This is a genomic window from Nocardia gamkensis NBRC 108242, from assembly GCF_001612985.1.
GTDB lineage: Bacteria > Actinomycetota > Actinomycetes > Mycobacteriales > Mycobacteriaceae > Nocardia > Nocardia gamkensis.
In genome coordinates this window covers 1-113,568 of record NZ_BDBM01000015.1, presented here as the reverse complement: position 1 = coordinate 113,568, position 113,568 = coordinate 1, and the positions used below count along the sequence as shown (strand labels likewise).

The window sequence follows — 113,568 nt, the reverse complement described above, 5'->3', positions numbered from 1 at the left end:
GGAACTAATTCGGCGTACCGTGCGTTGCGCGACAGTGGATCGGGTTAGGCTTACCTTTCTTGATGTGTACGGGGTTCCGTCGTGGCCCTTGCGCGGCCGCGATCGGGCCGGTCCCAGAGAGGTTGCCCATGCCGGAAATCGACTGGAAACTGCTGCGTGACAACGCATTTCGAGTTATGCGAAACGCCTATGCGCCGTACTCGCGGTTTCCGGTCGGCGCTGCGGCTCTCAGCGTCGATGGTCGCATGGTGAGCGGTTGCAATGTGGAGAATGTCTCATATGGATTAGGCCTGTGTGCCGAATGTGTACTCATCGGTAACTTGATTTCGGGCGGCGGGGGGCGTCTGGTGGCCGTCTCGGTGACCGATTCTCGCGGCGAAATCCTGATGCCCTGCGGTCGCTGCCGCCAATTGCTCTACGAGCACGGCGGGGCCGATCTCCTGGTCGATCACAAGGGCGGTGCGGTGCCGTTGCGCGCGCTGCTGCCGGACGCGTTCGGGCCGGACGATTTGGACGCGGGACAGGTGTAGCCGGGTCCGTCGGCGACGCATGCTCTAGCGCCGCCTCTGCTGACGGTGTCCGGACGCACTCGCGGCGGCGGTCCTCCGAACCGGGCGCCTTCGCTCGTTGCCCGGGCGATTCCGGCAACCGACCTCGGCTCAGGCGCGAGCGAAGGTGCGATGCCGCGGTGCGGTTCCGTCCCATCGGCGAGAACCCGGGTGCCCGTCGGCTCGTGCCAAACTGGCCACCGTGACGGCACTCGACGCGGTTTCGATCATCACCACCAAGCGGGACGGCGGCGAGCTGTCGGACGCGCAGATCGACTGGGTGGTCGACGGGTTCACCCGCGGCACGGTGGCCGACGAGCAGATGTCCGCGCTGGCCATGGCGATCCTCTGGCGGGGGATGACCCGGCGCGAGACGGCGCGGTGGACCGCCGCCATGATCGCCTCCGGGCGGCGCATGGATCTCGCAGGCCTGCCGCGCCCCACCGTGGACAAGCACTCGACCGGCGGCGTCGGTGACAAGATCACGCTGCCGCTGGCTCCGCTGGTCGCCGCGTGCGGCGCCGCGGTGCCGCAGTTGTCCGGGCGCGGCCTCGGTCACACCGGCGGCACGCTGGACAAGCTGGAGTCCATCCCCGGCTGGCAGGCGGACGTGCCTGCGTCGCGGATGCGTGACCTGCTGGCCGACCCGGCCGTCGGGGCGGTGATCTGCGCGGCAGGCGCCGACCTCGCGCCCGCGGACCGGCGGCTCTACGCCCTGCGCGACGTCACCGGCACGGTCGAGTCGATCCCGCTGATCGCCAGCTCGATCATGAGCAAGAAGATCGCCGAGGGCACCGCGGCGCTGCTGCTCGACGTCAAGGTCGGCTCCGGAGCGTTCTTGAAGACACTCGACGGGGCGCGCGAGTTGGCGACCGCGATGGTCGAACTGGGCGCCGACGCGGGCGTCCGGACGGTCGCGCTGCTCACCGCCATGGACACTCCGCTCGGCCGCACCGCGGGCAATGCCCTGGAGGTCGCGGAATCGGTGGAGGTGCTGGCCGGGGGCGGTCCCGAGGACGTCGTCGAGCTGACCATCGCCTTGGCTCGCGAGATGGTCGCGCTGGCCGGGCTCGATACCGACCCCGCCGATGCGCTGGCCGACGGCCGGGCGATGGATCACTGGCGCGCGATGATCAGCGCCCAGGGCGGCGACCCGGACGCGCCGCTGCCCACCGCGAAGCACACCGAGACCGTGCGCGCCGACTCCGACGGCACGCTGACCCGGCTCGACGCGCTGAGCGTCGGTATCGCCGCCTGGCGTCTCGGCGCGGGCCGGGCACGTCAGGGCGATCCGGTGCAGTCCGGTGCGGGCATCGAGATGCACGCCAAACCGGGCGATGCCGTCAGCACGGGCCAGCCGCTGCTCACCCTGCATACCGACACCCCCGAGGCCTTCACCGGCGCCATGGCAGCCCTGCGCGACGCCGTCACCATCGAGGCAACTGCCGCGCCCGGTCCAGCCGCGCTGATCCTCGACCGCATCGTGTCCTGAACTGTCCGCAGTAACCCAGCGGGCGGCGTAGGGCGCGTGGGCCTCCTTGGTCGCCGAAAAGGGTACGGCGGCCACCCGCAGCGGCCGCACCTGTGCGCGCACCGCCCCTCGATGCGGCCTCTGGCCCGGCTGCGCTGCCGGATCACGGGTGTGCCGCCGGGCCGCACGCATGCGCGAGGGCAGGAAGCTGCGCGCACAGTGTCTGCGCGGCGAACCGAGCGGTGTCCGGTCGTGGGCCGGCCCGCATCCGGCGGGCAACGAGATAGTTGACACGGCCGGACTCGGCTGCCGTTTCGGCGCGCTGCGGCTACCGTCTATACATGACTGGACCGATGCCTCTGACTCTCGCCTCGATCCGCCAAGCGCCGAAAGCGCTGCTGCACGATCACCTGGACGGTGGCTTGCGGCCCGCGACGGTGCTCGAACTCGCCGCGCACAGCGGCTACGAGGACCTACCCGCCACCGACGAGGCGTCGCTGGCGGCCTGGTTCCGCGACGCGGCCGACAGCGGATCGCTGGAACGCTACCTGGAGACCTTCGCGCACACCGTCGCCGTGATGCAGACTCCGGAGGGGCTGCGCCGGGTCGCCCGCGAATGCGCCGAGGATCTCGCCGCCGACGGCGTCGTCTACGCGGAGGTGCGCTTCGCCCCCGAACAGCACTTGGAGCGCGGGCTGACATTGGACGAGGTGGTCGAGCACACGCTGGCCGGATTCCGTGAAGGCGAGGCGGCGGCCGCGCAGCGCGGACATCCGATCGTGGTGACCTGCCTGCTCACCGCGATGCGGCACGCGGCGCGCTCGCGGGAGATCGCGGAACTGACGGTGCGCTTCCGTGATCGCGGAGTGGGCGGCTTCGACATCGCGGGCGCGGAAGCCGGTTACCCGCCCAGCAGGCACCTCGACGCGTTCGAGTACATGCGCGCCAACAGCGCGCACTTCACCATCCACGCGGGCGAGGCCTTCGGGCTGCCGTCGATTCACGAGGCGCTCGCGTTCTGCGGCTGCGACCGGCTCGGCCACGGCGTGCGAATCACCGACGACATCAGCGTGCCCGGCGCGGTCGAGGACGCAGAGCTCGGGCTGGTCGCCAACTACGTCCGGGACATGCGCATCCCGCTGGAGCTGTGTCCGTCGTCGAACGTGCAGACCGGCGCCGTGCCGTCGCTGGACAAGCACCCGTTCGACCTGCTGGCCCGCCTGCGCTTCCGCGTCACGGTGAACACCGACAACCGGCTGATGAGCGACACCAGCATGAGCCAGGAGATGCTCAAGCTCGTCGAGACGTTCGGTTACGGCTGGAGTGACCTGGAACGCTTCACCATCAACGCCATGAAGTCGGCGTTCATCCCGTTCCCCGAGCGGCTGCGGATCATCGACGACATCATCAAGCCCGGATACGCGGTCCTCATCGGCTAGGGGCGGCAGGCGTCCTACGGGGACGAGGCAGCGTCGGCTGCGAGGTTGGGCGCCCGCCCGGCTACCGGTTCGCTAGCGTGGCGATATGGCGACCCTGCGCATATCCCGCCGGTTCAACGGACCACCCGACTCCGGCAACGGTGGCTACGTGGCCGGTCTGCTCGCCGCCCAGCGCGACGAGCGGACGGTCACCGTCGTCCTGCGCAGCCCACCGCCGCTCGAGACGCCCCTCGACGTGCGGGCCGAACGGCTCTACGACGGTGACACGCTGATCGCCGAGTCCGAGAGCGGCGAACTCGAACGCGACGCCCCTGGACGTATCCCCTTCGCCGACGCGACCGAGGCAGCGCGCAGCTATACCAGCATCGAGATCTTCGCGTCCTGCTTCGTCTGCGGCAGTGGCCGGACGGACGGGCTGCGTATCGAACCCGGCCGGGTCGACGAGCACCGAGTGGCCGCGCCATGGATCCCCGACGACACCGTGCCGCTGGGGCCGCCGCTGCTGTGGGCCGCGATGGACTGCCCCGGCGGTTGGTCGCTACCCGGCATGCTCGAACGCCCCGCTCTGCTCGGCTCGATGACCGCCACCGTGCACGACATCCCCGAAGTCGATGAGCGCTGCGTCGTCGTGGGCGAGTTCCACCGCGAGCAGGGACGCAAATGCTGGGCCTCGACCGCGGTCTACGGCGCCGACGAACGCCTGCTCGGACAGGCCGAGCAGGTCTGGATCCGGCTGCCCTAGTTACTGCTTGTCGAGCCGGGACTCCAGGTTGCGTTCCAGTTCGCGCCAGGCCTGGGCCTCCGCTGTGAACGGCGGGTTGGGCGCCAACCGGGTGGGGTCGGGGTTCAGCAGGTAGGAGACGTACCAGCCGAGCGGGGTGGACTGGGCCAGGGCCTGCTCCACCGTGTCGTCGTCGGCGTAGTCTGCGGCGTCGGTGAACAGCTCCACCGCCAGATCGAGCTGTTCGATGTCGACCGCCTCGGGGCCTTCGGCCAAGTCCTCGGCCAAGCCGGGCAGCACGTAGACGTTCTCGTCGGTCACCTCGACCTCCAGTGAGCCGTCCACCGCCGCGGTCTGCACGTCGGCGAAGGTGCTCACGCGGGCCAAGTCGTGCTCGTGGTCGTCGGCGAGGTAGCGGGCCAGCGCGCGCTCGGACGAGAACACCGTGATCGAGCCCCTGGAACCGAGGAAGATCGGCTCGTCGTCGAGGTAACAGCGCAGGGTGAAGACGCTGCCTTCGGACGTGATGATCTTGACCGGGTCGATGCCGACCTCGTGCCAGAACGATTCGTCTTCGTCCTCGTCTTCGTCGTCGTCCTCTTCCGCGTCGAGGTCGACGGGCTCGAACTCCTCCTCCTCGTCGCTGTCGGCGGCGTCGTCGGCGTCGACCACGTTCTCCTCGGCGGCCAGCAGTTCGGCCTCGGCGACCGCGACCGCCTCGGCGTCGACCTCGGGGGTCTGCACGACGGAGTCGATGGCGTCCAGGACGTCGTCCCAGCCCTTGGCGATGGCGGCGCCGATCTGGTCCCACAGCTCCTCGCCGTCGCGACCGACGAACGCGCTCACGCCGCCGGGCAGCGCGCCGAGCACCGGATGGGAACCGAAGAATTTGGTAACCGTCTCCAGTTCGCACACCTCGCCGATGTTGCGCACCATGCCGAGGGTGTCCTCCAGCTCGGCGACGCTGTCGACGTCGGGTTCGCCCGCGGCCAGCTCCGGCACGGCGACCAGGTCGAAGGTGAAATTCTCCTCCGGTTCCAGTTCGACCGCCGAGAGACCCGCGACGACCTTCCAGGCCGGATGGTCCACGAGGTCGTTGTCGGCGTTGGTGCGGATGAAGGCGGCCAGCTCTGCCACGGACTCGAAACCGTAGAGGGCGTCCTCGTGACCGAGGAACGCCTCCCACTCGTCGTCACCGTCTCGCCAACGCGGTGCCCACAGGGTGACGAGATCGCCGTCGGTCAGGCCGAGCTCGATCGGGACGATGTCTCCAGAAGCCATGTGCGGAAGCCTATCGACCTTCCGCGTCAGGCACTATCCGGCCCGCCCCCATTCGTGCCCGCGGGCGGCTGCGCGGCGGGGACGAACGACTCGTTCAGTGTCGCAACGACCTTGGATCGCTGCGCTCCGGCGTCCTCGGCGGCCTGTCTGCAGGCCCAGACGATCAACTGCCCGACCTCGGCGGGCGGCAGGGATGTGACCGATTCCGCCAAGCTCAGGCCGACCAGTGCGCCGTCGCTGTTCACCTCGACGCTCACCGCGCCGTCCTCGGAGGTCCACCGCCCGCGCACCTGCTTCAACCCGTACAGCGCGGCTTCCAGCGCCTCCAGTTTCTGGGTGGCCGCCGCGACAAGGGCGTCCATTTCCGCACTCATACCGGCCTCATCCAGGTCGTCGGTCCCGTGTCCGCGTCGTCGATCCGGTCCAGCTCGTCCACCGCCTGCTGGCGAGTGGGCAGACCGAGCCGGTCGAGGATGTCCGAGGGCATGCCCGACTCGGCGAGCAGTTCGCGCCGCCGCGCCCGCGCCGCGATGGCGGAACGCTGGGTGAGCCGCAGGATCTCGTTGGCGAGCGACTGTGCGCCGTAGCGGTATTCGCTGCGCTCGAACTTGATCTCGACCGGCATGCCCTGATCGGTCGCGCGCACCGAGATGGTGCCCGACCGGTTGCTGCTGGACGCCACCGTGACGTTGGGAACCGGGGGTCGGGTCATGCCGTCGGCCTGTAGAAACCGTAGAAGTCCATGCCTGAGTTCTCCGTTCGAATCGAGCTGATCTGGACCGGGTCACCCGCCTCGACCAACTGGCCGTTCCCGATCACCATGGCCACGTGGCCGTCCCAGATCGCGAGGTCGCCGGGCATCAGATCACCGGCCGACACCGGTGTGGCCCCGTTGCCCTGGTCGCACGCGAGCCGGGGCAGGTCGACGCCCGCCTCGCCGTAGGCGTACTTGGTGAGCCCGCTGCAATCCAATCCCGCGCCCGGGCTGTTGCCGCCCCAGACATAGGGCGTGCCCACGGCGCCGATCGCCGACCGGACCGCCGTGGCGGCCTGTTCGTTGGGCGCCTCCACCACGCTGCCGTCGGGCAGCGTGATCTTCACGCCCTTGCCGTCGTCGGGCGTGCCCGACGAACCGGTGTCCGGTTTGGGGGTGCCCGTCGTGCCGGGCGTGCCACGGGAACCGCGTGAGGACTGCGACTGCAGCGGTGTGGCCATCGCGGTGCTCAGAAGCGAGCCCGCACCGTTGAGCACGCCGGACGCGGCGGACGCCGCCTGCTGCACGCCCGCGGCGGGGACACCGGCCAGTGCCGGGGTGGTCGGCGGCGGGGTGAGGTCGTTCATCGACGCGGTGTGCGTCTGCAATTCGTTCTGGACCCGGCCGACGACGTTGAGGGCCTGGTTGAGATGGTCGATCGCGGAGCCGACGAGCACCGTCAGACCTTCCGGCGTCGCCAGGACCGGCCCCATGCTCGCCGCGGTGTTCACGAAGGACTGCGCGATGTCGGTGAGATCCTTCTGGCCGGTCTCGACCTCGCCCGCGGCCTGGTTCACGACCGTCGCCATCTCGTTGCCACGATCGGAGATGGTGGCCGCGGAGGTCTGCACGCGCAGCGCCTTGGCGGTGGCCGCGTCGGCCGCGCGACCGTCCCACGCGGCGTTCATCCCGTTGATGCTGTCGCGGCCCATCTGGTGGATCTGGTCGACCACGGACGAGGTGCTGCGCAGCGCGTCGGTGGGACCGCCCGCGGGCAGCACGCCGCTGCCGAAGCTGGCGAGCAGGTCGAGGATCGGTTGCGCCAGTGCGTTGACATCGATCACAGGCTCACTCCACCTCGGTGGCCGCGTTCCGCAGCGCGCTCGCGTGGGTGGCGTCGGTCTCGGTGAGGACGGTCGCCGCGCCGGTGGCTGCGCCACCCATGCTGGTCAGCACTGCCGAGAGCTGGCCGATCGCGGCGACGTGCCCGGCGTGCGCCGCGGCGTAGGCCGCCATGAAGTCACCGCCGATCAGTCCCATGATCGGGCCGAGCAGCGCGGGCTCCGCCGCCGCGGCGCTCACCCCGGCCGCCGCCATCTCACCCGCCATGACGTGAGCGGTCGCGCCGTAGGCCGCAATGCCTTCGGTGTCCGCCGACATCTTCCGCATCAGAGCTTCCCCCATCTGTTGTTCCCAGGCAGAGTACGTCATCCACTTGGTTCGACGCGCGCTGTTCCGGTTCGGTTCCGCCGCTTCGGAAAAAAAGTCCGGTGGCATCCGGCGGCGCACCCGTGACCGACTTTATCGTTCCCTCATGCGCACCCTCACCGTGGACCATCCACTCGTCGCCGCCCTGCTCACCACGATGCGGGACGAGCGAACGGCCAATCCGGCTTTCCGTGCCGCACTACGTGATCTGACCGGCATCCTGATCTACGAGGCGCTGCGCGACGCGGAGGTCGAGCGCTTCGAGATCACCACGCCGGTCGCTCCCACCGAAGGCATCCGGCTGGCCCGCCCGCCGCTGCTCGTTCCGGTGCTGCGCGCCGGGCTCGGCATGATCGACGCGGCCGCCGAGCTGATCCCCGACGCCAGAATCGGGTTCGTCGGTCTCGCTCGCGACGAGGACACCCACCTGCCGGTGCCCTATATGGAGTCGCTGCCCGCCGATCTCGCCGGCCTGCCGGTCTTCGTGCTCGACCCCATGCTGGCCACGGGCGGCTCGATGCGGCACACCTTGCAGCTGCTCACGGCCCGCGGCGCCACCGACATCACCGCCGTTTGCGTCGTCGCCGCACCGGAAGGTATTGCGACACTGGCGGACTCGGGACTGCCGGTACGGCTGGTGACCGCCGTCGTCGACTCCGGACTGAACGAGAACGCCTACATCGTGCCCGGTCTCGGCGACGCGGGCGACCGGCAATTCGGCCCGCGCTGAACCTCCGCCGGCCGCGGTCAGAAGGTCCGGCAGAAGTCGCGCAATGCCGAAAGGCGTTCGCGGGCAGCGGCTCGCGCGGCCGGAAGACCGGCGCGCGAGCCCACCGGTTCGACCACCTCCAGGTAGCACTTGAGCTTCGGCTCGGTACCGGAAGGGCGGACGACGACGCGGGAGGAGACACCCTCGAAGATCAGCGCGTCGGTCCGCATCCGGCCCCGGACCCGAAGCTGATCGGTGTATTCGACCGGCTCGCCCGCGATCTCGCGCGGCGGGTCGGCCCGCAATCGCTCGACCACGGCGGCCGCGTCGGTGGCCGAGCCGAGCCGCAGCGACACCTGGTCGCCCGCGTGCAGGCCGAATTCGACCGCGTAGTCGTCGAGTTCGTCGTTCAGGCCGCGACCGGCGGCCTTCAACCGGGCCACCAGGTCGGCCACCAGGACAGCGGCGGAGATACCGTCCTTGTCGCGGACGGCCGCCGGGTCGACGCAGTGGCCGATCGCCTCCTCGTAGGCGTAGACCAAGCCGTCGCCCGCGCGGGCCAGCCACTTGAATCCGGTGAGCGTTTCCGCGTAGCGTCCGCCGCGCGCGGGAGCCAGCTTCGACAGCAGCCGCGAGGACACGATCGTCGTCGCCACCAGCGCGTCATCCGGGGCGGTGCGCAGCACACAGTCACCGAGGAGCACGCCGGTCTCGTCGCCGCGCAGCATCCGCCAGGTGCCGTCCGGCCGCGGGACGCCCACCGCGCACCGGTCCGCGTCGGGGTCCAGTGCGATCGCCACGTCGGCGCCGACCCGGGCCGCCGTCGCGAGCAGCAGATCGGCCGCGCCGGGTTCCTCTGGGTTCGGGAACGCGACGGTCGGGAAGTCGGGGTCCGGTGCGAACTGCTCCTCGACCACATGGACGTCGGGAAAACCCGCCGCGCGCAGCGCTTCGACGGCGAGGTCACCGCCGACGCCGTGCAGCGGAGTGAGGGCGATCCGGATACCGGCCCGCTCGCCCGGCCCCCCGATCCAGGAGGGTATTTCGGCAACGCGGCCGATATAGCGCTGGACCACGTCGTCGTCGGCGGGGACGACCGGCACGCGGTCGATCGGCTCGGTCACCGCCTCGATACAACGCTCGATCTCGGCGTCGGCCGGGGCGATCAGCTGTGACCCGCCGTCCAGATAGACCTTGTACCCGTTGTCCGTGGCCGGGTTGTGCGAGGCGGTGATCTGCACGCCCGCGACCGCGCCCAGCTCACGCACCGCGTACGCGACCACCGGCGTGGGCAGCGGACGCGGCAGCAACGTCACCGGAAAGCCCGCCGCGGCGAAGATCTCCGCGGTCGCCGTCGCGAACTCGGCGGAACCGTGCCTGGCGTCGCGGCCGACGACCACCGCACCGCCGCCGAGACAGCGGTCGCGCAGCCACGCCACGATTCCCGCGGTCGCCCTGCTCACGGTGGTGACGTTCATGCCGTCCGGGCCCTCGCGCAGCGGCCCGCGCAGGCCCGCCGTGCCGAAGCGCAGCATCTACACCCGTTCCAGCACGCCGCGCAGCAGTTTGCCGAGGCGCGGAGCCGCGGCATGGCCTTCGGCGAGCACCTCGGCATGGGACAGATGCGCGCCGGTGACGCCCGCGGCCAGGTTGGTGACCAGCGAGATACCGAGCACGCGCGCACCGAGCGCGCGGCAGGCGATGGCTTCCAGCACCGTGGACATACCGACCAGATCCGCGCCGATCGTGCGCAGCATCCGGATCTCGGCGGGCGTCTCGTACTGCGGCCCCGTGAGGCCCGCGTAGACGCCCTCGGTCAGGCTCGGATCGATCTCCCTGGCCAGCGCCCGCAACTCCGGATCCCAGGCGTCGACCAGATCGACGAAAGTCGCGCCTGCCAGCGGTGTGCGACCGGTCAAGTTGAGATGGTCGCTGATCAGCACCGGCTCACCGACCCGGAGACCGGCCCGGATACCGCCCGCGGCATTGGTCAGCACCACGATCTTCGCGCCCGCCGCCACCGCCGCCGACACCGGATGCACCACATCGGCGGGCTGATACCCCTCGTAGAGATGCTGGCGGCCCATCAGCAGCAGCACGTCGTTGTCGTCCACCCGAACGGAATGGAGCACGCCGACATGGCCCTGCGCGGTAGGCGTTCCGAAACCCGGCAGCTCCGGCATCGGCACCGACGCCCGCGGCGCCCCGATCTCCGCGGTCGCGTCCTGCCAGCCGGACCCCAGCACCACCGCGACCCGGTGGCGTGACACTCCCGTACGTTCGGCGATCGCCTCGGCGGCCTGTTCGGCAAGCATGATCGTCACCATAGCTGGGTTTGATTTGCCGCGCCTTCGCGCGAACGGAACATGCTCGGTTTGGCTTCGCTCGAAACCGGGAGTTGGGGTGCGCTGGGGCAGGGCGGGGGTGTTCGACTCGACCCCTACCCGCGAGTAGGGGTAGCCGTCGGTGCCCGATACGCTGCACGGCATGCCGTATCTGGAACGCCACGGGGAAGTGTTCGTCGTCTACCTCGGCGCCGAGGGACAGACGGACAGCGAGAACCGTTTTCACCCGGACTGGATCGACGCCTTCCATGGGCTGCTGGACGAGGTCGAGAGCTCCGAGGGGCCTGCCGCGTTGGTGACGACCGCGACAGGGAAGTTCTTCAGCAACGGTCTGGACACCGATTGGCTGTTCGGCAATCTGGACAAGATGCACGGTTACCTCGACCGCGTGCACTCGCTCTACACCCGCCTGCTCGCCTTCCCGCTGCCCACCGTCGCTGCGATCAACGGCCATGCCTTCGGCGCGGGCGCCATGCTGGCGACTTCGCACGACTTCCGGGTGATGCGCGCCGATCGCGGCTTCTACTGCCTGCCCGAGGTGCACCTGGGCATGCCCTTCACCATCGGGATGAACGCCCTGCTCACCGAGCGGCTGTCCAACCAGGTCTGCGTGCAGGCGATGACCACCGGCCACCGCTACCCGGCCGACGAGGCGATCGCCGCGGGCATCGCGGATGCCAAGGCCGACGCCCCCGAGTTGCTCGCGACCGCGATCGAGCGAGCCGCGGCACTGGCGAGCAACCGCAAGCCCAACCTCCCCGTGATCAAGCGCGCCCTCCACGCGAAGGCTCTGGCCGGCCTCGCCGTCGCGACCACTCCGGAAAACCTGGCCTTCGCCGCGAGCTGACCCGGCGTCGGCGGACGGCACGTCCCGCACGCCGACCCAGGCCCGACGGCTGCGTCCGGCGAGGAAGTCGCTTGCAGCACCCATCCGGTTCCGCCGCTGCCACGCAGCGAACTATCAGGTGGCTCGCCGCTCACGGCTACTCGCATCCGAGCGCCTTGGCGTACGCAACGAAAGCCACCAGAGGCCGCACACCGGCCCCGCGTCCATGCCTTGTCAGCCGCCGACCATCCCACGAAGTCTCCCGAAACGGCAGACCAGGGGCAGCAGCAGTCACCCCGACGCGCCCGGCGCACCCACACTTCCGGTTCGAGCGAAGCGAGACCGAGCATGCGCCGTCCGCGGACGGGCTCACGTTCACCGCGTCCGCGACTGATCACCGGTCGACGGGACAACCGCCGACCACAGCGAACCGCGTGCACGAGGTCCAAAGCTCGCGCCCTTGACGCGCCCGGCGCACCTCAACTCCCGGTTTCGAGCGAAGCGAGACCGAGCATGTTCCGTTCGCGGCCCGGCTCGCGTTTGCGTGGCCGTCGCGTAGGCGACGAAGGAGCAAGCGGCGGTCGCGCGAACGCGAGCCATGAAGGGGCCGCGAACACGCCGCGCGAAGGCGCGGCAAATCAAACACAGTGCGAGACTGTGTTGCATGCCACCATCGCGCAGCGGGCGCCGAGAAGCGCAGCACGACGGCAACGCCGTGCGCGGGGTCGACGCTGTCGCTCGCAGTGACGCCGCCATCCGGGCGACGGCCGCCGAATTGATCGGGCTCTCGCACTCGATTCACGACGAACCCGAGCTGGCGTTCGAGGAGACCCGCAGCGTCGCCAAGACCATGGCACCGCTGGCCGAGCGCGGTTTCGAGATCGAGAGCGGGGTCGCCGACCTGCCGACGGCCTTCCGCGCGCGCTATGGCAGCGGGTCGCTGACCGTCGGTCTCTGCGCGGAGTACGACGCGCTGCCCGAGATCGGGCACGCCTGCGGGCACAACATCATCGCCGCTGCCGCGGTGGGCGCGGCGCTGGGTCTCGCCGAGGTCGCCGACGCGCTGGATCTCACCGTGCTGGTGTTCGGCACGCCCGCCGAGGAGAGCGGCGGTGGCAAGGTGCTCATGCTGGAGCGTGGAGTGTTCGACGACGTCGCGATGGCGATGATGGTGCACCCGGGTCCGCTCGACATCGTCGGCGCCCGCTCGCTGGCTCTGGCCGACGTGTCGGTGGTCTTCCACGGACGGGAGGCGCACGCCAGCGCGGCCCCGGAGCAGGGGCGCAACGCGGGCGACGCGGTGACCGTCGCGCAGGTTGCTCTGGGATTGCTACGGCAGCATCTCCTGCCTGGCCAGCAACTGCACGGTATAGTCGGCGACGGTGGCGTAGCTCCCAACATCGTGCCCGGACGTGCGGAACTGCTGTATTACCTACGCGCAGTCGACTCCGCATCCCTCGACGATCTGACGCGACGAGCGTCGGCTTGCTTCGAGGCGGGCGCCCTCGCGACCGGCTGCACCCACGAAATCCGGACGCTCGCGCCGACGTATACCGAGCTGACCCCGGATCCGGAATTACTGCTGGCCTATCGCGAGCAGCTCACCGGATTGGGACGCGTGCCGCTGGCTCCGGAGTTCGAGGCGCAGCGGCCGCTGGGCAGCACCGATATGGGGAACGTCACCAACGTCATTCCGGGCATTCACCCGGTCATCGGCATCGATGCCGGTGGTGCGGTGACACATCAGCCAGGCTTCGCCGCGGCCAGCGTCAACGCCTCGGCGGATCGTGCGGTCCTCGACGGTGCGCTCGCGCTCGCGCGTACCGCAATCGCCGTCGCCCGCGATGACATCCATAGAGACAGGTTGTTGCAACGGCTAGTTCAACGACAGGAGGACATTCGGTGAGCACAACCGGCCGTTCGGCGGCGCAGGCGACGGGCCCGGCAGCGGGCGTCCGCGTGGCCACGGAGGGCCCCGGCAGCTCCGTAGCGTCGGAGACCGTGGGATCCGGGCGGGAAGCGGTGGAGTCGTGGCTGGCCGACCACACGGTCGATCTCGTCCAGTGGCGCAGGCACATCCACGCCAACCCGGAACTGTCCCGTACCGAGTTCGGCACGACCGAGTTCGTCTCGGCGTGGCTGACCAAGGCGGGTCTGACGCCGCAGGTTCTGCCCGGCGGCACCGGCTTGATCTGTGATATCGGACCGGACGGCCCGCGCATCGGCCTGCGTGCCGACATGGACGCGCTGCCCCTGCAGGAGTTCACCGGACTGCCCTTCGCCTCTACGGTGCCGGGCGTGTCGCACGCGTGCGGCCACGACGCGCACACCACCATCCTGCTCGGCACGGCACTGGCCCTGGCCGAGGCGCCGGAACTGCCGGTCGGCGTGCGGCTGGTCTTCCAGCCCGCCGAGGAGATCATGCCGGGCGGCGCGATCGACGTGGTCGCCGCCGGTGCGATGACGGGTGTGGAGCGGATCTTCGCGCTGCACTGCGACCCGCGCCTCGAGGTGGGCCGGATCGGCATCCGCGTGGGCGCGATCACCTCCGCCGCCGACACCATCGAGCTGGTGCTCGACTCGCCGGGCGGCCACACCTCCCGTCCGCACCTGACCAGTGACCTGGTCTACGCGATCGGCTCGGTCATCACCGGCCTGCCCGGCCTGCTCAGCCGCCGCATCGATCCGCGCACCAGCACCGTGATGGTGTGGGGCGCGGTGAGCGCGGGAAAGGCGCCCAACGCCATTCCGCAGACCGGCATGCTCACCGGCACCATCCGCACCGGAGATCACGGCACCTGGTCGTTGCTGGAGCCGATGGTGCGCGAGATCGTCGACGGCCTGCTGGCCCCGACGGGCGTGCGCTACCAGCTGAACTACCGGCGCGGCGTGCCCCCTGTGGTCAACGACGAGCATTCCACCCGCATCTTCGAGGACGCGATCCGCGCGCTCGGCCCCGACGCGCTGGCCGACACCCCGCAGTCCGGCGGCGGCGAGGACTTCTCCTGGTACCTGGAGAAGGTGCCGGGCGCGATGGCGCGCCTGGGCGTCTGGTCCGGCGAGGGCGAACAGCTGGATCTGCACCAGCCGACCTTCGACATCGATGAGCGGGCGCTCGCGGTCGGCGTCCGGGTGCTGACCAATCTCGTGCTCGGCTCTGTCTGATTTCCAGCGCCTGCGGCGCATGCGCTTCGCCCACTCGGACGCGAGCCGGGCCGCGAACGGTGCTCGACGGCCTCGCACTCAACTTGGCTGTGAGTGCGACAGCGGCAGGGTCGGCCGGGCCGTGAATGGTGCTCGATGGCCTCGCACCCAATGGGCTTGGAATGCGTCGGCGGCATGGCCGACCCGGAAAAGACGGCCGTGCCGCCGACGTTGCGGTGTGACGCGGTCAGCCGAAGTTGCCCGGGCCGACGTTGCGGCTGTTGCGAGTGCGTAGGGCGTGCACGTAATCCTCTGGCGCGCCCGCTTTTTCGGCGGCGTCGGCGATCACGCCGATGTAGCGGGCCGAGGGCAGGCCGCCCTCGTAGGCGTCCAGCACGTAGAGCCAGGCCAGCGTGGGTTCGCCGCCGTCGGCGTTCCGGGTGACGCGCAAGCGGATCTTCTTGTGGATACCGAAGTCCGAACCCTCCCACCGGTCCAGCCGCTGCTCGTCCTCCGGCGACACGTCGTAGAGCACGACGAAGACCCGGGAACCGGGGTCCTCGACGACCGTCGCGAGAGGCCCTTCCCAGCCGATGTCGTCACCGGCAAAGGTCAGCCGCCAGCCCTCCAACCAGCCCGTCCCGGACATGGGGGAGTGCGGACAGCGCTCGAGCATCTGCGTCGAGTCCATGTTGGACCCGTAAGCGGCATAGATCGGCACCAGCAAAGGGTAGCCAATAATCTTCACGGACCGCGTTCGATTGCCGCACCTGCGGCGCGGCGCGCGGCGGGGACCCGTTGCGCAGCGGTAACGCGGTCGGTGGTGCGAGGTGGTTGCCGGATAACGTTTACCCCGTGCCGGAGATCCCGGCGCGAAGCACGAGCGGAGGTATCAATGACCCGCATCGCGATCATCGGTGGCGGACCGGCCGGCTATGAGGCGGCCCTGGTGGCGGCCCAGCACGGAGCGTCGGTGACGCTGATCGATTCCGACGGGATCGGCGGGGCGTGCGTGCTGTGGGACTGCGTCCCTTCGAAAACCTTCATCGCCTCGACCGGCGTGCGCACCGACCTGCGCCGCGCACGTGATCTCGGCATCACCCTGGACCCGAACCAGGCGCAGGTGCAGCTGACGGAGGTGAACGAGCGCGTGAAGGCGCTGGCGCTCGCGCAGTCCTCCGACATCCGCTCGAAGTTGCAGACCGTCGGAGTGACCGTGCTGGCAGGCTACGGCGAGCTGATCGAGCGCGGCGGCGGCCTGGCCGCGCACCGGGTGCTGGCCAAGCTGGCCGACGGCGCGCAGCAGACCATCGAGGCAGAGGTCGTGCTGATCGCCACCGGTGCGAGCCCGCGGGTGCTGCCGGGCGCGGAACCGGACGGTGAGCGCATCCTCAACTGGCGTCAGCTCTACGACCTGGAGGAACTGCCGGAGACCCTGGTGGTCGTCGGTTCCGGTGTGACGGGCGCGGAGTTCGTCTCCGCCTACACCGAGATGGGTGTGCGGGTGAAGCTGGTCTCCAGCCGCGACCGCGTGCTGCCCGGCGAGGACGCCGACGCCGCGCTGGTGCTGGAGGACGCGCTCGCCGAGCGCGGCGTCGAACTGGTCAAGCACGCGCGCGCGGACGCGGTGGAGCGCACCGCCGACGGCATCGTGGTCAAGCTCTCCGACGGGCGCACCGTTTCCGGCTCGCACGCGCTCATGACCGTCGGTTCGACGCCCAACACGGGAGGACTCGGGCTGGAGCGGGTAGGCATCGAACTCGACCGCGGTGGTTACCTGCGGGTGGACCGCGTGTCGCGCACCTCGGTGCCCGGCATCTACGCAGCGGGCGACTGCACCGGCCTGCTGCCGCTGGCCTCGGTGGCCGCGATGCAGGGACGCATCGCGATGTACCACGCGCTCGGCGAGGGCGTGAGCCCGATTCGCCTGAAGACCGTCGCCTCCGCGGTGTTCACCCGGCCGGAGATCGCGACCGTGGGCGTCAGCCAGACCGCGATCGACAACGGCGAGGTTCCCGCGCGCACGGTGATGCTGCCGCTGAACACGAACCCGCGCGCCAAGATGTCGAGTCTGCGGCGTGGTTTCGTCAAGATCTTCTGCCGCCCCGCGACCGGCGTTGTGATCGGCGGCGTCGTCGTCGCGCCGATCGCCTCTGAACTGATCCTGCCGATCGCCCTTGCGGTGCAGAACAATCTGACGGTCAACGACCTGGCCCAGACCTTCTCGGTGTACCCGTCGCTCACGGGTTCGGTGACCGAGGCGGCGCGGTTGCTGATGCGGCACGACGACCTCGACTGACCGCTTTCCGGCGCATCGGTGCCGTGTCCGATCCCGGACATCGTGCCCGGTGAACTCGGGGCAGGCACGGGATGCGGGCGCTCTTGCCAGCCATGGCTATTCGCCGCGTTGCCCATCGTGCGCACATGTGGTTCACTTCCGGCAGAGATGCGATCGAAGGACGGTCGCGGAGTTCGGTGTGGGGGGAAGGGTCCTTTCCGAATCGGCACGGCGAACGGCCCGGGTCGTTCGACGATCAGGCGTCTCACCCAGGGACAACCTGTATGCGGCCGATTCGGCCGCACCCGGGAAGGAAGCGCGAAAAGTGAAACATCGTAAGCCGAGTCGGGCGCAGCGAGCGATGGCGAGCACCTCGTTGCCACTGGCCACAGCGGCTGCCGTGGCCACTCTCTTCGCTGCGCCTGCGGGGGCGGCTCCGAACGATCCGACCACTCCGCCGACGCCTGCTCCCGCGCAGCCGGGTGTGAACGAGTCGCCGAGCACCCCGGAGACCACGCAGCCGGAGCCGAACAAGCCCGAGTCCAAGCAGGATTCGGAGAAGCCGGAGAGCAAGCCGACGCCGCGTCAGCCGGGCGTCACCACGCCGGAGTCGGACCACGCCGCGCCCGATCAGAAGGATCCGAAGCTCGCCAAGCCGACCCAGCCGGGCGTGACCCCGCCGCGTGTCGCGCCGCTGCCGGTCCCCGGCCAGCAGAAGCCGAGTGACCCGCAGGCCGCGGTCTCGCCGGACCAGGCCGCGCCGCAGCCAGGGCAGCAGGCGGCTCCGCAGCCCGGCCAGCAGGCCGCGCCGCAGCCGGACGCCCAGAGCGACAACGCCCCGGCACGGCAGCCGGAGAGCTCCACGCTGGTGCAGCCGCAGGCTCAGCCGCGCTGGCAGGCGCCACGCATGGAGGCAGCCCCGGCCGCCCCGGTCGTGGAGATGACCGGTCCGCACGCGGAGATCGGCGCGAACATCGACGGCGGCACCTTGCTGCCGGGCCACGTGGCCAACACCCACCACTTCAGTAACGAGGCCGGGTACGTCGGCACCATCGGCTACCGCACGCCGACCGGCGCGGGCGAAGCCGGTGTCTCGGTGGAGTTCGTCGACAAGAACACCGTCAAGCTGACCACCTACACCGGTGGCGAGGGCCTGGCGTCGAACAACACCACCTCGGTGTTCGACACCACGCAGCTGAACCAGGCCAAGGCCGCGGTGGAGGACTGGATCCGCGAGCAGCCGGGCGGCGCGGCCGCCCTGGAAGCCGCCGCACAGGTTAAGCTTCCGCTTCAGCCGGGCGACTTCGCTCCGCAGACCGTCGACGTGGGTGGTGCCACCACGCAGTGGGGTGGTTCACTCCAGTACTGACACGTGCTGTTTTCGACGGGTGGGGCGGCCGTTCGCGGCCGCCCCACTTGTGTGTCCTGGGAAAGGATTGGGTGTGACCTCCGAGGGTGATGCGAGGGAGAACGAATCCGATCAGTCCGGTTCGGAGTTCGGTCCGTCGTTGGGGGAGTTCGGGCCGCCGGTCTCCGAGTTCGGGCCGCCCGTCGCGGAATTCGGTCCCCCGATGGCCGCGAACACCGGCCCGGGCTGGCAGGTGCCGCAGCAGTCGACCGACCACCCCGAACTCACCTGGCGTCCGGCAGGGCAGCCGGAGACGACGCCCGCACTGTCCCCGCAGTTTCGCGCACCGGATTCGACGGTCTACTCCGAACGGCCGGTAGCGCCGCCCGCGGCTGCCCAGCCGCCTGCCGCGGAGGCCGCGCGCCCGCAGCCCAAGGACGGCGAGCAGGACTCGTGGTGGAACCGGCCGACGCTGGAAGGCGGCGTTCCGAAGCCTCCGCCGCCCGCCGAGTCGGCTCTGTCCTGGGCCGAGGACCCGGTCGCCATGCGGCTCGCGCTGCGCCTTCCCGAGAAGCCACCGCCTGCGCGGCGTAGTCCCTCGCGGCGCTGGGTCGTGCTGGGGACGCTCGCGGCGGTGGTGGCGTTGGTCGCGCTGACGGTGACCATCGTGATGGCCGGCGGCGGCGATGACGGCCAGGACGGCACGGCTGCTTCGGCCGCCACCAGCGCCGTGGTGATGAACTGCCCGACCCGCACCGAGGGCAATGTCACCTTCGGTAACGGCCCCGGTGATACGAGCAGTGGGATCCGCGCGATTCTCGGCTTCGAGCATGCGTACTATTCCGAGCGCAGCGCCACCCGCGCGCACACTTTCGTGGCACCGGGGGCGAACGTCGAACCGCCTGTCGACCTGCAGAAGACCATCGACCAGCACATCCCGCAGGGCACGGCCTATTGCCTGCGGATCGCGGAGATGGCCCCCGACCGCTTCAACGTCGAGCTCATCGAACGCCGTCCCGATGGCACCGAGGCCAAGTACTTCCCCGTGATCACCACCGTGAACCTGGACGGACGGACCCTCATCTATCTGATCGACTGAGCCCGTCATCTCAAAATGTGAGATTTTAATTTCAGAGTCTGGTATGAATGTGCGACAGTGGGGTATCGCGCATTCCTCGGAGGTGTCCATGTCGTCGATCACTCCACCGCTGGCCCGGCGTCTCGGCGGTCTGCAGAGTTCGGCGATTCGTGATCTGCTGAAGGTGGCCGCGCGCGACGACGTGGTCAGTCTGGCGGGCGGCCTGCCCGACGAGCAGTTGATGCCACGTGACCGGATCGCGCAGGCCGCGGAGTCGGCGCTGGCGGACCGCGCACGACTGCAATACACCGAATCGGCGGGCTGGGGCCCGCTGCGCGAGGTGCTCGCGGCACGCGAGACCGTGCGGCTGGGGCGGCCGGTGCCGCTCGAGGAGGTGTTCGTCACCCACGGTTCGCAGCAGGCGCTGTCGCTGCTCGCCGAAGTGCTGCTGGACCCGGGTGCGCTCGTCGTGGTCGAGGATCCGGCGTACGTCGGCGCGCTGCAAGTGTTCCGCGCCGCCGGATCGCGCATCGTCACCGTTCCGCTGGATGCCGAGGGTATGCGGGTCGACACGCTGGCCGACCTGCTCGGCCGCGGCGAGCGGCCTGCACTGGTGCACACGGTGAGCAATTTCCACAATCCGCGCGGCGTCACCATGAGCCCGGGGCGTCGTCGTGAACTCGCCGAACTCGCCGAGCGGTATGGATTCTGGGTGATCGAAGACGATCCATACGGCGAGCTGTGGTTCGACAACCCGTCGCCGGAGCCCGTCGCGGCGTATTCGTCCCACGTGATCCGGCTGTCGAGCGCGTCGAAGACGTTGGCTCCGACCTTGCGGGTGGGCTGGATGACCGCGCCCGACGCGGTGTGCAGGGGTGTGGAGTTGTTGAAGCAGGGCGCGGACCTGTGCGGATCCGCCCTGACCCAGCAGATCGCCGCGGAACTGCTCGCGGATGCCGAGTGGCTGGAAGCGCATGTGCGGGAGGTCCGGCGGGTCTACGGTGCGCGAGCGCGTGTCCTGGTGGACGAGCTGCGTATGCGCTTCGGTGACCGGCTGGTGAGCACCGACGCCGCGGGTGGCATGTTCGTGTGGGTCGATTTCACCGATGGCACCGACACCGTGGACTTGTTGCCCCGCGCCGTCGATCTCGGCGTCGCCTACGTCCCCGGCGAGGCGTTCGCGGTCTCCGGCGCCCATCGGAATTCGATGCGTCTGTGCTTCACCACCTCGGAGGCGGCGACGCTTCGGGAGGCGGTCGCGCGCTTGGCGCGTGCCATAGGTGAATAGCGAAATCCCATCCGTGCGGTCGTCAGTCCACCCAGCCGTAGGTGCGCTCGACGGCCTTGTTCCACGCGGCGTAGTGCTCGGCCCGGTCGGCGTCCGACATCGCCGGGTGCCAGGTTTTGTCGGCGGTCCAGTTGGCGCGGATGTCGTCGGTGCCCGCCCAGTAGCCGACGGCGAGCCCGGCCGCGTACGCCGCGCCGAGCGCCGTGGTCTCGTTGACCACCGGGCGCACCACGGGCACGTCGAGGATGTCGGATTGGAACTGCATGAGCAGGTCGTTGCCGACCATGCCGCCGTCCACCTTCAACGTGGTCAGCTCCAACCCGAGCCGCTGGGACTCGGCGTCGGCGCGCATCGCGTCCACCACCTCACGGGTCTGGAACGCGGTGGATTCCAGCACCGCGCGCGCGAGATGTGCTTTGGTGACGAAACGGGTGAGCCCGGCGATCACGCCGCGCGCGTCCGGACGCCAGCGGGGAGCGAACAGCCCGGAGAAGGCGGGAACGATGTAGGCGCCGCCGTTGTCGTCGACGCTGCGGGCCAGCGGCTCGATCTCGTCGGCGGCGGAGATGATGCCCAGGTTGTCCCGGAACCACTGCACCAGCGAGCCGGTGACCGCGATCGAGCCCTCCAAGGCGTACACCGCGTCCGCGTCACCGAGGCGGTAACACACCGTGGTGAGCAGGCCGTGCTTGCTGAACACCGGTGTGGTTCCGGTATTGAGCAGCATGAAATTGCCGGTGCCGTAGGTGTTCTTGGCCTCGCCCGGCGACAAGCAGGCCTGGCCGAAGGTGGCGGCCTGCTGGTCGCCGAGGATGCCCGCGACCGGCACCCCGGCCAGCGGTCCGGAACTGATCGGGGCGTAGACCTCCGAGGAACTGCGCACCTGCGGCAGCATCGACTCCGGCACGCCGAACTCCGCGCAGATCTCCGAATCCCACTGCAAGGAGCGCAGGTCCAGCAGCATGGTGCGGGAGGCGTTGGTCACATCGGTGATGTGCTCGCCGGTGAGATTCCACAGCACCCAGCTGTCGACGGTGCCGAAGCACAGCTCGCCCGCCTCCGCGCGCTCTCGCACACCGGGCACGTTGTCCAGGATCCAGCGCAGCTTCGGCCCCGCGAAATAGGTGGACAGCGGGAGTCCGGTGCGATCCTGGTAGCGGGCCGGTCCCGCGTCGCCGCCCAGTTCGGCGCATAGCCGGTCGGTACGGGTGTCCTGCCAGACGATCGCGTTGTACACCGGCCGCCCGGTCGAGCGATCCCACACCACCGTCGTCTCGCGCTGATTGGTGACCCCCACCGCGGCGATGTCCTCAGCGCCGAGCCCGCTGCGCTCCAGCACGTCGCCGAGGACGAATTCGGTATCGCGCCAAATTGTTTCGGGATCGTGCTCCACCCAGCCCGGTTGCGGGAAGATCTGCTCGTGCTCACGCTGGGCGACGCCGACGACGTGCCCCTGACGGTCGAAGACGATGCACCGACTCGAGGTCGTACCCTGATCGATGGCGGCCACATAACGACGCATCCGTGCAGTGTAAATTTTCCAGCGCCTGCGGCGCTGGGGGTTCGCGGCCCCTTCCTGGCTCGCGTTCGCGCGAGCCGGGCCGCGGACTCAATGCAGTTCCAGCACTGCCTTGCCGTGCAGACGGCGGGAAAGCAAGGTCTGAGCGGCTTCACCGACCCGAGTCCAATCGCCCCGCCAAGCGATGTTCGGGTCCAAGGTCCCGCTCGCGACCCGTTCGGCCAGCCAGCTCAAGTCCGGGCCCAGATTCGTGCACGCGAGCAGGAAGAACGTGGTGATCGACCGGTCGTGGCGTCCCTGATCACCGAAGAACGTTCCGAAGGGGAAGGTCTCGTCCGCGCCGGCGGTGTGACCGACGGCGACCACGGTGCCGCCCTCCGACAAACGCTGGTAGGCGTCGACGAGTTGTCTACCGCCCACCAAGTCGATCACGCCGTCGACCGGGGCCGGTAGGTCGGCGGGATCGCTGATCACCTCGGCTGCGCCGAGTTCACGCAAACTGTGCGCGTGCGTGGCCGGGTCACCGGTCGATGCGATGACGTGCGCTCCACCGAGACGGGCGAGCTGGACCGCGTAGCGGCCGGTGCCGCCGGTCGCTCCGGTGATCAGCACGCGCCGCCCCAGAATGGGGCCGAGTCGATGTAAGGATCGCAGCGCCGTTGCTGCCGCGACCGGAACAGTGCTGATCTTCGCCAGGTCCGCGCCTGCCGGAACCGTGCCGACGAGATCCGTGTCGACCGCACGCAACTCCGCCCAAGCCCCGGTCCAGCCCAGCGTGACCACCGGCGTGCCGACCGGCGGGCCGGAGCCGTCGGCGGCCGCCCTCTCCACGATGCCCGCCGCATCCCAGCCCAGTACGGAACCTTCGGGTGCATCGGCGAGCACGTAGCGGAGCTCTCCTTCGTTGAGTGAGGTCGCGCTCACGCGCACCACCGCCTGATGCGGCGTGGGCTCCGGATCTGCTACCTCCCCGAGACGCAAACCGGAGGAGGCGGAACGGTCGACAACCAATGCGCGCATGCCACAACGCCTTTCGTATACCGGGAGGCTACGTCACCGGTCGCCCGGCGGTGCCTCCAAAAGTGCCACTGAGGGGCAAATGATGTCAAGTGGCGATAGCTACTCGGAAGCGTTCGGTCGCTATGCTCGGTTCATGACCGAAGCCGCGATCGATCGCCTGCCGCTGCGCGAACGCAAGAAGCAGCGCACCCGGCAGGCTTTCGTCGACACCGCTCTGCACCTGTTCACCGACCGCGGCTTCGACGACGTCACGCTCGATGAGCTGTGCGACGCCGTCGACGTGTCCAAACGCACGTTCTTTCGCAACTTCACCAGCAAGGAAGACGTCGCGATGGCGCCGCTGCGGCAACTGTGGGCCGAATTCCTCGCAGATCTGGCCAACCGCGCCACAGACGCCGGACCGCTGCACCGGACACTGCAGAACAGCCTGCTGGCGGCCCTGGATCGGATGCCCCCGGACGGCTGGGCGGACCGTGCCGCACGCAGTCACCGTCTCGCGCAGTCCACGCCCTCGATGGGCGCGCACAACCTGCAGTTCTGCGCTCGGACGGTCGGCGAGGCCCTGGAGATCTTAGGGGCACGCTTCGACATCGATCCTCGTGTCGATCAGCGCCCCCGCCTCGCGCTCGACATCGTTGTCGCCGCATTCCACTGCGCTCTCGATGTCTGGAGCGCCTGCGCCGACAATCCCGAAACGGACTCGCTCGCAACTCGTGTGCGCCAGGCGTTCGACGCCGTACCGGAGGCTCTCGCCATGACTCCGGTGCCGCGACCGGCGAAAGCGATCGAGTGATCTCCGGTGGTTGCATCCGGCCGGGGCGCGACCGGGTGCCGGGTGCCGCACCGGGCTGTGCGCGATGAATCGCCGCTCGGTTAGGGTGGTCTTGTTACCGGCGAGTAGGCCGGGGCGACACGAACCGGGGCGCGGGCGGTCGATCCGTGGCGGTTCGCCTAGCCTGGACCTGAACGCTCGATCGGACACATCCGCGTCGGCTGGAGGAGTCGAGCATGGCCAAGAAACCGGATTCGCAGGCCCTCGGGCCGGAGCAGCGCAGGGTGGCCTGGGAGCGCTTCGGCAAGGATCATTTCGATGTGGTCGTCGTCGGCGGTGGTGTGGTGGGGGCCGGCATCGCGTTGGACGCGGCGACGAGGGGGTTGCAGGTCGCCCTGGTCGAAGCCCGCGATCTCGGGTCGGGCACCTCCAGCCGGTCGTCGAAGATGTTCCACGGCGGGCTGCGATATCTGGAACAGCTGGAGTTCGGATTGGTGCGCGAGGCGCTGCGGGAACGCGAGCTCGCGCTGTCCACCCTGGCGCCGCACCTGGTGAAGCCGCTGCGGTTCCTGTACCCGCTGACCCACCGGGTCTGGGAGCGACCGTATGTGGCCGCCGGCTTGGTCCTCTACGACACCATGGGCGGCGCCAAATCGGTACCGGGTCAACAGCATCTGACCCGCGCGGGCGCTCTGCGGCTTGCGCCGGGGCTGCGGCGCGACTCGCTGATCGGCGGTGTCGCCTACTACGACACGGTCGTCGACGACGCGCGCCACACCATGATGGTGGCGCGCACGGCCGCGCACTACGGCGCGGTGATCCGCACGTCCACCCAGGTGGTCGGGTTCCTGCGCGAGGCGGACCGGGTGGTCGGCGTGAAGGTGCGCGACACCGAGGACGGGCGTACCGGCGAGGTCCGTGGGCATGTGGTGATCAACGCGACCGGCGTGTGGACCGACGAAGTCCAAGCCCTGTCGCACCAGCGGGGCCGGTTCCACGTGCGGGCTTCGAAAGGCGTGCACATCGTGGTGCCCAGGGACCGGATCGTCAGCGACACCGCGATCATCCTGCGCACCGCGACTTCCGTGCTGTTCGTCATCCCATGGGGCGCTCACTGGATCATCGGCACCACCGACACGGACTGGAATCTCGACCTGGCCCATCCGGCCGCGACCAAGGCCGATATCGACTACCTGCTGGAGCGGGTGAACGAGGTGCTGGTCACGCCGCTCACCCCCGACGACATCGACGGCGTGTACGCCGGGCTGCGCCCGCTGCTGGCGGGGGAGAGCGACGAGACGTCCAAGCTGTCGCGTGAGCACGCGGTCGCCCGGGTCGCACCCGGTCTGGTCGGCATCGCGGGTGGCAAGTACACCACCTATCGCGTGATGGCCTACGACGCGGTGGACGAAGTGGCTGAGGACATTCCGGCCCGGGTCTCGCCGTCGGTCACGGCGAAGGTGCCGCTGCTCGGCGCCGACGGGTATTTCGCGCTGGTCAATCAGACCGTGCAGCTGGCCGAGACCTTCGGCGTGCATCCGTACCGGATCAAGCATCTGCTGGACCGGTACGGGTCGCTCATCGAGGAGGTCATGGCCTTCGCCGCCGACAAACCCGAACTCCTGCAGCCGATTACGGACGCGCCATCCTATCTACAGGTGGAGGCGGTCTACGCGGCGGCGGCCGAGGGCGCCCTGCACCTGGACGACGTCCTGGCCCGGCGGACCAGGATCTCGATCGAGTATCCGCATCGCGGGGCCAATTGTGCCGAGCAGGTGGCCCAGCTGATCGCACCCATCCTGGGCTGGGACGACGAGGAGATCGACCGAGAGGTCCAGACCTATCAGGCGCGGGTCGACGCGGAGGTTCACTCGCAGACCCAACCGGACGACGCCTCCGCCGATGCCCTGCGGATCGCGGCCCCGGAGCCGCGCCCCGAGATCCTGGAGCCGGTGCCATCCGAAGGGTGAGCCCGCCGGTAAATCGGTGGACGGTCGCACCCCGGAGTGCGATCAGTTCTCGCCGATGGGCGCTTCCATCCGCATCGCCCAGTCGACCAGGGAGCGCAGATAGCGCAGCACCAGTTCGTCCGGGTACCCGATCGGGTCGATGAGGTGCAGGCGGGCCAGTTCCTCCATGGCGGCCAACAGGATCCGCTCCGTCGGGCCGTTCGGATCCACGGGGACCCCGAGATATCGGGACAAGTGGCGCGCGCCGATCGCCCTGGCGTAGGCGCGGCCGAGTGCGAGCCGCTCACGCAGTTCGGGCGGACCGCCGTCGAACGGGCTGAGGATGATGCGCCAGCTGGTCGGCGCGGCGTGCAGGTAGGCGAGGATGCCACGGCCGACACGGTCCACGTCGCCGTCGTCCCAGTCCACGCTGCGCACACCGGCGAACGCGATGGCCGACTCACGATCCAGCAGTGCCGCCGTCAGCCCGGACAGATCGGTGAACTGCTGGTATACCAGCGCGCGGGCCACCCGCGCCTCGCGCGCCACCCGATCGATGCTCACCGCGCCGAAGCCCTCGGTGGCGACGATGTCGCGCGCCACGTCCAGCAGTTGGGTACGGCGGTCGGCGGCGGACATCCGGCGCTTCGGCCGCGCGGGCTCGGTACTCGCGCGCTCGGCCGTGGAGCGATCGGTGGTCACGCAGTCGACGGTAGCTCGAGCAGGAGATCGACCGCCCGCGCCGCACTCTGCACCGCGCTCTCCATCGTCGCCGACCAGTCGGTGGCGGTCCAGTCGCCCGCGAGCACCAAGCCGGGCACCGAGGTCCGTTGCTCCGGACGCAACGCGTGGGTGCCGACCACCTGCGAGAAGGTGGCTTTCGGCATGCGTACGACCTGCGCCTGCACGACGTTCGCCGTGCGCGCCGCCGGGTAGTAGCGGCGCAGCAGCGCCATTTGCTCGTCGACGATCTCGTCGCTGGTCTTGTGGATCTGTTCGTAGGCGCCACTGGTGGTCAGGCAATACAGCCAGGCTTTCGCGGTACTGCGTCCGGTCATCCGCTGCCGATCGAAGACCTCGTCGATGACGCCGGTGCCGCCGATCAGGGCCTCGAACTCGGCCGTGGTGCCCAACGGGCGATCGAGGTAGAGGTTGGTGCTGACGATCGGCGTGTATCCCAGTTTGTCCGCGGCCGCGTAGATCTCGGCGTGCTCGGGCAGTTCGTCGAGCAGGCCCCCGATGTTCGAGTTGGGCACCGCGCAGACCACCGCGTCGGCCGGGATCGTGGTGCCGTCGGCCAGTGCGACGCCGGTGACTTCCCCGTCCGAGATGTGAATGCGGCGGGCCACGGCTCGGTAGCGCACTCGCACACCGTGCTTCTCGAAGACGCGCAGCGCCCCGGTGACATACAGCGTGTCCAGATCGGTGGTGGGATAACCGATGCCGACGGCTCGCCGGTGGCGCAGGCCCAGCCGGATGCCGGTGGCCATCACATCGGCGAACACCTTCGCCGACTCCTGCTGCACCGGCTCGGCCGCGATGCCGAGCGCCAGCCAATCCCACAGCGCCTCGCGCGCTTTCGCGGGCATGCCGACCCGGTCGAACCATTGCTCGGTGGTGAGGCCGGGCAGGTCGGCGGGCTGGTTGAGGCACTGCCGGCCGAGACGGACGGTGGCGACCGCGGCCCGCGCGCGTTCCAGCGGATTCGCGTCGGGATGCGCGCCGAACAGCGTGCGCACAGCGGCGATTCCCTTGGTGCGCATCGTGACGCTGCGGCCGTCGGGCCAGCGCAGCGTGGCACCGTGCGGAAAGGCGATGTATTGCCGGGTGCCGACGCTCGTGAGATAGCGGAACAGGTGGTCGTATCCACTGGCGATCACGTGCTGGCCGTTGTCCGGCGGGTCGTCCACCGCCTCGGCCCGCATGGCGTGGGTGCGTCCGCCGAGCTGTCCTCTGCGCTCCAGGAGGGTCACCTGCTTGCCCGCCTCCGCCAGCCAGACCGCTGACGCGAGCCCGGCCAGGCCGCCGCCGATCACCACGTATCGCCGTGGGTCGCTCATGGTGCTCTCCCGTCGTAACTTACAAGTTGTAAGTTATGTGGCGGGTGGTGACTCGTCAAGGGTGGAGGGGTTTTCACGCTGCCCCGGGCTCACTCGGGACGGGTTGGCATTGCGGGCAGAAGAAGATACCCCGTTCGCGTTGCACCACGCGGTCGTAATCGGGTGCGGTGTCACCGAGCAGGTCGGCGACCAGCGGTGTGCCGCAGCGCTGGCACGGGCGGTGCGTGCGGCCGTAGGCCAGCGGCCGTCGCGGCGGCTTTCGGACCGCTTCGGTCAGGATGCGGTGTGCCTCGTTGACCACGGCCAGCAGGTCCGGGACATCCCCGACCCTGGTCGCGGGATGGACGCGGCGCAGGAAGCAGACCTCGCTGCGGAAGACGTTGCCGATGCCGGCCAGATTGCGCTGGTCCAGCAGGGCGACGCCGATGGGTTGATCGGGATATCGCTCCAGTCGCCGGACGGCTTCGGCCGCATCCCACTCGGGACCGAGCAGGTCGGGCCCCAGGTGGTCGACGATTCGGTGCTCGTCGCGCACGCGCACCACCTCGACCTTGCCCAGCGAGAAGCCGACGGCCTCGATATCCGTGGTGCTCAACACGACCCGCGCGGCGACCCTGGGTCTGGTCCAGCGCTGTCCGCAGTGGAACACGCGCCAGCTGCCCTCCATCTTCAGGTGCGTGTGAATGCTCACGATAGGTGTGCGGATGAACAGGTGTTTTCCATAACTGCCGACGCTCTCGACCACTTGTCCGCGCAGATCGACCGTGGCGTATCGCGGCACCCGGAAATCGCTGCGGGTCAATTCCTTTCCCGCCAATGCGGTGCGGAGCCGTTCGGCGGCCAGGAAGACGGTGTCACCCTCAGGCATAGGGCAGCTCCGGCCCGGGACCGCGACCACCGCTGGACGGGCGGAACCCTTTTCGCTCGCCTCCGCGAACTCGCATGGGCGGGCCTTCCCGCAACCTCGAGCCGGTGCCGGAGAGCGTGTTCACGGGCGGCTGCGCAAACGTAGACCGCGCGGGGTGGCGGAGAAACCCGCTGCGGTGAGGAATTCGGCGAACGTGTTGCCGTGCACGGTGTCTCCGTTGACGCGGTCGATGACCAGCGCGTCCACCCGGCGGAGCCGGACCAGGTCGGCGAGCGCTCCGGCGGCGCCACGGCGCGCGTCGGGATCCTCGGTGAAGGTGAGCAGGGTTTTGCCGCCCCGCTCCAGATACAGGACCAGTTCGCCGTCGACGAGCACGACCAGCGCCCCGGCTTTGCGTCCGGGCCGATGCCCGCCCTCGACGTCGCTCTTCGGCCAGGCCAGCGCGGCGCCGTACGGATTCGCGGGATCGCACGCGGCCAGCGCCAGCACCGTTCCGGTGGGTTGCCTGGATTCGGGCCGGGCGCGTTCGGCGTCGAAGGAACGCAGCCGGTCGACCACGTCGGTGGTGGAGAACTGGGCGCCGCCCAGCGAGTCGACGAAATAGCCGCGGCGGCAACGGCCGCGATCCTCGAATTCGGTGAGCACGCGGTACATCAGCGCGAACCCGCCCGGTACGCCCTCGTTCTGCACCGAGCCCCTGGTCAGCACGCCGTATCGCTCCAGAAGCAGATCCGCCGTGGCGTGCGCGCGCACGGTGTTATCCGACACCCGCTCCGGCAGCAGCGACCATCGTCCGGCGACCGAGGGCGGACCGGAACGGGTCGGCATGCTCGGCCGGGGCAGGTAGGCCCTGCCCCGCGGCGCGCGCCGGGGCGTGCGGTGGGCCGTCGTGGTCCGCGTCGTGCCGGACAGCAGCGCCCGCACCGGAGCGAAAGTGTCGCCGGAAACCACGCCCGCCCAGACCAATTCCCACAGTGCGGAGGCCGCCGCGGCGTCATCGAGCAGACCGGTGGCGTCCGAGAGCTGCCGGAAGAAGTACGCGCCGCCGCCCTGCGGCACCGGGATCAGTCGTTCCGCGGGGGCGCCGGAAGCCGGATGCCCCGCCCCGGACGCGTATGCCGGGTCGCCCGGCGCGGGCCGACCGTTGCCGGTCCCGTATGCGATCGGTGCGGTGCCACCTCTGGTGTGACCGTCCGTGTCGCCGGATCGCCCGTGCGCGCGACCGTCGCCCGCGCTGCCGGATGGCGGATCCGGCTCGTCCAACGACACCGGCGCTCGATCCGGGACGTCCTGCGCCGGGCCGGGCGGCGTCCACGGCACGAACGTCGCGCCCAGGGCGTTGAGCAGGCGTGCTTGGGCTTCCGTCGGATCGAGTTCGTCCGGCGGCGCGAGGGTGAACGGCGCCTGCTCGGCCGGATGCAGGGCGATCCAGCCGTCCTTGGCGGTGATGGCGCCGTGCCCGGACCAGATCACCTCGCCGGTCGCCATGAGTTCGTCGAGCATGGCGGGGGTGTAACCGGGCACCCGCGCGGGCAGAATGAGCGATTCCCAGGCGGAGGCCGGAATCGGCACGCCGGCGAGCTGTTCCACCACGGCAGCCACGCCGTCGACGCCGCGCAGCTCGCCGCTGCCGATGTGCTGCCAGGACGGGAGGAAGCGCCCGAACGCGGCGGTCGAGACCGGCTCGACCTCGTGCCGTGCCGCGGCCAGCGACCGGCGGCGCAGCCGGCGCAACACTTGCGCGTCACACCATTCGGCCCCGGCTGCTCCGGGGGTGAATTCACCCTCCACCACCCGTTTTTCGGCGGCCAGGCGTTGCAGCGCGCCGGCGGCGACCGCGGTGCCCAGCCCGAACCGGGCCGCCACCGCCTCCGTGCCGAACGGGCCGTGCGTGCGGGCGTAGCGGCCCACCAGATCGCCGAGCGGATCGGCCACCGGCTCGATGAACGCCGCGGGCGTGCCGATCGGCAGCGGAACGCCGAGCGCATCCCGCAGCCGGGCCGCGTCCTCCACCGCGACCCACCAGCTGCGACCCGCGAAGGAAACAGCCAGGGCCCGGCGCGCGGCTACCAGGCCCTCGAACCAGGCGGTGGGGTCCTCGTCGGAGCGTTCGGCGGCCTCGGCGGCGGTCAGCGGGCCGAGCAGGCGCAGCAGATCAGCCAGGCCCTCGGCGTCTCGTGCGTGCCGCTCCGGGGTGAGCCGTTGCAGTTCCCGCTCGGTCTGCTCGATGACCGCGGCGTCGAGCAGTTCGCGCAGCTCGACCCGGCCGAGCAGTTCGGCGAGCAGCCCGGAATCGAGCGAGAGCGCGGCGGCGCGCCGTTCGGCCAGCGGGCTGTCGCCGTCGTACATGAACTGCCCGATGTAGTCGAACAGCAGGGCGTTGGCGAACGGGGACGGCGTCGCCGTCTCCACCTCGACCAGCCGTATCTGGCGCCGCCCCACCCGGCCGAGCAGGTCGCGCAGCGACGGCAGATCGTAGACGTCGCGCAGGCATTCGCGCACCGTCTCCAACAGGATCGGGAACTCGGGGAACTTGCGCGCTACGTCGAGCAGCTGGGCCGAGCGCTGCCGCTGCTGCCACAGCGGCGCTCGCTTGCCCGGATCACGGCGCGGCAGCAGCAACGCGCGCGCGGCGCATTCGCGGAACCGGGAGGCGAACAGCGCCGATCCGCCCACCTGCTCGGTGACGATGTCGTCGATCTCGTCGGACTCGAAGACGAACAGTTCGGCGCCGGGCGGATCGTCGGTGGTGTCGGGCAGCCGCACGACGATGCCGTCGTCGGAAGCGTTCGGCGCGGCGTCCACGCCGAACCGTTCGCGCAGCCGCGCTCCGATGGCCAGCGCCCACGGCGCGTGCACCGGAAGGCCGTAGGGCGAGTGCAGCACCAGCCGCCAGTCGCCGAGTTCGTCGCGGAACCGCTCCACCACCAGCGTGCGGTCGGTGGGCAGGTGCCCGGTCGCGGTGCGCTGCTCGTCCAGCAGGGTGAGCAGATTCGTGGTCGCGTTGTCGTCCAGACCGGCGGTGCCCATGAGCCGTGCGACGCTCTCCGGCATCGGATCGGCGAACTCGCCCCGCGTGTGTCCAACGGCGGGCTCGGCCACGTCGTGTCGCGGTTGCTCCTGCGCACGGGGCGTTTTCGTCGTACCGCCGTCGCGTCGCGAGCTTTTCCTCGTGCTCGCCTGCCCGGCCGGTTCGGCGCCGCGCTCCCGCGCCACCGTGCGGACGAACTCGCCGAGCGCCGCGCCGAGTTCGGCGGGCCGCCCTAGTCCGTCACCGTGCCAGAACGGCAACCGCCCCGGCTGCCCGAACGCGGGCGTCACCAGTACCCGATCGAAGGTGATCTCCTCGATCCGCCAGCTCGTCGCCCCGAGCGCGAACACGTCACCGACCCGGGACTCGTAGACCATCTCCTCGTCGAGTTCCCCCACCCGGGACGCCTTCTCACCCACCATGTACACCGCGAACATGCCGCGATCGGGGATCGCTCCGCCGGAGGTCACGGCCAGCCGCTGCGCGCCGGGCCGCCCGGTGAGCGTGCCCGCGTCGCGGTCCCAGACCAGCCGGGGACGCAACTCGGCGAACTCGTCGGACGGATACCGCCCGGAGAGCAGGTCCAGCACCGACTCGTAGGCCGAGCGCGGCAGCGCCGCGTAACTCCCGGTGCTGCGCACGACGTCGAACCACCCGTCGACGTCGATCGAATCCAGCGCGCACGCGGCCACGGTCTGCTGCGCCAGGATGTCCAGCGGGTGCGCCGGGATCTGGATCGCCTCGATCTGCCCGGATGTCATCCGCTGCGACGCCACCGCGCAATGGATGACGTCGGTGCGGTGCTTCGGGAAGATCACCCCGCGCGAGATCTCGCCGACCTGATGTCCGGCCCGCCCGATCCGCTGCAATCCGCTGGCCACCGAGGGCGGCGCCTCCACCTGGACCACCAGGTCGACCGCGCCCATGTCGATGCCGAGTTCCAGGCTGCTGGTCGCGACAACGCAGCGCAGCCGCCCGCTCTTGAGATCGTCTTCGATCAGCGCCCGCTGCTCCTTGCTGACCGACCCGTGGTGCGCTCGCGCCAGCAGGGGCCCGGCGCCGTGGATCACCTCGGTGGACGGGCCGAGCTGGGCGGGCGGCTTGTGCTCGGTCTCCACCGGTTCGCCGAGCCGTAGCGCGTAGGCCTCGTTCAACCGGGCGGTGAGCCGCTCGGCGAGCCTGCGAGAGTTCGCGAAGACGATCGAGGACCGGTGCTCGAGCACCAGCTCGACGATCGCCTCGTCCACGTGCGGCCAGATCGAGCCCGGCTGGTCGGAGTCGCCCGGTTCGGTCATGTCCGCTACCGGCACCCGCACCGACAGGTCGAACGTCTTCGGCGCCGGGGGTGCGACCAGGGTGATCGGCGCGTTGCCGACCAGGAACCGCCCCACCTCCTCCGGTGGCCGCACCGTGGCCGACAGCCCGATGCGCTGGGCGGGCCGCTCGGTCAGCAGGTCGAGCCGGGCCAGGGACAGCGCCAGGTGCGAACCGCGCTTGGAACCGGCGATCGCGTGCACCTCGTCCACGATCACCGTGCCGACGTCGCGCAGCGTGTCGCGGGCCGCCGAGGTCAGCATGAGGAACAGCGACTCCGGCGTGGTGATCAGGATGTCCGGCGGAGTGCGCAGCATGGACCGCCGATCGGAGGCGCTGGTGTCGCCGGAACGGACGCCGACGGTGATCTCCGGCGGCTCCAGTCCCAGGCGCTTGGCGGTCTGCGTGACGCCGACCAGCGGCGCCCGCAGATTGCGTTCCACGTCCACCGCGAGCGCCTTGAGCGGGGACACGTACAGCACCGAGGTGCCGGCCCGCTCGGGCCGCTGGTCCCGGGCGGCCAGCTGGTCTATCGCCCAGAGGAACGCCGAGAGCGTCTTCCCCGACCCGGTCGGCGCGACGACCAACGTGTGCTCGCCCGCCGCGATCGCCTTCCACGCCCCGAGTTGCGCGGAGGTCGGCGCCGGGAATGCGCCGTCGAACCACTCCTGGGTCGCGCGGGAGAACTGGGCCATGGCTTCAGTGTGCACCCGGACACCGACAAGCACGCCCGTACCGTTTCGCGAGCGAAGCGCGAGCAATCGAACAACGGCCGCCGACGCCGGGCCGTACGCTTCCACAGGTGCAGAAAGTGCTCAGACTCGACCTGGTCAGCCACGGAATGACCGAGGCGATGCGCAAGGCACGCTTCCCGGTGGACGAATCGCTCACCGAGGCGGGCAGGCGGGCGATGGCCGAGTGCGGACCGCTCACCGCCGCGCGGGTGTTCACCGGCCCGGAGCGCCGGACGGTGGAGACCGCCGCGCTGCTGGGTTTGCCGGGCGAGGAGGACAACCGGCTGCGCGACCTGGACGCAGGCGCATGGCGCGGCGGCGAACTGATGTCGGTACCCCAGGACGAGCTGTACGCCTGGCTCACCGACCCGGCGTTCCGCGGGCACGGCGGCGAATCCGTGCTGGACGTGATCGAACGGACCAGGTTGTGGATGGCCGAGGTGGCCGCACAGTCGGTGTCCACGATCGCGGTCACCCACCCCGCCGTGGTACGGGCCGCGCTGCTGGTGACGCTGGACGCCCCGCCGAAATCGTTCTGGCGCATCGATATCCCGCCCGGCAGCGTCACCCGCCTGCACTATCGCGGGGAATGGACGCTGCACTTCACCGCCTGATGCCCGAACGCGGGTGGCATGCGGGACCATCCGGGCTGTGGACGCTCCATCGGCGGACCGACGAGAAACGGCCCGGGAGAACATCTCCCGGGCCGCTTGTCGTCTGGGTTCAGCAGGTGGTCGGTGCGGGTTCGCCGCGGAACCTGGCCTCCACGTAGGTCCACGCGTCGGCGAATCCGGCGGCCGCCGCGGTCAGGTGCTCGGAGATGTCGACGGTGTGGAAACTCACCGGCGCACCCGCCTTGCAGTACCGGTCGGCGACCTCGGCGACGGGTTTGTAGAAGGTCATCTCGTCGAAGCGGCCCTGCCAGATGTAGGTAGGCACGGTCGGCACACCATCGAAGTATCGCAGGCTGTTCTCCCGCAGGACGGCGTGCGCCTCGGGGCTGTCCATCAGGCTCTTGGACGCCGCCATCTGCTCCGCGCTGCGGAAGGCGCCGTGGAAGAGCAGGAATCGGCGGCAGGCGTCATGCGTGAATTCGCGGAACCACAAACCGTTCTCGTTGAGCTGATCGGAGATCGGCAACCGGTCCGGGTACTCCCGCTCCAGTCCCATGGCGGCGGCGAAGGCCAGTCCGAAGCCGGGGTGCGGCGCGAAGCCGAGCGCCATCGCCATTTCCTCCAGGTCGGCGGGGATGCCGCCGGCGACGGCGGCGGTGAGCTTCAGTTCCGGCGCGTAGGTGGGTTGCAGCGCGGCGGCCCACGAGGTGGCCATGCCGCCGCCGGAGTAGCCTGCAATGGCCACCGGGGAGTTGGAGAGACCGAGTTCGGTGACCTTCTGGACGGCCTTCACGCTGTCGAGGGTCATCATGCCCGCCAGGCGCGCGGCGCCGTAGGCGGAGGTGGGGCCCAGGTAGTCCGGCAGTGAGATCGCCCATCCGCGTCCGATGGGCAGCATCGCGCCGACCGCATCCTGCAGCTCGCCGTTGAACAGTGAGCGCGACGGATTGCACTGGGTGCCGAGCGAATTGATCAGCGCCTGATAGGAGACCAGCGGCGGATTCTTGACCCCGGCGGGCAGCAGCACCGTAGTGATGCCCATGACGGGCTTGCCTTGTGAAGTGGTGGAGCGGAATGCCACCTGCCAGCCCTCGGTCCCGACATAGAGACCGGTGTCGATCCTGCGGCTGCGCACGACGTCACCGGGGGCGAGTGCCCCCAGGTCGGGCGGCGCGGTGTAGAAGGGATCGGGATCGGGCGTGGGATAGAGAGGCTGAGCCGTTGCGGGCAGGCCGAGCAGGCCGAGCGAGACGAGGCTCACCAGCAAGACCGCAATCCTGGACGGAACTCTGAACACGGGTTTCCTTCGAAAATCAGCCGTCACCGACCCACCGCCCCGCGGCACGCCGCGGCGTCGGTGCTTCGGACGGACCGGCACTACGCGAAAATCCGCAGCGAACGTTCGCTGCGGGACAGAGCGGAAGGAACCGCCGCCGGAGCGACCCTGAGTCGATCATGACGGACTGCCGCACCTCCTTCGACTCCGGGACCGCCGGTAGCCGCGAAGGCGGCACCATCCGTGCGAAAGATAGCGCCCCACCGATCGGGGCGGCGCACCGGAAGGCGTGAATCGGACATGTCACAAAGCCCGTGGGCCGCCATTCGACAAGATCACTAAAGGAGGCGGCCTGCCCGGCCGCATTTGGAATCGGCCTCTCGCGCGGCTCATGCGAAGCTGAGTACCGTCCGTTCGCCCAGCGGGCGTTGCAGGTCGACGACGACCACGCCGTATTCGCGCTTCTGCTCCGGGTTCGCGCCCTGGCACGGCGGCATACCGCGATGCAGGCCGCGCAGCAGCCGCACGTTCACCCGATCGGCCGATTCTTCCACGCGCGCGGTGAATCCGATGCTCGGACAGCCGACCGGGCCCGGGATGTGGATCGCGAGCTTGTTCGTCCCGTCTTCGATGTCGTACTCCGAGAAGGGCATCGCCGACGTGGGCTCCAGGTCCGCGGCATGCGGGACGACGATCATCGTGCCGCCCGCGATTCTCCGGGGACCCGGATCGGCGCGCGTTCCCGCCGCCTCTTCCGCGGTTCGTTCCGGCGTGGAGGGGGCGGCCGGGTCCACGTGCTGCCCGCACGCGGTCAGCATCCCGAACATCGAGGCGGCGACGATCGCCGCGCCCCTCCTCAGAATTGCCATCTTTCCACCTTCACACAGGTGGGCGCGGGGGCGGCGGAGGAAACGCGGACGGCGCCGGCTCGGCTCACCGAAAGCGATCGAATGCCTGGACGCGTGGATGTGTTCACGGTCACATGAAGCTGGCACTGTGCTGAGGATGTGCCCATCTGAGGTCCCCGAAATTGAGCAGAATGCTCACTCTCTGTGGTTGAGGTTGTGCGTTCAGATCTTCAGGGACACGATATCGCCAACAAGTGCTCAACGATGCGAGGCCGCCGGACCGGCGCCGAGCGGACGGGTGGATCTGTATGACCGAGCTCGCCGACCGCGATCTGATCGCAGCTCCCTACGACCTTGCCGACCGTTACCGCGTCGGCTCCGGGACCGTTGTCCTCACCGGCGTCCAGGCCATCGCGCGGCAGCTGGTCGAGCAGCACGTGCGTGATCTGCGCGCCGGGCGGCGGGTGGGGACGTTCGTCTCCGGGTATCAGGGCAGCCCGCTCGGCGGCGTCGACAAGATGCTGGCCGGCATGCCGGACGTCCTCGCCGAGCACGACATCTCGTTCGTCCCGGGGTTGAACGAGGAATTGGCCGCCACCTCCGTGTGGGGCAGCCAAGCCGATCTGCCCGCGGGCGCCGCGACCCATGACGGCGTCGTCGGTGTCTGGTACGGCAAAGGTCCCGGTCTGGACCGCGCGACCGACGCTCTGCGGCACGCCAATATGTACGGCGCGAATCCGCGCGGCGGCGTCTTGCTGCTGGTCGGCGACGACCCGGCGGCCAAGTCGTCCACCGTGCCCGCGGTGAGCGAGCGCTCGCTGGCGGCGATGAACATCCCCGTGCTGTTCCCGCGCAACGCCCGCGAGATCATCACCATGGGCCTGCACGGAGTGGCGCTGTCGCGCGCCTCGGGCTGCCTGGTGGCGCTGAAGATCGTCGCCGATGTCGCCGACGGCGCCTGGACCGTCGACGGTTCGGTGGGCGACATCGACCTCGTGGTGCCCGAAATCGACTGGGAGGGAAAGCCCTTCCACTACCGGCAACGTCCGATGGCCGCTCCGGCCGACAGTCTGCTCGCCGAGGCGGATCTCTACGGTCCCCGCTGGGAGCTGGTGCTCGCCTACAGCACACGCAACGGACTGGACGTGATCGAGGTCAACCCGTCCCACGCCACGATCGGCATCGCCGCCACCGGGACCACCTTCGACGCGGTCCGTCAAGCGTTGCTCGACCTCGGCGCGGACGACGACGCGCTGCACGCCGCGGGAATCCGGCTGCTGCGCATCGGGATGCCGTATCCGATCGCGCCCGAGCGCGTCCGGGAGTTCGCCACCGGGCTCACCCGGCTGATCGTCGTCGAGGACAAGACGGCCTTCGTCGAGACCCAGATCCGCGACATCCTGTACGGCACCGCGGGCGCGCCCGAGATCGTCGGCAAGCGCGACCACGCGGGTCGCCCGCTGTTCGGCGCCGACGGCGAACTCACCTCCGGGCGCATCGCCGCACCGCTGCGCCGCTTACTCGACGGCCACCTCACCTTGAAACGACCACTGCCGCAGCCGCTGTCATTGTCGGTGCTGCCCGCCAAGCGCGCCGCCTACTTCTGTAGCGGTTGCCCGCACAACCGTTCAACGGCCGTTCCGGAAGGCTCGCTGGCGGGCGGCGGCATCGGGTGTCACACCTTGGTGACCATGTCCGGCCGGACCGACAGCAAAGTCACCGGGCTGACCCAGATGGGCGGCGAAGGCGCGCAATGGATCGGCCAAGCCCCGTTCACCGACGTGTCGCATTTGTTCCAGAACATCGGTGACGGAACGTATTTCCACTCCGGCCAGCTCGCCGTGCAGGCGTGCGTGGCCGCGGGGGTGAACATCACCTTCAAGCTGCTGCACAACGACGTGGTCGCGATGACCGGCGCGCAGCACGCCGAGGGCGCGCTCACGGTGCCGATGCTCACCCACAAGCTCGCCGTCGAAGGCGTCCGAAGGATCATCGTCTGTGCCGACGAACCCGGGCGTTACCGCAAGCGCGATCTGGCTCCCGGCACCCTGTTGTGGCACCGGGACCGCCTCGACGAGGCGCAGCGCGCGCTGCGCGAGACCCCCGGCGTCACGGTGCTGATCTACGACCAGCACTGCGCTGCCGACGCGCGGAGGCAGCGCAAGCGCGGCGCCCTGCCGGTGCGCCGCACCCGGGTGGTGATCAACGAAGCGGTGTGCGAAGGCTGCGGTGATTGCGGCGTCCAGAGCAACTGCCTGTCGGTGCAGCCGGTGGACACCGAATTCGGGCGCAAGACCCGAATCGACCAGACCTCCTGCAACACCGACTACAGCTGCCTGAACGGCGATTGCCCTTCGTTCGTCACGGTCGAGCTGCCCGATCCGGCGAAACGGAAAGAGCGTGGCACGCGCAGGCGGCCACAGCCGCCGCGGCTGCCGGATCTGCCGCACGAACCGCCGACGACCACGCAAAACGTCTTTCTCGCCGGCATCGGCGGCACCGGCATCGTCACCGTGAACCAGGTGCTGGCGACCGCTGCGATGCGGGCCGGGTACGAGGTGGCGAGCCTGGACCAGATCGGCATGAGTCAGAAAGCCGGACCAGTGGTGTCGCACCTGCGCTTCGCCGTGGACGCGCTGGAGCCCGCCAACCGGCTCGCCCCCGCTTCGGCCGATTGCATCGTGGCCTTCGACCTGCTGGCCGCCACCGACACCAAGAATTTGGCCTACGGGTGCGCCACGACGACCGTGTCGGTCGCCTCCACCAGCAAGACGCCGACCGGAGACATGGTCTACGACAAGTCGGTCGCCTATCCCGACGAGGCGGCGCTGTTGCGGCGGCTGGAGCAGGTCTCGCGGTCGGTGCGGTCCTTCGACGCGCTGGCCGCCGCGGAGGTCCTCTTCGGCGATACCGCCGCCGCGAACTTCCTGCTGATCGGCGCCGCCTACCAGCTCGGTGGCCTGCGGCTGCCGCGTACCGCGATCGAGGAGGCCATCGAGATCAACGGAGTGGCCGTTGCGGCGAATCTCGCGGCGTTCCGCTGGGGGCGCGTGGCGATCGCGCGGCCGGCGGAGTTCGCCGCCGCGACCACCCGTCGCGCGGCCGAACCCGCCCCGGTGGCGGTACCGGCGGACCTGTTCGAGGGATTGACCGCGACGGGAGAGACACGGCGCCTGGTCGAGCTGCGGGCCGTCGAGCTGATCGGTTTCCAGAGCGTGGCGGTGGCCCGCGCCTACGTCCGCACGGTGCAACGCATCTGGGCCGCCGAGCGCCGGGCGACCGACCGTACCGAGTTCAGCGAGCAGGTGGCGCGCGGACTGTACAAGTTCACCGCGTACAAAGACGAGTACGAGGTGGCACGGCGGCTCACCGACCCGGCCTTCCTGGCGGAGGTCGCCACACAGGTGCCCGAGGGGGCGAACCTCACCTACCGGCTGCACCCACCGGTGCTGCGCGCGCTGGGACGGAAGAAGAAGATCGGCATGGGGCCGGGCAGTCACTTCGCCCTCCGATTGCTGGCCAAGGGAAAGCGGCTGCGCGGCACGGCGTTCGACCCGTTCGGGTACGCGCGCGTGCGACGGGTGGAACGCGAGCTGCTCGCGCACTACACCGCGATGGTGACGGATTTGGGGGCGATGTTGGACCAGGCGGGCTACGACCGGGCCGTGCGGGCAGCGGCTCTCGCCGACGTCGTGCGCGGGTACGAGGACATCAAGCTCGCCAACGTCGCGCTCTACACCGAACGCCTGCGTGAGCTCGGTATAGAGGCGCCGCGGTGCTAGCGGTGCACCGCCCGACCGACCACCGATTCCTGCCACAGTCGCCGGGGAATTCCGGTGGCTCGGTGCCGTAAGCTGCCGCGGTCACCGGTGGCAGGGCACACGGCGCTGCCTCGGGTCGACGCCACCCCAACGTCCGGGCCTCGGTGTGCCGCCTCACCCGGCGTAGCCGGTCACCTTGCCGATCCACGCGATGAAATCCTCTGGGTCTTCGTTGCTGCCGTGCCCGGCGTCCCAGTACATCGCGGCGTCGACCTCGTCGCCCAGGTTCTCCAGGCTCGCGGCGAGATTGCCGACGATCGCCAGCGACGTCTCGGTGTCCTTGGTGCCGACGCGTATCCGCCAGTGCTTCGCCCGGCCGGAATTCCGCTGCCGGAGAAAGAACATAGGGTTCATCAGGCTGATTTTCTCGGGCAGGTCGGTGTCGAGTTGCGCGCCGGGGTCACCGGTCGCCCGCCGCAGGCTGAACGGGGTGAAGTGCCTGGCCTTGACGGTTCCCGCGCCGAACTCGTTGTTCTCGGGCGAGGACAGGTCGAAGGCGTCGAACGCGGGCACGCCCTTCTGCCGTGCGCCGACGTGCGAGAGGAAGCCCGGCCAGGTGAATCCGGCGCGATCGCCCGACCACGTGATCCAGGGGTTGGCCGCCAGGTAGCTGGAGCGGTCGGCGTCCGACAGCGCGGTCAGGTACGCGGTCGCCGCCGGTTCGAGGTAGGTCCGCACCAGGTAGTCGCCGTAATTGCCGGCCGTGAGGGGTCCGAATCCGTTCCTGCCGTGCAGTGCCAGCGACGCCTGGTAGTCCGTGAACGCCGTGCTCAATTCCCGCGAGGCCGCGGCATCCAGTTCGCCGGAACGCAGGGGGTTGGCGCCCCAATTCCACTCGTAGGCCATGTCCGCGTGTTCGAGATCGGTGACGGGGCAGTAGGGGGCGGCGGCGAAGACGACATCACTCGCCTCCGCCGCGCCGAGTTCAGCGAGATACCGGTCGTACATCCGGCTGTCCCCGGACACCGCGAGCAGCGCGGACAGCGCGCCTCCCGCGCTGACCCCCGTGGCCACGATCCGGTCGGTGTCTCCCGGCACGCGGCCGGAGTTGTGCCGTAGGTACCGGACCGCGGCCTTCAGATCCACGATGGCGGCGGGCGCCACGCCGTAGTACGTGCCGTCCGGGGCCACCAGGTCACGACCGCGCGCACCGGACGCCACGACTACATAGCCCGCCGCCAGCGCGAGGTCGCTGTTCCTGGTCCGATCGCGGCCGTCGTCCGGTTCGCGGCTGGTCACCGACGACGACAGGTATCCCGCGACGGAGTTGGTGAAGAGGATGGGAGCCTTGCTCGCATCGACGCTCGCGCCGTCGATCTCGACGGGCACGCTGACGCTCAAGCTCTGATGGGCCTTGTCCACCGGCTTCGCCACGTACACAACGCTCTCGTAGAACTGGTAGGTGACCTTCTTGTCGCGCTCGAAGGTGGCGACGGTCTTCGTCTCCACCGTGAACGCGCCGGGATCGAAGGCCAACTCGTCCACCGCTTTCGCGCTGCCGTCCAGCACATCGCAGCCGGTGGCGAACATCGGCACGGCGATCGCCGCCGCACACCCCTTGAGCATCGCTCTGCGCTGCACAGCTCTCCTTCGCGTTCGTGGCAGACCACGGGCGTCGCGGACCGCGACGGCGTTGGTGGAACTCTCGACGGAACGAATCACCTGGTGATCGGAAAGACGAGATCGAAGAATATCGGCGTCGAGGCACACTCGCGCGAATACATGCCGCTGCGCGCGGCGCTGGGAACAGATTCGGCCATCGAACAGCTACCGCAAGAAAAAAACCCGGCTCAGACGGTGTGAACCGTCTGAGCCGGGCCTGTAGTAGCGGGGACAGGATTTGAACCTGCGACCTCTGGGTTATGAGCCCAGCGAGCTACCGAGCTGCTCCACCCCGCGTCGGGTAAGGACAACACTACACAGGGTGGTGCGAACAACCCAATCGCCTGGTGGGAGCGGGTGCGGCGAGTGGTTCAGCCGAACTCGATGCCCTGGGCGAGGGGCAGTTCGGTGGAATAGTTGACGGTGTTGGTGGCTCGGCGCATGTAGGCCTTCCAGGAGTCCGAACCGGATTCGCGTCCACCGCCGGTCTGCTTCTCACCGCCGAAGGCGCCGCCGATCTCCGCGCCGGAGGTGCCGATGTTGACATTCGCGATGCCGCAGTCGGATCCGTCGGCGGCGAGGAAACGCTCGGCCTCGCGCTGGTCGGTGGTGAAGATCGCGGACGAAAGGCCCTGCGGCACTTCGTTGTGCAGGGCGATCGCGCGATCGAAGTCGTCGTAGGTGAGCACGTAGAGGATCGGCGCGAAGGTCTCCTCCCGCACCACCGCGGTCTGGGCGGGCATGCGCACGATGGCGGGCCGAACGTAGTAGGCGTCCTCGCCGAATCCATCGACGCGTTCGCCGCCGCACACCAGCTCGCCGCCATCGGTCACCGCCTTGTCCAGCGCCGCGCGCATTCCGGTGTGGGCCTTGCCGTCGATCAGCGGCCCGACCAGCACCCCGTCGTCGAAGGGGTTGCCGACGGGCAGTTGCCGGTATGCCCGCTCCAGCCGGTCCATCAGCGGGCCCGCCACGTCCCGGTGCACGATCAGCCGCCGCAGCGTGGTGCACCGCTGCCCGGCCGTGCCCGCCGCCGCGAACACGATGGCCCGCGCCGCGAGGTCGAGATCGGCGGACGCGGTGACGATCGCGCCGTTGTTGCCGCCCAGCTCCAGCAGGCAGCGCCCGAGCCGCTCGGCCACCCGCGGCGCCACCAACCGGCCCATCCGCACCGACCCGGTGGCGCTCACCAGCGCGACCCGGCCGTCGTCGACGAGCCGGGAGCCCGCCTCGCTCCCGCCCTGGATCAGTTGATGGATCTCGGGATCCGCGCCGACCTCGCCGGTCGCGCGCCGGAGCAGGGCGTGACAGGCCAGCGCCGTCAGCGGCGTCGTCTCCGACGGTTTCCAGACCACGGTATCGCCGCAGACCAGCGCGATCGCCGTGTTCCACGCCCAGACCGCGACCGGGAAGTTGAACGCCGAGATCACCCCGACCACGCCGAGCGGATGCCAGGTCTCCATCAACCGGTGGCCGGGACGTTCCGAGGGCATGGTGTGGCCGTACAGCTGCCGGGACAGGCCGACGGCGAATTCGCAGATGTCGATCATCTCCTGCACTTCGCCCGCGGCCTCGGCGGGGATCTTGCCGGCCTCCAGTGTCACCAGCTCGGCCAGGTCGCTCTTGTGTGTGGTGAGCAGCTGCCCCAGCCTGCGCACGACGCCGGCCCGGACGGGAGCGGGAACGCCGCGCCAGCCCCGGAAGGCGGTAGCGGCGCGGCCGATGGCGGCATCGACCTCGTCCGGCGAGGTGGACCGCAGGGTGGTCAGCTGTCCTCCGGTGATCGGAGTGCGCGCGGGGAGATCGCCGGGTTCCGCTGGCAGCGCACCGAATCGGCGTAGCACCGCCTCCGCGCGGACGGTGAGTTGCCGGGTGGTATGAGCGTCGAGTACCTCGGTCATCTGTTGTACCGCCGTACCTTTCGGCCGCGTCGCGGCGTGTTCGTCCCATGGAGTGGGAGGATGGGGGTCAGGTTTCGGACACGAGGCGGGCCGCCTGAGTTAGCCTTCGCTGATGGCGGATACACCGGCAAGACCCGTACTCGATGACATCGATCGCCTGCTGATTCGTGAACTGATGGCCGATGGACGGGCCACTCTGTCCAACCTGGCCGAGAAGGCGAGTCTGTCGGTGTCGGCGGTGCAGTCCCGGGTCCGCCGATTAGAGGCGCGCGGTGTGATCCGCGGGTATACCGCACACGTCGATCCCGAAGCGCTCGGTCAACTGCTGTCGGCATTCGTCGCGATCACTCCTCTCGACCCGTCGCAACCCGATGACGCGCCCGCGGTATTGCAGCACATCCCCGGCATCGAGGCGTGCCACTCGGTGGCCGGGGAGGAAAGCTACATCCTGCTGGTGCGTGTGGCGTCTCCGCGGCACCTCGAGCAATTGCTCCAAGAGATCAGAGCCACCGCCAACGTGCGCACCCGGAGCACCATCATCTTGCAGACATTCTATGACAGGTAGCGATTCTGTGTAATTAATACGGATAGTCATAGAGGTTCCGTAAATTTTTACGTACCCTCAGGGCGTGACCATCGAACTGGAACGCACCCGCCCGGCGGTCACCCCCGCCGCCCGGGTCCATGAGATCTTGTCGGCGAGCATCCTGGCCGACGGCTTCGACCTGGTGCTCGACCTCAACCGTTCCCGTGGCTGCCGCCTCGTCGACGAACGCGACGGCAGCCCCTACCTCGACATGTTCGGTTTCTTCGCCTCCAACGCGCTGGGCATGAACCACCCCGCCCTCGCCGAGGACCCGCAGTTCCTGGCCGAACTCACCGCCGCCGCGGTGAACAAGCCGAGCAACTCCGACATCTACACCGTCGAGATGGCCCGCTTCGTCGAGACGTTCGTGCGGGTGCTCGGCGATCCGCGGTTACCGCACCTGTTCTTCATCGACGGCGGCGCCCTCGCGGTGGAGAACGCCCTCAAGATCGCGTTCGACTGGAAGAGCAGGCACAACGAATCCCAGGGCCGCACAGCGGAACTCGGCTCCAAGGTGCTGCATTTGACCGGCGCGTTCCACGGCCGCAGCGGGTACACCATGTCGCTCACCAACACCGATCCGGTGAAGACCGAGCGCTTTCCGAAGTTCGACTGGCCGCGCATCAAGTCCCCTTACGTCACCGACGCCTTCGACATCGAGGAGGCCGAGGCGTGCGCGCTGGCGCAGGCGCGGCGGGCATTCGAGGAAAACCCGCACGACATAGCGTGTTTCATCGCCGAGCCGATCCAGGGCGAGGGCGGCGACCGGCATCTGCGCCCGCAATTCCTGCAAGCCGTGCAGCAGCTGTGTCACGAGCACGACGCGCTGTTCGTGCTGGACGAGGTGCAGACCGGCGTCGGCATGACCGGAACGGCCTGGGCCTACCAGCAACTCGGCCTGGCGCCGGACGTGGTCGCTTTCGGTAAGCGGACCCAGGTGTGCGGCGTCATGGCGGGTGGCCGCGTGGACGAGGTGCCCGACAACGTGTTCGCGGTCAGCTCCCGGCTCAACTCGACCTGGGGCGGCAACCTCGCCGACATGGTGCGCAGCAGGCGCGTCTTGGAGGTGCTCGAGCGGGACGAACTGATCGAACGGTCCCGGCCGCTGGGGGCGCACCTGCTCGAACGGCTGGGCGCGCTCGCCGCCCGGCACCCCGATGTCAGCGAGCCGCGCGGGCGCGGCCTGATGTGCGCGATCACGCTCTCGTCGTCGCGGCTGCGCGACGATGTGCTCACCGCGCTGCGCGAGCGGGAGCGGGTGCTGATCCTCGGCACCGGCGAGCGGGGCATCCGGTTCCGTCCTCCGTTGACGGTCACCGGCGCCGAGTTGGACGAGGCCGTCGACGCCCTGGACCGGGTCCTGGCCGGTCTGGAATAGCCCGCGAACGGGAGGCTCTCGGGCTCGGCATCCATGTCGTCACCCCTCTCCGAGAAGGTGCGGCACTCGAACCGGCAGCGGATGTACCGGTGGTCGCCCCCTCGTCGTCTCCGTTCCGGCGTTGTCGGATCACCCGGAATCCGCTGGCGCGTAAGGTCCGCACGAGTTCACCATCCGGCCGTTACCCGACGGGCGCACCGGCGTGATGCGCTGACCTGGCCGGAGCACGCCGGTCGTCGGGTGGTCAGGGGGTGACCGGGCGCAGGCCCAAACCTCCCTCGACGAAACGGCGGACGGACGTCAGCCCGGCATCCAGGGCCGCTTCGTAGCCCGGGCGTGCCCACCCCGCCACCGCCGCGGTGCCGTCACCCGTCGGCGTCGCGCCGATCTCGGCCACCAGCTCGGCCGTGGTCGGTTCGCAGACCGCCCAGGAGAAATGCGTCTCCTCAGCCCAGCCCGCACTGCGCCGGGCCACGTAGTCCGGTTCGGTGACGCCGCCCTCGGCCAGGGCAGGGCGGTCATCGATGCGGTCGTCGGCGCGCAAAGCGCGCAGATACCAGGCGCCCGCGTTGATCTCGATCGGCTCCATCAGCGTTCGCCCGCCGCGCCGCGCCCGTAGCCCGCCACGGCGACCAGCGCGTCCGTCACCACTCCGCCGAATTCCGCGGCGCCGACCGGCCTCGCTGCGACATGATCGGATGACCGCGCCGCCTTTTTTGCGCGTTTCGCGGTATCCAGGCGGATTTCGGGTAGCTCGGTCATGAGGAAGAGGCTAGCGGGAGGTTCTACGACATGGGCGAGCTGTGGTTCGGCCACTACCGCCTCGATCGGCTGCTGGGCAGCGGCGGCATGGGCGAGGTCTGGCTCGCGCACGACACCACCGCCGACCGTGCCGTCGCGTTGAAGGTACTGACCGCCGCGTACGCGGCGGACCCCAAATTCCGGCAGCGATTCACCAGGGAGGCTCGGCTCGCCTCCCAAGTGCGCGGGCCGCACCTGGTGCCGATCCATTCGTTCGGCGAACTCGACGGCCGCCTGTACATCGATATGGAGTTCATCGAAGGCTCCGACGTGGCCGCGCTGCTGCGGCGGGCGGGGCGGCTGGAACCCGAGCGCGCGATCGAGATCGTCGTGCAGACGGCCGGCGCGCTCGACATCGCGCATCGTGCGGGTCTGGTGCACCGCGACGTGAAGCCGTCCAACATCATGGTGACACCCGACGGCACCGCCTACCTGATCGACTTCGGCACCGCGCAGCGCAGCGACCAGCCCGCGATCACCGCCACCGGCAACGTGGTGGGCACGCTGGCCTACATGGCGCCGGAGCGGTTCGACGGGTCGGCGGTACCCCAGTCCGATCAGTATTCGCTGGCCTGCGTGCTGTACGAGTGCCTCACCGGGCGAAGGCCGTTCGACGACGGCGACCCGCCGCGCATGTTGCGCGCTCACCTGATGCAAACCCCTCCGCTCGCCTCCGCGCTGAATCCGGCCTTGCCGCCCGCGCTGGACGCGGTGATCGCACGCGGCATGGCGAAAGACCCCGCCCTGCGCTGGTCCAGCGCCGGGGAACTGGCCTCGGCCGGGTATGCGGCCCTGACGGGCCAGGACGCCACCACGGTCGAACTCGCGTCGTCGGTGCCGACCTTCGTGCTCCCGCCGCCGCGTGGGGTCGTCCGAACCGGCGCCGCGCCCGCAGCGCGAACGGCTTCCGGATCGCGTCCGGCGCTCGTGGCTTTCGCGGCGCTCGTCGCGCTGGTCGCCGGGTCGCTGTGGCTCGGGCGCCCGGACGCGGCCGACGCGGGACCGGCCTCCGCACCCGCCCCGTCTCCGAAGCAGGAACCGTCCGCGCCGCCGCCGCATGTACCGGCCACGCGGGCGCCGGTGCCCATTTCGGCGCCCATCCTGGTCCTGCCCGGCGCGGGTCAGCCGTGCGACCCGGTGGTGGACGTGCACAGCGTCACCGTGGACGGCCTCGTGCTGACCTGCACTCCGTTGGCCGGGGGCCGGTCGAGCTGGCTTCCGGCAGCGCCGGCCGCGGGCGGTGTCGCCGCGGAGAACGTCGACGACTCGAACCAGTCCGGACAGCCCGCCTCCGACGACAAACCCGGCCGGGGCAAGCCCGAGCACGCGAATCCGGGCAACGGCAACGGCAAGCCCAAGGCCAAGCCGGGTAAGTAGGCGGGCCGTTGCCGGACTGTCGTCGAGCACACAGTGGTGCGTGACGCGGGGGGCGGTTACGCTCCGAAAGAGGCCACTTCTTCGGTATCGGCGCGGTGAGCTGCTGATTTCCGTTGTGCGCGCCGCAGGTGGAGGCCGGGTCGACCAGCTGTCAACGGTGACTGGAGGTTCGCGATGGGGGAGGTGCGATTCGGGGGTTACCGGCTGGAGCGACCGCTGGGCAAGGGCGGCATGGGTCAGGTCTGGCTGGCGTACGACATGGTGGCGGCGCGGCGGGTGGCGTTGAAACTCCTGCCCGCCGACCTCGCGGCCGCGCCCGGATACCGCAAGCGGTTCGAGCGGGAAGCCGAAGCCGTGGCGCAGTTGCGCGACCCGCACGTGCCGCGGATCCACCGATTCGGCGAGATCGACGGTCGGCTCTACATCGATATGCAATTCGTCGAGGGCGCCGACCTGGCGGGGAAGCTGGTGGCCGAGGGCCCGATGCCACCGGCCGTCGCGATCGGCGTCATCGGCCACGTCGCCGCCGCGCTCGATGTGGCGCACCGGGCCGGGCTGGTGCACCGCGACGTCAAACCGTCGAACATCGTCGTGCATCCCAGTGGCTTCACCTATCTGATCGACTTCGGCATCGCGCACGGCCTCGGACAGACGGCCGTGACCACCACCGGCATGGCGATCGGCACCCTCGCGTACATGGCCCCGGAACGGTTCAGCGGAAAGGCGGACGGACGCGCCGACGTCTACTCGCTGACCTGCGTGCTCTACGAATGCCTCACCGGTGCGCGGCTCTACGGCGATACCGATCCCGCGCAGCAGATGCACGCCCACCTGATGGCGCCGCCCCCACGCGCCGGTTCGGTGTGCGCCGCCGTCCCCGCCGCGTTGGACGCCGTCATCGCTCGCGGTCTTGCCAAGGAACCGAGCGAAAGGTTCCCGACCGCGGGAGGATTCGCCGCGGCCGCGCGCGCCGCGATCGGCGCGTCCGCTCCGGAGCCGGTAGCCGTGCCGCCGTCCGGATCGGATCGCCCGGCGACGAAGCCGCTGACCCGTATGGATTCCGTGCCGGTCCCGGAATCTTCACACCGCTCCGGAGTCGATGGTCCAGCTGCGCTTTCGCCGCGAACGGACTCGAAAGCCACCGCAGCCGCATCGGAATCCGTGGATCCCGAGCGGCCACGGCGAACGCCTGACCCGACGAAAGTCCTGCCGAACCCGGGCCCTACCCCGACCCTTGTGGCCACCAAGCTCGACTGGTCGACAGTCGCGCCCAATCCCGGACCGGTTCAGCATGTTCCGACTCCCGGCTCGTCACCGAGCGGATACGCCGGTGCGCAGCGTCCGCCCGCATCGACCGGTTATCCCGTTGCAGAACAGCCGTATCCAGGCCCAGGGCGCGGATCGTATCCCGCCGGACCTGCCCGGGGTGCACAGCCGGGTTGGCAGGAACGGTTGCTCGCTCGCGTGCTGCCCTCGAAGCCCGGCCCTGTCGCATCGCCGTATCGTGCGCCTGCGCGAAAGGTCTTCCCAGCGGTACAGCGTCCGGCCCCGCCGGTCGCGCAGCGTCGCCCGGGCGTCCCGGTCCCGCGTCGTCGGCCGCGACGTCGCCGGAGTCTTCTTTCGAAGATGATCGGCGCGCTGATCGTGGTATTCCTCGCGCCGTTCGCGTTCGCGGCGGGCTGCGTCGCGTTGATCGCCGCGGGAACCAGGGCCGGTGATTCCGGCGCGCCCGCGCCCACCTTGCCGCCCTCGGCGGTGGCGGTGGAGAACCCCGGGCCACCCGGGGACGACGGCGGGTCCGATCCGGCCGCCGTGGCACCGGCGGGCAGTCCTGTCCGCGACGGCAAATTCGAGTTCGTCGTGACGAACGTCGACACGGGTGTGGCACGAGTCGGATTGCAGCGGGCCACGGGCTCGTTCCTGATCGTCACGCTGGCCGTGCGGAATATCTCCGACGAGACGAAGTGGTTCCTGCCGATGGGCCAACGCCTGCTGGACGCGCAGAACACGCCCTTCGACCACAACGCCACCGCCACCATGTGGCAGAACACCCAGCAGCGCCTCGGCTACTCCTTCGAGCTGCGCCCCGAGCAGTCCGCCACCACCCAGCTCGTATTCGACCTGCCCCGGACGGCGACCCCCGACCACTTGGAACTGCACGACTTCGTCCTCTCCGGCGGCGTGCGAGTCCACATCGCCTGAACACCTTGCCGGAGTCGGTCAGGCGGCTGGGATGGCGGCGGAGAGCGCGCCGAGCACGGCTGTGCGGCCGATTTGCAAGGCCCTGGCGAGTAGTGCGGTGTCGCGGGCGGCGCTGTCCACGTCCGGGGAGCCGACGGGCGGGTGGATCTGGAGCACGGAGTCGCCCAATTCGGCGAGGGCCCGGTCCTCGAGGTCCTGTTGCCGCGGGCGTTCGAGCCAGGCCCGGTACGCGCCGGGGGCCACGGCGCGCAGATAGCCGCCGCCGATGATCTGGTGCAGGCGCGAGGCGGGCGGCCGACGTTCGTCCACCCTCCGGGTGCGCAGGACCAAGGCATGGGTGGCGCCCGCGCGGACCGCGGTGCGGATCGGCACGGTCTCGGAGAGGCCGCCGTCGAAGTACGCCGAACTGCCCAGGGCGACCGGGGGCCCGGCCAGAATGGGCAGGCCCGCCGACGCGCGCAGCGCACGCATGAGCGTCCGCTTGTCGGTGATGTGTGGATGCAGATCGACCGCCTGCCCGGTCCGGATATCGGTGGCGATCGGATGGAAGGTCGTGGAGTTGGCCAGGATCGCCTCGAAATCCATCGGTTCGATGCCGTCGTACACCTGGTGCACGAGATACCGCAGATCGAACGCCGGACGTCCGCGCAGGAGCCGGGCCGGGTCGACGGCGCGGCGCATGATCTCCGGATCGGTCCAGGAGCGCATGCCGGGGATCGCGCGCCCGCACAGCAACCAGGCGCCGTTGATCGCGCCCGCCGACGTGCCGTACACCGCGTCGAATACTCCGGCGAGCCCGAGTTCCTCGAGCGCCGACACCATGCCGCTGGAGTACACGCCCCGGCTGCCGCCGCCCTCTACCACCAGCACCAGGCGGTGACCGTCGGCGCGGCCGGCCGTGGCGCGCCGCGCGCGGATCACCTCCGCGACGGGGGAGAGGCTTGTCGAGCTGGTCACCGCAACACGATACGACACCTCGGTGTGCGTTTCGGGTCCAGCGGAGGCAGCTCGCGTGACGGCGGAGGGACCGCCGCGTGAACAGCGAAGCGGGCGCGGAACCTCGTGGTCCCGCGCCCGCTTCGTGACGTTGCTACTTGATCTCGGCGAGAACCGTGCCCTGCGTGATCGCCGCGCCCGTCTCGACGGACAGACCGGTGACCACACCCGCCTTGTGGGCGTTGACCGGGTTCTCCATCTTCATGGCCTCGAGCACCACGATCAGATCGCCCGCCTCGACCGACTGGCCCTCTTCCACCGCGACCTTGACGACGGTGCCCTGCATCGGAGCGGTGACCGCGTCACCGGAGGCCGCGCCGCCGCCCGCGCCGCCACGCTTGCGCGGCTTCGGCTTCTTGCGGATCACCCCGGCGCCGTTACCCGCCGCACCGGCCGCACCGGCGCCGACGGTGAAGTTGCCCGGCAGCGACACCTCGACCCGGCGGCCACCGACCTCGACGACGACCTTCTGACGCGGCTGGTCCTCATCCTCATCGGCAGGGGCGCCCGCACCGGTGAACGGCTCGACGGTGTTGACCCACTCGTTTTCGATCCACTTGGTGTAGACGTCGAACTTCTCGCCGTCACCGATGAACGCCGGGTCCTCGACGATCGCCCGGTGGAACGGAATGACCGTGGCCAGGCCGTCGACCTCGAACTCGGCCAGCGCGCGCCGCGCGCGCTCCAGTGCCTGCGTGCGGTTCTCGCCGGTGACGATCAGCTTGGCCAGCATCGAGTCGAACTGCCCGCCGATCACGCTGCCGGCCACCACGCCGGAGTCCACGCGTACACCGGGGCCCGACGGCTCCTTGTACACGGTCACCGGGCCGGGAGCGGGCAGGAAGCCGCGGCCGGCGTCCTCGCCGTTGATGCGGAACTCGAAGGCGTGGCCGCGCGGCGTCGGGTCCTCGGTGAACTCCAGCTTCTCGCCGTTGGCGATGCGGAACTGCTGGCGCACCAGGTCGATGCCCGCGGTCTCCTCGGTGACCGGGTGCTCGACCTGCAGCCGGGTGTTCACCTCGAGGAAGGAGACGGTCTCGCCCTGCACCAGGTACTCGACGGTGCCCGCGCCGTAGTAGCCGGCTTCCTTGCAGATGGCCTTGGCGGAGGCGTGGATCTTCGCGCGCACCTCGTCGGACAGGAACGGCGCGGGGGCCTCCTCGACGAGCTTCTGGAAGCGCCGCTGCAACGAGCAGTCGCGGGTGCCCGCGACGATGACGTTGCCATGCTTGTCGGCGATGACCTGCGCCTCGACGTGGCGGGCCTTGTCCAGGTACTGCTCGACGAAGCACTCACCGCGGCCGAAGGCGGCGGTGGCCTCGCGGACGGCCGAGTCGTACAGCTCCGGGATCTCCTCGATGGAGTGCGCGACCTTCATGCCGCGGCCGCCACCACCGAAGGCCGCCTTGATCGCGACCGGCACACCGTACTTCTTCGCGAACTCGACGACCTCGGTCGCGTCCTTGACCGGGTCCTTGGTGCCCGCGGCCATCGGCGCCTTCGCGCGCTCGGCGATGTGCCGCGCGGTGACCTTGTCGCCCAGGTCGCGAATGGACTGCGGGGAGGGGCCGATCCAGATCAGCCCGGCGTCGATGACGGCCTGGGCGAAGTCGGCGTTCTCGGAGAGGAAGCCGTAACCGGGGTGGATGGCGTCGGCGCCGGACCTGGCGGCGGCGTCGAGGATCTTGTCGAACACGAGGTACGACTCGGCCGAGGTCTGGCCGCCCAGGGCGAAGGCCTCGTCGGCGAGCTTGACGAACGGGGCATCCGCGTCCGGCTCTGCGTAGACCGCGACGCTGCCGATGCCGGCGTCCTTGGCCGCCCGGATCACGCGCACGGCGATCTCGCCTCGGTTAGCTACGAGTACCTTTGTGATCCGCGCGCTGGCATGGCTGGGCACTGAGCCTCCTGTGTGCATTCTTCTGGTCGCTTCGCCGGGGGTGGGGTCGCTGTGCAGCCTCCGCTCCCATAATCGACTTGTTTACGTCTCGGGCGAGTGTAGGCAGTCTGCCAACAGACGCCGAACTCGGCTAGCCCTACTCAACAGTAGGTCGCGGATCACAATGTACGCGGCCGGTGTTTGGGACCGCGCCCGACTCACCTGCTCCTGGTGCGTCGAGAACCGCCGCGTGCCGGCACTTCGCCCGGTTCGTCCCCCTTGGCGATCGGCATCCGCACCGAGTTTCCCCACTCGGTCCAGGAGCCGTCGTAGTTGCGTACTCCGTCGCGCCCGAGCAGGTAGGTCAGGACGAACCAGCTGTGGCTGGATCGCGCGCCGACTCGACTGTAGACGATCACCTCGTCCTGGCCGGCCGACGCGCGGTAGACGTCGTCGAGTTCGGCGCGCGAGCGGAATCTCCCGTCGGCGGCGAACGCCTCGGTCCACGGGATGTTCGACGCGCTGGGAATGTGGCCGCCGCGCAACGCCGCGTCCTGGGCCATGGCCGGGTCGAGCACGCGCGTGCCGGAGTATTCCTCGGCCGAACGTACGTCGATCACCGGTTTGCCGAGGTGGGCGAGCACGTCCTCGCGGAAGGCGCGGAAGGTGCTGTCGTCCCGGCGCACGGCCGGGTAGGCGCTGCGCACCGGACGGCCGGGTTCGAACGTCGTGTCGCGCCCCTCGGAGATCCAGGCCGCGCGTCCGCCGTCGAGCAGGCGCACGTCCTCGTGCCCGAACAGGGTGAATACCCACGCCGTGTGCGCCGCTTGGATGTTTCCGCGATCGCCGTAGATCACGACAGTGTCGTCACGATCTATCCCTTTGGCGCGCATCAGTTCGGTGAAGCGGGTTCCGTCGATATAGTCGCGCGTGACCGGATCGTTCAGATCGCTTCGCCAATCCAGTTTGGTGGCGCCCGGAACATGCCCGATGTCGTACAGCAGCGTGTCCTCGTTGGCCTCGATGATCTCGAGTCCCCGCGCGCCTATGTTTGCCGACAGCCACTCAGTGGTTACTAGTCGGTGAGGGTGTGCGTAGGAACCGAGTGAGGGATGAGGGTCCGGAGCGACGGGCACGGTGTTTGGGTCCTTCACGCATGGGTGGACGGTGGTGACAGCGGTTCGAGGCCTCACAGCGATGGTAGGGGTGAGGCGACAGTGACTCTCGTTTCAGATCACAAATCGGATGAGGGCCGAATAAAGGGCACCTACATCCGATAAAGTCTCCCGGGAGGAGGGGTGAGCTATGTCCGATTCTTGGCCGCGGCGGCGACTGCTCGCGATCCTACGTGGCGCCAGCGAGCCTCTCGACGCCCAGGAACTGGCCAGAATCACCGGACAGCACGTCACCACGGTCCGTTTCCATCTCGATGTGCTCACCAGGGAATCCCTCGTCCGGCAGTTCCAGCAGCCGCCGCGCGGCCGTGGGCGGCCGCGTATCGGATACAGCGCGGTGCAGCGATCGGTGGGTTATCAGGACCTGGCGCAGGTGCTCGCCGATCAGCTCGGCCCGGACGCGCGGCGCAGATCCGAGGCCGCGATCGCGGCGGGCCGCGCCTGGGGCAGCAGACTCGACGTGGGTGACCATCGGGTGGAGTCGCTGGAGGACGCCAAGGACCTCACGATGACGTTGATGTCGGAACTGGGCTTCGCGCCCGAGCGCGACCCGTCCTCGGAGACCGAGGGCAAGGTGCTGATCCGTCTGACGGCGTGCCCGCTGCGCGAACTGGCGCGGACGCACTCCGAGGTGGTGTGCGGCGTACACCTCGGCCTGCTCGAAGAGGTGATCGACCGGGGCGGCGCGCACGGGACGATCGACGTGCGGATGCACCCGTTCGTGGAACCGGAGCTGTGCGTGGCCCGGCTCGAACTCATCGCGGCACAGCGCGCCGAGGCACAGGAGGCGGCGCCGGTGTCCCCGGGCGGGGACGCCGAGGCGTTCAGCGCGCCATCAGGCCGTGTGGCCCCACAACTGCGTAACGCTGATCCCAACATCGCCAAGCAGTCGGCGCAGCAGTGGTAGCCCGATGCCGATGACGCTGGACGGGTCGCCGTCGATGCGATCGACGAACCAGCCGCCCAGCCCGTCGAGTGTGAACGCGCCCGCCACCTCGAGCGGCTCACCGGTCGCGATGTAGGCGTCCAGCTCGTCCGGCTCCGGCTTGGCGAAGTGCACGGTGGTGCTGCTGCAATCGACCGCCTCGGCGGTGATCCGGCCATCCCGCATCCGCACCACGCAGTGACCGGTGACCAGATCCGCGCTGCGCCCGGCCATGTCGCCCCACCGCGCGCGAGCGACCTCAGCGGTGTGCGGCTTGCCCTGCAACTCGCCGTCGACGAGCAGCATCGAATCGCACGCCACCACAACACAGTCGCCGGCCAACTCCGGAATGTCCGCGGCCACGGCGGCCGCTTTGGCGCGCGCCAGTTCCACCACGACCGCGCGCGGTGGCGTGTCCGCGGGAAGGGCGGCGGCGACCGCGTCCTCGTCCACGGCGGAGACCCGGACGATCGGGTCGATGCCCGCCGAGCGGAGAACCTCCCGGCGGGCCGGGGACGCGGAAGCCAGGATCAGCCGCGTCACCCGCGCAAGTGGGACAGCTGCGGGAAGGCGTACGGGGAGAACGGCGAAGATCCGCGATGCATCAGCGTCGGGTGGCCCCACATATCGGGCGGCCCGGCGGGGCCGGTGGGCGCGGCGCTGTTCGCCACGGCGGACAGCACGCACACCAGCGCGGCGAGTTCTTCGTCGCTCGGCGAGCCCTTCACGACACGGAAGAACGGCTCAGCGGTGGCCTCGGCGGATAGCGCTGCCGCGTCGGAGCCGGTGGAGGCACCGGTCTCGTCTGCGATCGGGTCGACTGTGAGATCCAGTTCGACGGCGCTCAACACATCTTCTTCTGCCACGGTCGTCACAGTGCCAGGTCCTCTCTTCGCCTCTATCAGCGGACTGATCAGGCTATTCCCGTTTTCCGACTAGCTACGGATGAAGCATTCGTCCTCGGATGCACTCATTGCGTCTCTGCAACAAGCCGGTACACGCCAGAGTAAGTGTTACCGAGGCCGATGCCACCCTTTGTGCGCGGCCTATCGAGCGTATCGCTCGATCACAGCGGGATGTTGCCGTGTTTCTTCGGCGGAAGGGTCACCATCTTGCGTTCGAGCAGTCGCAGCGCGGACACGATCTGGCCGCGCGTGTGCGACGGCGGGATCACCGCGTCCACGTATCCACGCTCGGCGGCGACGTACGGGTTCACGAGCGTGTCCTCGTACTCGTTCTGGAGCTCGAGCCGCAGCGCATCGACGTCTCCGCCCTCTTTGGCGGCCTGCTGCAGCTGCTTGCGGTAGACGAACCCGACGGCGCCGGAAGCGCCCATGACGGCGATCTGGGCGGTCGGCCAGGCGAGGTTCACATCGGCGCCCATGTGCTTGGAACCCATGACGTCGTAGGCGCCGCCGTAGGCCTTGCGGGTGATGATCGTGATTTTGCCCACAGTGGCCTCACCGTAGGCGTAGAGCAGCTTCGCGCCGCGCCGGATGATGCCGTTGTATTCCTGTCCGGTGCCGGGCAGGAAGCCGGGCACGTCGACCAGGGTGATGATCGGGATGTTGAACGCGTCGCAGGTGCGCACGAAGCGCGCGGCCTTCTCCGAGGCGTCGATGTCCAGGCAGCCCGCGAACTGGGTGGGCTGGTTGGCCACGATGCCGACGCTGCGGCCGTCGATCCGGCCGAAGCCGACGATGATGTTCATCGCGCGCTCGGCCTGCACCTCGAGGAACTCGTCGTCGTCGAGCAGACGCCGGATCACCTCGTGCATGTCGTAGGGCTGGTTCGGCGAGTCCGGGATGATCGTGTCCAGCTCGAGGTCCTCGTCGGTGAGCGAGTCCTCGATCGCGCCGTCGATCGGGTCGGTGGCCGGGAAGCGGGGCGCCTCGGCGCGGTTGTTGCTCGGCAGGTAGGACAGCAGGTCCTTGACGTAGTCCAGGGCGTCCTGCTCGCCGGAGGCGACGTAGTGCGCGACGCCGGACTTGGTCATGTGCGTGTGCGCGCCGCCCAGGTCCTCCATGGTGACGTCCTCACCGGTGACCGTCTTGATGACGTCCGGGCCGGTGACGAACATCTGGCTGGTGCCGTCGACCATGACGACGAAGTCGGTCAGCGCCGGGGAGTACACGTGGCCACCGGCGGCCGGGCCCATGATCAGCGAGATCTGCGGGATCACGCCGGAGGCCTGGATGTTGCGGTGGAAGATCTCGCCGTAGAGACCGAGCGAGACCACGCCCTCCTGGATGCGGGCGCCCGCGCCCTCGTTGATGCCGATCAGCGGGCGGCCGGTCTTCAGCGCCAGATCCATCACCTTGACGATCTTCTCGCCGTAGACCTCGCCGAGGCTGCCGCCGAACACCGTCACGTCCTGGCTGAAGATGCAGACGTCGCGGCCGTCGATGGTGCCGTAACCGGTCACCACGCCGTCGCCGAGCGGGCGGTTGTTCTCCAGGCCGAAGTTGACGCTGCGGTGGCGGGCCAGGGCGTCGAGCTCGACGAAGGACCCTTCGTCCAGCAGCGCGAGGATGCGCTCGCGGGCGGTCATCTTGCCCTTCGCGTGCACCTTGTCGACCGCGGCCTCACCCATCGGGTGCTTGGCCTCTTCCAGCCGATTCCGCAGGTCAGCCAGCTTCCCGGCGGTGGTGTGGATATCGGGGGAGCCCGCCGGACCTGATGCGGGCTGCTGCTGGACACTCGTCATGGCATCGGAGTGTAACCAGTACCAGCGTTTACTTTCTAACCAAGACCGGGCTACCGGCGAGTAGAAAACCGCAGCTAGATCAATTTTCCCAGGCAAACTTCCTGGTCGGTAGCCGGGTTCGGAAGGCGGAAAATGAGTATCGCCGACCGGTCCTGCCCACTTAGCCTGAGGGCGACGAATTTCCGAGTGGGGGAGGAGCGCGTCATGTGGGAATGGGGTAGAGCTCGCGCGGAGTACGCGGCCGAGACGGCGTGGACACGGACCACCGAGGAGGCGCCGAAGTACGGCGAGCCCGAGGTGTGGGCCGAGGCGTCCGAAGGCGAGCGGGAGGACGGCGACGGGATGGGTGCGGCGGCGCGCGACCCGATCGTCTCCTCGTATGACCTGGTCGGGTAGCGCCCGGCACGACGAGTAGCCTGCCGGTGTGCAGAGGCCACCGTTGGATGCAGAGCAGTTGCGGCGCAGTGCCGTCGAGTCGCCCGAGCTGTCGTTCTTCACGCGGATCGATGTGGTCGAGTCGACCGGGTCCACGAACGCGGATCTGATCGCGCTGGCGGCCGATCCGGCCGCCGACCGCGTGGTTCTGCTGGCGGAGACCCAGGTGCAGGGTCGCGGCAGGCACGCGCGCACCTGGGTCAGCCCGCCGCGGGCGCAGCTGGCGATGTCGCTGCTGGTGCGGTTGCCCGGGATCGGCCCGGCCTCGCTCGCCTGGCTCGCACTGCTGACCGGCGTGGCAGTGGTCGACGCGCTGCGGACCGCGGCGGGCGTGCCCGCCGAACTCAAATGGCCCAACGACGTGCTGATCGGGAGCCGCAAGGTGGCGGGCATCCTGGCCGAGGTCGCGGCGAGTGCGGAGGGCGGCGCGCCCGCCGTGGTGATCGGGCTCGGACTAAACGTGAGCCTGACCGAAGAGGAACTGCCGGTGCCGCACGCCACCTCGCTCACCATCGCCGGCTCGCGGCAGACCGATCGCACGGTGCTCGTGCGATCCCTGCTGACCGAGTTCGCCCGCCGCTTCACCGCGTGGCGCGACGCGGACTGGGCGATCGACGAGCTGGCCGCCGCCTATCGCGAGCGGTGCGCCACGATCGGCGCCGAGGTCCGTGCCGAGCTGCCCGGGGACCGGACGCTGACCGGCGTCGCAGAGGGCGTCGACGAGTACGGCCGCCTGCTCATCGGCGGGCAAGCGGTATCCGCAGGCGACGTCACGCATCTGCGCGCCCAGTACTGAGCGCCGGACCGCCCGGCGGCGCGGCGGGTGGTCCGGCGCCGGCAACGCGCGGCGGCGTGCCTCAGGCGCGCTGGGCGACGCCGCGCGAGGCATCCCGGGCGAGGGCGCGATCGCGCTGCTCCTCGAACTTGATCACGTCCTTGCCCAGCTTCTCCAGGAACTCGCCCAGTTCGTCGCGCGCCTGCTCGCCGCGCGGCCCGTAATCGGAGCGCTCGAAGACGTTCCATTGCTTGAGCACCGGCTGGAGCACCTCCTCCAGATGCTGGCGCAGATCGTAGATGCCGTGCTTGGCCATCAGCACGCCGTAGCGGCGGAAATTCGGCATCCCGGCGCCGGGCATCAGGAAATTCCGCACGATCCTGGTGATCGCGGGCAGCGCTTGGTCGGGGACCAGGTCGAGCGCGGCGCCGCATATCGAGCGATAGAAGATCATGTGCAGGTTCTCGTCGGCGGAGATGCGCTGGAGCAGGCGGTCGGCGACGGCGTCGTTGCATGCCTTGCCCGTATTGCGGTGGGACACACGGGTGGCCAGCTCCTGGAAGGTGACGTACGCGACGCTCGCCAGGAATCCGCCCCACCCTTCCGGTGACTGGACGCCGTTGCTCATGTGGATCATCCGGGCCTCTTCCAGTGCGACCGGATCGACGGCGCGGGTGACGACCAGGTAGTCCCGCATGGCGATGCCGTGGCGATTCTCCTCGGCGGTCCAACGGTCGACCCAGGTGCCCCACGGACCGTCCTCGGAGAAGTTCTGTGCGATCTCCCGGTGATAGGAGGGCAAATTGTCCTCGGTGAGCAGATTGGTGATCATGGCGACCCGGGCGACCTCACCGAGGTGCGATTGCTCCGGCTCCCAGTCGACGCCGCCCAAGGCGGCGAAATTGCGGCCCTGGCTCCACGGCACGTAATCGTGCGGGTTCCAGTCTTTCGCCATGGACAGGTGCCGATTCACATTCTCTTCGGCGACGGGCTCGAGTTCGGCCAGGATTTGCAGCGGGGTCAGGTCTTTGGTCACGCGTTCCTCCACGGTCGGAATCGACGATGATGGTGAGCCGGGCGTTGCGCGATACAGAGAGCCACTGCGCGGAATAGTCACACGCAGGGTGCCGATTGTGCAGCATGACGCGCTGCGGTGTCAGCCGTTCCGGCATCTTCAGGCGGTAGTGTTCCTGACATGGGTTATCCGGAGGATGTGCTGGCGCCCGAGGAACAGCTGCTGCTGCATCGCCACCCGCATTGGAAAATGCTCTTCTGGCCGATCGTGACGCTCATCGTGGCCACCGCGCTCGCCGGTTTCGCGGGGGGACTCGTCTCGCAGAAGGCCACGGGCACCACCGCCTCGGCGCTGCTCGTCACGGTGCTGGTGGTGTATCTGGCCATCCTGCTATGGCGTTGTGCCGCACCGGTTATCCGATGGAAGTCGACGCATTTCATCATCACCGACCGGCGGGTGCTGGTACGTCAGGGTGTGCTCACCCACAGCGGCATCGACATCCCGATGAGCCGGATCTCCAGCGTGCAGTTCCGGCACGGACTCTTCGATCGGCTGCTCGGCACCGGGACCCTGATCATCGAGTCGTCCTCCTCGGAGCCGCTGGAATACGACGACATCCCGTCGGTTCAGCAGGTACACGCGCTGCTGTACCACCAGGTGTTCGAGGTCGAGCGCCATCGCGACGGCCGCGACGAGCGCCGCGACGACCGTCGCAGCTACCGGTGAGCCCGTAACCTGGGCGTATGACCGCTGTACTGCTGGCCGAGGACGACGACGCCATCGCGGCCCCGCTGTCACGCGCGCTCGGCCGCGAGGGCTACTCGGTGACCGTCGAGAGTTTCGGCCCTGCCGTGCTGCAACGAGCCCTGGAAGGCGGCCATGACCTGCTCATCCTCGATCTGGGCCTGCCCGGCATGGACGGGCTGGAGGTATGCCGTCAGGTGCGCGCTCGCGGCGCCGATCTGGCCGTGCTGATGCTCACCGCGCGCACCGACGAGGTGGATTTCGTGGTGGGGCTGGACGCGGGCGCCGACGACTACGTCGGCAAGCCGTTCCGCCTCGCCGAGCTGCTGGCCCGGGTGCGAGCGTTGTTGCGGCGCAGCGGAATCGGCGACGACACGGTCGAGGTCGGGGGGATTCGCCTGGAGCCCGCGGCGCGGCGTGTGCTGGTCAACGGAGTCGAAATCGGTTTGGCCAACAAGGAATACGAGTTGCTCAAGGTGCTGATCGACCGGGCGGGTCAGGTGGTGGCGCGCGAGACCATCCTGCGCGAGGTGTGGGGCGACGCGGAGCTGCGCGGTTCCAAGACGTTGGACATGCACATGTCCTGGTTGCGCCGCAAGATCGGCGACGAGGGCCCCATGGCCGAACGGCGCATCGTCACCGTGCGCGGGGTCGGCTTCCGGCTGAACACCGACTGACGTGCGCCGCCGGATCCTGCGTTCCATGCTCACCGTGCTGACCCTCACCACGGTGGTGCTCGGCGTGCCGCTGATCTACACGGCGTGGTTGTGGGTGGAGGACATCACGCGCAACGACCTGCAGAACCGGCTGGACCGGATCGCCGCGGAGATCATCGCGCAGGAGCGCGACGGCACCGTGTCCGGGGAGCTGGACATCCGGTCGGTGGCGCCGCTGGTGCCGGAGAACGGGAAGCTCACCATCGTCTACCCGTCACAGCAGGACAACGCCTCCCGGCGCGACATCGGTGTGGCGCAGGTGCCCGATCCGCTGGTCGAGTCGCTGTCCATGGGCAAGTCCGCGTCGCTGCGCTTGGAGGTGCCCTCGGCGCCGATGCACGCCATGCAGCGCCAGGCGGTCGCGGTGGTCGCGCTGGCGGTGCTCGCCTCACTGGGCGCGGCGGTCTCGGTCGCGGTGGTCACCGCGCGGCGGGTGGCCGATCCGCTGCGGGACGTCGCGGCGCGCGCGGCGCGGCTGGCGATGGGCGATTTCCGCCCCGATCCGCGCAGGCACGGCATCGCGGAACTGGATCGCGTCTCCGACGTGCTCGATTCGGCGACCGTGGAGATCGCCGGACGGCTCCAGCGCGAACACGCCCTGGTGGCGGATGTCTCACATCAGCTGCGCAGCAGGCTCACCGCGGTGCGGCTGCGCCTCGACGAGCTGTCCGCGCATCCCGATCCGGAAGTGGTGCACGAGGCAGAGGAGGCGATGGCGCAGGTCGACCGCCTCACCGACGCGATCGACGATCTGGTCCGCGCCTCGCGGGACGAGGACGCGGCCGATCGCGATCCGGTGCCGGTGATGGACGAGTTGCGCGGTGTGGTGGCCGAATGGACCCATCCGTTCACCGAGGCGGGCCGGACGCTGACGCTCACCGGCGACGAGTCGCTGCGCGCCCCGATCACGGGTTCGCGGCTGCGCGAGGCGGTCGCGGTGCTGGTGGACAACGCGCTCATGCACGGCGGTGGGACTTGCACGGTGTCGGTGCGCTCGGTGCGGCCGGGGGTCGGCCGTGAGCCGCTGGTGTGCGTCGAGGTCGCCGACGAGGGGCACGGCGTCCGCGACGAGCTGGCGCCGCACATCTTCGACCGGGGCTTCTCCGCGGGCGGTTCCACCGGAGTCGGCCTCGCGCTGGCGCGGGCGCTGGTCGAGGCGGACGGCGGACGCCTGGAATTGCAACGGCGCAGGCCCGCGCTGTTCGCGGTGTTCCTCGGGGCCTCGAAGGCCCGTCCGGCGAACGCGGTGGTGGCCGAGCCGCGCTGACTCAGCCGCGGCCGAGTTCCTCTTCCACGAGGTCGACGAACTCCGCTTCGAGCTCTTTCATCTCGTCCGGGAACACCCAGCGGCGCATCGACCAGAAACGGAAGGCCATCTGCAGCAGATTGCCGATGATGAAGGCGCTGATGAAGTCGGCGATGTTCTCGACCGTGAAGCTCACGTTGGGCTGGCGCAGGTCGAAGACGTAGCTGGAGATCCACAGCGGGGTGAAGGCCAGGACCACGCCGACGCCGCTGACGGCGAAGAACAGCAGCGCCTCGTGATGGCGTTCGCGCCCACCGCGATTCTTGAACGACCATTCCCGGTTCAGGATGTAGGACGCGATCACGGCGATGACGCCGGAAATGATCTTGGCCGTGACCGGTTTCTCCGCGAGTACCGTCCACTTGAGTCCGTAGAAGATGCCGCTGTCGATCACGAACGTGGTCGCCCCGACGATCGCGAATTTGATCAACTCCCGATGCCGGTACGCGATATCTTGCAGCGGCTTGGGAAGGACGCTGACCACGTCTTCGACGAATGACACAAGACCGGAGTGTACCGGTACCGACCATTCGAGCCGGCCATGACAATATTGTCCGACGTGAGCGCACGTTCCTTCGATCCATCGGCAATGCCCACCGTCACCATGATCGGTGGCGGACAGCTGGCGCGCATGACGCATCAGGCGGCGATCGCGCTGGGCCAGCGGCTGCGCGTACTCGCCGAGAACCCCGAGGACCCGGCTGCCCAGGTGAGCCCGGAGGTGGTGCTCGGCAGTCACACCGACCTGGGCGCGCTGCGCAAGGCGGCGGTCGGGTCGCACGCGCTGACCTTCGACCACGAGCACGTGCCGACCGAGCACCTGGAGGCGCTGGTCGCCGAGGGCGTCAACGTGCAGCCGCCGCCGCAGGCGCTGGTCTACGCGCAGGACAAGCTGGCGATGCGCAGCAAGCTGAGCGGGCTCGGGCTGCCCGTGCCCGCGTTCACGCCGGTGACCTCGGTCGCCGACGCGGTGCGCTTCGGCGACGAGCACGGCTGGCGGATCGTGCTGAAGGCGGTGCGCGGCGGTTACGACGGACGCGGCGTGTGGATGCCCGAGTCCGCCGACGAGGCCGCGGCGATCGTCACCGACCAGCTCGCGTACGGCGCCCAGCTGCTGGCGGAGGCGAGGATCCACCTGAAGCGCGAGCTGTCGGCGATGGTGGCCCGTTCGCCGTTCGGGCAGGCGGCGACCTGGCCGGTGGTGGAGACGGTGCAGCGCAAGGGTCAGTGCGCGGTCGTCATCGCGCCCGCGCCCGACCTGTCGGAGGACACGGCCGCCGCGGCGGAGACGATGGCGTTGAACCTCGCGAAGGAACTCGGCGTCGTCGGCGTCATGGCGGTGGAGCTGTTCGAGACCACCGACGGTGACCTGCTGGTGAACGAGCTGGCCATGCGCCCGCACAACTCCGGGCACTGGGGGATGGACGGCGCCCGCACCGGGCAGTTCGAACAGCATCTGCGCGCCGTGCTCGACTACCCGCTCGGCGACACCACGCCGCTGGCGCCGGTGACCGTGATGGCCAACATCCTCGGCGCGCCGCAGGCCCCGGAGATGTCGATGGACGAGCGGCTGCACCACCTGTTCGCGCGGCTCCCGGAGGCGAAGGTGCACCTGTACGGGAAGGGTGAGCGTCCCGACCGCAAGATCGGGCACGTCAACATCCTCGGCGACGACGTGGCCGAGGTTCGGGAGAAGGCCGAGCGGGCGGCGCACTGGATGTCGCACGCGATCTGGACCGACGGATGGGATCCGCATGAGTGAAGAAGTGGCCATCGGCCCGGCTGTCGGCCTGATCATGGGCAGCGACTCCGACTGGCCGACGATGGAGGCCGCCGCGGAGGCGCTGGCGGAATTCGGGATCCGCTTCGAGGTGGGCGTCGTCTCGGCGCACCGCACTCCGCAGCGCATGCTCGACTACGCGCGTGACGCCGCCGGTCGAGGGTTGAAGGTCATCATCGCGGGCGCGGGCGGCGCGGCCCACCTGCCCGGCATGGTCGCCTCCGCCACGCCGCTGCCGGTGATCGGCGTGCCGGTCCCGCTCAAGTACCTCGACGGCATGGACTCGCTGCTGTCCATCGTGCAGATGCCCGCGGGCGTGCCCGTCGCCACCGTCTCCATCGGCGGCGCCCGTAACGCCGGCCTGCTCGCCACCCGCATCCTCGCCGCCCACGACCCGGCCCTGCGCACCCGCATGGAACAGTTCCAGGCCGGACTAGAGCAGATGGTGCTGGAAAAGGACGACGCACTGCGCACGAAGCTCTTGGGCTGAGCGGTCCAGGGGACTTCGTGATAGGACAGCGCCATGACCGAGGCGCGGGCGAGGTTCTCGCGGGCGGTCTCGTCGTCGATGTCCAGCAGGGCTGGTAGCCCCAGATCGGCGCGAGCATGGCCGGCTCGGCTTGCACGTCGACGCGCACGTCACCGGTGCGGACCGAGAGCAGGAAGGGTCCGCGGGGGTCCCGGGCCCGTAGCCGAATCGGTCCGCAGAGCTCGGCTCGAGATGGCGCGACAGCGGAATCTCCGGCGCGGAGAACTGGGGGTTTCGGTTGCTGACTACGGTGTGTGGTCGTGACTACAGGGGATATCGCTCGGATGCGGGGAGGCGACGACACCGCGCATTTTCGGCTCACGGTGGTGGATCAGGCGCTGCGGTTGTTCGCCGAGAAGGGGTACGAGGCGACGACGGTCGATGAGATCGCCGAGGCGGCGGGGATCTCGCGGCGCACGTTCTTCCGGCAGTTCCGGTCCAAGGAGGACGTGATCTTCGCCGATCACGAGTCTCAGCTGACGCAGGCCGAGCAGTTCCTGTCCGCGTCGCGCGAGGATCCGTGGGAGGCGGTGTGCGCGGCGGTGGTGCAGGTGTTCGAGCGATTCACGCAGTGGCGGGAGATCGCGGCGCGCCGGTATCAGGTGGTGCGTCGGGTGCCTGCCTTGCGGGAGCGCGAGATCGTCACGGTGTTCCGTTACGAACGGTTGTTCACCGACTACCTGCGCGAGCGGCTGCCCGATGTCCCCGATCTGGCGCGGGTGCAGTTCGCCGCCGCTGTGACGGCGACGCACAACTACCTGCTGCGCCGGATGGTGCGCGGCGAGTCGGACGCGGGCGCCGCCGACCTGCGGTTGGAGCTGGCCGCGATCCCGCGTGGCGCCGGGCGTGCCGTGAACCCCGACGAGCTGGTCGTCGCCGTGTTCCCGCGCGATGCCGCGCCCAGGCAGATAGCGGACCTGCTGGTCCGCAAGCTCGGCACCCTGTGACGTGGCCCTGAGTGCGACCAATCTGACACTGAGTGCCACGCAATCTTCCCATGTGATACGCGTCCATGAGGGTATACTCGACTCATATGTGGCACTGAGTGCCGACGCGTCGCGTTCTCGGCGGAAAGCGGCGATCATCACCGACGACCAGGAGTGAAGCCCGATGGCGGGAAACCCCGATTTCGACCTGTTCAAGCTCGAGGACTTCCACGATGAGCTGCGCGCCGCGATCCGCGCTCTCGCCGAGAAGGAGATCGCTCCGCACGCCAAGGACGTCGACGGCAACTCCCGCTTCCCGGAAGAGGCGCTGACCGCGCTGAACGCCTCCGGCTTCAACGCCGTGCACGTGCCGGAGGCCTACGGCGGCCAGGGGGCCGACTCGGTGGCCACCTGCATCGTGATCGAGGAGGTCGCGCGCGTCTGCGGTTCGTCCTCGCTGATCCCCGCGGTCAACAAGCTCGGCACCATGGGCCTGATCCTGAACGGCTCCGAGGAGCTGAAGCACAAGGTGCTGCCGGACATCGTCAACGGCGAGATGGCCTCCTACGCGCTGTCCGAGCGCGAGGCGGGCTCCGACGCGGCAGGCATGCGCACCCGGGCCAAGCAGGAGGGTGACGACTGGATCATCAACGGCTCCAAGTGCTGGATCACCAACGGCGGCAAGTCCTCCTGGTACACCGTGATGGCGGTGACCGACGCGGAGAAGGGCGCCAACGGCATCTCGGCCTTCCTGGTGCACAAGGACGACGAGGGTTTCGTGGTCGGGCCGCTGGAGCACAAGCTGGGCATCAAGGGCTCGCCCACCGCCGAGCTGTATTTCGAGAACTGCCGGGTGCCGGGTGACCGCATCGTCGGTGAGCCGGGCACCGGCTTCAAGACCGCGCTGCAGACCCTCGACCACACCCGCCCCACCATCGGCGCGCAGGCCGTCGGCCTGGCCCAGGGCGCACTGGACGCGGCCATCGCCTACACCAAGGACCGCAAGCAGTTCGGCAAGTCGATCGCCGACTTCCAGAACACCCAGTTCATGCTCGCCGACATGGCGATGAAGATCGAGGCCGCCCGCCTCATGGTCTACACCTCGGCCGCACGCGCCGAGCGCGGCGAGCAGAACCTCGGCTTCATCTCCGCCGCCGCCAAGTGCTTCGCCTCCGATGTCGCCATGGAGGTCACCACCAACGCCGTCCAGCTGTTCGGCGGCGCGGGCTACACCACCGACTTCCCGGTGGAGCGCATGATGCGTGATGCGAAGATCACCCAGATCTACGAGGGCACCAACCAGATCCAGCGTCTGGTGATGAGCCGCGCCCTGCTCAAGTGATGTTTTTGTAGATCGCCGGATGTTCGGGCGCGCTTGAAATCGCATCCCAGGCCGTCTCCAGGCCGTCGAGGAGCACAGGCCGCCCGAACATTCTTGCTGCCTCGTCGTCGAAACGAGTGACAGTGATGCTGCCGAGAGACTGTCCCACGTTTAGCCGGACGTCAGCCGACTTCGGCGAAGAACCGCCGGATGTCGCCGACGAGCAGTTCGGGTGCCTCGTGCGCGGCGAAATGGCCTGCGGCATCGTTCGGACCGCCGATCGCCGAGCCTGCGTCGTAGGAGTTCCAGCTGACGATATTGCTGTGGTCACGCTCGGCGAACCGGCGGATCGACTGGAAATCGCCCTTGAACATGGCGAGTGCGGTGGGGGTCGTGGTCGAGCCGGTCGGGCGGTCGGTGCTGTGCGCCTCCTCGTAGTAGTACCGGACGGAGGAGCTCGCGGTGCCGGTCAGCCAGTAGAGGGCGACGTTGCCGATGACGAAATCGGCGTCCAGACTCTCACCGAAAAGTTGTGCGTTCCAACCCAGCAGGCCGATCGGCGAATCGGAGAGCGCGTAGGCCAGCGTCTGCGGCTGCTGGCTGCACAGGATGTTGAAGGCCATCTTGTTGTCCTGGAACCACTTCAGGTGTTCGAGTGCCGCCAGATCCTCCGGCGAGAGGCCGACGAACTCGGCCGGATCGCCGGACGGGAACGAGAACAGCTGTGTCACATGGACACCCACTACCCGTTCCGGCGCCAGGCGACCGATCTCCGGGGAGACCATCGAGCCGCCGTCGTTGCCGATCGCGCCGAAGCGCTGGTAGCCGAGCCGATCCATCAGCTCGATCCAGGCCTTGGCGACGCGCCGCGTGGTCCAGCCGGTGCTGTGCGTCGGGCCGGAGAAGCCCATGCCGGGCAGCGCCGGAATCACGAGGTGGAAGGCGGGATCCTCAGCGGACTCCGGTGCGGTCAGCGACTCGATGACGTCGAGGAACTCGAGTACCGAGCCGGGCCAGCCGTGGGTGAGTACCACCGGCAGCGCGTCCGCGCGAGATGACCGGATGTGCAGAAAGTAGATGTTCTCGCCATCGATCTCAGTGGTGAACTGCGGGTAGGCGTTCAGCTTCGCCTCGAGCGCCCGCCAGTCGAAGGTCTCCAGCCAGTACTGAGCCAGGCCGCGCACCCGATCCCCGGGGACGCCATAGGAGTCCCCCACGCCGGGCAGTTCGCTCGGCCACAGGGAGCGGCGCAGACGCTCGGCCAGATCGTCGAGCTGGGTCTGCGGAATGTCGACCCGGAAGGGCCTGATGGTGCTCATGGCGGTCTCCTTTGGAATGGAATGCTTTGTTCTGTTTTAACTGTACAGAACGGATCATTCCGTTTCAACTCCGTGTCGTGCTGTCGACCCGCGCGACGTCTCACGATGTCAGGGGTGTAAATACAGCCGTTCGCACGGCAGTCTCGGGTAGCCGTCGGTGTCGTCTGTGGATACTTCGACCGCGTCGTGCCAGTGGCGGGCGCGCCACTCCTGGACGAACAGGCAGGCGGCCGTGACGCAGGCGACGAAGTCCAGGCGGGCGCCGTGCCAGAAGACCGACAGGTGAACATCCGGCTCGGAGGGGATGGGGGATTCCGCGCGATCAGGCATATGCCACCCATCGCCGGCGGCGCGCGAGCTTGTCGGCCACGCAGCCACGGATCGCCGCGACGACTACACGGCCGGAGGGGCGAAATCCGGTGTTCGGCCGCGTTATCCACGCGCGGAACTGGGTTCCGCGATCTGCGGGGCTCGGCAGTGCGATCGTCCCCCCGTAGCGGATGATGGACACGTTCAAGCGGAACATCTCGGCGAACAGCGGCACGTCGTCCGGCAGGTCCGGCCGGATGATGAACGTCCACCGATGCGATCGTGGATGCGACAGGATCGGCCCCAGCTCGTGGCCGTGGTACTGCATCCACGCCTTCACGTGCTGTCCCAGGACGGCGGGCATGGTTATGGCCCAGACCATTCCGGTGCGGACGATGATCCGGCCGATCTGGGGAGGGTCCACGATCGCGGGCAGGTCGCACACTCGTCGGTAGTAGTGGCATCGAGACAGTGGGGTGTCTCCGAAAGTTATCGGTTCATCCATCAGTAGACCTCGGGTCGCATCGACGGGTAGAAGGTGCGCCCGGCCCGTCAACCCTGTCGACGGATGGGGTGAATTGCTTTGCGAGCCCAGCAATCTCCACCCCGTCCGGTGCGCACGGTCATCATACAACGGCACGCGGGTGCGGGCACTCCGAATCGGGTACACCGAAAAAAGATCCGCGAAAGCCCAGCACGCGCACCGCAAACGGTGTGAGGATGTACGCGAGACGGGTGATTCGATGCGCCCGTGACGGGGAAGGGGAGGGCGACTTGTCAGATACCGGTTCGACTCTGCCGCGTCGTCAGCTCGGGAGGTATCTGACCGAGTGGCGCACGCGCGCCGGAATGACCCAGGCGAAGGCCGCCGACCTGTTGGAGATCGGAGCGAGCAGTCTTCAACGGCTGGAGAAGGGTCAGAACTCGCGGATCAGGTCTCGCGATATCCAGGCAGCGTGCGACCTGTACGGTGTCCCGGCGGACCTGACGGTCGCGCTGGTCGGACTAGCCAAGCAGGCCAACGTCAAGAGCTGGTGGCACCAGTACGGCGATCTCATCCCCAAGTCGTTCGATGTGTACGTCGGACTCGAAGCCGCGGCAGTGAAATTGGTGTCGTACCAGCCGGATCTGATACCGGGTCTGCTTCAAACCGCCGACTACGCGCAGGCGCTTGTTCGACTCGCGTGGCCGGATGAATCAATACAGCAGTGGGAGCAACGGCTTGAAATAAAGGCGCAGCGACAGAACATCATGACCCGCAAGACGCAGCCGGTCGTGCTCGACGTGGTTATAGGCGAAGGCGCTTTATGGCGCGTGGCTGGCAGCAGCGCGATCATGGCCACCCAAAACCGGCACCTTGCGGATATGTCTACAAGGGACAACGTGACGATTCGCGTACTGCCGTTCCACGCGGGCTTCCCCGGAGGCGTGTCCATGCCGCCGTTCGTGATTTTGGTTTTCGGGGAGAGCGTTCCTGTGGACCAGGTTGAGCCGCCAGTGGTCTATCTGGAAGGCGCGGTCGGAGATATGTATCTCGAAGATGCCGCAGACGTGGGTGCCTACACTCAAAGGTACGACAGCATCAGGGAATCCGCCTTGGATGTCAACTCGAGTAGAACCCTGCTGAGGCAGGTGGCAAGGGAGCATGAGCAGCGTGGACGTTGACGTATCGGGGGCACAGTGGTTCAAGAGCAGCCGTAGCCAGGCCGGTAAAGAGTGTGTTGAGGTTGCGTTTCTCGGCCGTGGCATGGTCGGCGTGCGGGACTCGAAGAACCCGTCCGGCCCGGCACTGGTGTTCACACCCGGCGAGTGGGACGCCTTCACCGCTGGCGTGGCGGATGGGGAGTTCAACCGCCCCTGAAGCGATCAGAAGCGCGGCGCTGAACCCGGATCAGAGCAAGAACCCGCTCCGGCAGATGGCAAGGGAGTATGCACCGTGAATACCGACCTCTCCGAGGCCAAGTGGTTCAAGAGCAGCTATAGCGGGGGAGACAAAGCCTGCGTCGAGGTCGCTTTCCTCGCGGGAGGTCATATCGGCGTGCGTGACTCCAAGAACCCGACCGGCCCGGCGCTGATGTTCGCGCCCGGCGTGTGGGATGCCTTCACCGTTGGCGTTACCGATGGCGACTTTCAAGCGGCCCTGAACCCACCGTTGCTTTGGCGGCATCCCGGCAGCTGCCGGGAACCCGGGCACATCGCTGCGGCGAACGCGAGTAGCTCTCCCGGTGGGTGGTGACCAGGGCAGCTCTTGCGCATTTGCCAACGATCCGGCCCGAGGCGTGGGGCTTTCACAGCACCGGATTTGTCCCGGGACGAGGCCGCTTACGAAGTACTCGTACGGAGGAACCGTGCCGTGACGATCGCTCAGGAGACCAAATCGGCGTATTCGCGGTGTTCGGCGATGTACTTCTCCACGTACCAGCAGGTGGGGATGACCGAGAATCCGGACTTGCGGGAGTCGTCGAGGGCGTATTCGACGACCTGAGCGGCTACTCCGCGGCCCCGGAACTCCGGGAAGGTCATGGTGTGGTGGAAGTCGCGGACCTTGGGGTCTTCGCGTTCGGCGTAGTCGGCGTACCCGGCGAGGGTGTCGTCGATGTAGATCTCGAAACGGGTATCGGCGACGTTGTGTTCGAGCCTGGTCGTCATGTTGGGGTAGAACTCCTTGTCGGCTGGGAATGTTCCGTCGCGACGGTCACAGGATCGCGCCGGGATTGAGGATGCCGTCGGGGTCGAGGGCGTCCTTGATGCGCCGGGTCAGGGCCATCACGTCGGGGCCGAGCTGATCGGGCAGCCATGCCTTCTTCAATCGGCCGACGCCGTGTTCACCGGTGATGGTGCCGCCGAGGGCGATGGCCAGGTCCATGATCTCGCCGAAGGCGCGATGCGCCCGCTCGGTGAGATCCGCGTCGGAGGGGTCGTGCACGATCAGCGGGTGGGTGTTTCCGTCGCCCGCGTGCGCGATCACCGACACCGTCACCGCGTTGCGCTCGGCGATCTCGGCGACGCCGCTCACCAGGTCGCCGAGCCGGGGCAGCGGCACGCCGACGTCCTCGAGCAGCAGCGGGCCGAGCTTCTCCACAGCGGGAATCGCCAGACGCCGGGCGGCCGCGAACGCCTCGCCCTCGGCCGGGTCCTCGGTGTGGAAAACCTCGGTTGCGCCTGCTTTCTCACAGGCCGCCGCCATGATCTCGGCCTCGCGCCGGGCGAATTCGCCGGGTGCGTCGGAGCGCGCGACCAGCAGCGCGGCCGCCTGCCGGTCCAATCCCATCCGCAGCTCGTCCTCCACGGCGTTGATCGACACCGAGTCCATGAACTCGAGCATCGAGGGCCGCAGTTCTCCGGTGATGGTCAGGATCGCCTCGGTGGCGGCGGTGAGCGTGGGGAAGCTCGCGACGACCGTGCTCTGCGGCGGTTGCGCGGGCAGCAGTCGCAGGGTCAGTTCCGTGATCACTCCGAGCGTGCCCTCGCTGCCGACGAACAACTTGGTCAGCGACAGGCCGGCCGAGTCCTTCAATCGTGGACCACCCAGCCGCACGACGGTGCCGTCGGCGAGCGCGACCTGCATCCCGAGCACGTAATCGGTTGTCACGCCGTATTTCACACAGCACAGTCCGCCCGCGTTCGTCGCCGCGTTACCGCCGATCGAGCAGATCTCGAACGACGACGGGTCGGGCGGATACCACAGGCCGTGCTCCGCGACCGCGCGCTTGACCTCGGCGTTGAGCAGGCCCGGCTGCACCACGGCGGTCCGGGTGACCGGGTCGACGGTGATATCCCGCATCCGCTCGGTGGTGAGCACGATCGCTCCGTCGACCGCCGTGGCGCCCCCGGACAGCCCGGATCCGGCTCCGCGCGGGATCACCGGGACACGATGCGCGGTGGCCCATCGCAGCGTGGCGGACACGTCGTCGGTGCTGGTTGCCCGCACCACGGCGAGGGCGGTCCCGGCGTCCGGATCCCGCGCCCAGTCCTGGCGGTAGCTCGCCAGCAGATCGGCGTCGGTGAGCACCGTGCCGTCGGGAAGGGCGGCGATCAAGTCATGCAGGTCCACAACTTCACGCTAGCTCCCCGTGCCCGTGATTTGCTGACCGGCCGACCCGTGCGCGTGTGGCGGGCGAAAGCCCCGGAATGTGATGTCACCCGCCATAGTGGTATTACCGCTGTCGGGAGACCAGAATGCCCACAGGGGCTTAGTGTTCGGGGCATCGAGTTCTCCCGGCGCCGCCATGTCGTGGCGCAGGCCGACCATGCGGTTCGCCGCGTACCACTTGGAGGGATGGAACGGATGCAGGGCGAACAACCCAGTCGCCGGGAATTGGTCGCCGCGATGTTCTCCAGCGAGTTCGTCGAGGGCGGCATCGACCCGGACGTGCTGCGCCGTGTGCACGCGGGCGAGCACGAGGAGTGGCTGAACGCGCTGGACCGCTCCGGTGTCTTCGGCAAGGAGGCCCTCGCCGAGCTGGCCGACCTCTGGCGCCGCGAGCCCCGCGAGTTGCTGGAGGCGCTGCTGGCGGACGCGGACGATGTCGCGCGGCGGCGGTGCCTGGCGGCCTGGGCCGGTTTGGACCAGGCCCAGAACGGTCCAGGCCGGGCGCAGATCAGCTGATCCACCGGGCGGTCGCCGCCTGCTCATCTGCCGGACATCTGTCGCTGGCAGCCTGGTCGCGTGCACGAGCTGTCCGAGACCGCCGATACGATCGCCGACCGGTTCACCCGCTGGTGCGAGGCGGTCGTGCAGCGGCTGCCGTTGGGGCTGGACCGTCTCGTCCCGCCGACCTTCCTGGGCTTCGCGCTGATCAACAGCGGCACCTTCGCCGTCGACTTGGCGCTGCTCACCGTCTTGCACGGCTCGTTCGATCTGCCGGTGTGGTTGTCGGTGACCGTGGCGTACGTGTGCGCGTTCGGACTCGCCTTCGTGCTGAACCGTACGTTCAACTTCCATTCCCACGCGCCGGTCGGCAGGCAGGCCACGGTGTACGTGGGGGTGGTCGTGGTCAACTACCTCGCGTTCATCCTCGGCGTCGGCAGTGGACTCGCCGCGCTGGGGCTGGAGTACCACCTGTCCCGGTTGCTGGCGGGCGCGTGCGAAGCCGTCTACATGTACAGCGCGATGCGCTGGGTGGTCTTCCGCCGGGCCGCCGAGCCGGAACCCGAACTCGCGCCCGACACGACGTGACAAAGGTCTTCGGTTCGGCACCCGGTCGGATCACCAGCGACGACGGCACCATCTACCACGGCGGTCACCGCGGGCGACGGTGTCGTCCAGCTGCGCCGGAATCACAGCGTGCGCGATCTCGAGCAGCGGCTGTGGACGTTCACGACACCACCGGATTGATCAGCACCTCGGTGCGCGCGCCGTCGACGACGATCGCGTCCTCGTCGGTCAGTGCCCAGTGCTCGACGCCTTCGGCGCGGTAGCGGGCGGCGAGCCGAGTGCACTCACCGTCGGGATCGGTGGCCGAATCGATGTGCGGCACGATCCGGCGGTCGACCAATCCCAATCCGTCCCATCGCGGTTCGATGCCGCACGCCGGGGCGACCTCGCCGGGATCGTCCACCGACTCCAGGCCGTGCAGGTCCGGGGTCATCACGCAGGCCCCGGCGCTGTAACCGGCGTAGGCGAGCGCGTCGGAGGCGAGCAGCCGGGGAAGCGCTCGGTCCGCGCCGCTGCGGGCGAACTGGGCGCGCAGCACGAAGGTATTGCCGCCGCGCACCCACACCAGCGGGAATTCCGCCAGTTTTCGTTCCAGCTCGGCTTCCCGACCGGCGTACTCGCGCAGGTCGAGCACCTCGGGCCGGTAGCCGAGCTTGCGCAGCGGTGCCATGTCACTGGTCACCGCGCCCGCCCACACCTGCGGCCAGGCGTCGCAGGCGTTCGGAATCAGCGCCACCCGGCCGGGTGGGCCCGCGAGCGCGGCGAGCCGGTCGTAGTGCGCCCCGAAGCGATAGCTGGACAGGAACAGCCGCATCGCGGATCAGATGGTGAAGGCCAGGTGGCGCACGATGCGTCGCCCGAGTTCGGCGTCGCCCTGGATGGTGATCTCGTCCAGGTGCTCCTCGGCGGTCGTCCGACCGCCGCCGAGCCGCGCGAAAAGCCTCGAGTCCAGGCCGATCTCGACAGTGGCGGGTTCGTCGAACGCGTCCACGTAGCGCGCCCGGCCCGCCACCTCGATGTGCAAGGTCCTGGCCAGGGGGCCGGTCAGCGCGAAGGTGATCCGCGCGCCGTCCGGCGCCTCGCCCTTCTTCGCCACCACGCGCGGGATGCTGCCCACGAACTCCGCGAACGCGAGCTCGCCGCGTGGCCCGCCTTCTTCCACCGGCACGCCGAGCGCGTCGGCGATGTCGAGTTCGTGCATCCAGCAGTCGAACAAGCGCACCCGCATGAACCTGCCGTAGGTCACCTGCCCGATCGGCGAGACGGTTTCCTTCTCCCACTCGGCGTCGCCCATGGCCGCGAGCGCGGCGCGTCTGCGCGCGATGACGTCGCGATAGAACTCGAGCAGCCGGGCGCCGGACAGCGGGCGCAACCGGTCCACCCAGATCTCGTTGAGCACCGCGGTCTCGTTGCGCACGTAGGGAAGCGCGCGCACATCGGTCTTCGCGGTGGTGGGGTCGTGGGCGGGCGGGCGGTCACCCAGTAGCCAGGACTCGGTGCCCACCATGTGGGCGAGGACGTCGAACACGGTCCAGCCGGGCAGCGACGACGGGGTGCGCCAGCGGTCCTCGTCCAGCGGAGCGACCAGTGCGTCGATCGCGTCCCATTGCTGTGCCAGCAGGTCGATCAGCGTGGCCCGATCGAACGTCTCGGTCATCCGTCGATTTCCTTTTCCGGGCGTTCGCCCTCGTTGTCCAATGCGGCGATGCCGTCCCGGATGGCCGCGGCGGTGGTCACCGGATCGTGCGGGCGCCGCAGCAGGAATCCCTTGGCGAACCGTAGCTTGTCGCCGTGCCTGCGCGGGATCACGTGCAGGTGGACGTGCGGCACGGTCTGGAACGCGGCGGTTCCGTCGTTGAGTACCAGGTTGGCGCCGTCGGCGGCGAGGCTGCTGCGCCGGACGGCCAGTGCGAGCCGGTGCCCGGCCCGGAAGATCCGCGCGCCGAGTTCGGCGTCGAGGTCCTCCAACTCGGCGGCGTGCCGCTTCGGTATGACCAGCGTGTGCCCGCGGGCGACCGGCCGGATGTCGAGGAACGCGCAGAGCGCGTCGTCCTCGTACACCTTCGCCGCCGGCGCCTCGCCTGCCACGATGCGACAGAAGACGCAGTCGTTCACACGCTGGACCATACGGCGTACGAGCCGAGCGGAACACCCCGGAGAGTCGTTCGGCGGGACGCGCACGTCCGCTCACCGGGACGCCAGGCCTCCGATCAGGCCCCCAACCTCGAGGTTGGTAACAGACTTTTACGTACGGTCTTGCCGTGTTCACCTGCGGCGACCACGATCACAGAGCGAGAAGGAAAAACGGTGGACCGCGGCTTCGATGGAAGACGGCTCGCTCCGTGGCGACCGGGGAACCCCCGGCGCACCGGCGCGAATCGCCCGGCGTGTGTGACGGGCATCTCAGCTAGGCTCACGGCGGGCCAGGTACAGTTGCGAGGATTTGGGCGAACTTACTCGACGGTAACATCGTCCGGTCGTCTACCCGTTGCCTGAAGCTCGGTAAGAGAAGGAAGTCTGACAAGTGGAGACAACGCAGAGCGTAGGCGATCCATCGCCGCGCGGCGCGCGTGTCGGTGTCGTTCGCGAATCGAACGCGGGCGAGCGACGTGTCGCATTGGTGCCGAAGATCATCCCCAGCCTGGTGAAGCAGGGCGTGGAGGTAGTCGTCGAGTCCGGGGCCGGACAGGGCGCGCTCATTCCCGACGAAGCGTATGTGGAGGCGGGCGCGACGATCGGTGATCCGTGGTCGGCGGATGTGGTGGTGAAGGTCGCCCCGCCCAGTGACGCCGAGGTGGGCAAGCTGTCGTCGGGGCAGACGCTGATCGGTTTCCTCGCGCCGCGCAACGCCGACAATCAGATCGGCGCGCTGAAGTCGGCGGGGGTACAAGCGTTTGCGGTGGAGGCGATTCCGCGGATCTCGCGCGCGCAGGTGATGGACGCGTTGTCCTCGCAGGCGAATGTGGCGGGGTACAAGGCGGTGTTGCTGGCGGCGTCGGAGTCGACGCGGTTCTTCCCGATGTTGACCACCGCCGCAGGCACAGTGAAGCCCGCGACCGTGTTGGTGCTGGGTGTGGGCGTGGCGGGTTTGCAGGCGCTGGCGACCGCGAAGCGCCTCGGTGGTCGGACAACCGGGTACGACGTGCGGCCCGAGGTCGCCGATCAGGTGCGGTCGGTGGGTGCGCAGTGGCTGGATCTGGGGATCGACGCCGCGGGCGAGGGCGGATACGCCCGCGAGCTCACCGACGAGGAGAAGGCTCGCCAGCAGCAGGCTTTGGAGGACGCGATCAAAGGCTTCGACGTGGTGATCACCACCGCGCTGGTGCCGGGCCGTCCCGCGCCGCGCTTGGTGACGGCCGCGGCGGTCGAGGGCATGAAGCCCGGCAGCGTGATCGTCGATCTTGCCGGTGAGACCGGCGGCAACTGCGAGTTGACCGAGCCCGGACAGACGGTCGTCAAGCACGAGGTGACCATCGCCTCGCCGTTGAACCTGCCCGCCACCATGCCCGAGCACGCCTCGGAGCTGTACTCGAAGAACATCGCGGCGCTGCTGGAGCTGATGCTGGTCGACGGCAAGCTCGCGCCCGACTTCGGCGACCAGGTGCTGGCGGATTCCTGCGTCACCCGTGCTGCGACCGAATCGGCGGACGCGACCGAATCGGCGGAGCCTGCGCAGGTGAAGGACGCGACCGAGGCGAAGGTGGAGAACTGATGTATACCGAATTGCTGGCGAATATCGCGATCCTGGTGCTGTCCGGATTCGTCGGTTTCGCGGTGATCTCCAAGGTCCCGAACACGCTGCACACGCCGTTGATGTCGGGCACCAATGCCATTCACGGCATCGTGGTGCTCGGCGCGCTGGTCACGCTGGGTAACGTGCAGGACCCGTCGATCCTGACGCAGATCATCCTGTTCGTCGCCGTGGTGTTCGGAACCCTGAACGTGATCGGTGGTTTCGTGGTGACCGACCGGATGTTGGGGATGTTCAAGGGCAAGAAGCCCGCTGCCGCGCAGAAGGCGGGTGAGTGATGCACACCTTCGACAACGTCACCTATCTGGTGAACGGTCTCTACATTATTGCCTTCGGCATGTTCATCTACGGTTTGATGGGCTTGACCGGCCCGAAGACCGCGGTGCGCGGCAACTTGATCGCCGCGGTGGGCATGGCGCTGGCGGTGGTCGCGACGCTGATCTCGATCCGGCACACCGACAACTGGATTCTCATCGTCGCCGGTCTGGTGGTCGGTGTCGTGCTGGGTGTGCCGCCCGCGAAGTACACCAAGATGACCGCGATGCCGCAGCTGGTGGCCGCGTTCAACGGTGTCGGCGGTGGCACGGTCGCGTTGATCGCGTGGTCGGAATTCATCAACTCCCAGGGTTTCTCGCACTTCGACGAGGAACCGACCGTGCACATCGTGATCGGATCGCTGTTCGCGGCGATCATCGGTTCGGTGTCGTTCTGGGGTTCGCTGATCGCGTTCGGGAAGTTGCAGGAGATCCTGCCCGGCCGCCCGATCGGGATCGGCAAATTGCAGCAACCGTTGAACCTGCTGCTGCTGCTCGGCGCGGTCGCCGCGGCGGTGGTGATCGGCGTCGGCGCCACCGGTGCGGGGGTGTCGCAGCTGTGGATGATCGCGGTGCTGGTGGCAGCGGGTGTGCTCGGGTTGATGGTGGTGCTGCCGATCGGCGGCGCGGACATGCCGGTGGTCATCTCGCTGCTCAACGCGCTGACCGGATTGTCGGCCGCCGCGGCGGGTCTGGCGTTGAACAACACCGCGATGATCGTCGCGGGCATGATCGTCGGCGCGTCCGGCACCATCCTGACCAACCTGATGGCCAAGGCGATGAACCGGTCCATCCCGGCGATCGTCGCGGGCGGCTTCGGCGGCGGCGGGACCGCGCCCGGCGCCGCGGGTGGTGAGCAGAAGCAGGCCAAGGCCACCTCCGCCGCGGACGCCGCGATCCAGATGGCGTACGCCAATCAGGTGATCGTGGTGCCCGGTTACGGCATGGCGGTCGCCCAGGCACAGCACGCGGTCAAGGAGATGGCTTCGCTGCTGGAGGCCAAGGGTGTGGAGGTCAAATACGCCATCCACCCGGTCGCCGGTCGGATGCCCGGTCACATGAACGTGCTGCTGGCCGAGGCCGAGGTGTCCTATGACGCGCTCAAGGAAATGGACGACATCAACGGCGAATTCAATCGCACCGATGTCGCCTTGGTGATCGGCGCCAACGACGTCACCAACCCCGCCGCCCGTGAAGACGCCTCCAGCCCGATCTACGGCATGCCCGTGCTCAACGTCGACCAGGCCAAGAGCGTCATCGTGCTCAAGCGGTCGATGAACAGTGGTTTCGCCGGTATCGACAACCCGCTGTTCTACGCCGACCACACCTCCATGCTGTTCGGCGACGCCAAGAAGTCCGTCGGAGCGGTCACCGAGGAACTGAAGGCGCTGTAGGCCGGAGGTTCTCGCGAAGCGCCCCTTCACCTTCGGTGGAGGGGCGCTTTCGTAATTCGATGGACATCGCGGCAGGGCGCCCCGGATCATTCTCCGGGTGTCCGCACGTCATGAGCCTCTTCGGTTGATCGGTCCCGGGGAGCCCTCGGCCGATCCCGCCGAGCGGCTGCCGTGGACCGTCGTAGTCGATTCCACGTACTCGATCCGCGACGCGATCGACGCCCTCGCGCTCGGTCCGTTCCTGCGCGGCGATCAACCGTGCGCGCGCACCGCGCATCTGGAGCGGGTGCGGCCGGAAGCGCCGCTGCGTCCCGGCCGTGGCCGCGTGGTGCGCACGGCGCGCGACAACGACAGCGGGGCGACGCTGGTGGTGGGTCCCGGCTGGTCGCTGCGGTCGGTGCGCTGGTCGGGCGGTTCGGCGATGGTCGAGGTCACCGCCGTCAGCGAGACGCTCGCGGACGAGCTGCTCGCCGAGGCCATCCGGGACGCGGCGGCGCCGCCGGAGGTGGGCGACACCGTGGAGATGGGCTTCTGGCACATGCACACCCACGGCCCGCAGCGGCGTGCGCGCTCGATCTCGGCGCCCGAGTGGTCGTCGATCCGGGGTAACTACACGGGCGAGGTCGCCACCGCGATGGATCGCCTGATGTCGCTCACCGCCGCCGACGTCCGCGGCCGCCTGGTGCTGCTGCACGGACCTCCCGGTACGGGGAAGACAACCGCGCTGCGCGCGCTGGCGCGTGCCTGGGGCGCCTGGTGCCAATTCGATTGCGTGCTCGATCCCGAGGTGATGTTCGGCAAGCCCGGCTACCTGATGGACGTGGCCGCGGGCGTAGACAATGCCGACGAGGGCGCGCCCCGCTGGCGGATGCTGGTCCTGGAGGACTGCGACGAGCTGATCCGTGGCGAAGCCAAGGAGGCGGCCGGGCAGGGACTCTCGCGGCTGTTGAACCTGACCGACGGCATGCTGGGCCAGGGCCGGGACGTGCTCGTCGCCATCACCACCAACGAGGACCTGTCGCGCCTGCACCCGGCGGTGACGCGGCCGGGCCGGTGCCTGGCGCGGATCGAGATCGGGCGGTTGTCCGGCGTGGAGGCGGCGGCCTGGCTGCCCCGGGAGCAGCGGTGCGAGGCAGGCGCTTATCCGGACGGCGCGACCTTGGCGGAGCTCGTGGCGGTGCGCGACGGCGAGGCCAGGATCGATGCCGTCGCACGGGATGCGGTCAATCCGGGACTGTATCTGTGAGAACCGGCGTGCGCCGAAGCCGTTGCGGCGGTTCACCGGTCCGGCGGGGTTCGCGATGATCGGCTAGATTCCATGGGTTCGCCCGTCGCCTGTGCGCACGGAACCACGCGAGACCCGGGGAGGGGATCCATGACAACACCACCGAACCATCCGCAGCCAGGGCAGCCCGGCTATCCACCGCCTGGCCAGCCCGGCTATCCGCAGCAACCGCCTGCCGGTGCGCCGCAGGGTTTTCCGGGGCAGCAGGGCTATCCCGGTCAGCCGCAGCCGCAGCCCGGCTACCCCGGCCAGCCGGGCTATCCGCCGCAGGGAGGCTTCCCGCAGCAGCCGGGCTACCCCGGTGGGGGTTTCCCGCCGCCGGGACCGCCACCCCAGCAGAATCGCAGCGGAGGTGGCGGAGTGGGCAAGATCCTCGCCGTGCTGGGTGTCGTCGTGGTGATCGGCCTGCTGGTCATCGGCGGTCGCACCGTGTTCCGTTCGGACGGCGAGAAGATCGATATCGGTCAGTGCGCGAAGCTGTCGGGCACCACCGTCAAAGCGGAGTTCGAAACCAAGGAATGCTCCGATGCCGAAGCCAATTACGTGGTGGCGCAACGGCTCGACGGCGCGAACGCGGACTGCGCCACCAAGGACTACGCCAGCTACTACCAGACCGGCAGCAACGAATACACGCTGTGCCTGCGGCTGAACGTCAAGGAGGGCGACTGCATCGACGGCGGTTTCCTCGGCGCCAGCACCAAGGTGGCCTGTGGGTCGACGGCGGACTTCAAGATCGGACGGATCGTGCGCGGCACCGCGGACAAATCCGCGTGCGGGGCGAAGGCGACGGAGAACGACACGATCGTCTATCCCAAGCCCGAGCCGATCACCCTGTGCCTGGTGCCGCCCAAGTAGTGCGCGGCTGGGCGGCTCCTGCTGCTGGAGCACATCGGCCGCAGCTCGGGCCGTCCACGCTATGTGGTGTTGGAGACGGTGGCGCGGCCGAGCCGGGACCGCGTGGTGATCGCGTCCGGCTTCGGCACACAGGCGCAGTGGTTCCGCAATCTCGCCGCCGATCCGCGCTGTCACATGAGTATCGGCGTGCGCGCCAGGGTTCCGGCTCTGGCCCGGGTGCTGACCCCGGACGAGTCCGCCGCCGTCCTCGCGGGCTATCGGTGCGACCGTCCGCGGGCATACCGGAGTCTCGGCCGGATAGTCGAGGAAGCCACGGGTGCGGGCATCGACGAGGTGCCGATGGTCGAGCTGACGATGGATCGTCGATCCGGTCAGTCGGCCCGAGGCGTGGCGACGACGCTCGCGTACCGGCAGCAGAGCAGGATCGCGATCATCGGCACGACCATCGCCGTGGTCAGTGACATCACGGCGGTGAGCCAGCCGATGACCGTGGGACCGGCGAGCAGTCCGAGATAACCGATGCTGAACACCCGCGACATGTCGGTAGCGGCCCTGGCGGAGCCGAGATTCCCCGCCGCGGTGAAGATCTGCGGAATCCCGCCCGCGAGTCCGAGCCCGGCCAGGGTCCAGCCCAGCAGTGTCAGCGGAATCCACGGCGAGACGACGATCACCGCCAGGCCGGCGGCCGCGATGAGCGAGCCGTAGCGCACCACCGCGACCCGGCCGAAGGCGTGGCTGACCCGGTCGGCGCCGAAACGCCCGATCGTCATCGTGGTGGAGAAGGCTCCGAAGGCGAGCGCCGCGGTGGCCGCGTCCGCGTTCAGATGCTCGCGCAGCTGCAAGGCGCTCCAGTCGGCGGCCACCCCTTCGGCCAGCAGCAGTGCGAAAGCGATCGCGGCCAGCGCGAACACCTTTCGGCCGCGATCACGGGCATCGAGGGGCGTTGTCACGTGATCGCGCGTCATCCGGTCCGGGCCGGGCTGATCCGGCGACCGCGCGGCGTCGGAGCCGATCGGCATGACGTCGTGGGGGGACGAGGCGGTCTCATACGACGTCGGGGCGTGCTCCGGCGACGTCTCGTCCAGGTCGCTCGCGTGCACGGACGCGACGCCGTGGAGCGTCTCCGCGCCCGACCTGGTCTCCCGCAGCAACCGCGGCACCAGGGTGAGGGTCAGCGCGACGCAGCTCGCCGCGGCGAGGACCAGCGTCACCCGGATATCCCATCCTGCCCGCAGTGTGGCGGCTCCGAGCAGTGAACCGAGCAGGCCGCCGCCGGAGAACAGCGCGTGGAAAGCGGCCATGATCGGACGCCGATAGGCCCGTTCCACCAGCACCGCTTGGGTATTCATCGACACGTCCAGCGCGCCGTTGCCGAAACCGAAACAGGCCAGGGCGAGTGCCAAGGTGAACGGTCCGGTGGCGAGGCCGGGGCCGACCACCGCCACCGACGCGATGCACGCGGCCGTGCCGACCAGCGTCCTGCTGCCGAACCGATCGGCGAGCGGCCCCGCCAGCCGCATTCCGGCGATTCCCGCACCGGACATCAGCAGGATGAACATGCCCAGCATGGATTTCGAAACGCCCGTGCGGTCGGTGATGACCGGAATGTGCACCACCCACATGGCGAGCAGGAAGCCGTTCAACGCGAAGACCGTGAACACCGCGGCGCGCGCGACGCGGATCGGACGATCGACCGTCGGGCTCAACACCGTTTCGACGGTACCGACGGATCGTCCGATCTGGCCAGCCCCGCCCGCGGCGGCGGTCCAGGGCGCCATTGACCTGGTCGTGCGACCGTGCGTGACGCTCGGCTCTGCGCGTCACGTCCGCGAGCGGGTCTGATTACATTTTCAACGTCTCGAGGGGCCGGGACATTCCGGATTTCCGCTGACGGCTCTATCCCGCCACCGCTCGCGCACGCCGTCGAGGCAGAGACGGATCTTGGTTCGACGGCTCATAATCATGCGCCATCGTCTACTCTGGACGGGTGGATCCGCTCGCAAGTCTGCTCGAAGGCCCCCGCGCCCGCGGCGCGTTCTTGATGTGTTCGCTGCTGAATCCGCCGTGGTCGCTGCGCATCCAGGACGAGGCCCCGCTGACCGTGTTGTCGATGATCCGCGGCGACGCGTGGATCGTCACCGGCGAGGGCGAGCCGCGGCAGCTGGGCGCGGGCGACGTCGCGATCTTCCGCGGGCCCGCCCCGTACACGGTGGCCGACGACCCGGCGACCGAACCGCAGATCGTCATCCATCCCGGTCAGGTGACGAAGACGCCGCAGGGTGAGATCCTCTGCGAGACACTCAGCCTGGGTGTTCGGCAGTGGGGGACCGACCCGGGCGGGGCGACCCTGATGGTCACCGGAACCTACGAGTCCGCGGGCGCGGCGGGCCAGCGCCTGCTGCGCGCGCTCCCGTCGGTGCTGGTGTTGCGGCGCGGTGAGTTCGACAGCCGGGTGCTGGACATCCTGGTCGACGAGGTGACCAAGGACGAGCCCGCGCAGAGCGCGGTGCTGGACCGCCTGCTGGACCTGGTGCTGATCGCCGCGCTGCGCGCCTGGTTCGCCCGCAACGACGCGCCCGCCTGGTACCACGCCTACGGCGACCCGTTGGTCGGCAAGGCCCTGCGGCTGCTCCAGCACAATCCGGCGCACGGCTGGACGGTCGCGGGCCTGGCCGAGGCGGTGGGTGTGTCGCGGGCCGCGCTGGCGCGCCGGTTCACCGATCTGGTGGGCGAGCCGCCGATGGCGTTCCTCACCGAATGGCGGCTGGCACTGGCCGCCGACCTGCTCCAGGAATCGGACGCCACCATCGAGGCCATCGCCCGTCAGGTCGGGTACGGCAGCGCCTTCGCGCTGAGCACGGCGTTCAAACGGCACTTCGGTGTCTCTCCGCGTGACCACCGGCACAGTCGCGTGCGGTCGGCCCCGGAGGAGGGAGCGCGCGTAGCCACGTAGGGCCCCGCACGCGGCGCGATGGATTCCAGCCGCGTGCGGTCAGGCCCGGAGGAGGGAGCGCGCGTAGCCACGTAGGGCCCCGCACGCGGCGCGATGAATACCGCATCGTCCCCACTGAGCTATCGTCGGCCGGGTGACACAGCAGTATCCGGTGCTCTGGCCGGTGCCGACCCGGTGGGCCGACAACGACCACTACGGGCACGTGAACAACGTGACCTACTACTCGTACTTCGACACCGCGGTCAACGCGTGGTTGATGCACGCCACCGGAACCGACATCCGCGAACTGCCCGCGCTCGGCGTGGTGGCGCAGACCTCCTGCCGGTATGAAGGCTCGATCAGCTTCCCGGACCAGTTGCAGGTCGGCTTGCGCATCTCCCGGCTCGGCCGCTCCAGCATCACCTACGATCTGGCCATCTTCCGGGAGGCCGACGGCGAGCTGGAACTGTCCGCAACCGGTGTCTTCGTGCACGTCTATGTGGACGCCGAGACCCGCAAACCGGTCGAGATCCCGGAGGTCATCCGCACCGCCGCGACGGCGCTCGTCACCGACTGAACGCCGGGTCACGCCCGGCCGAGCAGGGTGAGCGGGTCCTCCAGGAATCCCGCGGTGGTGGCCAGGAAGCGCGCCGCCTGCTCGCCGTCGATCATGCGATGGTCGAAGCCGACGCCGAGGGTGGTCACCCACCGGACCGCGATCTCGTCGCGAACGACCCACGGCTGCTTGCGGATCGAACCGAGACACAGGATCGCGGACTCGCCCGGGTTGACCAGCGGGACGCCGGTGTCCACGCCGTAGACGCCGATGTTGGTGATGGTGAACGTTCCGCCGCGCAGTTCGGCGGTCGTCGCGCCGCCCGCGCGTGCGGTCTCGGCCAGCCAGGCGATCTCGCGGGCCAGGTCGCGCAGGCTCAGCGTTTGCGCCTCTTTGATGTTCGGGACCAGCAGGCCGCGCTCGGTGGCCACCGCGATGCCCAGGTTGACGTAGTGCTTGGTGACGATCTCCTGAGCGGCCTCGTCCCAGCAGACGTTCATGCCGGGAAAGTCCGCGAGCGCGGCCAGTGCTGCCTTGGCGACCAGCGCCAGCGGCGTCAAGGTCAGGCCCGCGAAGGATTTCGTGCTGCGCAGATGATCGAGGAGTTCCATCGAGGCGGTGCAGTCGACGGTGACGAACGCGGCGGCCTGCGGAATGGTGCGCGCGCTGTTCGACATCGCCGTCGCGGTGCGCTTGCGGATGCCGCTGATCGGGGTGCGTTCCTCGCGCGCGGACGGGCGGACCGCCTCGCTGTCCGCGCCGGCCACGGTGGCCGGTGCGGCCGGATGCGGCTGTGAGACGGGTACCGCGCCGCGCACGTCCTCGACGGTGACCGCGCCGCCCGGCCCGGAGCCCGCGATGAACCACAGATCCAAGCCGAGTTCGCGCGCCAGCTTTCGCGCGGCGGGTGTCGCTGCCGCGTTACCCGGTCGGTGCGGCTCGGTGTCCGCCTCGCCGGGCGGTGAAACGCTGTGCGAGGGCGGACCGACGGGACGCCGCCGTGACGTCGCCTCCGCTTCGGGGCCGTAGCCGACCAGGACGGAAGTGCGGCCCGTGTCGCTCGCCGCGTCGTCGGCTCCGGCTGCCCGCACGCGAATGAGCGGCGCGCCGACCGCGACGGTGTCGCCCGGCCGCGCCAGCAATTCGACCACCCGGCCGGCGAACGGCGACGGCAACGAGACGACCGCCTTGGCCGTCTCCACGTCGGCGATCGGCTGGTTCAACTCGACGATGTCGCCCACGGCCACCGCCCACGACACCAGTTCGGCGTCGGCCAGGCCTTCGCCGAGGTCCGGCAGCCGGAACTCCAGCACGGACGACGGAAGGTCTTGGCGGGCAGGGTTTTCCACGCGGCACCTCTCACTACGGCGAACCCCGCCTCACGCGGCGAGGGAGCGGTCGACCGCGTCGAGAATGCGGTCGGGATCGGGCAGATGGTGCTTCTCGAGCTTAGCCGGGGGGTAGGGGATGTCGAATCCGCCGACGCGCAGCACGGGCGCTTCCAGGTGGTAGAAGCAGCGTTCGGTGATCCGCGCGGCGATCTCGGCGCCGAGCCCCGCGAATACCGGCGCCTCGTGCGTGACGATCAACCGCCCGGTCTTCGCGACCGACTCCTCGATGGTGTCGAAGTCGATCGGCGACAGGCTGCGCAGGTCGATCACCTCGAGCGAGTGGCCCTCCCGCGCGGCGATTCCCGCGGCCGACAGCGCGGTGGCCACGGTCCCGCCGTAGGCGACGACGGTCGCGTCCGATCCCGTGGCGCACACGCGCGCGCGATCCAGCGGCAGGCCGCCGTCGCGGTCGAGCGCGGCGAAGTCGACGTCGGCCTTGTCCCAGTACCTGCGCTTGGGCTCGAAGAAGATGACCGGATCGTCCAGCGCGATCGCCCGGCGGATCATCGCGTACGCGTCGGCCGGGTTGCTCGGGGTCACCACGCGCAACCCGGCGGTATGCGCGAAATAGGCCTCGGGTGATTCGGAGTGGTGCTCCACCGAACCGATGCCGCCGCCGAACGGGATGCGAATCGTCAAGGGAGCGTGCACTTTTCCCTGTGTCCGATAGTTGATCTTGGCGACGTGCGAGACGATCTGGTCGAAGGCGGGATAGACGAAACCGTCGAACTGGATCTCGCACACCGGCCGGTATCCGCGCAGCGCCATGCCGAAAGCCGTTCCGATGATGCCGGATTCGGCCAGCGGCGTATCGATGACGCGGTTGTCGCCGAAGTCCTTCTGCAACGTGTCGGTCACCCGGAACACCCCGCCGAGGCGGCCGATGTCCTCGCCCATCAGCAAGACCTTCGGATCGTCCTCCAGCGCGCGGCGCAAGCCGGTGTTGAGCGCGGCGGCGAAGGTGGTGATCATCGCGGGACTCCTTCTCCTCGTGCGGAGGCCCCGCCGGGATCGCCGGCCAGGTACTCCGTGTACGCCCTCCGCTGTTCGGTGATCAGCGGATGCGGGGTGGTGTAGACGTGCTCGAACAGCTCGCTCGGCGCCGGATCGGGTGTGGCGATGGTCGCGGCGCGCACCGCTCGGGCCACCGCGTCCGACCGCTCGGCGACCCGGCTCGCGAACGCCTCGTCCCAGTGGCCCTCGCGCTCGAGCAGCCTGTGCATCCGGTCGATCGGATCGCGCCGCGCCCACTGCTCGGTCTCGGCGGCCGAGCGGTACCGGGTGGGATCGTCCGCCGTGGTGTGCGGACCCATCCGGTAGGTGAGCGCCTCGATGAACGACGGGCCGCCGCCGGAGCGCGCCCTGGCCACCGCCTGCCTGGTGACGGCGAGCACGGCGAGCACGTCGTTGCCGTCGACCTGCCTGCCCGGCATGCCGTAGCCGTAGGCGCGGCGGGCGATCGGCGTCGCGCTCTGCACCCGCACCGGGGCACTGATCGCCCACTGGTTGTTCTGGCAGAAGAACACGACGGGCGCGCTCCAGGTCGCGGCGAAGCCGAGCGCTTCGGCCAGATCGCCCTGACTGCTGGCGCCGTCGCCGAAGTAGGCGATGGTGGCTATCTCGGCGCCGTCCAGGTGCGCCGCGAACGCGTAACCGGTCGCGTGCAGGCCCTGGGAGCCGACCACGATATTGGGGTTGGTCATGTTCACCGCGTGCGGATCCCAGCAATGGTGGGCTACGCCGCGCCACAGGCGGGTGAGATCGGTGGGCGGCACGCCTCGGCAGTAGGCCACCGCCGTCTCCCGATAGCTGGAGAAGACGTAGTCGTCGGGACGAAGCGCGTGCGCGGAGCCGACCTGGGCGGCCTCCTGTCCGAGCATGGGCGCCCACAGGCCGAGCTGGCCTTGGCGTTGCAGCGTGGTGGCCTCGACGTCGATCCGGCGGGCGACCACCATGTCCTCGTACAGCGCCCGCAACTCGTCGGGCCCGACGTCGGCGACCAGCGCCGCGTGCTCGCGATCGAGGACGCGGCGGCCGTCCGGCTGCACCAACTGCACCGGAAACTCGGGCTTGCCCGGCATGGTGTTCGCCTCCTCACCAGGTGGTCGCCACATCGGTGATGTGTCCTACCTCACAGCATCCCCCCGAATGCGAACTGCGCAAGTGGCCGACCGGTCGATGAGCAGAATGCTCAATTGCGACCGGCAGCCGGATGTCATACTGCGTGGTATGACCAGAGAAAACGCCGGCGTGAGCCTGGACGCCACCGACGCCAGGCTGTTACTGGAACTGGTCGCCAACCCCCGGGCGACGGGCGTGGAGCTGGCCGCGCGGCTCGGCCTGTCCCGCAACACCGTGCAGGCCCGGTTGTCCCGCTGGGAGGCCGGGGGCGTGCTGGGCAGCTTCGAGCGGCGCGTCGAGCCGCGCGCGCTCGGCTATCCGCTGGCGGCGTTCGTCGCGGTCGTCGTCGACCAGCACCGCTTGGACTCCGTGGTCGACGAACTCGCCGAGGTGCCCGAGGTGACCGAGGTGTGCGGCATGACCGGGCTCACCGATCTCACGGTGCGGGTGGTCGCCAGGGACGCCGACGACTTGTATCGCATCGCCGGGCAGATCCTCAAGATCCCCGGCGTCGAGCGGACCAACATGGCGCTGGTGATGCGCGAACTGGTGGGCCCGCGCACCGCTCCGCTGCTGGACCGCCTGGCGAATTCGAGCTGAGGCGCTCACCCTCGAATGATCGAGGTCTGTCGAGGTCCGGTGTCAGCAGTGTCTTGCCGCCGAGTCGTCCTTCGCTACCGCGCATCCGCAGCTGTACCGGGTTGGTCGCCGGATTCCCGGCGGGGGGCCGGTGACGCCCCGCTAGGGTGCGGGAATGGAGATTTCGGGCAAAGTTGCCATTGTCACGGGGGCGGGCGCGGGGATCGGGGCGGCTTTGGCCGCCCGGCTCGTCGCCGCCGGTGCGCGCGTGGTGCTCGCCGACCTCGACGAAGCCAGTGCGGTGCGGGTCGCGGAGTCTCTCGGGCCCGGCGCGGTCGCGGTCGGCGGGGATGTGGCGGATGAGGCGGTGATCCGCACCCTGATCGATCGCGCGGAAGCGGAGTTCGGCCCGGTCGACATGTATTTCGCGAACGCGGGCATCGGCGGAGGTGCGGGGCTGGACAGCACCGACGGGCAGTGGGCGGCGGCGCTGGAGGTCAACGTCATGGCCCACGTGCGCGCCGCGCGGCTGCTGGTGCCCGGATGGCTGGCACGGGGCGGCGGCTACTTCGTCGCCACCGCGTCGGCGGCGGGATTGCTCACCCAGCTCGGATCCGCGCCCTACGCGGTGTCCAAGCACGCGGCCGTCGGTTTCGCGGAATGGCTTGCGGTCACCTACGGCGACCGCGGGGTCCGGGTGAGCTGCGTGTGCCCGATGGGTGTGGACACGCGGCTGCTGCACGGCGGCCTCGTTCCGCCGGAGCACGCCGCCGAGGCGGAACTCGCGGTGAAGGCCGTCACCAGCGCGGGGGCGGTGCTGTCCCCGGAGGAGGTCGCCGAGATCGTGCTCGCCGGGGTGGCCGACGAGCGCTTCCTGATCCTCCCGCATCCGGAGGTGCTGAAGATGTACCGCCACAAGGGTTCCGACTACGATCGCTGGCTCGACGGAATGCGCCGCTTCCAGGCCGCCCTGACCGAGTAGCGCGCCTTAGCGCAGCACCTTTCGCACGATCAACCCCGCGAGCAACGCCCAGAAGGCGGCGCCGATGCCGGCGAAGCCGACCCCGGAGGCGGCGATCAGGAACGTCACGACGCCCGCCTCGCGGTGCTCGGAGCGCAGTGCCGCCCCGAGCGCAGCGGCCAGGGTGGCCAGCAGCGCGAGACCGGCGACGGTTTCCAGCGTGCCCGCCGGAGCGGTCGCGATCAGCGTGACCAGCGCGGCCGAGCCCAGCGCGAGCAGCAGATACGACGCGCCCGCGGTGAACGCGGCGATCCAGCGCCGCTTCGGGTCCGGATGCGCCGCGGGGGCCGCCGAGAGCGCGGCGCTGATGGCGGCGAGATTGATCGCGTGCCCGCCCGCGGGCGCACCGATGACGGTGCCGAGTCCGGTGACGGTCATCGCCGCGCGCCAGGGCACCCGGTAGTCGAACGAGGCCAGCACCGCGGTGCCCGGGATGTTCTGCGACGCCATGGTGACGATGTAGAGCGGGATCGCGACGCCGATCAGCGCCTGCCAGCTCCAGTGCGGCAGCGTCAGTTCCAGCCGCGGCGCCATCGCGCCGACGTCCAGGTGCCGGTGCCCCGCCACGATGCTGATCGCGGCTCCGGCCGCGGCGGTCACGAAGGCGGCGATCACGGCCCACCGCTGGGCATACCGTTGCAACACGAGCCAGACCAGGATCACCGGCGCCACCACCGCCGGACTCGTCTGCACCGCCCGCACCGGAGCAAGACACAGCGGCAGCAGCACCCCGGCCAGCATGGCCTGCGCTATCTCCACGGGGATCGCCGCGACCAGCCCGCCCAGCCGCTGCCACAGTCCGGTGACCACGATCAGCGCTCCCGCCAGCACGAACGCCCCGATCGCGGCGGGCCAGCCACCTTCCACCGCCCCCGCCCCGGCCAGCAGCGCCGCGCCCGGCGTGGACCAGGCCAGCGTGATCGGCATCCGGTAGCGGTAGCTCAGCGCCATCATGCCGATCGCCAGCGTGACGCACAGCGCGAGCAGGCCCGACGCGGCTTGCGCGGCGCTCGCGCCCACCGCGGTCAACCCGCTCAGCACCACGGCGAACGAGCTGGTGAAACCGACCAGCGCGGTCACCATGCCCGCGCCGATCGCCTGCGCCGGTCCGGCCGGCGGCCGTTCGGGCGCCGGCTTCGCGGTGGCTTCGGCGGAAACGTTCGACATCGGTCGGATATTGCCGCTGGTCACGAGGGTGTGTCGCCTGCCAGTGCCGCGAAACTGGACTGACTTGGACCGGCCGGTGGCACGCGCGGCGAGAGTACGGCGACATCGGCACATCCGGTGCGTAGGGTGGGGGAGTCGGTGCGCGAGGACGTCATTCGGGACGAGGAGCTGAGTTGAGCGCGGTACTGATCTCACCGGGAGAGCTTCGGGAAGCGTTGGCGGACAAGGGGCTTCGGCTGCTGGACGTCCGATGGGCACTGGGCGACCCGGACGGCCCGCAGCACTATCTCGACGGTCACATCCCCGGTGCGGTGTTCGTCGACCTGGAGACCGAACTGGCCGCGCCGCCGTCGCCGGCGCGCGGCAGGCATCCGCTGCCGGATCTCGCGCAGCTGGAGAAGTGCGCGCGCAGCTGGGGTCTGTGCCAGGGCGATCCGGTGGTCGTCTACGACGCCACCGGCGGCATGGCCGCCGCTCGCGCCTGGTGGCTGCTGCGCTGGGCGGGAGTCGCGGACGTGCGCATCCTCGACGGCGGGCTGCCCGCCTGGGTGGACGCTGGCGGCCTCGTCGCGACCGGGGCCGAGCCCGACCCGGAGCCCGGAGATGTCGAATTGAGCCCCGGCCATCTGCCCGTGATCGACGCCGACGCGGCCGCTCGCTGGAAGGGCGTCCTGCTGGATGCCCGCGCGAGCGAGCGCTTCCGCGGTGACGTGGAGCCGATCGACCCCCGCGCGGGGCACATCCCCGGTGCGCTCAGCGCCCCGACCGCCGACAATCTCGACGCCGAGGGGCGCTTCCGCGCGGTACCGGAACTGCGCGACCGTTTCGCCGGGTTCGGATCCGGGCCGGTGGCCGTGTACTGCGGTTCCGGCGTCACAGCGGCGCACCAGGTGGCGGCGCTCGCCATCGTGGGTGTGGAGGCGGCGTTGTATCCCGGGTCGTGGTCGCAGTGGTCGAACGATCCGAAACGGCCGGTAGCGACGGGTAGCTGACCCGCCGCTGTAAAGGCACCTACAGCCAGGCGCGCGCCAGGAGGTCGTCATCGGTGACCTCGCTGGCTCGCGGCGGGAACCGGGTGGCCGCGATCGACTCGATATGCGTTCCGTCGTGCCCGATCACCCACGAGCCGCCGCGCTCCTCGCATTCGGCGAGCTTGGCGAAGGTGGTGAGCAGGAACGTGATCGCCTCGCGCGGGTCGGCGGTGCGGGCCAGCCGCTGGGATTCGCCGGGACGCGACAGGTCCAGCCACACCCCGCACTGCCCGTCCAGCCGCATGCCGACGATCTTGTCGGCATGCACGAAGGTGAATTTGCGCCGTTCCCACGCGGTCGTCGGTGTGAAGCTCTGCTCGAGAACCTGGAGCAGAATCGTCATGCTGCTTCCTCCGCTTCGTTGACGCCGAGCTGCGATTATTCTGCGATGACCTGCGGATATCCCAGTATGTTCCGGTATCGCGCAGAAATCCACAACGCTCGGGCCGCGGTGTGCGCGGCCGTGTCGGAGCCGCCTGCTTTGATGGGGTGATGCTGCACGGACTGTGGTCGCCGGGATCCGGGTTGCTGCTCTGGCACGACGCACCGGTCGCCGCGACGTCCGCGGGGCTTCCCGATCCGCTGGGCCGCGTGCTGCAGGCGTCGAAGTTCCGGCACCGTGCCGAGGTCCTGGTGGTCGCGAACGGCGTCGCCGGTACCGAGCGGGTCCGTGCGCACGCGCTGGCCCCGGTCGCGGCGGCGGAGGCCCTCCGGCAGCGGCTGCCCGTCGAGCTGGTGTCCGGGGATCTGCGTTACCTCGCGCACGTCGCCCGTGGCATCGAGCGCTGGGTGCGCGCCGGGCGTGTCGTGCCGGATCTGCGCAGGGAGGACGGCCAGTGGTGGGTGCGCTGGCGGCTGGTCGGCGGGGAGCGGCAACGGGCCTGGCTGGCCGAACTGGCGGTCGCCATGCCGGAGGCGCTGCGGGTTGCCGGGCGTCCGGCCGCGCTGCTCGACGACATGGTCACCGAACTCACCGATCCGATCGCCCGGTCACTGGCCGATCCGCCGGACTCGCCGCATCCCCTGGTGGCCGCCCTGGTCGGCGACACTCCGCTGGACAACGGCAGCTATCAGGTCGCCGAGGTGCTGGAGCGCTGGCGGGCCAGTCTGACCGGCGACGAGCCGGAACTGGTGCTGCGGCTGCTGGAACCGGACGGCGAACTCGGCCTCGCCGACGAGTCGGTGGCGCTGTGGCGGCTGGAGGTCTGCCTGCGCCTGACCGGTGAGGCGCCCAGAACGATCCCGCTGCACGAAGATCCGAATCTGGTGCGGATCGCGGGGGACAAGCTCGGGGCGGCCAAGCGCGCGTATCCGCGGTTGCGTGATCTGCCGAGCGATCCGCGCAGCATGGATCTGCTGCTGCCCACGGAAGTGGTGCTCGATCTGGTCGCGCACGGTGCGAACGCCCTGCACGCCGCGGGTGTGCGGTTGCTGCTACCGCGCGCCTGGAGTGTCGCGGAGCCGAGCATGCGGTTGCGGGTGGACAGCGCGGTGCCCGCCGCGCAGAGCACGGTCGGTCTGCGCGGCCTGGTGTCCTACCGCTGGGAGCTGGCGCTGGGCGACATGGTGCTGACCCGGGCCGAGATGGAACGCCTGGTGCGCGGCAAGTCCGATCTGGTCCAGCTGCGCGGCCAGTGGGTGCAAGCCGATCACAAGGCGCTGGCCGCCGCGGCCAGGTATGTCGCCGCGCATGCCGACGACTCTCCGGTCACCTTCGCGGACATGCTCGGCGAGATCGCGGTCTCCCGGGTGCCGCAGGTGCCGATCACTGAGGTCACGGCCTCGGGATGGGTGGAGGACCTGCTCGATCGCACGCGCGAGCCCGAAGCCCTCGCCCCGCCCGTCGGGCTGAAGGCCCAGCTGCGCCCCTACCAGGAACGCGGCCTGGCCTGGCTGGCCACCATGAGCAGGATGGGGTGCGGCGCGATCCTGGCCGACGACATGGGCCTGGGCAAGACGGTCCAGGTGCTCGCCCTGCTGGTCCACGAGCGCGAGACCGCGTCCGAGCCGCAGCGGCCCGGCCCGACCTTGCTGGTGTGCCCGATGTCGGTGGTCGGCAACTGGCAACGCGAGGCGGAACGGTTCGCGCCCGACCTGCGGGTGTGGGTGCACCACGGTGCGGGACGGCGGGCGGGCGCCGACCTCGACGAGACGGTCGCCGCCGCGGATCTGGTAGTCACCACCTACGCGCTGCTCGCGCGCGACGCCGAGGAACTCGCCAGGCAGGATTGGGACCGCGTGGTCCTGGACGAAGCGCAGCACATCAAGAACGCGGGAACGCGACAGGCGCGGGCGGCGCGGTCGCTGCCCGCGCGGCATCGGCTGGCGCTGACCGGCACTCCGGTGGAGAACCGGTTGGAAGAACTGCGCTCCATCATGGATTTCGCGATGCCGAAGGTGCTCGGCAGCGCCCAGTCGTTCCGCGCCCGCTTCGCGGTGCCCATCGAACGCGAACGCGACCAGAACGCGATCAGCCGCCTGCGCTGGCTCACCCAGCCGTTCGTGCTGCGCCGGGTGAAGACCGACCCCACGGTGATCAGCGACCTGCCGGAGAAGCTCGAGATGACGGTTCGGGCCAACCTCACCGTCGAGCAGGCCGCCCTCTACCAGGCGGTCGTGGACGACATGCTGGCCAAGCTCGAGGACGCCAAGGGCATGGCGCGCAAAGGCGCCGTGCTCGGTGCGCTCACCCGGCTCAAGCAGGTGTGCAACCATCCCGCGCATTTCCTGGGCGACGGGTCGGGAGTGCTGCACCGCGGCGCGCACCGTTCCGGCAAACTCGCCCTCGTCGAGGACGTCGTGGACGCGGTGCTGGCCGAGGGCGAGAAGGCGCTGCTGTTCACGCAATTCCGGGAATTCGGCGAACTGGTCGCGCCCTACCTGGCCGAACGGTTCGGCACGGCGATCCCGTTCCTGCACGGCGGCGTGCCGAAGAAGAAACGTGACGCGATGGTCACCGGATTCCAGACGCCGGACGGCCCACCGCTGATGCTGCTGTCGCTCAAAGCCGGCGGCACCGGGCTCAACCTCACCGCCGCCAATCACGTGGTGCACCTGGACCGCTGGTGGAATCCCGCGGTGGAGAACCAGGCCACCGACCGAGCCTTCCGGATCGGCCAGCGGCGCAATGTGCAGGTGCGAAAGCTGGTCTGCGTGGACACGATCGAGGAGCGGATCGACGAGATGATCAACGGCAAGCGGCAACTCGCCGACCTGGCCGTGGGTGCGGGAGAGAACTGGATCACCGAGCTGAGCACCGACGAACTGCGCGACCTGTTCACCCTCGGCGCGTCGGCGGTGGGCGAATGAGTCCTTTCGTCGACTACTCCGAGTACGGCAAGAAGCTGCCGGTGCGCGGTGGCGTGGAAGCTCGCAGCAGGCGCGGCGGCTTCGGGCGCACCTGGTGGGGCAAGGCGCTGGTGGAATCGGTGGAGCGGATGGCGGAGCCCGGCCGGCTGGCGCGCGGCCGCAATTACGCCAGGTCCGGTCAGGTGGTGAACTACCGGATCGAGCCGGGGGCGGTGACGGCGGAAGTGCAGGGCAGCCAACCGCGACCCTTCACCGCGGTGTTCACCGTGCGCCCGTTGCGCGAGGACGAACTCGAGGAACTCATCGAGACCATTCGCTCGGCCCCGGGCATGCTCGCCGAGATCGCCTCGGGCGCGTTGCCGAGCGGGCTGGGACCGGTGCTGCTGCCGAGCACCGCTGCGGAGCTGGATTTCACCTGCACCTGCCCGGACCCCGGCTGGCCGTGCAAGCACGTGGCCGCGGTCTGCTACCTGCTGGCCGAGCGGCTCGACGAACACCCGCGCGAGATCCTGACCCTCCGCGGGCTCGACCTGGACACCCTGATCGGCGGCATCGAACGCGAGCCGCGACCGCCTGCTTCCGATGACCCCTACGGTGAGCGCATTCCCCTGCCGGACCTGCCCGCCGTCGAATTCCGCCCGGCCCCGGAGGATCTGGATCCGATGCTGCTGCGCAAGGCGCTGCGGATGACCTCGGCCGAGGAGACGACCGCCGCGACCGGCCTGCGTGAACTCACCGCGCTCTATCGGCTGTTCGACCGCTGACGTTGGTGGGCACCCAGCGTCGGGGCTGTCGGTTACCGCCGGTCTGTCGGGGCGGGATCGATACCGGCGGAGCGAAGGGACCGGAGACTTCCCGACACCGGGTGCCGCTATCCAGTCTCGCGCAGCGGAACTCGGCACGGAACTGCCCCAGTGACGCCCGGACGCTGCCCTTGCGCCGAACTTGCCCAACGGTCGCACCCGGCCTCTTCCAGCCGGAAAAGAGCGCCGAACAGCGCAGATCTCCTGTTATAGGCTGACCGTGTGGCAGGGAAGAGCCCAGCGTCCGGGTTGCCTCGCGACGACCTCGGTACCCCCGTGGACCTCCGCACACCCCCGCGCCGGGTGGTGTCGCTCGTTCCGTCGCTGACCGAGGCGGTGGCGCACACCTGCCCGGAAGTCCTGATCGCCGCCACGCAATGGTGCACGCACCCCGCCGATCTGGCGGTCGAAAGGGTCCGCGGGACCAAGAACCCGGACGTGCGGCGCATCATCGAACTCGCCCCGGACCTGGTGCTGTGCAACAAAGAGGAGAACCGCCGCATCGATGTGGAGCGGCTGCGCGCGGCCGGGGTCGCGGTGTGGGTCACCGAGGTGGAAACGGTCGACGAGGCCATGGTCTCGCTCACCCGGCTCTGCGTGGAGGTGCTCGGCGCCGGTGTTCCGGCCTGGCTGGCCGAAGCCGAATCCGCCTGGGCGCCACCGCCGCCGGAACCGGCGCGTGCCGCCGTCATTCCGGTCTGGCGCGATCCGTGGATGGTGGTCGGCCGCAACACGTTCACCGGAGACATCGCGCACCGTCTGGGCCTGCGGCTGGTGCATGCCGATCGGCCCGATCGCTATCCGCGCCTCACCGAGGCCGAGCTGACCGTGGGCGTCGACCTCGCGGTGCTGCCCGACGAGCCGTATGTCTTCACCGAAGACGATGGACCCGAGGCGTTTCCGGATGTCCCGGTCGCGCTGGTGGAGGGCCGGGCCCTCACCTGGTACGGGCCGTCCCTGGCGACCGCGCGCGGCACGCTCACCGCGCAACTCGCCCGGGCGGCTCAACCCAGGTCGTAGTCGAACCAGATGTGGTGCGTGCCGTCGGCGTCCACCTCGAGTCCGCCCGTGCCCGTGATGCCCGCGAGGTCACCGGTGCCGCTGTGCGGGACGATCACGCAGAACTCGTTCGTGCGGTCCGCGCCGCTGGTGCTCGCGACGTGCAGGAAGTTGAAGGTACCCGCGACACCGTCGAGCGCGCCCTCGAACGACTCCATCGCCGTGTAGCTTCCCACGCCCGTGGCCTGGTCGAACGCGGCGGTGAAGATCGTGGAGGAGCGGCCGTCGATCGCGCCGGCGAACTGCTTGGTGATGAGGGCGACGCCGACCGGCAACGCGGTGGCGATGGTGGGATCGGGCACCACCTCGGTCGGGACGAAATTGCTCACGGAAAAGGTGCCGGTGGCTTTCACGCGGCCGATGGTAACCACGGGCACCGACATCTCGGCGGTGCTCATCACCAGGGCGCAGCCGTCGTGGGGGAGGCGGTCTCGGAATGAACCGGCGACTCGCTCGGCGCGGCGGAGGTGATCGACCGTCCCGTTCCCCGGTTACCGGAGCACGACCGGCTCAGTCCGCGATCCGGTAGACGCGTTGCGCGGTGGTCCGGAAGACCTGCTCCAATTCCGTCCTTCCGCCGCCGTGGCCGGTGACGGCGGTCGCGATCGCCTCGATGCTGTTGCCGATGCTGGTGACCGGCTTGTCCACGGGGAAGTTCGAGCCCCAGATGAGACGGTCCGCGCCGAAGACGTCCAGCGCGTGCTCGACCAGCGGGCCGATCCGGTCGAGCAGGTCCCCCACGGGCGTCGGCGTGCCGCGCGGCGGGATCGGGTGGCCCAGGATCGGCATCATCAACCCGCTCACCTTCGCCACCACGTTCGGGCGCGCGGCCAGTTCGGCGAGATCGTCGCGCCACCGCACCAGCAGCTGCCTGCGCAGCCCGGGATTGGTACCGGTGTGTTTGCCGACCGCGCCGAAGATCCCCGCGGGGGTGCCGAGGTGGTTCAGCACGATCGGCACCTCGGGATAGCGTTCGGCCAGCGCCGTGACGTCGGGAATGGCGTGCGAGTACACCCACGCTTCGAACGAGAGGCCGCGCTCGGCCAGCCGCGCGAAGCCGTCCAGGAATTCCTTGGTGGTGAGCTTGCCGGGCGCGTCGGTGAACGATCGCACGCCGGGATCGGGATGGTGGGCGACCATGGTGCGGACACCGCGCAGCAGCGGTGATGCCGCCGCGTGCGCGTCGAGCAGCTCCGCGAACGCCGGGTTGGCCGGGTCGCCGCCCGCGAGGATCGCGCCGAGCCGCGGGGCCGCCTCCAGTGGTAGCCCGGCCACCCAGGCGGTTTCCCCGGCCTTCCCCAGCGGTCCCCGCTGCGACCATTCGACTTCGATGTGCGCGATCACCTCGATGGGCGCGTTGCCCGCGTCGGCGCGGTAGTCGAACGGGAGGTAAGGCCGCAGGTAGGCGACCGGATCTCCGACGAACTCACGGTCACGCCGCGGTGCGAGGCGTTTGGCCGCGTCCACCGGGACCGGCAGCAGCCGGAACAGTTTCGCCAAGGCGCTGAAATCTCGCGGTGTGCTGAACGGATCCCACTGGTGGATGTGTGCGTCGATGATCCGAATACCCGAGAGCTCCATGTCTGCCATCCCAACCGCGCCGAAGGTTTGCTCGGCGATTGTCACATGCCCCGCGCGAGACGGGCCGGTGAATCAGGCGGGACACGTAAGCGGCCACGGCGGCGTCGCGTCTTGTGTATCTACCAGTCTCCGATCAGCCCGATCCCCACCTGCGCGAGAAGATCATGGCGCTGCACGAGGCGAAGCTGGCCCGGTACCCGGAGTGGGCCACACTGATGGACACCATCCCCGAGGTGCGGATCTTCTGACGGCTCAGCCGCGCGCGGGTCTCACACGTTGCGGCGGTACTGCCCGCCGACGGTGAAGAACGTGTCGGTGATCTGCTGCAACGTGCACACCCGGGCGGCCTCCATCAGCACCTCGAAAATATTGTCGTCGGTGCGGGCGACCGCTTCGAGCCGGGCGAGTGCGGCATGGGCGCTGTCCCGGTTGCGCTGCTGGAATTCACGCACCCGCCGCAGCTGCGACTGCTTCTCCGCTTCGGTGCCGCGCGCCAGCTCCAGCTCTCGGTGCGGCTCGTCGTGCGAGTTGCGGAAGGTGTTCACCCCGATGATCGGCAGCGAACCGTCGTGCTTGCGCTGTTCGTAGCGCATCGATTCGTCCTGGATCTTGCCGCGCTGGTAGCCGGTCTCCATCGCGCCGAGCACGCCGCCGCGTTCGCTGATCCGCTCGAACTCGGCCAGCACGGCCTCCTCGACCAGATCGGTGAGTTCATCGATCAGGAAGCTGCCCTGCAGCGGGTTCTCGTTCATCGCGACCCCCCACTCCCGGTTGATGATGAGCTGGATGGCCAGGGCGCGGCGCACCGATTCCTCGGTCGGGGTGGTGACCGCCTCGTCGTAGGCGTTGGTGTGCAGGCTGTTGCAGTTGTCGTAGATCGCGATCAGCGCCTGCAGCGTGGTGCGGATGTCGTTGAAGTTCATCTCCTGCGCGTGCAGCGACCGGCCGGAGGTCTGGATGTGGTACTTCAGCTTCTGCGACCGTTCGTTGGCGCCGTAGCGGTCCCGCATGGCGACGGCCCAGATGCGGCGGGCCACCCGGCCGATCACCGAATACTCAGGGTCCATCCCGTTGGAGAAGAAGAACGACAGGTTCGGCGCGAAGTCGTCGATGTGCATGCCGCGCGCGAGATACGCCTCCACATAGGTGAAACCGTTGGCCAGGGTGAAAGCCAGCTGGCTGATCGGGTTCGCGCCCGCCTCGGCGATGTGGTAGCCGGAGATCGACACCGAGTAGAAATTGCGCACGCTGTTGCGCACGAACCAGTCCTGGATGTCGGCCATCATGCGCAGGCTGAACTCGGTGGAGAAGATGCAGGTGTTCTGGCCCTGGTCCTCCTTGAGGATGTCGGCCTGCACCGTGCCGCGCACCGTGGCCAGGGTGCGGGCGCGCAGGTCGGCGGCCTCGGTGTCGGTCGGCGGGCGCCCCTGCTCCGCCGCGAAGCGGTCCAGCGCCTGATCGATCGCGGTGTTCAGGAAGTAGGCCAGGATGGTCGGGGCGGGGCCGTTGATCGTCATCGACACCGAGGTGGTCGGCGCGGTCAGATCGAAACCGTCGTAGAGCACCTTCATGTCGTCGAGCGAGGCGATCGACACGCCGGACGTGCCGACCTTGCCGTAGATGTCGGGGCGCTCGGCGGGATCGTGGCCGTAGAGCGTCACCGAATCGAAGGCCGTGGACAGCCTTTTCGCGTCGGAATGCTCGCTGAGCACTTTGAACCGGCGGTTGGTGCGGAACGGGTCGCCCTCGCCCGCGAACATGCGCGCCGGATCCTCGTTGTCCCGTTTGAACGGGAAAACCCCTGCGGTGAACGGGAACCGCCCGGGCAGGTGCTCGGCGCGCAGGAAGCGCAGCAGCTCGCCGTGATCGGTGAAACGAGGTAGGGCCACGCGCGAGATGGAGTTGCCGGACAGAGTCTCCCGGCGCAGCGGGGTGCGGATCTCCCGGTCGCGCACCCGGACCACTTGTTCCTCCCCGCGATAGGACTCGGCGAGGGCGGGCCACTCGGCCAGCAGTGCGGCGTTCGCGGGCGTCAGGTCGGCGCGGGCGCGTTCGGCCAGTTCGGCGACGGCCGTGTCCCCGGGCAGTTCGGCCGCCACCTGCTCGAGGCGTTGCAGCCGTTGCGCGGCGGCGACCTGCGCCGCGGTCTCGGCGTGGTAGCCGCGCACGGTCTCGGCGATCTCGGCCAGATAGCGCACGCGCGCGGGCGGGATGAGCTGGGCGAAGCGCGTGGACGCGCGGGTGTCCACCCGGGGCAGCGCGCCGGGCTCCAGCCGCAGGCCGTGGCCGGCCAGCAGGCCCGTCAGGTGCTGGTAGAGCGCGGTCACCCCGTCGTCGTTGAACGTCGCCGCGCTGGTGCCGAAGACCGGCATGTCCTCCGGCGCGGCATGGAACTCCTCGCGGTTGCGGATCAACTGCCTGGCCACGTCACGCAGCGCGTCCGCGGCGCCGCGGCGCTCGAACTTGTTGATCGCCACCACGTCCGCGTAGTCCAGCATGTCGATCTTCTCCAGCTGTGAGGCGGCGCCGAACTCGGGCGTCATCACGTACATCGACACGTCGACGTGGTCGGTCACCGCGGCGTCGCCCTGACCGATGCCGGGAGTTTCCAGGATGACCAGGTCGTAACCCGCTGCCTTGCAAGCGGTCACGATCAGATCGATATTGTCCGGCAGTTCGCGTCCACCCCGGGTGGCCAGCGAGCGGAAGAAGACGTGCTCGCCGTCGAGGGCGTTCATCCGGATGCGGTCGCCGAGCAGTGCGCCACCCCCGCGCCGCCGGGTGGGGTCCACCGCGAGAATCGCCACCCGCACCTTGTCCTGCTGATCCGAACGCAGCCTGCGCACCAATTCGTCGGTGAGCGAGGACTTTCCGGAGCCGCCCGTCCCGGTGATGCCGAGCACCGGAACGGTCCGCGCCGCCGCGGCCTCGGCCAGCTTCCGCCGGTCGGCCTCCGGCAGCGCATCCGCTTGCAGGCAGGTGATGGCGCGCGCCAAGGCCGCGCGCTCGCCGGAGAGCACCGCGTCCGGCACCGGCGGCTCGGTCGCGAGGTCGACGTCGCAGGCGCGGATCAACTGATTGATCATGCCGGGCAGGCCGAGTCGCTGTCCGTCCTCGGGAGAGAAGATGGTCACGCCGGACGCGGCCAGTCGCGCGATCTCCTCCGCCACGATCACGCCACCGCCGCCGCCGAAGATCCGCACGTGTTCGGCTCCGGCCTTCTTCAGGGCGTCGGCGAGGTATTCGAAGTACTCGACGTGGCCACCCTGGTAGGAGCTGACCGCGACGCCCTGGGCGTCCTCGGTGAGCACGGCGTCGACCACCTCGCTGACCGAGCGGTTGTGGCCGAGGTGGATCACCTCCGCGCCCTGACTCTGCAAAATGCGGCGCATGATGTTGATCGCCGCGTCGTGCCCGTCGAACAAGGCCGCCGAGGTGACGAAGCGAACGGGGTGGGTGGGCGCGTAGAGCGCGCTGCTGTCGGCCACGGGATTCCTCTCGGGATTCCATTGTCGCCCGATACTAGGACGTCAAACTAATCGTACGGTGACTGCGATCACATCGCCAGCGTCGCCGCCGGGCTGTCCGCGTCGCTGCCGCCGTGCCGGTTTCGGGTCGGCGGCCGGCGGATTTCGGTGGCGGTCGAGGTCGAAGGCGCGCACCCGGCCGGCGCCTTTCGCCGTGACGATCGGACGGCGGTGCCCGTGCGCGACCCCGCTCCGGCTGATTGTGTTGTCAGGGCGGCCGACTCGGACATACTGGGCCCATGGTGAGCGACGACAGGGCGGAAGCCGCGGTAGGGCGGCTGGTCGCAGAGCGTGTGCTGACCCGCGACCAGGCCGACGCGGTGCTCGCGGCGCTCGCCGTCGAGCGGGCGGCGGTGGTGGCGCGCGGGAAGGTGCTCGCCGAGATCGCCTCCTACGTCGGAGCGGGTTTGCTGTTCGGCGGAATCGCCCTGGTGGCGGCCTCGTCCTGGGACACGCTCGACCGGCCGGTACGGGTGGGCGTGCTCGCCGTCGTGTCGGCGGGTCTGCTGTTCGGGGGCGTTCTGCTCGCCGGGGTGCCGACCGGCCGCGCGAGCGCGAACAGTGCCCGCGCGCGGCTGGCGGCCGTGCTCTTCGCGCTCGGGTCCGTCGCGCTGGCCGGGTCCGTCGGCACCGCGCTCGAGAACGCGAGCACCGATGCCGCGTGGGTTTTCGCCTGCGCGGCGGGAGCGGTGATCGCCGTACTCGGTTACCTCGCGCTGCCGTCGGTGATCGGACTGCTGGTCTGCGCCTGCTTCGTGCCCGCGGCCGTCGCGGGGATCATCACCGAAGTGATCGGTCTCGACGACACCTGGGGCAGCGCGGCGGTACTGCTACTCGGTGGCGTGTGGTTCGCGCTGACCAGAATCGGTGCGCTCGCGGACCTCCGGATCGGATACCTGATCGCGATCGTCACGTCCGTCGCGGCCGCGCAGAGTCTCGACATCGATGGCCGGACCTGGGCCTACGGGATCACCGCGCTGATCGCCGTGGTCTGTTTCGCGTTGTACGCCACCCAGCGGTCGGCGGTGCTCGTCGTCGGGGGCGGTGTGGCCATCGCGGTGGCGGCGGGGGAGGCGGTCTCGGAATGGACCGGCGATTCGCTCGGCGCGGCGGCGGTGGTCGTAGCGCTCGGCGCGGTCACGCTCGGGTTGGGCGCGTTCCGGTTGGTGCGACCGCGGCGGGCGAAGGAAGCCGATCCGGCCGTTCCCGTGCCGAAGCCGTAAGCGGGGGCCGAACGAACCCTCACCTGGGGAAGGCGTGGGATGAATCACATCGGCCCTCCGGCATTGCCGATACTTGGACGTCCAACTATAGGATGACCGCATACCGCACCGCGGTGTCCCGATCACTACGAGAACAGGACTGGCATGGTTCGCGAACTCACCCATTTCATCGGCGGACAGCATGTGCCGGGCGCTTCCGGCAAGTTCGGCGACGTCTTCGACCCCAACCTCGGCCAGGTGCAGGCGCGGGTGCCGCTGGCGAGCAGATCCGAGGTGGAGGCGGTCATCGCCAACGCCGAGGCCGCGCAGCCGATATGGGCCGCGTTCAACCCGCAGAAGCGGGCGCGGGTTCTCATGAAGTTCCTCACCCTGGTGCAGGACGAGATGGATTCGCTGGCGGCGCTGCTGTCCTCCGAGCACGGCAAGACCATCGCCGACGCCAAGGGCGACATCCAGCGCGGCCTCGAGGTGATCGAGTTCGCCGTCGGTATCCCGCACCTGCTCAAGGGCGAATACACCGAGGGCGCGGGCACCGGCATCGACGTGTACTCGATGCGCCAGCCGCTCGGCGTCGTCGCGGGCATCACCCCGTTCAACTTCCCGGCCATGATCCCGCTGTGGAAGGCCGGTCCCGCGCTGGCCACCGGCAACGCGTTCGTGCTCAAGCCCTCCGAGCGCGACCCGTCGGTGCCGCTGCGGCTGGCCGAGCTGTTCCTCGAGGCCGGTCTGCCCCCCGGTGTGTTCAATGTGGTCAACGGTGACAAGGAAGCCGTCGACACGCTGCTGCACGATCCGCGCGTCAAGGCCGTCGGCTTCGTCGGCTCCACCCCCATCGCGCAGTACATCTACGAGACCGCGACCGCGAACGGCAAGCGCGCCCAGTGCTTCGGCGGCGCGAAGAACCACGCGATCGTCATGCCGGACGCCGATCTCGACGACGTCGCCGACCAGTTGATCGGCGCGGGCTACGGGTCGGCGGGCGAGCGTTGCATGGCCATTTCGGTGGCCGTCCCGGTCGGTGCGGAGACCGCCGACCGCCTGGTGGCCAAGCTGACCGAGCGGGTGCACAAGCTCAACGTCGGCCGTTCCGACGACCCGGGCGCCGATTACGGGCCGCTGGTCGGCCAGGACGGCGTGAACCGCGTGAACAACTATGTCCAGATCGGTGTCGACGAGGGCGCCGAGCTGGTGGTGGACGGACGCGGCCTGGTCGTGGAAGGCGCCGAGGACGGCTACTTCGTCGGCGCGACGCTGTTCGACAAGGTGACCCCGCAGATGCGGATCTACCGCGAGGAGATCTTCGGTCCGGTGCTCACCGTGGTCCGCGCCGAGGACTACGAGGAGGGCCTGCGGCTGGCCAACGAGCACGAATACGGCAACGGCGTGGCGATCTTCACCCGCGACGGCGACACCGCCCGCGACTTCGCCGCGCGCGTGCAGGTCGGCATGGTCGGCATCAACGTGCCGATCCCGGTGCCGATCGCGTACTACACCTTCGGCGGATGGAAGCGTTCCGGCTTCGGCGACCTGAACCAGCACGGCCCGGATTCGATCCGCTTCTACACCAAGACCAAGACGGTGACGCAGCGCTGGCCCGCCGGGCTCAAGGAGAGCAACGCGTTCGTCATCCCGACGATGGACTGACCCGGATGTTCATCCTCGACGACGACGAGAAGGCGATCCGCGACACCGCGCGCGGCTTCGCCGACGAATTCCTCGCCCCCAACGCGCTGGAGTGGGACGAGCAGAAGCATTTCCCGGTGGACGTGCTGCGCAAGGCGGGCCCGCTCGGTCTCGGCGGCATCTACGTGCGCGAGGACGTGGGCGGTTCGGGCCTGCGCAGGCTCGACGCCGTGCGCATCTTCGAGCAGCTGGCCACCGGCTGCCCGGCCATCGCCGCCTACATCTCCATCCACAACATGGCGACGTGGATGATCGACCGCTACGGCGACGACGAGCAACGCAATCGCTGGCTGCCCCGGCTGACGGCGATGGAACTGCTGGCCAGCTACGCGCTCACCGAGCCAGGGGTCGGCTCCGACGCGGCGGCGTTGAGCACCAAGGCCGTTCCCGAAGGTGACGACTACATCTTCAACGGCGCCAAGCAGTTCATCTCCGGCGCGGGCTCCACCGACGTCTACGTCGTCATGGCCCGGACCGGCGACGACGGTGCGCGCGGGATCTCGGCGTTCATCGTGCCCGCCGACACCCCCGGCATCTCTGTCGGTGCCAACGAGAAGAAGATGGGCTGGAACGCCCAACCGACCCGCCAGGTGATCTTCTCCGATGCCAGGGTCCCGGCGGCCAACCGGCTCGGCGCGGAGGGCGACGGCTTCCGCATCGCGATGAACGGCCTCAACGGCGGCAGGCTCAACATCGCCGCGTGCTCGGTGGGCGGAGCGCAGGCGGCGCTGGACAAGACGGTGCCGTATCTGGCCGAGCGGCAGGCGTTCGGCAAGCCGCTGCTGCGCAATCAGGCGCTGCAATTCGACCTCGCCGATATGCGCATCGAATTGGAGGCCGCCCGCACGCTGCTGTGGCGGGCCGCCGCTGCGCTGGACGCCGACGCGCCGGACAAGGTGGAGCTGTGCGCGATGGCGAAGCGTTTCGCCACCGACGCCGGCTTCGAGGTGGCCAACAAGGCCCTGCAACTGCACGGCGGCTACGGCTACCTCACCGAGTACGGCGTGGAGAAGATCGTCCGGGATCTGCGGGTGCACCAGATCCTCGAGGGGACCAACGAAATCATGCGGGTGGTCGTCGCCCGCGCACTGGTAGGAGCGGCATGAGCGGACAGACCACGAGTGAACCCGAGGTTCTTCTCGAACAGCGCGACGGGCTGGGCCTGATCACGCTGAACCGGCCCAAGGCCATCAACGCGCTGAATCACTCGATGGCCCTCGCCATCACCGACGCGCTGCGTACCTGGGCCGAGGACGACGCGGTGCGCACCGTGGTCGTCACCGGCGCGGGCGAGCGCGGCCTGTGCGCGGGCGGCGACATCGTCGCCATCCATGCCGACGCGAAAAGCGGTGCCACCAGCGCTGATTCGGCGACCGGACGGTTCTGGCGCGACGAGTACATCCTCAACGCGCTGATCGGCCGCTACCCGAAGCCGTATGTGGTGATCATGGACGGCATCGTGATGGGCGGCGGCGTCGGGCTCTCCGGGCACGGCAGCCACCGCATCGTCACCGAGCGGTCCAAGATCGGCATGCCCGAGGTGGGCATCGGCTTCGTCCCGGACGTCGGCGGCACCTATCTGCTGGCGCGCACCCCGGGTGAGATCGGCACGCACGTCGGGCTCACCACCGCGCGCATGAGCGCCGGCGACGCCATCGCCGCGAACTTCGCGGACTATTTCGTCGCCTCCGAGCATCTGCCCGCGCTGCTGGAGACGCTGCGCACGGAGAGCGCCGACATCGCGATCGCCAAGTTCGCCACGGACGCGCCGGAATCCGCGCTGGCCGCCGCGCAGGACTGGATCGATGACTGCTACGGAGCCGACTCCGTGGAGGAGATCGTCGCGCGGTTGCAGGCGCACGAGGCACCCGACGCGCAGGCGGCGGCTACCGAGATCCTGGCGAAATCTCCGGTCGCCCTGAAGGTCACGCTGCGTTCGCTGCGCGCGGCCCGCAGCGCGCCGAGCCTGGAGGCGGTGCTGAACGAGGAGTACCGGGTGTCCATCGCGTCGCTGTCGTCGCACGACCTGGTCGAAGGCATTCGCGCGCAGGTGATCGACAAGGACCGCAACCCCCGGTGGTCGCCCGCGACGCTCGAGGCGGTCACGGACGCGCAGGTGGACGCATACTTCGCCGAGCTGGGCGATCGAGAGCTGGGTCTGCCGACCCAGGAGGTGGCGTGATGAGCAAGCGAATCGGTTTCCTCGGCCTCGGCCACATGGGCGCGCCGATGGCGGCCAACCTGGTGCGCGCGGGCTATGAGGTGCTCGCCTTCGACCCGGTGCCCGCGGCGCGCGAACAGGCCGAGCGCGACGGCGCGATCGCGGTCGGCACAGCCACCGAGGCCGCCACGGCCGACACCGTGATCACCATGCTGCCCAACGGCAAACTCGTCCTCGACGTGTACGCCGAACTGCTCCCGGCCGCGGCACCGGGCACCTTGTTCATCGACTGCTCCACCATCGACGTGGCAGACGCCAAGACCGCGGCCGAACGTGCCATCGCCGCCGGGCACCGTGCGCTGGACGCCCCGGTTTCCGGCGGTGTCGCGGGCGCGGCGGCGGGCACGCTGACCTTCATGGTCGGCGGGGCCGCCGAGGACTTCGCCGACGCCCTTCCGGTGCTCGAGGTGATGGGCGGCAAGGTCGTGCACTGCGGCGGCTCCGGCGTCGGTCAGGCGGCGAAGATCTGCAACAACATGCTGCTGGGCGTGTCGATGATCGCGCTGTCGGAGTCGCTGGTGCTGGGCGAGAAGCTGGGCCTGAGCCATCAGTCGTTCTTCGACGTGGTCTCCACCGCCTCCGGCCAGAGCTGGGCGCTGACCAGCTACTGTCCGGTTCCGGGCCCGGTGCCGACCAGCCCGGCCAACAACGACTACCGACCGGGTTTCGCCACCGCCCTGATGGCGAAGGACCTCGGTCTGGCCGCGAACGCCCTGCGCGAGAACCACATCGACGGGCAACTCGGGTTGCTGGCCGCCGCGATCTACGACCGCTTCAACCAGACGGATGCCGGACGGGACTTCTCGGCTATCGTCACCGATATCCGTGACCGATCCGACCAAGAGGGTGCAGAAGGATGAACGCATCGCAGAGCGATTCCGTGGGCGGCGGCGGCCGGGCGACGGGTGGGGCCGACTTCGAGACGATTCTGCTGGAACGCAAGGGCCGGGTCGGCTGGATCACGCTGAACCGCCCGAAGGCGCTGAACGCGCTGAACGCGCAGGTCCTCGACGACGTCATCGCCGCGCTCGACGAACTCGAGCACGACGACGAGATCGGTGCCATCGTGATCACCGGCTCGGAGCGGGCTTTCGCGGCGGGCGCCGACATCAAGGAGATGCAGCCCAAGTCGTACATGGACATGTTCATGGACGACTACTTCGCCCGCTGGGACCGGCTGGCGCAGTTCCGCAAGCCCACCATCGCCGCGGTGGCGGGCTACGCGCTGGGCGGCGGCTGTGAGCTGGCCATGATCTGCGACGTCCTGCTCGCGGCCGACACCGCGAAGTTCGGGCAGCCGGAGATCAAGCTGGGCGTCATCCCCGGCATCGGCGGCTCGCAGCGCCTTACCCGCGCGATCGGCAAGGCCAAGGCCATGGATCTGGTGCTCACCGGCCGCAACATGGACGCCGAGGAGGCCGAGCGGGCGGGGCTGGTCTCGCGCATCGTGCCCGCGGCGGAGCTGCTCGACACCGCGGCCGAGGTCGCCGAGACCATCGCGTCGATGTCGCTGCCGGTCGCCATGATCGCCAAGGAAGCGGTGAACCGCTCGTTCGAGACGACGCTCGCCGAGGGCCTGCGCTTCGAACGCCGAGTGTTCCACTCGCTGTTCGCGATCGAGGATCAGAAGGAAGGCATGAGCGCCTTCGTCGAGAAGCGTCCGGCGAAGTTCACCAACCGCTGACGTCCGGCCCGCCCGGCCGAAACCCCCGGCCGGGCGGGTTCGTCACGAGTTATCCGAAGGGCCCCGATGTGGGCGCGACGATCTCCGCGGGCGTTGGCACCTTGGTGCCCTCCGGCGTGGGCGCGTCCTTCTCCGCGGCGAGCAGTCCGGCGATCGTGGCGCCCAGGGCGACGGTGACCGCGGCCGCCGCGATGAGTTTGCGCCGGTCGACGGCGACCGGGACGAGGGTGGCTCCGGCACGCAGCCGGGCCATCCGCACATCGCCGCCCCTTCGTTCGGCGGCGAGCAGCACGGCGCCGCGCGCGGAGACGAACTCGGGCTCGGGATCGTAGACGATCGGCAGGTCGACCAGTTCGGCCAGTTCGGCGCGAATGCTCGGGCTGCGCGTGCAGCCGCCGAGCAGCACCATCGCTTCCGGCCGCACACCGGTCTCGTCGATGATCTGCCGCACGAACGACACCGAGTGATGGATGCCGGCCGCGCACAATTCGGCCAGATCGCTGCGGGTGACGACGGCCCGGTCGCCGGTGCCGTCGTCGATGGCGGTGACCACCCGCGCCTCGCTCAGTTCCTCGCGGTGACGCCGGATGGTCGGCGTGTCGGTGAGTACGCCGTCGCGGGCCAGCCGCCAGCGCAGCAGCGCGTCGTAGCCGTCGCCACCGAGCACCGTGCTGCGCTTGCTGGACAGGATCGCGTCGGTGCGGCAATCGACATGCGTGATGGTCAGCCCCGAGCTGCCCAGGTCGTAGAGGATCACCGAGCCGCTGTCCGGCAGTTGCCCGGTGAAGCGCAGATAGCGCAGCTGGGCGAGGGGTTCGTCGACGATGGTCACGCCGCGACCGCGCACGCCCGCGCGGATGGCGTCGGCGTGCAGCGGACAGCGGCACGTCACCGCCGTGCCCGAGATCAGCTCGTCACGCCGGTCGGCGGCGCCGTTCATCCGGCGGATCGCCTCGAAGACCGATTCCTCGACACCGCCGCCCGCCCGGCGCGGCACTTCGCAGCGATCGATCGGGGGTAGGTGTGGCTGATCGGAGTGTGTCAGCATCGCATGGGCGCCGCCAGCGCCCGCCGATACCCCCAAGACCAGCACCATGATTTACATGGTGGACCTTTTCGCTTCCGCTGCCAAGACGGCATGCCCGGCAATTCGCCGGTTGGATGCCCGATCGTCACCCGGCGGTCGCTCGCACCAGGTATGCGACCGACCGGTACGTCGAATCAGTCTGTGGCCGTAGCCGACCAGCGCGCCGTCCCCTCGGCGGTGTCGAAGTCGCCCGCGGCATGTCGGAATTCGGCCAGCAGTTGCAGCAGAGTGTGCAATCGTTCCGGGGGGAGTCCGGGGAGTGCGAAAACCTTCGCGTTGAGTTCCTCGGTCGCCTTCGCCACCAATTCGCGTCCCGCGTCGGTGATTTCGATCAGGGTAGCGCGCCGGTCGCTGGGATGCGGTACGCGCTCGACGAGCTTCGCCGCTTCCAGCCGGTCCACGGTGTTGGTGACGCTGGTGGGGTGCACCTGCAAGCGCGCGCTGGCCTTCGCCATCGGCAGCGCACCGGTTTTGCTGAAATTGAGCAGCATGAGCAGCTCGTAGCGGGAGAAGGTCAAGCCGGTGGGTTTGAGCGCCTCGTCCACCCGCGCCATCACGATTTGCTGAGCCCGCACCAGTGACGTCACCGCGGCCATGCCGTCGGCGACATCTCCCCAGCCGTGGCCGACCCACTGGCGGTGGGCCTCCTCGATCGGGTCGTTCGGAAGCGGGCGTGGCCGAGACATGTACCGATCATTCCATGCCGCCAGGGGCGGACGGGGACATCCGACCAGGCTTCGGATCACCGTGAGCGCAATGGTAGGCCGGGCCTACCCGCCCGGGGCACTATCTAAGGCGAGGCGGGCGTGGCTGAGTGGTTTAGGCAACGGTCTGCAAAGCCGTTAACGCGGGTTCGATTCCCGCCGCTCGCTCAATGGTCAGGGGTGTTTTTGGGAGGTCGGTGCCAGATTTTGCGTCATGCGGTCCGCAATTCGTCCGCAGCAGCTCTGGCACCGGCCTCCATCCCTGCCGCGACGACGTCCAGGTCATCAGGGAACAGGTGACCGTACAAATCGAGCGTCAGCATCGCGGTCTTGTGGCCGAGCATCCGCTGAACGACCTTGATGTTCGCCCCGGCACTGATCGCCAGCGACGCCGCCGTATGACGCAATCCGTGCGGCACCAGACCACGAAGCCCGACCGAGTTCGCAGCCTCGTTGAACACCCGGCGAAACTCGTGGTATTCCAAGAGCCCGCCGTCCTTCTCGCTCGGGAACAGCTGCGCAGTCAATTCGCGGCCCTCCATGAGGGTTTCGAGATCCTTAGCCAGGGTTTCCGGGATCGGTACCGCCCGTGAATTGTGGTTCTTCGTGTCCGTGACGACGGTCCCTTTCCCAGCGACCGGAGTTGCTGAACGAGTTATGCGGAGCCGTCGATTGACCAGGTCCACATCCATCACCCGCAGCGCCGATGCCTCACCGATTCGGATGCCGGTGTAGGCGAGGGTGAACACCAGCGGCCGCAACCGACCGGCCGCCAGGCCCAGCCGCATGACCTCCAGGTGCGTGAGGTATCGCCGCTCACCCGCCAGCATCGACGGAAGCTCGACGTCGACGGCAGGATTACTCGCCAGCCGCTTGGACTTCACCGCGAACCGCAGTACCTGGCCGAGCACCTGATACGCCTGGATCACCCGTGACGCCGACAGACCCTGTCCCTTGAACCGGGCACTGCCCGACTCCGACAGGTTCACCACCCAGTCCTGTATGTCTTCGAAGTCGATATCCCGCAGCGGTACCGAGCCCCACTGCGGCAGCACGAGCGTATCCAGCAGAGAGCGGTAGCCCGCGACGGTCTTCGGCTTGCGGAACTTCTTCGTCGCGAACCACTTCTCCGCGACCACCGAAAACAGGACGCCGCTGCGGTCCGGGTCGACCCAGGTCCCAGTCACGACCTTGGTTGTCACGTCGCTGTCCAACCAGCGCTGGGCCTCGGCCTTGGTGTCAAACGATTGCGAGCGCTCTACGCCGTTCGGGTCGACATAGCGAGCCCGCCACCGCTTGCCCTTGCCGAACCGCTCGGCTGACTTCTCCTTCTTCTTGGACTTCGCGCCGGTCACCGGGTCGGTCACGACCACAGTCGGATACCAGCGATCCTCGATACCGGAGCGCGGGTTACGCCGAGTCGCCATCAGGCAGCCTCACCCGTGCCGGTCAGCCGTTCCTGTTCCGCGATCCAGGCCAGGACGACGGACTTGCGCCACACACGCCGCCGGGGCCCCAGCTTGAACGATTCCGGGCCGCGACCGACGTGCGCCCACCACCGCCATGTCGCTTCCGGGATACCGGTCAGCTCCTCGCACTGCTTCGCGCGGAGAAAGGTGTCGTTCTCGCTCATGGTCAGTACCTCCCTATGCCGCCACTTGGCTTGTAAACGAATCCTGTTGTACTGCAACGGTTATGCCCGATTCAGTGCCGTCGCCCGGTGGCCCTCCGGTCGTGGCGAGGCGAGCCATCGTGTACTGGGCGTGTTGGCTGATGCGGGCCGAGACCAGCGCCATGACCAAATGCGAGCGCGGAGGCGCGTCTCTATCGCCAGGACCGACCGGGGTAATGCGTAGGTGCGAGGTGTCGGGCGGGATGATGCCGATGGCGGCGAGTTCGTTGCGCACGAACTCCAAGCGTTCGGCTTTGTGGTCGGGGAGGGTC

General features: G+C 69.3%; 105 protein-coding genes, 2 tRNA genes and 3 pseudogenes. 58 read left to right on the top strand and 52 right to left on the bottom strand.

Annotated features, from left to right (window positions below; genetic code table 11):
- Positions 1-128 precede the first annotated feature (128 nt).
- The 4 genes from NG1_RS14860 to NG1_RS14845 all read left to right on the top strand — a co-directional run bounded on the left by NG1_RS14860 (position 129) and on the right by NG1_RS14845 (position 4,200).
- A complete protein-coding gene (locus NG1_RS14860) occupies positions 129-530 on the top strand; it encodes a cytidine deaminase (RefSeq protein WP_062971158.1) in 402 nt (133 codons plus the stop codon).
- Between the two features lie 220 nt (positions 531-750).
- Positions 751-2,040: a thymidine phosphorylase gene (locus tag NG1_RS14855; RefSeq protein WP_062971156.1), complete on the top strand. Its 1,290-nt coding sequence runs from the start codon at positions 751-753 to the stop codon at positions 2,038-2,040.
- A gap of 320 nt (positions 2,041-2,360) precedes the next feature.
- Positions 2,361-3,458 (top strand): adenosine deaminase, encoded by a 1,098-nt coding sequence (locus NG1_RS14850; RefSeq protein ID WP_062971154.1) that lies wholly within the window; start codon positions 2,361-2,363, stop codon positions 3,456-3,458.
- An 85-nt stretch (positions 3,459-3,543) separates the two neighbouring features.
- Positions 3,544-4,200, top strand: a complete 657-nt coding sequence (locus tag NG1_RS14845) for a hypothetical protein (protein WP_062971151.1) — start codon at positions 3,544-3,546, stop codon at positions 4,198-4,200.
- Here the strand turns inward: NG1_RS14845 and NG1_RS14840 are convergent, their stop codons facing one another.
- From NG1_RS14840 to NG1_RS14820, 5 genes are read right to left on the bottom strand one after another with little or no spacing between them, the layout of a single operon-like run.
- Positions 4,201-5,460 carry a SatS C-terminal domain-containing protein gene (locus tag NG1_RS14840; protein WP_062971149.1) on the bottom strand — a complete coding sequence of 420 codons (1,260 nt, stop codon included), beginning with the start codon at positions 5,458-5,460 and terminating at the stop codon, positions 4,201-4,203.
- Between the two features lie 26 nt (positions 5,461-5,486).
- On the bottom strand, positions 5,487-5,834 hold the full coding sequence (locus tag NG1_RS14835; RefSeq protein ID WP_040865024.1) for a YbaB/EbfC family nucleoid-associated protein: 348 nt from the start codon (positions 5,832-5,834) through the stop codon (positions 5,487-5,489).
- Entirely contained in the window at positions 5,831-6,172 is a 342-nt protein-coding gene (locus tag NG1_RS14830; RefSeq protein ID WP_062971147.1) for a hypothetical protein, read from the bottom strand. Before NG1_RS14830 ends, NG1_RS14835 begins: the two co-directional genes overlap by 4 nt.
- Entirely contained in the window at positions 6,169-7,278 is a 1,110-nt protein-coding gene (locus tag NG1_RS14825; RefSeq protein WP_062971145.1) for a C40 family peptidase, read from the bottom strand. The genes NG1_RS14830 and NG1_RS14825 overlap by 4 nt, the downstream gene beginning before the upstream one ends.
- 4 nt (positions 7,279-7,282) lie before the next feature.
- On the bottom strand, positions 7,283-7,618 hold the full coding sequence (locus NG1_RS14820; protein WP_309247302.1) for a type VII secretion target: 336 nt from the start codon (positions 7,616-7,618) through the stop codon (positions 7,283-7,285).
- 130 nt (positions 7,619-7,748) lie between these two features.
- Here NG1_RS14820 and upp point away from each other — a divergent pair, with 130 nt between their 5' ends.
- The gene (upp, locus tag NG1_RS14815) at positions 7,749-8,372 is read left to right on the top strand and encodes a uracil phosphoribosyltransferase (RefSeq protein ID WP_062971143.1); all 624 of its coding nucleotides are present in this window, start codon (positions 7,749-7,751) and stop codon (positions 8,370-8,372) included.
- 17 nt (positions 8,373-8,389) lie between these two features.
- Here upp and NG1_RS14810 read toward each other — a convergent pair whose 3' ends face one another.
- Together NG1_RS14810 and NG1_RS14805 are read right to left on the bottom strand one after the other, a co-directional pair.
- On the bottom strand, positions 8,390-9,886 hold the full coding sequence (locus tag NG1_RS14810; protein WP_062971130.1) for a phospho-sugar mutase: 1,497 nt from the start codon (positions 9,884-9,886) through the stop codon (positions 8,390-8,392).
- Positions 9,887-10,666 carry a purine-nucleoside phosphorylase gene (locus NG1_RS14805; RefSeq protein ID WP_084498927.1) on the bottom strand — a complete coding sequence of 260 codons (780 nt, stop codon included), beginning with the start codon at positions 10,664-10,666 and terminating at the stop codon, positions 9,887-9,889. It lies immediately after the preceding gene.
- 172 nt (positions 10,667-10,838) lie between these two features.
- Between NG1_RS14805 and NG1_RS14800 the strand changes: the two genes are divergently transcribed.
- From NG1_RS14800 to NG1_RS14790, 3 genes are all read left to right on the top strand, one after another.
- Entirely contained in the window at positions 10,839-11,543 is a 705-nt protein-coding gene (locus NG1_RS14800; RefSeq protein WP_040865031.1) for an enoyl-CoA hydratase-related protein, read from the top strand.
- A 643-nt stretch (positions 11,544-12,186) separates the two neighbouring features.
- Positions 12,187-13,428, top strand: a complete 1,242-nt coding sequence (locus NG1_RS14795) for a M20 family metallopeptidase (protein ID WP_084498925.1) — start codon at positions 12,187-12,189, stop codon at positions 13,426-13,428.
- A 116-nt stretch (positions 13,429-13,544) separates the two neighbouring features.
- A complete protein-coding gene (locus tag NG1_RS14790) occupies positions 13,545-14,687 on the top strand; it encodes a M20 family metallopeptidase (RefSeq protein WP_373686128.1) in 1,143 nt (380 codons plus the stop codon).
- 226 nt (positions 14,688-14,913) lie between these two features.
- On the opposite strand, the gene NG1_RS14785 is transcribed toward NG1_RS14790, so the two are convergent.
- Complete coding sequence (locus NG1_RS14785) at positions 14,914-15,387, bottom strand: gamma-glutamylcyclotransferase family protein (protein ID WP_040865062.1); 474 nt, start codon at positions 15,385-15,387, stop codon at positions 14,914-14,916.
- A gap of 174 nt (positions 15,388-15,561) precedes the next feature.
- Between NG1_RS14785 and NG1_RS14780 the strand changes: the two genes are divergently transcribed.
- From NG1_RS14780 to NG1_RS14765, 4 genes are all read left to right on the top strand, one after another.
- A complete protein-coding gene (locus NG1_RS14780; RefSeq protein WP_062971124.1) occupies positions 15,562-16,965 on the top strand; it encodes an NAD(P)H-quinone dehydrogenase in 1,404 nt (467 codons plus the stop codon).
- Positions 16,966-17,344: 379 nt separating this feature from the next.
- Complete coding sequence (locus NG1_RS14775) at positions 17,345-18,313, top strand: hypothetical protein (RefSeq protein ID WP_062971217.1); 969 nt, start codon at positions 17,345-17,347, stop codon at positions 18,311-18,313.
- Between the two features lie 73 nt (positions 18,314-18,386).
- Positions 18,387-19,391, top strand: coding sequence for a DUF8176 domain-containing protein (locus NG1_RS14770; RefSeq protein WP_062971216.1), 1,005 nt, complete (start codon positions 18,387-18,389; stop codon positions 19,389-19,391).
- An 88-nt stretch (positions 19,392-19,479) separates the two neighbouring features.
- A complete protein-coding gene (locus NG1_RS14765; RefSeq protein ID WP_062971121.1) occupies positions 19,480-20,658 on the top strand; it encodes an aminotransferase-like domain-containing protein in 1,179 nt (392 codons plus the stop codon).
- Positions 20,659-20,680: 22 nt separating this feature from the next.
- Here NG1_RS14765 and glpK read toward each other — a convergent pair whose 3' ends face one another.
- The gene (gene glpK / locus NG1_RS14760; RefSeq protein WP_062971119.1) at positions 20,681-22,180 is read right to left on the bottom strand and encodes a glycerol kinase GlpK; all 1,500 of its coding nucleotides are present in this window, start codon (positions 22,178-22,180) and stop codon (positions 20,681-20,683) included.
- A gap of 87 nt (positions 22,181-22,267) precedes the next feature.
- A complete protein-coding gene (locus tag NG1_RS14755) occupies positions 22,268-23,197 on the bottom strand; it encodes a zinc-binding dehydrogenase (RefSeq protein WP_062971117.1) in 930 nt (309 codons plus the stop codon).
- Between the two features lie 133 nt (positions 23,198-23,330).
- On the opposite strand from NG1_RS14755, the gene NG1_RS14750 reads away from it, so the two are divergent.
- Positions 23,331-23,990 carry a TetR/AcrR family transcriptional regulator gene (locus NG1_RS14750; RefSeq protein WP_062971115.1) on the top strand — a complete coding sequence of 220 codons (660 nt, stop codon included), beginning with the start codon at positions 23,331-23,333 and terminating at the stop codon, positions 23,988-23,990.
- A gap of 215 nt (positions 23,991-24,205) precedes the next feature.
- Positions 24,206-25,939: a glycerol-3-phosphate dehydrogenase/oxidase gene (locus tag NG1_RS14745; protein WP_062971113.1), complete on the top strand. Its 1,734-nt coding sequence runs from the start codon at positions 24,206-24,208 to the stop codon at positions 25,937-25,939.
- A gap of 42 nt (positions 25,940-25,981) precedes the next feature.
- Here the strand turns inward: NG1_RS14745 and NG1_RS14740 are convergent, their stop codons facing one another.
- From NG1_RS14740 to NG1_RS35625, 4 genes are all read right to left on the bottom strand, one after another.
- Positions 25,982-26,557, bottom strand: coding sequence for a TetR/AcrR family transcriptional regulator (locus NG1_RS14740; RefSeq protein WP_062971214.1), 576 nt, complete (start codon positions 26,555-26,557; stop codon positions 25,982-25,984).
- Between the two features lie 59 nt (positions 26,558-26,616).
- Positions 26,617-27,978: a hydroxysqualene dehydroxylase HpnE gene (gene hpnE, locus NG1_RS14735; protein WP_062971112.1), complete on the bottom strand. Its 1,362-nt coding sequence runs from the start codon at positions 27,976-27,978 to the stop codon at positions 26,617-26,619.
- Positions 27,979-28,051: 73 nt separating this feature from the next.
- A complete protein-coding gene (locus NG1_RS14730) occupies positions 28,052-28,846 on the bottom strand; it encodes a DNA-formamidopyrimidine glycosylase family protein (protein WP_062971110.1) in 795 nt (264 codons plus the stop codon).
- A gap of 120 nt (positions 28,847-28,966) precedes the next feature.
- Complete coding sequence (locus NG1_RS35625) at positions 28,967-33,886, bottom strand: ATP-dependent helicase (RefSeq protein WP_062971108.1); 4,920 nt, start codon at positions 33,884-33,886, stop codon at positions 28,967-28,969.
- A 107-nt stretch (positions 33,887-33,993) separates the two neighbouring features.
- Between NG1_RS35625 and NG1_RS14720 the strand changes: the two genes are divergently transcribed.
- Positions 33,994-34,539 carry a histidine phosphatase family protein gene (locus NG1_RS14720; protein ID WP_040865068.1) on the top strand — a complete coding sequence of 182 codons (546 nt, stop codon included), beginning with the start codon at positions 33,994-33,996 and terminating at the stop codon, positions 34,537-34,539.
- A gap of 109 nt (positions 34,540-34,648) precedes the next feature.
- Here NG1_RS14720 and NG1_RS14715 read toward each other — a convergent pair whose 3' ends face one another.
- Both NG1_RS14715 and NG1_RS14710 read right to left on the bottom strand, forming a co-directional pair.
- Positions 34,649-35,815, bottom strand: a complete 1,167-nt coding sequence (locus tag NG1_RS14715; protein ID WP_062971212.1) for a lipase family protein — start codon at positions 35,813-35,815, stop codon at positions 34,649-34,651.
- Between the two features lie 389 nt (positions 35,816-36,204).
- Positions 36,205-36,684: a hypothetical protein gene (locus tag NG1_RS14710; protein ID WP_157114054.1), complete on the bottom strand. Its 480-nt coding sequence runs from the start codon at positions 36,682-36,684 to the stop codon at positions 36,205-36,207.
- A 287-nt stretch (positions 36,685-36,971) separates the two neighbouring features.
- Between NG1_RS14710 and NG1_RS14705 the strand changes: the two genes are divergently transcribed.
- Entirely contained in the window at positions 36,972-40,445 is a 3,474-nt protein-coding gene (locus tag NG1_RS14705; RefSeq protein ID WP_062971104.1) for an indolepyruvate ferredoxin oxidoreductase family protein, read from the top strand.
- Between the two features lie 153 nt (positions 40,446-40,598).
- On the opposite strand, the gene NG1_RS14700 is transcribed toward NG1_RS14705, so the two are convergent.
- The gene (locus NG1_RS14700) at positions 40,599-42,065 is read right to left on the bottom strand and encodes a subtype B tannase (RefSeq protein WP_062971210.1); all 1,467 of its coding nucleotides are present in this window, start codon (positions 42,063-42,065) and stop codon (positions 40,599-40,601) included.
- A gap of 84 nt (positions 42,066-42,149) precedes the next feature.
- Between NG1_RS14700 and NG1_RS36685 the strand changes: the two genes are divergently transcribed.
- Positions 42,150-42,287: a hypothetical protein gene (locus NG1_RS36685; RefSeq protein WP_157114053.1), complete on the top strand. Its 138-nt coding sequence runs from the start codon at positions 42,150-42,152 to the stop codon at positions 42,285-42,287.
- Positions 42,288-42,309: 22 nt separating this feature from the next.
- On the opposite strand, the gene NG1_RS14695 is transcribed toward NG1_RS36685, so the two are convergent.
- Together NG1_RS14695 and amaB are read right to left on the bottom strand one after the other, a co-directional pair.
- A tRNA-Met gene (locus NG1_RS14695) sits at positions 42,310-42,383 on the bottom strand.
- 74 nt (positions 42,384-42,457) lie between these two features.
- Positions 42,458-43,987, bottom strand: a complete 1,530-nt coding sequence (gene amaB, locus NG1_RS14690) for an L-piperidine-6-carboxylate dehydrogenase (protein ID WP_062971102.1) — start codon at positions 43,985-43,987, stop codon at positions 42,458-42,460.
- A gap of 112 nt (positions 43,988-44,099) precedes the next feature.
- On the opposite strand from amaB, the gene NG1_RS14685 reads away from it, so the two are divergent.
- Together NG1_RS14685 and lat are read left to right on the top strand one after the other, a co-directional pair.
- The gene (locus NG1_RS14685) at positions 44,100-44,552 is read left to right on the top strand and encodes an Lrp/AsnC family transcriptional regulator (protein ID WP_039796222.1); all 453 of its coding nucleotides are present in this window, start codon (positions 44,100-44,102) and stop codon (positions 44,550-44,552) included.
- Between the two features lie 64 nt (positions 44,553-44,616).
- Entirely contained in the window at positions 44,617-45,951 is a 1,335-nt protein-coding gene (gene lat, locus NG1_RS14680) for an L-lysine 6-transaminase (protein WP_062971100.1), read from the top strand.
- A gap of 244 nt (positions 45,952-46,195) precedes the next feature.
- Here lat and NG1_RS14675 read toward each other — a convergent pair whose 3' ends face one another.
- Complete coding sequence (locus NG1_RS14675; RefSeq protein ID WP_062971098.1) at positions 46,196-46,540, bottom strand: hypothetical protein; 345 nt, start codon at positions 46,538-46,540, stop codon at positions 46,196-46,198.
- A complete protein-coding gene (locus NG1_RS36680) occupies positions 46,540-46,713 on the bottom strand; it encodes a hypothetical protein (RefSeq protein WP_157114052.1) in 174 nt (57 codons plus the stop codon). Before NG1_RS36680 ends, NG1_RS14675 begins: the two co-directional genes overlap by 1 nt.
- A gap of 30 nt (positions 46,714-46,743) precedes the next feature.
- Here NG1_RS36680 and NG1_RS14670 point away from each other — a divergent pair, with 30 nt between their 5' ends.
- The gene (locus NG1_RS14670; RefSeq protein ID WP_062971096.1) at positions 46,744-48,129 is read left to right on the top strand and encodes a serine/threonine-protein kinase; all 1,386 of its coding nucleotides are present in this window, start codon (positions 46,744-46,746) and stop codon (positions 48,127-48,129) included.
- A gap of 174 nt (positions 48,130-48,303) precedes the next feature.
- A complete protein-coding gene (locus tag NG1_RS14665) occupies positions 48,304-50,331 on the top strand; it encodes a serine/threonine-protein kinase (protein WP_062971094.1) in 2,028 nt (675 codons plus the stop codon).
- 18 nt (positions 50,332-50,349) lie between these two features.
- Here the strand turns inward: NG1_RS14665 and NG1_RS14660 are convergent, their stop codons facing one another.
- From NG1_RS14660 to NG1_RS14650, 3 genes are all read right to left on the bottom strand, one after another.
- Positions 50,350-51,288 carry a patatin-like phospholipase family protein gene (locus NG1_RS14660; protein WP_062971092.1) on the bottom strand — a complete coding sequence of 313 codons (939 nt, stop codon included), beginning with the start codon at positions 51,286-51,288 and terminating at the stop codon, positions 50,350-50,352.
- 133 nt (positions 51,289-51,421) lie between these two features.
- Positions 51,422-53,227, bottom strand: coding sequence for an acetyl/propionyl/methylcrotonyl-CoA carboxylase subunit alpha (locus NG1_RS14655; RefSeq protein ID WP_062971091.1), 1,806 nt, complete (start codon positions 53,225-53,227; stop codon positions 51,422-51,424).
- Between the two features lie 197 nt (positions 53,228-53,424).
- Positions 53,425-54,342, bottom strand: a complete 918-nt coding sequence (locus tag NG1_RS14650; protein WP_062971208.1) for a sulfurtransferase — start codon at positions 54,340-54,342, stop codon at positions 53,425-53,427.
- A 169-nt stretch (positions 54,343-54,511) separates the two neighbouring features.
- Between NG1_RS14650 and NG1_RS14645 the strand changes: the two genes are divergently transcribed.
- Positions 54,512-55,288 (top strand): helix-turn-helix transcriptional regulator, encoded by a 777-nt coding sequence (locus tag NG1_RS14645; protein ID WP_062971089.1) that lies wholly within the window; start codon positions 54,512-54,514, stop codon positions 55,286-55,288.
- On the opposite strand, the gene NG1_RS14640 is transcribed toward NG1_RS14645, so the two are convergent.
- From NG1_RS14640 to NG1_RS14630, 3 genes are all read right to left on the bottom strand, one after another.
- Positions 55,217-55,849 (bottom strand): nucleoside triphosphate pyrophosphatase, encoded by a 633-nt coding sequence (locus NG1_RS14640; RefSeq protein WP_062971087.1) that lies wholly within the window; start codon positions 55,847-55,849, stop codon positions 55,217-55,219. The two genes, NG1_RS14645 and NG1_RS14640, sit on opposite strands and share 72 nt — an antisense overlap.
- Entirely contained in the window at positions 55,846-56,172 is a 327-nt protein-coding gene (locus NG1_RS14635; protein WP_435825873.1) for an acyl-CoA carboxylase subunit epsilon, read from the bottom strand. Before NG1_RS14635 ends, NG1_RS14640 begins: the two co-directional genes overlap by 4 nt.
- Before the next feature lie 200 nt (positions 56,173-56,372).
- Positions 56,373-58,013, bottom strand: coding sequence for an acyl-CoA carboxylase subunit beta (locus NG1_RS14630; RefSeq protein ID WP_040865078.1), 1,641 nt, complete (start codon positions 58,011-58,013; stop codon positions 56,373-56,375).
- 204 nt (positions 58,014-58,217) lie between these two features.
- Here NG1_RS14630 and NG1_RS14625 point away from each other — a divergent pair, with 204 nt between their 5' ends.
- Complete coding sequence (locus tag NG1_RS14625) at positions 58,218-58,409, top strand: hypothetical protein (protein ID WP_157114051.1); 192 nt, start codon at positions 58,218-58,220, stop codon at positions 58,407-58,409.
- Between the two features lie 28 nt (positions 58,410-58,437).
- Positions 58,438-59,244: a biotin--[acetyl-CoA-carboxylase] ligase gene (locus NG1_RS14620; RefSeq protein ID WP_062971080.1), complete on the top strand. Its 807-nt coding sequence runs from the start codon at positions 58,438-58,440 to the stop codon at positions 59,242-59,244.
- Between the two features lie 61 nt (positions 59,245-59,305).
- Here NG1_RS14620 and NG1_RS14615 read toward each other — a convergent pair whose 3' ends face one another.
- Positions 59,306-60,259 carry an acyl-ACP desaturase gene (locus tag NG1_RS14615; RefSeq protein ID WP_062971206.1) on the bottom strand — a complete coding sequence of 318 codons (954 nt, stop codon included), beginning with the start codon at positions 60,257-60,259 and terminating at the stop codon, positions 59,306-59,308.
- Positions 60,260-60,418: 159 nt separating this feature from the next.
- Between NG1_RS14615 and NG1_RS14610 the strand changes: the two genes are divergently transcribed.
- From NG1_RS14610 to NG1_RS14600, 3 genes are read left to right on the top strand one after another with little or no spacing between them, the layout of a single operon-like run.
- The gene (locus tag NG1_RS14610; RefSeq protein WP_062971078.1) at positions 60,419-60,964 is read left to right on the top strand and encodes a PH domain-containing protein; all 546 of its coding nucleotides are present in this window, start codon (positions 60,419-60,421) and stop codon (positions 60,962-60,964) included.
- A 17-nt stretch (positions 60,965-60,981) separates the two neighbouring features.
- Positions 60,982-61,659: a response regulator transcription factor gene (locus tag NG1_RS14605; protein ID WP_040865082.1), complete on the top strand. Its 678-nt coding sequence runs from the start codon at positions 60,982-60,984 to the stop codon at positions 61,657-61,659.
- A 1-nt stretch (position 61,660) separates the two neighbouring features.
- Positions 61,661-62,965: a sensor histidine kinase gene (locus NG1_RS14600; protein WP_062971076.1), complete on the top strand. Its 1,305-nt coding sequence runs from the start codon at positions 61,661-61,663 to the stop codon at positions 62,963-62,965.
- 1 nt (position 62,966) lies between these two features.
- On the opposite strand, the gene NG1_RS14595 is transcribed toward NG1_RS14600, so the two are convergent.
- The gene (locus NG1_RS14595) at positions 62,967-63,506 is read right to left on the bottom strand and encodes a GtrA family protein (protein WP_040865084.1); all 540 of its coding nucleotides are present in this window, start codon (positions 63,504-63,506) and stop codon (positions 62,967-62,969) included.
- A gap of 39 nt (positions 63,507-63,545) precedes the next feature.
- Between NG1_RS14595 and NG1_RS14590 the strand changes: the two genes are divergently transcribed.
- Both NG1_RS14590 and purE read left to right on the top strand, forming a co-directional pair.
- The gene (locus NG1_RS14590; RefSeq protein ID WP_062971204.1) at positions 63,546-64,766 is read left to right on the top strand and encodes a 5-(carboxyamino)imidazole ribonucleotide synthase; all 1,221 of its coding nucleotides are present in this window, start codon (positions 63,546-63,548) and stop codon (positions 64,764-64,766) included.
- Positions 64,759-65,274 (top strand): 5-(carboxyamino)imidazole ribonucleotide mutase, encoded by a 516-nt coding sequence (gene purE / locus NG1_RS14585; RefSeq protein ID WP_174315392.1) that lies wholly within the window; start codon positions 64,759-64,761, stop codon positions 65,272-65,274. The genes NG1_RS14590 and purE overlap by 8 nt, the downstream gene beginning before the upstream one ends.
- A 20-nt stretch (positions 65,275-65,294) precedes the next feature.
- Here purE and NG1_RS35620 read toward each other — a convergent pair.
- A pseudogene (locus NG1_RS35620) lies at positions 65,295-65,461 on the bottom strand (citrate synthase); the annotation flags it as partial.
- Positions 65,462-65,597: 136 nt separating this feature from the next.
- On the opposite strand from NG1_RS35620, the gene NG1_RS14580 reads away from it, so the two are divergent.
- Both NG1_RS14580 and NG1_RS14575 read left to right on the top strand, forming a co-directional pair.
- The gene (locus NG1_RS14580; protein ID WP_062971074.1) at positions 65,598-66,260 is read left to right on the top strand and encodes a TetR family transcriptional regulator; all 663 of its coding nucleotides are present in this window, start codon (positions 65,598-65,600) and stop codon (positions 66,258-66,260) included.
- Between the two features lie 163 nt (positions 66,261-66,423).
- A complete protein-coding gene (locus tag NG1_RS14575) occupies positions 66,424-67,581 on the top strand; it encodes an acyl-CoA dehydrogenase (protein WP_040865087.1) in 1,158 nt (385 codons plus the stop codon).
- Positions 67,582-67,742: 161 nt separating this feature from the next.
- On the opposite strand, the gene NG1_RS14570 is transcribed toward NG1_RS14575, so the two are convergent.
- The 3 genes from NG1_RS14570 to NG1_RS14560 form a co-directional block, all read right to left on the bottom strand.
- Positions 67,743-68,879 carry an epoxide hydrolase family protein gene (locus tag NG1_RS14570; RefSeq protein WP_062971072.1) on the bottom strand — a complete coding sequence of 379 codons (1,137 nt, stop codon included), beginning with the start codon at positions 68,877-68,879 and terminating at the stop codon, positions 67,743-67,745.
- 108 nt (positions 68,880-68,987) lie between these two features.
- Positions 68,988-69,209, bottom strand: a complete 222-nt coding sequence (locus NG1_RS14565; RefSeq protein ID WP_062971070.1) for a hypothetical protein — start codon at positions 69,207-69,209, stop codon at positions 68,988-68,990.
- Positions 69,202-69,633, bottom strand: a complete 432-nt coding sequence (locus NG1_RS14560) for a DNA-directed RNA polymerase subunit beta (protein WP_245659904.1) — start codon at positions 69,631-69,633, stop codon at positions 69,202-69,204. Before NG1_RS14560 ends, NG1_RS14565 begins: the two co-directional genes overlap by 8 nt.
- A gap of 329 nt (positions 69,634-69,962) precedes the next feature.
- Here NG1_RS14560 and NG1_RS14555 point away from each other — a divergent pair, with 329 nt between their 5' ends.
- From NG1_RS14555 to NG1_RS39235, 3 genes are all read left to right on the top strand, one after another.
- Positions 69,963-70,853 (top strand): helix-turn-helix domain-containing protein, encoded by an 891-nt coding sequence (locus tag NG1_RS14555; protein ID WP_062971202.1) that lies wholly within the window; start codon positions 69,963-69,965, stop codon positions 70,851-70,853.
- Positions 70,843-71,049 carry a DUF397 domain-containing protein gene (locus NG1_RS14550; RefSeq protein WP_084498926.1) on the top strand — a complete coding sequence of 69 codons (207 nt, stop codon included), beginning with the start codon at positions 70,843-70,845 and terminating at the stop codon, positions 71,047-71,049. Before NG1_RS14555 ends, NG1_RS14550 begins: the two co-directional genes overlap by 11 nt.
- Before the next feature lie 75 nt (positions 71,050-71,124).
- Positions 71,125-71,424, top strand: a complete 300-nt coding sequence (locus NG1_RS39235) for a DUF397 domain-containing protein (RefSeq protein WP_084498922.1) — start codon at positions 71,125-71,127, stop codon at positions 71,422-71,424.
- A gap of 128 nt (positions 71,425-71,552) precedes the next feature.
- Here NG1_RS39235 and NG1_RS14545 read toward each other — a convergent pair whose 3' ends face one another.
- Positions 71,553-71,837, bottom strand: coding sequence for a GNAT family N-acetyltransferase (locus NG1_RS14545; protein ID WP_062971064.1), 285 nt, complete (start codon positions 71,835-71,837; stop codon positions 71,553-71,555).
- 46 nt (positions 71,838-71,883) lie between these two features.
- On the bottom strand, positions 71,884-73,242 hold the full coding sequence (locus tag NG1_RS14540; protein ID WP_062971062.1) for an FAD-binding oxidoreductase: 1,359 nt from the start codon (positions 73,240-73,242) through the stop codon (positions 71,884-71,886).
- Positions 73,243-73,467: 225 nt separating this feature from the next.
- Between NG1_RS14540 and NG1_RS14535 the strand changes: the two genes are divergently transcribed.
- Together NG1_RS14535 and NG1_RS14530 are read left to right on the top strand one after the other, a co-directional pair.
- Positions 73,468-73,797 (top strand): hypothetical protein, encoded by a 330-nt coding sequence (locus tag NG1_RS14535; protein ID WP_062971060.1) that lies wholly within the window; start codon positions 73,468-73,470, stop codon positions 73,795-73,797.
- A 60-nt stretch (positions 73,798-73,857) separates the two neighbouring features.
- Positions 73,858-74,367, top strand: a complete 510-nt coding sequence (locus NG1_RS14530) for a GtrA family protein (protein WP_062971057.1) — start codon at positions 73,858-73,860, stop codon at positions 74,365-74,367.
- Between the two features lie 139 nt (positions 74,368-74,506).
- On the opposite strand, the gene NG1_RS14525 is transcribed toward NG1_RS14530, so the two are convergent.
- From NG1_RS14525 to NG1_RS14515, 3 genes are read right to left on the bottom strand one after another with little or no spacing between them, the layout of a single operon-like run.
- Entirely contained in the window at positions 74,507-75,160 is a 654-nt protein-coding gene (locus NG1_RS14525) for a Type 1 glutamine amidotransferase-like domain-containing protein (RefSeq protein WP_062971056.1), read from the bottom strand.
- A 6-nt stretch (positions 75,161-75,166) separates the two neighbouring features.
- The gene (locus NG1_RS14520; protein ID WP_062971054.1) at positions 75,167-76,003 is read right to left on the bottom strand and encodes a maleylpyruvate isomerase family mycothiol-dependent enzyme; all 837 of its coding nucleotides are present in this window, start codon (positions 76,001-76,003) and stop codon (positions 75,167-75,169) included.
- Positions 76,000-76,461 (bottom strand): HIT family protein, encoded by a 462-nt coding sequence (locus NG1_RS14515; RefSeq protein ID WP_157114050.1) that lies wholly within the window; start codon positions 76,459-76,461, stop codon positions 76,000-76,002. Before NG1_RS14515 ends, NG1_RS14520 begins: the two co-directional genes overlap by 4 nt.
- Before the next feature lie 409 nt (positions 76,462-76,870).
- Here NG1_RS14515 and NG1_RS14510 point away from each other — a divergent pair, with 409 nt between their 5' ends.
- From NG1_RS14510 to NG1_RS38820, 6 genes and pseudogenes are all read left to right on the top strand, one after another.
- Positions 76,871-78,058, top strand: coding sequence for a Re/Si-specific NAD(P)(+) transhydrogenase subunit alpha (locus NG1_RS14510; protein WP_245659903.1), 1,188 nt, complete (start codon positions 76,871-76,873; stop codon positions 78,056-78,058).
- Positions 78,058-78,375: an NAD(P) transhydrogenase subunit alpha part 2 gene (locus NG1_RS14505; RefSeq protein WP_062971051.1), complete on the top strand. Its 318-nt coding sequence runs from the start codon at positions 78,058-78,060 to the stop codon at positions 78,373-78,375. The genes NG1_RS14510 and NG1_RS14505 overlap by 1 nt, the downstream gene beginning before the upstream one ends.
- On the top strand, positions 78,375-79,805 hold the full coding sequence (locus tag NG1_RS14500; RefSeq protein ID WP_062971049.1) for an NAD(P)(+) transhydrogenase (Re/Si-specific) subunit beta: 1,431 nt from the start codon (positions 78,375-78,377) through the stop codon (positions 79,803-79,805). Before NG1_RS14505 ends, NG1_RS14500 begins: the two co-directional genes overlap by 1 nt.
- Positions 79,806-79,929: 124 nt before the next feature.
- Positions 79,930-81,051, top strand: coding sequence for a DUF5925 domain-containing protein (locus tag NG1_RS14495; RefSeq protein ID WP_062971047.1), 1,122 nt, complete (start codon positions 79,930-79,932; stop codon positions 81,049-81,051).
- 129 nt (positions 81,052-81,180) lie between these two features.
- A complete protein-coding gene (locus NG1_RS37750) occupies positions 81,181-81,945 on the top strand; it encodes an LppU/SCO3897 family protein (RefSeq protein WP_174554914.1) in 765 nt (254 codons plus the stop codon).
- An 18-nt stretch (positions 81,946-81,963) separates the two neighbouring features.
- A pseudogene (locus NG1_RS38820) lies at positions 81,964-82,224 on the top strand (nitroreductase family deazaflavin-dependent oxidoreductase); the annotation flags it as partial.
- A gap of 92 nt (positions 82,225-82,316) precedes the next feature.
- Here NG1_RS38820 and NG1_RS14485 read toward each other — a convergent pair.
- A complete protein-coding gene (locus NG1_RS14485) occupies positions 82,317-83,654 on the bottom strand; it encodes an MFS transporter (RefSeq protein ID WP_062971200.1) in 1,338 nt (445 codons plus the stop codon).
- Positions 83,655-83,932: 278 nt separating this feature from the next.
- Between NG1_RS14485 and NG1_RS14480 the strand changes: the two genes are divergently transcribed.
- Both NG1_RS14480 and NG1_RS14475 read left to right on the top strand, forming a co-directional pair.
- Positions 83,933-84,898 (top strand): AraC family transcriptional regulator, encoded by a 966-nt coding sequence (locus NG1_RS14480; RefSeq protein WP_062971045.1) that lies wholly within the window; start codon positions 83,933-83,935, stop codon positions 84,896-84,898.
- A gap of 133 nt (positions 84,899-85,031) precedes the next feature.
- Complete coding sequence (locus tag NG1_RS14475) at positions 85,032-85,454, top strand: acyl-CoA thioesterase (protein ID WP_373686121.1); 423 nt, start codon at positions 85,032-85,034, stop codon at positions 85,452-85,454.
- 8 nt (positions 85,455-85,462) lie between these two features.
- On the opposite strand, the gene NG1_RS14470 is transcribed toward NG1_RS14475, so the two are convergent.
- Genes NG1_RS14470 through pdhA form a run of 3 tightly spaced genes read right to left on the bottom strand, consistent with a single transcriptional unit; the run spans position 85,463 to position 88,905 of the window.
- Positions 85,463-86,782, bottom strand: a complete 1,320-nt coding sequence (locus NG1_RS14470) for a dihydrolipoamide acetyltransferase family protein (protein ID WP_084498920.1) — start codon at positions 86,780-86,782, stop codon at positions 85,463-85,465.
- Between the two features lie 30 nt (positions 86,783-86,812).
- Complete coding sequence (locus NG1_RS14465; protein ID WP_040865105.1) at positions 86,813-87,796, bottom strand: alpha-ketoacid dehydrogenase subunit beta; 984 nt, start codon at positions 87,794-87,796, stop codon at positions 86,813-86,815.
- Positions 87,793-88,905 carry a pyruvate dehydrogenase (acetyl-transferring) E1 component subunit alpha gene (gene pdhA / locus NG1_RS14460; RefSeq protein ID WP_062971039.1) on the bottom strand — a complete coding sequence of 371 codons (1,113 nt, stop codon included), beginning with the start codon at positions 88,903-88,905 and terminating at the stop codon, positions 87,793-87,795. The genes NG1_RS14465 and pdhA overlap by 4 nt, the downstream gene beginning before the upstream one ends.
- A gap of 148 nt (positions 88,906-89,053) precedes the next feature.
- Here pdhA and NG1_RS14455 point away from each other — a divergent pair, with 148 nt between their 5' ends.
- Positions 89,054-89,545: an Lrp/AsnC family transcriptional regulator gene (locus NG1_RS14455; protein WP_040865136.1), complete on the top strand. Its 492-nt coding sequence runs from the start codon at positions 89,054-89,056 to the stop codon at positions 89,543-89,545.
- A gap of 154 nt (positions 89,546-89,699) precedes the next feature.
- Positions 89,700-90,506: an SDR family oxidoreductase gene (locus NG1_RS14450; protein WP_062971037.1), complete on the top strand. Its 807-nt coding sequence runs from the start codon at positions 89,700-89,702 to the stop codon at positions 90,504-90,506.
- A gap of 6 nt (positions 90,507-90,512) precedes the next feature.
- On the opposite strand, the gene NG1_RS14445 is transcribed toward NG1_RS14450, so the two are convergent.
- On the bottom strand, positions 90,513-91,712 hold the full coding sequence (locus tag NG1_RS14445) for a benzoate/H(+) symporter BenE family transporter (RefSeq protein ID WP_062971035.1): 1,200 nt from the start codon (positions 91,710-91,712) through the stop codon (positions 90,513-90,515).
- A gap of 173 nt (positions 91,713-91,885) precedes the next feature.
- Between NG1_RS14445 and NG1_RS14440 the strand changes: the two genes are divergently transcribed.
- A complete protein-coding gene (locus NG1_RS14440) occupies positions 91,886-92,704 on the top strand; it encodes a sulfurtransferase (RefSeq protein WP_062971033.1) in 819 nt (272 codons plus the stop codon).
- A gap of 19 nt (positions 92,705-92,723) precedes the next feature.
- On the opposite strand, the gene NG1_RS14435 is transcribed toward NG1_RS14440, so the two are convergent.
- Positions 92,724-93,086, bottom strand: coding sequence for a hypothetical protein (locus NG1_RS14435; protein ID WP_040865109.1), 363 nt, complete (start codon positions 93,084-93,086; stop codon positions 92,724-92,726).
- Between the two features lie 149 nt (positions 93,087-93,235).
- Here NG1_RS14435 and NG1_RS14430 point away from each other — a divergent pair, with 149 nt between their 5' ends.
- The 3 genes from NG1_RS14430 (at position 93,236) to NG1_RS14420 (ending at position 97,875) form a co-directional block, all read left to right on the top strand.
- On the top strand, positions 93,236-96,052 hold the full coding sequence (locus NG1_RS14430) for a DEAD/DEAH box helicase (protein WP_062971031.1): 2,817 nt from the start codon (positions 93,236-93,238) through the stop codon (positions 96,050-96,052).
- The gene (locus tag NG1_RS14425; protein WP_062971029.1) at positions 96,049-96,816 is read left to right on the top strand and encodes an SWIM zinc finger family protein; all 768 of its coding nucleotides are present in this window, start codon (positions 96,049-96,051) and stop codon (positions 96,814-96,816) included. The genes NG1_RS14430 and NG1_RS14425 overlap by 4 nt, the downstream gene beginning before the upstream one ends.
- Positions 96,817-97,077: 261 nt before the next feature.
- Positions 97,078-97,875 carry a helical backbone metal receptor gene (locus tag NG1_RS14420; protein WP_281218185.1) on the top strand — a complete coding sequence of 266 codons (798 nt, stop codon included), beginning with the start codon at positions 97,078-97,080 and terminating at the stop codon, positions 97,873-97,875.
- Here NG1_RS14420 and NG1_RS14415 read toward each other — a convergent pair.
- Together NG1_RS14415 and NG1_RS14410 are read right to left on the bottom strand one after the other, a co-directional pair.
- Positions 97,860-98,267: a DUF3224 domain-containing protein gene (locus NG1_RS14415; RefSeq protein ID WP_062971198.1), complete on the bottom strand. Its 408-nt coding sequence runs from the start codon at positions 98,265-98,267 to the stop codon at positions 97,860-97,862. The two genes, NG1_RS14420 and NG1_RS14415, sit on opposite strands and share 16 nt — an antisense overlap.
- A 157-nt stretch (positions 98,268-98,424) precedes the next feature.
- The gene (locus NG1_RS14410; RefSeq protein ID WP_062971025.1) at positions 98,425-99,495 is read right to left on the bottom strand and encodes an amidohydrolase family protein; all 1,071 of its coding nucleotides are present in this window, start codon (positions 99,493-99,495) and stop codon (positions 98,425-98,427) included.
- A 113-nt stretch (positions 99,496-99,608) separates the two neighbouring features.
- Between NG1_RS14410 and NG1_RS38815 the strand changes: the two genes are divergently transcribed.
- Entirely contained in the window at positions 99,609-99,743 is a 135-nt protein-coding gene (locus NG1_RS38815) for a hypothetical protein (protein WP_281218184.1), read from the top strand.
- Positions 99,744-99,764: 21 nt separating this feature from the next.
- Here the strand turns inward: NG1_RS38815 and icmF are convergent, their stop codons facing one another.
- Positions 99,765-102,983: a fused isobutyryl-CoA mutase/GTPase IcmF gene (gene icmF / locus NG1_RS14405; RefSeq protein WP_062971023.1), complete on the bottom strand. Its 3,219-nt coding sequence runs from the start codon at positions 102,981-102,983 to the stop codon at positions 99,765-99,767.
- A 278-nt stretch (positions 102,984-103,261) separates the two neighbouring features.
- Here icmF and NG1_RS14400 point away from each other — a divergent pair, with 278 nt between their 5' ends.
- The 6 genes from NG1_RS14400 (at position 103,262) to NG1_RS14375 (ending at position 109,833) form a co-directional block, all read left to right on the top strand.
- Positions 103,262-104,245, top strand: a complete 984-nt coding sequence (locus NG1_RS14400; RefSeq protein WP_062971021.1) for a DUF2157 domain-containing protein — start codon at positions 103,262-103,264, stop codon at positions 104,243-104,245.
- 144 nt (positions 104,246-104,389) lie between these two features.
- A complete protein-coding gene (locus NG1_RS14395; protein ID WP_062971020.1) occupies positions 104,390-105,889 on the top strand; it encodes a CoA-acylating methylmalonate-semialdehyde dehydrogenase in 1,500 nt (499 codons plus the stop codon).
- Between the two features lie 5 nt (positions 105,890-105,894).
- Positions 105,895-107,034: an acyl-CoA dehydrogenase family protein gene (locus tag NG1_RS14390; RefSeq protein WP_062971019.1), complete on the top strand. Its 1,140-nt coding sequence runs from the start codon at positions 105,895-105,897 to the stop codon at positions 107,032-107,034.
- Positions 107,031-108,110, top strand: a complete 1,080-nt coding sequence (locus NG1_RS14385) for an enoyl-CoA hydratase/isomerase family protein (protein WP_062971018.1) — start codon at positions 107,031-107,033, stop codon at positions 108,108-108,110. Before NG1_RS14390 ends, NG1_RS14385 begins: the two co-directional genes overlap by 4 nt.
- A complete protein-coding gene (mmsB, locus tag NG1_RS14380; RefSeq protein WP_062971016.1) occupies positions 108,110-109,009 on the top strand; it encodes a 3-hydroxyisobutyrate dehydrogenase in 900 nt (299 codons plus the stop codon). Before NG1_RS14385 ends, mmsB begins: the two co-directional genes overlap by 1 nt.
- The gene (locus NG1_RS14375; protein ID WP_051174905.1) at positions 109,006-109,833 is read left to right on the top strand and encodes an enoyl-CoA hydratase; all 828 of its coding nucleotides are present in this window, start codon (positions 109,006-109,008) and stop codon (positions 109,831-109,833) included. The genes mmsB and NG1_RS14375 overlap by 4 nt, the downstream gene beginning before the upstream one ends.
- Positions 109,834-109,882: 49 nt before the next feature.
- Here NG1_RS14375 and NG1_RS14370 read toward each other — a convergent pair whose 3' ends face one another.
- On the bottom strand, positions 109,883-110,929 hold the full coding sequence (locus NG1_RS14370; protein WP_062971014.1) for an Hsp70 family protein: 1,047 nt from the start codon (positions 110,927-110,929) through the stop codon (positions 109,883-109,885).
- Positions 110,930-111,054: 125 nt separating this feature from the next.
- Positions 111,055-111,606, bottom strand: coding sequence for a MarR family winged helix-turn-helix transcriptional regulator (locus NG1_RS14365; RefSeq protein ID WP_040865121.1), 552 nt, complete (start codon positions 111,604-111,606; stop codon positions 111,055-111,057).
- A gap of 114 nt (positions 111,607-111,720) precedes the next feature.
- Here NG1_RS14365 and NG1_RS14360 point away from each other — a divergent pair.
- Positions 111,721-111,792: transfer RNA gene (locus NG1_RS14360), tRNA-Cys, on the top strand.
- A gap of 44 nt (positions 111,793-111,836) precedes the next feature.
- Here NG1_RS14360 and NG1_RS14355 read toward each other — a convergent pair.
- The 3 genes and pseudogenes from NG1_RS14355 to NG1_RS37845 form a co-directional block, all read right to left on the bottom strand.
- Entirely contained in the window at positions 111,837-112,991 is a 1,155-nt protein-coding gene (locus NG1_RS14355) for a tyrosine-type recombinase/integrase (RefSeq protein WP_245659902.1), read from the bottom strand.
- Between the two features lie 59 nt (positions 112,992-113,050).
- Complete coding sequence (locus tag NG1_RS14350) at positions 113,051-113,257, bottom strand: helix-turn-helix transcriptional regulator (protein WP_062971012.1); 207 nt, start codon at positions 113,255-113,257, stop codon at positions 113,051-113,053.
- 13 nt (positions 113,258-113,270) lie between these two features.
- Positions 113,271-113,568: pseudogene (locus NG1_RS37845) on the bottom strand (hypothetical protein); the annotation flags it as partial.

What these genes read in the sequence shown, in the direction of transcription:
- NG1_RS14845 (WP_062971151.1), top strand. Translation starts at nt 3,544, where the DNA reads ATGGCGACCCTGCGCATATCCCGCCGGTTCAACGGACCACCCGACTCC.
- NG1_RS14810 (WP_062971130.1), bottom strand. Translation starts at nt 9,886, where the DNA reads ATGCTGCGCTTCGGCACGGCGGGCCTGCGCGGGCCGCTGCGCGAGGGC.
- NG1_RS14520 (WP_062971054.1), bottom strand. Translation starts at nt 76,003, where the DNA reads ATGACCGAGACGTTCGATCGGGCCACGCTGATCGACCTGCTGGCACAG.
- NG1_RS14565 (WP_062971070.1), bottom strand. Translation starts at nt 69,209, where the DNA reads ATGCCTGATCGCGCGGAATCCCCCATCCCCTCCGAGCCGGATGTTCAC.
- NG1_RS14410 (WP_062971025.1), bottom strand. Translation starts at nt 99,495, where the DNA reads ATGGAGCTCTCGGGTATTCGGATCATCGACGCACACATCCACCAGTGG.
- hpnE (WP_062971112.1), bottom strand. Translation starts at nt 27,978, where the DNA reads ATGAGCGACCCACGGCGATACGTGGTGATCGGCGGCGGCCTGGCCGGG.
- NG1_RS14570 (WP_062971072.1), bottom strand. Translation starts at nt 68,879, where the DNA reads ATGAGCACCATCAGGCCCTTCCGGGTCGACATTCCGCAGACCCAGCTC.
- NG1_RS14400 (WP_062971021.1), top strand. Translation starts at nt 103,262, where the DNA reads ATGGTGAGCGACGACAGGGCGGAAGCCGCGGTAGGGCGGCTGGTCGCA.
- NG1_RS14525 (WP_062971056.1), bottom strand. Translation starts at nt 75,160, where the DNA reads ATGCGGCTGTTCCTGTCCAGCTATCGCTTCGGGGCGCACTACGACCGG.
- NG1_RS14860 (WP_062971158.1), top strand. Translation starts at nt 129, where the DNA reads ATGCCGGAAATCGACTGGAAACTGCTGCGTGACAACGCATTTCGAGTT.
- purE (WP_174315392.1), top strand. Translation starts at nt 64,759, where the DNA reads ATGAGTGAAGAAGTGGCCATCGGCCCGGCTGTCGGCCTGATCATGGGC.
- NG1_RS14395 (WP_062971020.1), top strand. Translation starts at nt 104,390, where the DNA reads ATGGTTCGCGAACTCACCCATTTCATCGGCGGACAGCATGTGCCGGGC.
- NG1_RS14645 (WP_062971089.1), top strand. Translation starts at nt 54,512, where the DNA reads ATGTCCGATTCTTGGCCGCGGCGGCGACTGCTCGCGATCCTACGTGGC.
- NG1_RS14365 (WP_040865121.1), bottom strand. Translation starts at nt 111,606, where the DNA reads ATGTCTCGGCCACGCCCGCTTCCGAACGACCCGATCGAGGAGGCCCAC.
- NG1_RS14730 (WP_062971110.1), bottom strand. Translation starts at nt 28,846, where the DNA reads ATGCCTGAGGGTGACACCGTCTTCCTGGCCGCCGAACGGCTCCGCACC.
- NG1_RS37750 (WP_174554914.1), top strand. Translation starts at nt 81,181, where the DNA reads ATGACAACACCACCGAACCATCCGCAGCCAGGGCAGCCCGGCTATCCA.
- NG1_RS14665 (WP_062971094.1), top strand. Translation starts at nt 48,304, where the DNA reads ATGGGGGAGGTGCGATTCGGGGGTTACCGGCTGGAGCGACCGCTGGGC.
- NG1_RS14535 (WP_062971060.1), top strand. Translation starts at nt 73,468, where the DNA reads ATGGAACGGATGCAGGGCGAACAACCCAGTCGCCGGGAATTGGTCGCC.
- NG1_RS14840 (WP_062971149.1), bottom strand. Translation starts at nt 5,460, where the DNA reads ATGGCTTCTGGAGACATCGTCCCGATCGAGCTCGGCCTGACCGACGGC.
- NG1_RS14765 (WP_062971121.1), top strand. Translation starts at nt 19,480, where the DNA reads ATGTCGTCGATCACTCCACCGCTGGCCCGGCGTCTCGGCGGTCTGCAG.
- NG1_RS14390 (WP_062971019.1), top strand. Translation starts at nt 105,895, where the DNA reads ATGTTCATCCTCGACGACGACGAGAAGGCGATCCGCGACACCGCGCGC.
- NG1_RS14630 (WP_040865078.1), bottom strand. Translation starts at nt 58,013, where the DNA reads ATGACGAGTGTCCAGCAGCAGCCCGCATCAGGTCCGGCGGGCTCCCCC.
- upp (WP_062971143.1), top strand. Translation starts at nt 7,749, where the DNA reads ATGCGCACCCTCACCGTGGACCATCCACTCGTCGCCGCCCTGCTCACC.
- NG1_RS14710 (WP_157114054.1), bottom strand. Translation starts at nt 36,684, where the DNA reads ATGGCAATTCTGAGGAGGGGCGCGGCGATCGTCGCCGCCTCGATGTTC.
- NG1_RS14675 (WP_062971098.1), bottom strand. Translation starts at nt 46,540, where the DNA reads ATGGAGCCGATCGAGATCAACGCGGGCGCCTGGTATCTGCGCGCTTTG.
- NG1_RS14605 (WP_040865082.1), top strand. Translation starts at nt 60,982, where the DNA reads ATGACCGCTGTACTGCTGGCCGAGGACGACGACGCCATCGCGGCCCCG.
- NG1_RS14505 (WP_062971051.1), top strand. Translation starts at nt 78,058, where the DNA reads ATGTATACCGAATTGCTGGCGAATATCGCGATCCTGGTGCTGTCCGGA.
- NG1_RS14425 (WP_062971029.1), top strand. Translation starts at nt 96,049, where the DNA reads ATGAGTCCTTTCGTCGACTACTCCGAGTACGGCAAGAAGCTGCCGGTG.
- NG1_RS14450 (WP_062971037.1), top strand. Translation starts at nt 89,700, where the DNA reads ATGGAGATTTCGGGCAAAGTTGCCATTGTCACGGGGGCGGGCGCGGGG.
- NG1_RS14795 (WP_084498925.1), top strand. Translation starts at nt 12,187, where the DNA reads ATGCCACCATCGCGCAGCGGGCGCCGAGAAGCGCAGCACGACGGCAAC.
- NG1_RS14500 (WP_062971049.1), top strand. Translation starts at nt 78,375, where the DNA reads ATGCACACCTTCGACAACGTCACCTATCTGGTGAACGGTCTCTACATT.
- NG1_RS14430 (WP_062971031.1), top strand. Translation starts at nt 93,236, where the DNA reads ATGCTGCACGGACTGTGGTCGCCGGGATCCGGGTTGCTGCTCTGGCAC.
- NG1_RS14455 (WP_040865136.1), top strand. Translation starts at nt 89,054, where the DNA reads ATGACCAGAGAAAACGCCGGCGTGAGCCTGGACGCCACCGACGCCAGG.
- NG1_RS14745 (WP_062971113.1), top strand. Translation starts at nt 24,206, where the DNA reads ATGGCCAAGAAACCGGATTCGCAGGCCCTCGGGCCGGAGCAGCGCAGG.
- pdhA (WP_062971039.1), bottom strand. Translation starts at nt 88,905, where the DNA reads ATGCCGGGCAAGCCCGAGTTTCCGGTGCAGTTGGTGCAGCCGGACGGC.
- NG1_RS14610 (WP_062971078.1), top strand. Translation starts at nt 60,419, where the DNA reads ATGGGTTATCCGGAGGATGTGCTGGCGCCCGAGGAACAGCTGCTGCTG.
- NG1_RS14670 (WP_062971096.1), top strand. Translation starts at nt 46,744, where the DNA reads ATGGGCGAGCTGTGGTTCGGCCACTACCGCCTCGATCGGCTGCTGGGC.
- NG1_RS14820 (WP_309247302.1), bottom strand. Translation starts at nt 7,618, where the DNA reads ATGGGGGAAGCTCTGATGCGGAAGATGTCGGCGGACACCGAAGGCATT.
- NG1_RS14835 (WP_040865024.1), bottom strand. Translation starts at nt 5,834, where the DNA reads ATGAGTGCGGAAATGGACGCCCTTGTCGCGGCGGCCACCCAGAAACTG.
- NG1_RS14350 (WP_062971012.1), bottom strand. Translation starts at nt 113,257, where the DNA reads ATGAGCGAGAACGACACCTTTCTCCGCGCGAAGCAGTGCGAGGAGCTG.
- NG1_RS14435 (WP_040865109.1), bottom strand. Translation starts at nt 93,086, where the DNA reads ATGACGATTCTGCTCCAGGTTCTCGAGCAGAGCTTCACACCGACGACC.
- NG1_RS14830 (WP_062971147.1), bottom strand. Translation starts at nt 6,172, where the DNA reads ATGACCCGACCCCCGGTTCCCAACGTCACGGTGGCGTCCAGCAGCAAC.
- NG1_RS14545 (WP_062971064.1), bottom strand. Translation starts at nt 71,837, where the DNA reads ATGACGACCAGGCTCGAACACAACGTCGCCGATACCCGTTTCGAGATC.
- NG1_RS14590 (WP_062971204.1), top strand. Translation starts at nt 63,546, where the DNA reads ATGACAATATTGTCCGACGTGAGCGCACGTTCCTTCGATCCATCGGCA.
- NG1_RS14580 (WP_062971074.1), top strand. Translation starts at nt 65,598, where the DNA reads ATGCGGGGAGGCGACGACACCGCGCATTTTCGGCTCACGGTGGTGGAT.
- mmsB (WP_062971016.1), top strand. Translation starts at nt 108,110, where the DNA reads ATGAGCAAGCGAATCGGTTTCCTCGGCCTCGGCCACATGGGCGCGCCG.
- NG1_RS14750 (WP_062971115.1), top strand. Translation starts at nt 23,331, where the DNA reads ATGACCGAAGCCGCGATCGATCGCCTGCCGCTGCGCGAACGCAAGAAG.
- NG1_RS35625 (WP_062971108.1), bottom strand. Translation starts at nt 33,886, where the DNA reads ATGGCCCAGTTCTCCCGCGCGACCCAGGAGTGGTTCGACGGCGCATTC.
- NG1_RS14850 (WP_062971154.1), top strand. Translation starts at nt 2,361, where the DNA reads ATGACTGGACCGATGCCTCTGACTCTCGCCTCGATCCGCCAAGCGCCG.
- NG1_RS14800 (WP_040865031.1), top strand. Translation starts at nt 10,839, where the DNA reads ATGCCGTATCTGGAACGCCACGGGGAAGTGTTCGTCGTCTACCTCGGC.
- NG1_RS14740 (WP_062971214.1), bottom strand. Translation starts at nt 26,557, where the DNA reads ATGTCCGCCGCCGACCGCCGTACCCAACTGCTGGACGTGGCGCGCGAC.
- NG1_RS14625 (WP_157114051.1), top strand. Translation starts at nt 58,218, where the DNA reads ATGTGGGAATGGGGTAGAGCTCGCGCGGAGTACGCGGCCGAGACGGCG.
- NG1_RS14575 (WP_040865087.1), top strand. Translation starts at nt 66,424, where the DNA reads ATGGCGGGAAACCCCGATTTCGACCTGTTCAAGCTCGAGGACTTCCAC.
- NG1_RS14780 (WP_062971124.1), top strand. Translation starts at nt 15,562, where the DNA reads ATGACCCGCATCGCGATCATCGGTGGCGGACCGGCCGGCTATGAGGCG.
- glpK (WP_062971119.1), bottom strand. Translation starts at nt 22,180, where the DNA reads ATGCGTCGTTATGTGGCCGCCATCGATCAGGGTACGACCTCGAGTCGG.
- NG1_RS14385 (WP_062971018.1), top strand. Translation starts at nt 107,031, where the DNA reads ATGAGCGGACAGACCACGAGTGAACCCGAGGTTCTTCTCGAACAGCGC.
- NG1_RS14805 (WP_084498927.1), bottom strand. Translation starts at nt 10,666, where the DNA reads ATGCTTGCCGAACAGGCCGCCGAGGCGATCGCCGAACGTACGGGAGTG.
- NG1_RS36680 (WP_157114052.1), bottom strand. Translation starts at nt 46,713, where the DNA reads ATGACCGAGCTACCCGAAATCCGCCTGGATACCGCGAAACGCGCAAAA.
- NG1_RS14370 (WP_062971014.1), bottom strand. Translation starts at nt 110,929, where the DNA reads ATGGTGCTGGTCTTGGGGGTATCGGCGGGCGCTGGCGGCGCCCATGCG.
- amaB (WP_062971102.1), bottom strand. Translation starts at nt 43,987, where the DNA reads ATGACCGAGGTACTCGACGCTCATACCACCCGGCAACTCACCGTCCGC.
- NG1_RS14705 (WP_062971104.1), top strand. Translation starts at nt 36,972, where the DNA reads ATGACCGAGCTCGCCGACCGCGATCTGATCGCAGCTCCCTACGACCTT.
- NG1_RS14465 (WP_040865105.1), bottom strand. Translation starts at nt 87,796, where the DNA reads ATGATCACCACCTTCGCCGCCGCGCTCAACACCGGCTTGCGCCGCGCG.
- NG1_RS14445 (WP_062971035.1), bottom strand. Translation starts at nt 91,712, where the DNA reads ATGTCGAACGTTTCCGCCGAAGCCACCGCGAAGCCGGCGCCCGAACGG.
- NG1_RS14685 (WP_039796222.1), top strand. Translation starts at nt 44,100, where the DNA reads ATGGCGGATACACCGGCAAGACCCGTACTCGATGACATCGATCGCCTG.
- NG1_RS14375 (WP_051174905.1), top strand. Translation starts at nt 109,006, where the DNA reads ATGAACGCATCGCAGAGCGATTCCGTGGGCGGCGGCGGCCGGGCGACG.
- NG1_RS14755 (WP_062971117.1), bottom strand. Translation starts at nt 23,197, where the DNA reads ATGCGCGCATTGGTTGTCGACCGTTCCGCCTCCTCCGGTTTGCGTCTC.